Annotated in this window: 118 protein-coding genes, 9 pseudogenes and 1 other annotated feature (2 of these 128 cut by a window edge); of the genes and pseudogenes, 47 read left to right on the top strand and 80 right to left on the bottom strand. The window is 37.7% G+C overall.

Features of this window, described 5'->3' with window-relative positions; all coding sequences use genetic code 11:
- A protein-coding gene (locus tag AC4CU2_RS08980) for a zinc-binding metallopeptidase family protein (protein WP_490769224.1) crosses the window boundary here: on the bottom strand, positions 1–920 show its 5' portion. 160 nt of this gene lie to the left of the window's left edge; 920 of the gene's 1,080 nt are visible here — the first part of the coding sequence; it begins with the start codon at positions 918–920; the stop codon falls past the left edge of the window.
- 329 nt (positions 921–1,249) lie between these two features.
- Here AC4CU2_RS08980 and AC4CU2_RS08975 point away from each other — a divergent pair, with 329 nt between their 5' ends.
- The 4 genes from AC4CU2_RS08975 (at position 1,250) to AC4CU2_RS08960 (ending at position 3,740) form a co-directional block, all read left to right on the top strand.
- Positions 1,250–1,741, top strand: a complete 492-nt coding sequence (locus AC4CU2_RS08975; protein WP_126036591.1) for a hypothetical protein — start codon at positions 1,250–1,252, stop codon at positions 1,739–1,741.
- A 318-nt stretch (positions 1,742–2,059) separates the two neighbouring features.
- Entirely contained in the window at positions 2,060–2,182 is a 123-nt protein-coding gene (locus tag AC4CU2_RS08970; protein ID WP_260395253.1) for a hypothetical protein, read from the top strand.
- 4 nt (positions 2,183–2,186) lie between these two features.
- On the top strand, positions 2,187–2,642 hold the full coding sequence (locus AC4CU2_RS08965; protein ID WP_490768669.1) for a CopG family ribbon-helix-helix protein: 456 nt from the start codon (positions 2,187–2,189) through the stop codon (positions 2,640–2,642).
- 75 nt (positions 2,643–2,717) lie between these two features.
- A complete protein-coding gene (locus AC4CU2_RS08960) occupies positions 2,718–3,740 on the top strand; it encodes an ABC transporter substrate-binding protein (RefSeq protein WP_279746671.1) in 1,023 nt (340 codons plus the stop codon).
- A 111-nt stretch (positions 3,741–3,851) separates the two neighbouring features.
- Here the strand turns inward: AC4CU2_RS08960 and AC4CU2_RS08955 are convergent, their stop codons facing one another.
- The 5 genes from AC4CU2_RS08955 to AC4CU2_RS08935 form a co-directional block, all read right to left on the bottom strand.
- Entirely contained in the window at positions 3,852–4,181 is a 330-nt protein-coding gene (locus AC4CU2_RS08955; RefSeq protein ID WP_159128315.1) for a DMT family transporter, read from the bottom strand.
- Positions 4,182–4,199: 18 nt separating this feature from the next.
- Positions 4,200–5,084: a hypothetical protein gene (locus AC4CU2_RS08950; RefSeq protein WP_490768668.1), complete on the bottom strand. Its 885-nt coding sequence runs from the start codon at positions 5,082–5,084 to the stop codon at positions 4,200–4,202.
- Positions 5,081–6,091 (bottom strand): isopenicillin N synthase family dioxygenase, encoded by a 1,011-nt coding sequence (locus tag AC4CU2_RS08945; RefSeq protein ID WP_490768667.1) that lies wholly within the window; start codon positions 6,089–6,091, stop codon positions 5,081–5,083. Before AC4CU2_RS08945 ends, AC4CU2_RS08950 begins: the two co-directional genes overlap by 4 nt.
- Positions 6,092–6,163: 72 nt before the next feature.
- Entirely contained in the window at positions 6,164–7,060 is an 897-nt protein-coding gene (locus AC4CU2_RS08940; protein WP_078389280.1) for an ABC transporter ATP-binding protein, read from the bottom strand.
- A complete protein-coding gene (locus AC4CU2_RS08935; protein WP_490768666.1) occupies positions 7,060–8,004 on the bottom strand; it encodes an ABC transporter permease in 945 nt (314 codons plus the stop codon). The genes AC4CU2_RS08940 and AC4CU2_RS08935 overlap by 1 nt, the downstream gene beginning before the upstream one ends.
- A gap of 185 nt (positions 8,005–8,189) precedes the next feature.
- Here AC4CU2_RS08935 and AC4CU2_RS08930 point away from each other — a divergent pair, with 185 nt between their 5' ends.
- The 8 genes from AC4CU2_RS08930 (at position 8,190) to AC4CU2_RS08895 (ending at position 13,298) form a co-directional block, all read left to right on the top strand.
- The gene (locus AC4CU2_RS08930) at positions 8,190–8,558 is read left to right on the top strand and encodes an immunity protein Imm33 domain-containing protein (protein ID WP_004693046.1); all 369 of its coding nucleotides are present in this window, start codon (positions 8,190–8,192) and stop codon (positions 8,556–8,558) included.
- 3 nt (positions 8,559–8,561) lie between these two features.
- Positions 8,562–8,987: a hypothetical protein gene (locus tag AC4CU2_RS08925; RefSeq protein ID WP_490768665.1), complete on the top strand. Its 426-nt coding sequence runs from the start codon at positions 8,562–8,564 to the stop codon at positions 8,985–8,987.
- 127 nt (positions 8,988–9,114) lie between these two features.
- Positions 9,115–9,366 carry a hypothetical protein gene (locus tag AC4CU2_RS08920; protein ID WP_005399418.1) on the top strand — a complete coding sequence of 84 codons (252 nt, stop codon included), beginning with the start codon at positions 9,115–9,117 and terminating at the stop codon, positions 9,364–9,366.
- A gap of 33 nt (positions 9,367–9,399) precedes the next feature.
- Complete coding sequence (locus AC4CU2_RS08915) at positions 9,400–10,125, top strand: ATPase (RefSeq protein WP_490769223.1); 726 nt, start codon at positions 9,400–9,402, stop codon at positions 10,123–10,125.
- Between the two features lie 477 nt (positions 10,126–10,602).
- Complete coding sequence (locus AC4CU2_RS08910; protein WP_279732459.1) at positions 10,603–11,019, top strand: YeeE/YedE family protein; 417 nt, start codon at positions 10,603–10,605, stop codon at positions 11,017–11,019.
- 2 nt (positions 11,020–11,021) lie between these two features.
- Positions 11,022–11,444 carry a DUF6691 family protein gene (locus AC4CU2_RS08905; protein WP_078426329.1) on the top strand — a complete coding sequence of 141 codons (423 nt, stop codon included), beginning with the start codon at positions 11,022–11,024 and terminating at the stop codon, positions 11,442–11,444.
- Positions 11,441–12,310, top strand: coding sequence for an MBL fold metallo-hydrolase (locus AC4CU2_RS08900; protein ID WP_279732460.1), 870 nt, complete (start codon positions 11,441–11,443; stop codon positions 12,308–12,310). The genes AC4CU2_RS08905 and AC4CU2_RS08900 overlap by 4 nt, the downstream gene beginning before the upstream one ends.
- A 214-nt stretch (positions 12,311–12,524) precedes the next feature.
- Entirely contained in the window at positions 12,525–13,298 is a 774-nt protein-coding gene (locus AC4CU2_RS08895; protein WP_490768664.1) for an alpha/beta fold hydrolase, read from the top strand.
- Here the strand turns inward: AC4CU2_RS08895 and AC4CU2_RS08890 are convergent, their stop codons facing one another.
- The 6 genes and pseudogenes from AC4CU2_RS08890 to tssH form a co-directional block, all read right to left on the bottom strand.
- On the bottom strand, positions 13,299–14,267 hold the full coding sequence (locus AC4CU2_RS08890; protein WP_490768663.1) for a M15 family metallopeptidase: 969 nt from the start codon (positions 14,265–14,267) through the stop codon (positions 13,299–13,301).
- Positions 14,264–14,863, bottom strand: a complete 600-nt coding sequence (locus AC4CU2_RS08885; RefSeq protein WP_490768662.1) for a hypothetical protein — start codon at positions 14,861–14,863, stop codon at positions 14,264–14,266. The genes AC4CU2_RS08890 and AC4CU2_RS08885 overlap by 4 nt, the downstream gene beginning before the upstream one ends.
- Before the next feature lie 11 nt (positions 14,864–14,874).
- Positions 14,875–15,672, bottom strand: a complete 798-nt coding sequence (gene icmH / locus AC4CU2_RS08880) for a type IVB secretion system protein IcmH/DotU (RefSeq protein ID WP_490768661.1) — start codon at positions 15,670–15,672, stop codon at positions 14,875–14,877.
- A gap of 11 nt (positions 15,673–15,683) precedes the next feature.
- Positions 15,684–17,048, bottom strand: a complete 1,365-nt coding sequence (tssK, locus tag AC4CU2_RS08875) for a type VI secretion system baseplate subunit TssK (protein WP_078389292.1) — start codon at positions 17,046–17,048, stop codon at positions 15,684–15,686.
- Positions 17,049–17,053: 5 nt separating this feature from the next.
- Positions 17,054–18,184 carry a type VI secretion system protein TssA gene (gene tssA / locus AC4CU2_RS08870; RefSeq protein WP_490768660.1) on the bottom strand — a complete coding sequence of 377 codons (1,131 nt, stop codon included), beginning with the start codon at positions 18,182–18,184 and terminating at the stop codon, positions 17,054–17,056.
- 21 nt (positions 18,185–18,205) lie between these two features.
- Positions 18,206–20,665: pseudogene (gene tssH, locus AC4CU2_RS08865) on the bottom strand (type VI secretion system ATPase TssH); the annotation flags it as partial.
- Between the two features lie 18 nt (positions 20,666–20,683).
- Between tssH and AC4CU2_RS08860 the strand changes: the two are divergent.
- Positions 20,684–20,758 (top strand): annotated as a pseudogene (locus AC4CU2_RS08860) (OmpA family protein); the annotation flags it as partial.
- 731 nt (positions 20,759–21,489) lie between these two features.
- Here AC4CU2_RS08860 and AC4CU2_RS08855 read toward each other — a convergent pair.
- The 9 genes from AC4CU2_RS08855 to AC4CU2_RS08815 form a co-directional block, all read right to left on the bottom strand.
- Positions 21,490–22,908, bottom strand: a complete 1,419-nt coding sequence (locus AC4CU2_RS08855) for a zonular occludens toxin domain-containing protein (RefSeq protein WP_490768659.1) — start codon at positions 22,906–22,908, stop codon at positions 21,490–21,492.
- Between the two features lie 83 nt (positions 22,909–22,991).
- Complete coding sequence (locus tag AC4CU2_RS08850) at positions 22,992–23,273, bottom strand: DUF2523 family protein (RefSeq protein WP_490768658.1); 282 nt, start codon at positions 23,271–23,273, stop codon at positions 22,992–22,994.
- A 1-nt stretch (position 23,274) separates the two neighbouring features.
- Positions 23,275–24,516, bottom strand: a complete 1,242-nt coding sequence (locus tag AC4CU2_RS08845; protein WP_490768657.1) for a hypothetical protein — start codon at positions 24,514–24,516, stop codon at positions 23,275–23,277.
- Positions 24,517–24,602: 86 nt separating this feature from the next.
- Positions 24,603–24,821 (bottom strand): hypothetical protein, encoded by a 219-nt coding sequence (locus AC4CU2_RS08840; protein WP_490768656.1) that lies wholly within the window; start codon positions 24,819–24,821, stop codon positions 24,603–24,605.
- A 12-nt stretch (positions 24,822–24,833) separates the two neighbouring features.
- A complete protein-coding gene (locus AC4CU2_RS08835; RefSeq protein ID WP_490768655.1) occupies positions 24,834–25,010 on the bottom strand; it encodes a hypothetical protein in 177 nt (58 codons plus the stop codon).
- A 12-nt stretch (positions 25,011–25,022) separates the two neighbouring features.
- A complete protein-coding gene (locus AC4CU2_RS08830; RefSeq protein WP_490768654.1) occupies positions 25,023–25,319 on the bottom strand; it encodes a hypothetical protein in 297 nt (98 codons plus the stop codon).
- Complete coding sequence (locus AC4CU2_RS08825) at positions 25,309–26,670, bottom strand: replication initiation factor domain-containing protein (protein WP_490768653.1); 1,362 nt, start codon at positions 26,668–26,670, stop codon at positions 25,309–25,311. The genes AC4CU2_RS08830 and AC4CU2_RS08825 overlap by 11 nt, the downstream gene beginning before the upstream one ends.
- Before the next feature lie 2 nt (positions 26,671–26,672).
- The gene (locus AC4CU2_RS08820; protein WP_490768652.1) at positions 26,673–26,858 is read right to left on the bottom strand and encodes a hypothetical protein; all 186 of its coding nucleotides are present in this window, start codon (positions 26,856–26,858) and stop codon (positions 26,673–26,675) included.
- Positions 26,859–26,969: 111 nt separating this feature from the next.
- A complete protein-coding gene (locus AC4CU2_RS08815; RefSeq protein WP_490768651.1) occupies positions 26,970–27,221 on the bottom strand; it encodes a hypothetical protein in 252 nt (83 codons plus the stop codon).
- Between the two features lie 112 nt (positions 27,222–27,333).
- On the opposite strand from AC4CU2_RS08815, the gene AC4CU2_RS08810 reads away from it, so the two are divergent.
- Both AC4CU2_RS08810 and AC4CU2_RS08805 read left to right on the top strand, forming a co-directional pair.
- Positions 27,334–27,528: a hypothetical protein gene (locus AC4CU2_RS08810; RefSeq protein ID WP_490768650.1), complete on the top strand. Its 195-nt coding sequence runs from the start codon at positions 27,334–27,336 to the stop codon at positions 27,526–27,528.
- A 71-nt stretch (positions 27,529–27,599) separates the two neighbouring features.
- Positions 27,600–28,049, top strand: a complete 450-nt coding sequence (locus AC4CU2_RS08805; RefSeq protein WP_490768649.1) for a hypothetical protein — start codon at positions 27,600–27,602, stop codon at positions 28,047–28,049.
- A gap of 664 nt (positions 28,050–28,713) precedes the next feature.
- Here the strand turns inward: AC4CU2_RS08805 and AC4CU2_RS08800 are convergent.
- From AC4CU2_RS08800 to AC4CU2_RS08760, 9 genes are all read right to left on the bottom strand, one after another.
- A complete protein-coding gene (locus tag AC4CU2_RS08800) occupies positions 28,714–30,132 on the bottom strand; it encodes a zonular occludens toxin domain-containing protein (protein WP_490768659.1) in 1,419 nt (472 codons plus the stop codon).
- 83 nt (positions 30,133–30,215) lie between these two features.
- On the bottom strand, positions 30,216–30,497 hold the full coding sequence (locus AC4CU2_RS08795; protein WP_490768658.1) for a DUF2523 family protein: 282 nt from the start codon (positions 30,495–30,497) through the stop codon (positions 30,216–30,218).
- A 1-nt stretch (position 30,498) separates the two neighbouring features.
- Positions 30,499–31,740, bottom strand: coding sequence for a hypothetical protein (locus AC4CU2_RS08790; RefSeq protein ID WP_490768657.1), 1,242 nt, complete (start codon positions 31,738–31,740; stop codon positions 30,499–30,501).
- An 86-nt stretch (positions 31,741–31,826) separates the two neighbouring features.
- On the bottom strand, positions 31,827–32,045 hold the full coding sequence (locus AC4CU2_RS08785) for a hypothetical protein (RefSeq protein ID WP_490768656.1): 219 nt from the start codon (positions 32,043–32,045) through the stop codon (positions 31,827–31,829).
- A gap of 12 nt (positions 32,046–32,057) precedes the next feature.
- On the bottom strand, positions 32,058–32,234 hold the full coding sequence (locus AC4CU2_RS08780) for a hypothetical protein (RefSeq protein ID WP_490768655.1): 177 nt from the start codon (positions 32,232–32,234) through the stop codon (positions 32,058–32,060).
- A gap of 12 nt (positions 32,235–32,246) precedes the next feature.
- Positions 32,247–32,543, bottom strand: a complete 297-nt coding sequence (locus tag AC4CU2_RS08775) for a hypothetical protein (RefSeq protein WP_490768654.1) — start codon at positions 32,541–32,543, stop codon at positions 32,247–32,249.
- Positions 32,533–33,894, bottom strand: coding sequence for a replication initiation factor domain-containing protein (locus AC4CU2_RS08770; RefSeq protein ID WP_490768653.1), 1,362 nt, complete (start codon positions 33,892–33,894; stop codon positions 32,533–32,535). Before AC4CU2_RS08770 ends, AC4CU2_RS08775 begins: the two co-directional genes overlap by 11 nt.
- Before the next feature lie 2 nt (positions 33,895–33,896).
- The gene (locus AC4CU2_RS08765; protein WP_490768652.1) at positions 33,897–34,082 is read right to left on the bottom strand and encodes a hypothetical protein; all 186 of its coding nucleotides are present in this window, start codon (positions 34,080–34,082) and stop codon (positions 33,897–33,899) included.
- Between the two features lie 111 nt (positions 34,083–34,193).
- Positions 34,194–34,445, bottom strand: coding sequence for a hypothetical protein (locus AC4CU2_RS08760; protein WP_490768651.1), 252 nt, complete (start codon positions 34,443–34,445; stop codon positions 34,194–34,196).
- Positions 34,446–34,557: 112 nt separating this feature from the next.
- On the opposite strand from AC4CU2_RS08760, the gene AC4CU2_RS08755 reads away from it, so the two are divergent.
- A complete protein-coding gene (locus tag AC4CU2_RS08755) occupies positions 34,558–34,752 on the top strand; it encodes a hypothetical protein (RefSeq protein ID WP_490768650.1) in 195 nt (64 codons plus the stop codon).
- Between the two features lie 71 nt (positions 34,753–34,823).
- Complete coding sequence (locus AC4CU2_RS08750) at positions 34,824–35,273, top strand: hypothetical protein (protein ID WP_490768649.1); 450 nt, start codon at positions 34,824–34,826, stop codon at positions 35,271–35,273.
- Positions 35,274–35,937: 664 nt separating this feature from the next.
- On the opposite strand, the gene AC4CU2_RS08745 is transcribed toward AC4CU2_RS08750, so the two are convergent.
- The 9 genes from AC4CU2_RS08745 to AC4CU2_RS08705 form a co-directional block, all read right to left on the bottom strand.
- The gene (locus AC4CU2_RS08745) at positions 35,938–37,356 is read right to left on the bottom strand and encodes a zonular occludens toxin domain-containing protein (protein ID WP_490768659.1); all 1,419 of its coding nucleotides are present in this window, start codon (positions 37,354–37,356) and stop codon (positions 35,938–35,940) included.
- Positions 37,357–37,439: 83 nt separating this feature from the next.
- Positions 37,440–37,721 (bottom strand): DUF2523 family protein, encoded by a 282-nt coding sequence (locus AC4CU2_RS08740; protein WP_490768658.1) that lies wholly within the window; start codon positions 37,719–37,721, stop codon positions 37,440–37,442.
- 1 nt (position 37,722) lies between these two features.
- Entirely contained in the window at positions 37,723–38,964 is a 1,242-nt protein-coding gene (locus AC4CU2_RS08735; RefSeq protein WP_490768657.1) for a hypothetical protein, read from the bottom strand.
- A gap of 86 nt (positions 38,965–39,050) precedes the next feature.
- Positions 39,051–39,269, bottom strand: a complete 219-nt coding sequence (locus AC4CU2_RS08730) for a hypothetical protein (protein ID WP_490768656.1) — start codon at positions 39,267–39,269, stop codon at positions 39,051–39,053.
- A gap of 12 nt (positions 39,270–39,281) precedes the next feature.
- Positions 39,282–39,458 (bottom strand): hypothetical protein, encoded by a 177-nt coding sequence (locus tag AC4CU2_RS08725; RefSeq protein WP_490768655.1) that lies wholly within the window; start codon positions 39,456–39,458, stop codon positions 39,282–39,284.
- A gap of 12 nt (positions 39,459–39,470) precedes the next feature.
- On the bottom strand, positions 39,471–39,767 hold the full coding sequence (locus tag AC4CU2_RS08720; protein WP_490768654.1) for a hypothetical protein: 297 nt from the start codon (positions 39,765–39,767) through the stop codon (positions 39,471–39,473).
- Positions 39,757–41,118, bottom strand: coding sequence for a replication initiation factor domain-containing protein (locus tag AC4CU2_RS08715; protein ID WP_490768653.1), 1,362 nt, complete (start codon positions 41,116–41,118; stop codon positions 39,757–39,759). Before AC4CU2_RS08715 ends, AC4CU2_RS08720 begins: the two co-directional genes overlap by 11 nt.
- A 2-nt stretch (positions 41,119–41,120) precedes the next feature.
- Entirely contained in the window at positions 41,121–41,306 is a 186-nt protein-coding gene (locus AC4CU2_RS08710) for a hypothetical protein (protein ID WP_490768652.1), read from the bottom strand.
- Positions 41,307–41,417: 111 nt separating this feature from the next.
- Positions 41,418–41,669: a hypothetical protein gene (locus AC4CU2_RS08705; protein WP_490768651.1), complete on the bottom strand. Its 252-nt coding sequence runs from the start codon at positions 41,667–41,669 to the stop codon at positions 41,418–41,420.
- Between the two features lie 112 nt (positions 41,670–41,781).
- On the opposite strand from AC4CU2_RS08705, the gene AC4CU2_RS08700 reads away from it, so the two are divergent.
- Positions 41,782–41,976: a hypothetical protein gene (locus tag AC4CU2_RS08700; protein ID WP_490768650.1), complete on the top strand. Its 195-nt coding sequence runs from the start codon at positions 41,782–41,784 to the stop codon at positions 41,974–41,976.
- Between the two features lie 71 nt (positions 41,977–42,047).
- Positions 42,048–42,497, top strand: a complete 450-nt coding sequence (locus AC4CU2_RS08695; protein WP_490768649.1) for a hypothetical protein — start codon at positions 42,048–42,050, stop codon at positions 42,495–42,497.
- A gap of 664 nt (positions 42,498–43,161) precedes the next feature.
- Here AC4CU2_RS08695 and AC4CU2_RS08690 read toward each other — a convergent pair.
- The 9 genes from AC4CU2_RS08690 to AC4CU2_RS08650 all read right to left on the bottom strand — a co-directional run bounded on the left by AC4CU2_RS08690 (position 43,162) and on the right by AC4CU2_RS08650 (position 48,893).
- Positions 43,162–44,580: a zonular occludens toxin domain-containing protein gene (locus AC4CU2_RS08690; protein ID WP_490768659.1), complete on the bottom strand. Its 1,419-nt coding sequence runs from the start codon at positions 44,578–44,580 to the stop codon at positions 43,162–43,164.
- Positions 44,581–44,663: 83 nt separating this feature from the next.
- Positions 44,664–44,945: a DUF2523 family protein gene (locus AC4CU2_RS08685; RefSeq protein WP_490768658.1), complete on the bottom strand. Its 282-nt coding sequence runs from the start codon at positions 44,943–44,945 to the stop codon at positions 44,664–44,666.
- 1 nt (position 44,946) lies between these two features.
- Complete coding sequence (locus tag AC4CU2_RS08680) at positions 44,947–46,188, bottom strand: hypothetical protein (protein WP_490768657.1); 1,242 nt, start codon at positions 46,186–46,188, stop codon at positions 44,947–44,949.
- Positions 46,189–46,274: 86 nt separating this feature from the next.
- Complete coding sequence (locus AC4CU2_RS08675; protein WP_490768656.1) at positions 46,275–46,493, bottom strand: hypothetical protein; 219 nt, start codon at positions 46,491–46,493, stop codon at positions 46,275–46,277.
- Between the two features lie 12 nt (positions 46,494–46,505).
- Complete coding sequence (locus AC4CU2_RS08670; RefSeq protein ID WP_490768655.1) at positions 46,506–46,682, bottom strand: hypothetical protein; 177 nt, start codon at positions 46,680–46,682, stop codon at positions 46,506–46,508.
- Positions 46,683–46,694: 12 nt separating this feature from the next.
- Positions 46,695–46,991, bottom strand: coding sequence for a hypothetical protein (locus AC4CU2_RS08665; protein WP_490768654.1), 297 nt, complete (start codon positions 46,989–46,991; stop codon positions 46,695–46,697).
- On the bottom strand, positions 46,981–48,342 hold the full coding sequence (locus AC4CU2_RS08660) for a replication initiation factor domain-containing protein (RefSeq protein WP_490768653.1): 1,362 nt from the start codon (positions 48,340–48,342) through the stop codon (positions 46,981–46,983). Before AC4CU2_RS08660 ends, AC4CU2_RS08665 begins: the two co-directional genes overlap by 11 nt.
- Positions 48,343–48,344: 2 nt before the next feature.
- A complete protein-coding gene (locus AC4CU2_RS08655; protein ID WP_490768652.1) occupies positions 48,345–48,530 on the bottom strand; it encodes a hypothetical protein in 186 nt (61 codons plus the stop codon).
- A 111-nt stretch (positions 48,531–48,641) separates the two neighbouring features.
- Positions 48,642–48,893 (bottom strand): hypothetical protein, encoded by a 252-nt coding sequence (locus AC4CU2_RS08650; protein WP_490768651.1) that lies wholly within the window; start codon positions 48,891–48,893, stop codon positions 48,642–48,644.
- Positions 48,894–49,005: 112 nt separating this feature from the next.
- Here AC4CU2_RS08650 and AC4CU2_RS08645 point away from each other — a divergent pair, with 112 nt between their 5' ends.
- From AC4CU2_RS08645 to AC4CU2_RS08610, 8 genes and pseudogenes are all read left to right on the top strand, one after another.
- Positions 49,006–49,200: a hypothetical protein gene (locus AC4CU2_RS08645; RefSeq protein ID WP_490768650.1), complete on the top strand. Its 195-nt coding sequence runs from the start codon at positions 49,006–49,008 to the stop codon at positions 49,198–49,200.
- A 71-nt stretch (positions 49,201–49,271) separates the two neighbouring features.
- Positions 49,272–49,721, top strand: coding sequence for a hypothetical protein (locus tag AC4CU2_RS08640; RefSeq protein WP_490768649.1), 450 nt, complete (start codon positions 49,272–49,274; stop codon positions 49,719–49,721).
- A 146-nt stretch (positions 49,722–49,867) separates the two neighbouring features.
- Positions 49,868–51,205 (top strand): site-specific integrase, encoded by a 1,338-nt coding sequence (locus AC4CU2_RS08635; protein WP_004693122.1) that lies wholly within the window; start codon positions 49,868–49,870, stop codon positions 51,203–51,205.
- Positions 51,206–51,208: 3 nt separating this feature from the next.
- A complete protein-coding gene (locus tag AC4CU2_RS08630) occupies positions 51,209–52,792 on the top strand; it encodes a site-specific integrase (RefSeq protein ID WP_336000814.1) in 1,584 nt (527 codons plus the stop codon).
- Positions 52,782–53,453, top strand: a complete 672-nt coding sequence (locus AC4CU2_RS08625) for a hypothetical protein (protein WP_490768648.1) — start codon at positions 52,782–52,784, stop codon at positions 53,451–53,453. Before AC4CU2_RS08630 ends, AC4CU2_RS08625 begins: the two co-directional genes overlap by 11 nt.
- Positions 53,454–53,457: 4 nt before the next feature.
- Positions 53,458–54,126, top strand: a complete 669-nt coding sequence (locus AC4CU2_RS08620) for a hypothetical protein (protein ID WP_490768647.1) — start codon at positions 53,458–53,460, stop codon at positions 54,124–54,126.
- Between the two features lies 1 nt (position 54,127).
- Positions 54,128–54,565 (top strand): hypothetical protein, encoded by a 438-nt coding sequence (locus AC4CU2_RS08615; protein WP_004692100.1) that lies wholly within the window; start codon positions 54,128–54,130, stop codon positions 54,563–54,565.
- 270 nt (positions 54,566–54,835) lie between these two features.
- Positions 54,836–55,767: pseudogene (locus AC4CU2_RS08610) on the top strand (IS5 family transposase).
- Positions 55,768–55,838: 71 nt separating this feature from the next.
- Here the strand turns inward: AC4CU2_RS08610 and AC4CU2_RS08605 are convergent.
- Entirely contained in the window at positions 55,839–56,345 is a 507-nt protein-coding gene (locus AC4CU2_RS08605) for a hypothetical protein (protein ID WP_004692097.1), read from the bottom strand.
- 247 nt (positions 56,346–56,592) lie between these two features.
- On the opposite strand from AC4CU2_RS08605, the gene AC4CU2_RS08600 reads away from it, so the two are divergent.
- The 5 genes and pseudogenes from AC4CU2_RS08600 (at position 56,593) to AC4CU2_RS08580 (ending at position 59,842) form a co-directional block, all read left to right on the top strand.
- Positions 56,593–56,913 (top strand): helix-turn-helix domain-containing protein, encoded by a 321-nt coding sequence (locus AC4CU2_RS08600; protein WP_004692095.1) that lies wholly within the window; start codon positions 56,593–56,595, stop codon positions 56,911–56,913.
- 103 nt (positions 56,914–57,016) lie between these two features.
- A pseudogene (locus AC4CU2_RS08595) lies at positions 57,017–57,571 on the top strand (SOS response-associated peptidase family protein); the annotation flags it as partial.
- Positions 57,572–57,682: 111 nt separating this feature from the next.
- Positions 57,683–58,309, top strand: coding sequence for a LexA family protein (locus AC4CU2_RS08590; protein ID WP_236770677.1), 627 nt, complete (start codon positions 57,683–57,685; stop codon positions 58,307–58,309).
- 14 nt (positions 58,310–58,323) lie between these two features.
- Positions 58,324–59,619, top strand: coding sequence for a Y-family DNA polymerase (locus AC4CU2_RS08585; protein WP_490768646.1), 1,296 nt, complete (start codon positions 58,324–58,326; stop codon positions 59,617–59,619).
- Positions 59,620–59,623: 4 nt separating this feature from the next.
- A complete protein-coding gene (locus AC4CU2_RS08580; RefSeq protein ID WP_005399443.1) occupies positions 59,624–59,842 on the top strand; it encodes a hypothetical protein in 219 nt (72 codons plus the stop codon).
- 269 nt (positions 59,843–60,111) lie between these two features.
- Here the strand turns inward: AC4CU2_RS08580 and AC4CU2_RS08575 are convergent.
- Together AC4CU2_RS08575 and AC4CU2_RS08570 are read right to left on the bottom strand one after the other, a co-directional pair.
- Positions 60,112–60,253, bottom strand: a pseudogene (locus AC4CU2_RS08575) (transposase); the annotation flags it as partial.
- Positions 60,254–60,523: 270 nt separating this feature from the next.
- The gene (locus AC4CU2_RS08570; RefSeq protein WP_005399445.1) at positions 60,524–61,189 is read right to left on the bottom strand and encodes a hypothetical protein; all 666 of its coding nucleotides are present in this window, start codon (positions 61,187–61,189) and stop codon (positions 60,524–60,526) included.
- 167 nt (positions 61,190–61,356) lie between these two features.
- Between AC4CU2_RS08570 and AC4CU2_RS08565 the strand changes: the two genes are divergently transcribed.
- On the top strand, positions 61,357–61,635 hold the full coding sequence (locus AC4CU2_RS08565) for a type I restriction-modification system subunit M N-terminal domain-containing protein (protein ID WP_171333650.1): 279 nt from the start codon (positions 61,357–61,359) through the stop codon (positions 61,633–61,635).
- Here the strand turns inward: AC4CU2_RS08565 and AC4CU2_RS08560 are convergent.
- Both AC4CU2_RS08560 and AC4CU2_RS08555 read right to left on the bottom strand, forming a co-directional pair.
- Positions 61,603–62,535 carry an IS5-like element ISAba12 family transposase gene (locus tag AC4CU2_RS08560; RefSeq protein ID WP_490768645.1) on the bottom strand — a complete coding sequence of 311 codons (933 nt, stop codon included), beginning with the start codon at positions 62,533–62,535 and terminating at the stop codon, positions 61,603–61,605. The genes AC4CU2_RS08565 and AC4CU2_RS08560 overlap by 33 nt on opposite strands.
- Before the next feature lie 71 nt (positions 62,536–62,606).
- Positions 62,607–63,539, bottom strand: coding sequence for an IS5-like element ISAba12 family transposase (locus tag AC4CU2_RS08555; RefSeq protein WP_063454701.1), 933 nt, complete (start codon positions 63,537–63,539; stop codon positions 62,607–62,609).
- A gap of 234 nt (positions 63,540–63,773) precedes the next feature.
- On the opposite strand from AC4CU2_RS08555, the gene AC4CU2_RS08550 reads away from it, so the two are divergent.
- The 6 genes and pseudogenes from AC4CU2_RS08550 to AC4CU2_RS08525 all read left to right on the top strand — a co-directional run.
- A complete protein-coding gene (locus AC4CU2_RS08550) occupies positions 63,774–64,694 on the top strand; it encodes a chromate resistance protein ChrB domain-containing protein (protein WP_005399446.1) in 921 nt (306 codons plus the stop codon).
- Between the two features lie 2 nt (positions 64,695–64,696).
- Positions 64,697–65,476, top strand: a pseudogene (locus AC4CU2_RS08545) (chromate transporter); the annotation flags it as partial.
- A gap of 71 nt (positions 65,477–65,547) precedes the next feature.
- Entirely contained in the window at positions 65,548–65,976 is a 429-nt protein-coding gene (gene tnpA / locus AC4CU2_RS08540) for an IS66-like element accessory protein TnpA (protein WP_121775635.1), read from the top strand.
- Entirely contained in the window at positions 65,973–66,308 is a 336-nt protein-coding gene (gene tnpB / locus AC4CU2_RS08535; protein ID WP_121775636.1) for an IS66 family insertion sequence element accessory protein TnpB, read from the top strand. The genes tnpA and tnpB overlap by 4 nt, the downstream gene beginning before the upstream one ends.
- A 74-nt stretch (positions 66,309–66,382) precedes the next feature.
- Positions 66,383–68,029: an IS66 family transposase gene (gene tnpC, locus AC4CU2_RS08530; protein WP_121775637.1), complete on the top strand. Its 1,647-nt coding sequence runs from the start codon at positions 66,383–66,385 to the stop codon at positions 68,027–68,029.
- 30 nt (positions 68,030–68,059) lie between these two features.
- Positions 68,060–68,656: pseudogene (locus tag AC4CU2_RS08525) on the top strand (chromate transporter); the annotation flags it as partial.
- A gap of 42 nt (positions 68,657–68,698) precedes the next feature.
- On the opposite strand, the gene AC4CU2_RS08520 reads toward AC4CU2_RS08525, so the two are convergent.
- Both AC4CU2_RS08520 and dmeF read right to left on the bottom strand, forming a co-directional pair.
- The gene (locus AC4CU2_RS08520) at positions 68,699–70,579 is read right to left on the bottom strand and encodes a potassium transporter Kup (protein WP_058951986.1); all 1,881 of its coding nucleotides are present in this window, start codon (positions 70,577–70,579) and stop codon (positions 68,699–68,701) included.
- A gap of 454 nt (positions 70,580–71,033) precedes the next feature.
- Positions 71,034–72,002, bottom strand: coding sequence for a CDF family Co(II)/Ni(II) efflux transporter DmeF (gene dmeF, locus AC4CU2_RS08515; RefSeq protein ID WP_126036490.1), 969 nt, complete (start codon positions 72,000–72,002; stop codon positions 71,034–71,036).
- Between the two features lie 57 nt (positions 72,003–72,059).
- Here dmeF and AC4CU2_RS08510 point away from each other — a divergent pair, with 57 nt between their 5' ends.
- Positions 72,060–72,326, top strand: a complete 267-nt coding sequence (locus tag AC4CU2_RS08510; protein WP_005399450.1) for a metal/formaldehyde-sensitive transcriptional repressor — start codon at positions 72,060–72,062, stop codon at positions 72,324–72,326.
- A 53-nt stretch (positions 72,327–72,379) separates the two neighbouring features.
- Here the strand turns inward: AC4CU2_RS08510 and AC4CU2_RS08505 are convergent, their stop codons facing one another.
- From AC4CU2_RS08505 to AC4CU2_RS08460, 10 genes are all read right to left on the bottom strand, one after another.
- Positions 72,380–72,505, bottom strand: a complete 126-nt coding sequence (locus tag AC4CU2_RS08505) for a YHYH domain-containing protein (protein ID WP_101598941.1) — start codon at positions 72,503–72,505, stop codon at positions 72,380–72,382.
- Positions 72,506–72,583: 78 nt separating this feature from the next.
- Positions 72,584–73,012 carry a YqaA family protein gene (locus tag AC4CU2_RS08500; protein ID WP_005399451.1) on the bottom strand — a complete coding sequence of 143 codons (429 nt, stop codon included), beginning with the start codon at positions 73,010–73,012 and terminating at the stop codon, positions 72,584–72,586.
- Positions 73,013–74,320 carry an MFS transporter gene (locus AC4CU2_RS08495; protein ID WP_336000179.1) on the bottom strand — a complete coding sequence of 436 codons (1,308 nt, stop codon included), beginning with the start codon at positions 74,318–74,320 and terminating at the stop codon, positions 73,013–73,015.
- A gap of 84 nt (positions 74,321–74,404) precedes the next feature.
- On the bottom strand, positions 74,405–75,055 hold the full coding sequence (locus AC4CU2_RS08490) for a hypothetical protein (protein WP_005399453.1): 651 nt from the start codon (positions 75,053–75,055) through the stop codon (positions 74,405–74,407).
- Between the two features lie 11 nt (positions 75,056–75,066).
- Positions 75,067–75,780: a HupE/UreJ family protein gene (locus AC4CU2_RS08485; protein WP_336000176.1), complete on the bottom strand. Its 714-nt coding sequence runs from the start codon at positions 75,778–75,780 to the stop codon at positions 75,067–75,069.
- Between the two features lie 5 nt (positions 75,781–75,785).
- Positions 75,786–76,157, bottom strand: a complete 372-nt coding sequence (locus tag AC4CU2_RS08480; protein ID WP_005399455.1) for a hypothetical protein — start codon at positions 76,155–76,157, stop codon at positions 75,786–75,788.
- An 11-nt stretch (positions 76,158–76,168) separates the two neighbouring features.
- Positions 76,169–79,300: an efflux RND transporter permease subunit gene (locus AC4CU2_RS08475; protein WP_236770484.1), complete on the bottom strand. Its 3,132-nt coding sequence runs from the start codon at positions 79,298–79,300 to the stop codon at positions 76,169–76,171.
- Between the two features lie 12 nt (positions 79,301–79,312).
- The gene (locus AC4CU2_RS08470; protein WP_058952519.1) at positions 79,313–80,791 is read right to left on the bottom strand and encodes an efflux RND transporter periplasmic adaptor subunit; all 1,479 of its coding nucleotides are present in this window, start codon (positions 80,789–80,791) and stop codon (positions 79,313–79,315) included.
- Positions 80,792–80,803: 12 nt separating this feature from the next.
- Positions 80,804–82,003, bottom strand: a complete 1,200-nt coding sequence (locus tag AC4CU2_RS08465; RefSeq protein WP_005399458.1) for a TolC family protein — start codon at positions 82,001–82,003, stop codon at positions 80,804–80,806.
- A 47-nt stretch (positions 82,004–82,050) separates the two neighbouring features.
- Positions 82,051–82,500 (bottom strand): hypothetical protein, encoded by a 450-nt coding sequence (locus AC4CU2_RS08460; protein ID WP_039889607.1) that lies wholly within the window; start codon positions 82,498–82,500, stop codon positions 82,051–82,053.
- Positions 82,501–82,829: 329 nt separating this feature from the next.
- On the opposite strand from AC4CU2_RS08460, the pseudogene AC4CU2_RS08455 reads away from it, so the two are divergent.
- A pseudogene (locus tag AC4CU2_RS08455) lies at positions 82,830–83,765 on the top strand (TerC family protein); the annotation flags it as partial.
- Between the two features lie 40 nt (positions 83,766–83,805).
- Here the strand turns inward: AC4CU2_RS08455 and AC4CU2_RS08450 are convergent.
- Together AC4CU2_RS08450 and AC4CU2_RS08445 are read right to left on the bottom strand one after the other, a co-directional pair.
- Positions 83,806–85,039 (bottom strand): annotated as a pseudogene (locus AC4CU2_RS08450) (IS3 family transposase).
- Positions 84,648–84,764 (bottom strand) — a sequence feature (AL1L pseudoknot). Its footprint overlaps the pseudogene before it by 117 nt.
- A 47-nt stretch (positions 85,040–85,086) precedes the next feature.
- Positions 85,087–85,614 (bottom strand): hypothetical protein, encoded by a 528-nt coding sequence (locus AC4CU2_RS08445; protein ID WP_336000171.1) that lies wholly within the window; start codon positions 85,612–85,614, stop codon positions 85,087–85,089.
- Positions 85,615–85,823: 209 nt separating this feature from the next.
- On the opposite strand from AC4CU2_RS08445, the gene AC4CU2_RS08440 reads away from it, so the two are divergent.
- Positions 85,824–91,622, top strand: coding sequence for a dsDNA nuclease domain-containing protein (locus AC4CU2_RS08440; RefSeq protein WP_490768644.1), 5,799 nt, complete (start codon positions 85,824–85,826; stop codon positions 91,620–91,622).
- A 394-nt stretch (positions 91,623–92,016) separates the two neighbouring features.
- Here the strand turns inward: AC4CU2_RS08440 and AC4CU2_RS08435 are convergent, their stop codons facing one another.
- Both AC4CU2_RS08435 and AC4CU2_RS08430 read right to left on the bottom strand, forming a co-directional pair.
- Positions 92,017–92,592 carry a hypothetical protein gene (locus AC4CU2_RS08435; RefSeq protein WP_335999525.1) on the bottom strand — a complete coding sequence of 192 codons (576 nt, stop codon included), beginning with the start codon at positions 92,590–92,592 and terminating at the stop codon, positions 92,017–92,019.
- Between the two features lie 8 nt (positions 92,593–92,600).
- Positions 92,601–93,533 (bottom strand): hypothetical protein, encoded by a 933-nt coding sequence (locus AC4CU2_RS08430; RefSeq protein WP_335999527.1) that lies wholly within the window; start codon positions 93,531–93,533, stop codon positions 92,601–92,603.
- A gap of 229 nt (positions 93,534–93,762) precedes the next feature.
- Between AC4CU2_RS08430 and AC4CU2_RS08425 the strand changes: the two genes are divergently transcribed.
- Complete coding sequence (locus AC4CU2_RS08425) at positions 93,763–93,936, top strand: VF530 family DNA-binding protein (RefSeq protein ID WP_335999529.1); 174 nt, start codon at positions 93,763–93,765, stop codon at positions 93,934–93,936.
- A gap of 428 nt (positions 93,937–94,364) precedes the next feature.
- Here the strand turns inward: AC4CU2_RS08425 and AC4CU2_RS08420 are convergent, their stop codons facing one another.
- Both AC4CU2_RS08420 and AC4CU2_RS08415 read right to left on the bottom strand, forming a co-directional pair.
- Positions 94,365–94,514 carry a hypothetical protein gene (locus tag AC4CU2_RS08420; protein WP_490450548.1) on the bottom strand — a complete coding sequence of 50 codons (150 nt, stop codon included), beginning with the start codon at positions 94,512–94,514 and terminating at the stop codon, positions 94,365–94,367.
- A gap of 556 nt (positions 94,515–95,070) precedes the next feature.
- Positions 95,071–95,292 (bottom strand): hypothetical protein, encoded by a 222-nt coding sequence (locus AC4CU2_RS08415; protein WP_490768643.1) that lies wholly within the window; start codon positions 95,290–95,292, stop codon positions 95,071–95,073.
- A 109-nt stretch (positions 95,293–95,401) separates the two neighbouring features.
- Here AC4CU2_RS08415 and AC4CU2_RS08410 point away from each other — a divergent pair, with 109 nt between their 5' ends.
- On the top strand, positions 95,402–95,596 hold the full coding sequence (locus tag AC4CU2_RS08410; protein WP_438331022.1) for a hypothetical protein: 195 nt from the start codon (positions 95,402–95,404) through the stop codon (positions 95,594–95,596).
- A gap of 422 nt (positions 95,597–96,018) precedes the next feature.
- Here AC4CU2_RS08410 and AC4CU2_RS08405 read toward each other — a convergent pair whose 3' ends face one another.
- Positions 96,019–96,189 (bottom strand): hypothetical protein, encoded by a 171-nt coding sequence (locus AC4CU2_RS08405; RefSeq protein WP_317455085.1) that lies wholly within the window; start codon positions 96,187–96,189, stop codon positions 96,019–96,021.
- A 107-nt stretch (positions 96,190–96,296) separates the two neighbouring features.
- Entirely contained in the window at positions 96,297–97,235 is a 939-nt protein-coding gene (locus tag AC4CU2_RS08400; protein ID WP_490768642.1) for a LysR family transcriptional regulator, read from the bottom strand.
- A gap of 203 nt (positions 97,236–97,438) precedes the next feature.
- Here AC4CU2_RS08400 and AC4CU2_RS08395 point away from each other — a divergent pair, with 203 nt between their 5' ends.
- Complete coding sequence (locus AC4CU2_RS08395) at positions 97,439–100,918, top strand: indolepyruvate ferredoxin oxidoreductase family protein (protein WP_490768641.1); 3,480 nt, start codon at positions 97,439–97,441, stop codon at positions 100,916–100,918.
- A gap of 145 nt (positions 100,919–101,063) precedes the next feature.
- Here the strand turns inward: AC4CU2_RS08395 and AC4CU2_RS08390 are convergent, their stop codons facing one another.
- Positions 101,064–101,717 carry a HEPN domain-containing protein gene (locus tag AC4CU2_RS08390; protein ID WP_490768640.1) on the bottom strand — a complete coding sequence of 218 codons (654 nt, stop codon included), beginning with the start codon at positions 101,715–101,717 and terminating at the stop codon, positions 101,064–101,066.
- 209 nt (positions 101,718–101,926) lie between these two features.
- Here AC4CU2_RS08390 and AC4CU2_RS08385 point away from each other — a divergent pair, with 209 nt between their 5' ends.
- Positions 101,927–102,625, top strand: a complete 699-nt coding sequence (locus tag AC4CU2_RS08385) for a DUF1826 domain-containing protein (RefSeq protein WP_490768639.1) — start codon at positions 101,927–101,929, stop codon at positions 102,623–102,625.
- 119 nt (positions 102,626–102,744) lie between these two features.
- Here the strand turns inward: AC4CU2_RS08385 and AC4CU2_RS08380 are convergent, their stop codons facing one another.
- From AC4CU2_RS08380 to AC4CU2_RS08370, 3 genes are all read right to left on the bottom strand, one after another.
- Positions 102,745–103,803 carry an asparaginase gene (locus tag AC4CU2_RS08380; protein ID WP_087012958.1) on the bottom strand — a complete coding sequence of 353 codons (1,059 nt, stop codon included), beginning with the start codon at positions 103,801–103,803 and terminating at the stop codon, positions 102,745–102,747.
- Between the two features lie 362 nt (positions 103,804–104,165).
- Positions 104,166–104,873 (bottom strand): SDR family oxidoreductase, encoded by a 708-nt coding sequence (locus AC4CU2_RS08375; RefSeq protein ID WP_490768638.1) that lies wholly within the window; start codon positions 104,871–104,873, stop codon positions 104,166–104,168.
- 271 nt (positions 104,874–105,144) lie between these two features.
- Positions 105,145–107,331: a TonB-dependent siderophore receptor gene (locus AC4CU2_RS08370; RefSeq protein WP_490768637.1), complete on the bottom strand. Its 2,187-nt coding sequence runs from the start codon at positions 107,329–107,331 to the stop codon at positions 105,145–105,147.
- A gap of 408 nt (positions 107,332–107,739) precedes the next feature.
- Between AC4CU2_RS08370 and AC4CU2_RS08365 the strand changes: the two genes are divergently transcribed.
- Positions 107,740–109,833 carry a TonB-dependent siderophore receptor gene (locus AC4CU2_RS08365; RefSeq protein WP_490768636.1) on the top strand — a complete coding sequence of 698 codons (2,094 nt, stop codon included), beginning with the start codon at positions 107,740–107,742 and terminating at the stop codon, positions 109,831–109,833.
- Between the two features lie 115 nt (positions 109,834–109,948).
- Here the strand turns inward: AC4CU2_RS08365 and AC4CU2_RS08360 are convergent, their stop codons facing one another.
- From AC4CU2_RS08360 to AC4CU2_RS08350, 3 genes are all read right to left on the bottom strand, one after another.
- The gene (locus tag AC4CU2_RS08360) at positions 109,949–110,062 is read right to left on the bottom strand and encodes a hypothetical protein (protein WP_010326689.1); all 114 of its coding nucleotides are present in this window, start codon (positions 110,060–110,062) and stop codon (positions 109,949–109,951) included.
- Positions 110,063–110,268: 206 nt separating this feature from the next.
- The gene (locus AC4CU2_RS08355) at positions 110,269–113,415 is read right to left on the bottom strand and encodes an efflux RND transporter permease subunit (protein ID WP_490768635.1); all 3,147 of its coding nucleotides are present in this window, start codon (positions 113,413–113,415) and stop codon (positions 110,269–110,271) included.
- A protein-coding gene (locus tag AC4CU2_RS08350; protein WP_004693166.1) for an efflux RND transporter periplasmic adaptor subunit crosses the window boundary here: on the bottom strand, positions 113,405–113,779 show its final stretch. The gene runs 852 nt beyond the window's last position; 375 of the gene's 1,227 nt are visible here — the last part of the coding sequence; its start codon lies beyond the right edge, outside the window; the stop codon is at positions 113,405–113,407. The genes AC4CU2_RS08355 and AC4CU2_RS08350 overlap by 11 nt, the downstream gene beginning before the upstream one ends.

The raw sequence follows: 113,779 nt of genomic DNA, 5'->3' as shown, positions 1-113,779 counted from the left end.
AGGAGTAAATCAAAATTTTGAGCGCCGATTGGATTTTCATAAAAGGTTAAATCATGCGTATCTTTTCGATTATTGCGCACAATTAATCCTGCATAGTAAGCGGTTTCCAATGTGTCCATCATGTGTAAATAGTGTGCCCAGGTTTCTGCCCAGTCTTCCCAAGGATGTGTGCTGGCATAAGAGCTGACATAAAATTGGTCCCAGTTTTGCGGTGCGCCATCTTCATAGTGGCGTTGTAGTGCTTCGTTATAATCTTGACGCTCATCTCCAAAATACTGACGGAACTCGTCGACCAGCTCAGGATGTAGCGATTTAATGAGGTCAAAATAATAATGCCCACTTTCATGACGGAAATGCCCCAAAAGCGTACGGTAGTTTTCACCCATTTTAATACGGGTCGTTTCCCTATAGATGACATCTGCTTCACTGGCATTGAGTGTAATGACGCCATTAGCATGTCCTGTCAGCACAGGGTGCTCTGCTTCAGGCATGAGAAAATTAAAACGGAGTCCGTAGCGATCGTCGTCGTTATATTTGGGCCTTGGCATAATATTCAGGCGTTGCATCAAATACAGAAAACGCCGTTTAGCATGTTCGAGCCGTGACCAATAGACGATATTATCTGGGTTATCGAGAGTAGGAATGGTATATGTGAGTACACAAGACTCACAGTAGATGTCGTTGCTCTCTGCGGGAATGACCCAATTACAGACCTGATGATGCTGATAGTTATAACAAGGCTTATAACGCTTCGTCTGGTATTTTTCATTTAGTGCTAACCAAAGAACAGGGCTATGCTGTTCAAAGCTCCCCATATCTTTTTCTGATGCAATATAACCGAGTGTAGTTTGGCAGCTCACACATTGTGAGTTGGCAAAAAAGACTTGGTTTTGACAGGATGCGCAACTAAAGAATTTCATCGGCGGCTGTGTCTTTGGTGAGCTTTTAGAACCAGTATAAAGGATGTCGGTTCCCTTCGTCATGTTCTGTCATCTGTTTTGATAGGCTTGTAAAGTTGAGTATTCATTGAGAGCATATTAGAAAGAATACATGTGCTTGGTTAGTAGCGAGCTTTTCAGCAGGTTCTTTTCTTTCATATTTGTATAAAGAGATATAAATTTTAAAATTTATAACCTGAATGAACGAAAAAGCTTGATTTAGGTGCAGATTCGTCAAAAATAGGGACTGGGAAAAATCAAAGCTTCATTTTAGAATTTCAAAGCCTTTTAAGTTTCTGGGAGTAAATATAATGATAACGAACGTATCGCCAAAAAAATGGCTACTCATGAGTTTGGGGGCGATGTTGCTTTCAGGTTGTGCGACAACCTCTACAGACCCAAGTCATCAAAATGTGGGTGCCACAGGTTTACTCATTTGTGCACAGAATGAGCTTTGTCCAGTGGTTACTGTGAGCTGGAATGAATCGAACAAAGAGTTGCTTAAGTTAAAAATGCATTTGAGTAGTACTTACAATAAATACGACATTCAAAAGGTCGTGTTTACCAATGGACAAAAAAGCCAAACTTTTGCTGTCACTGGGCCAACCGAGCATGATCATGTGTTAGGCACAAACCGTTCGATCAATTATATTTTAGCGCCTGTAAATTTGATGAGTAGCTTAAAAGGTACAAATTCGATCAAAATGAATATTTATACAGATCAAGGTATTATCTCTCGATATGTGTATAAAGATGGCGTCTCAGCTCCAATTTTGGGTGAGTTCCAAAAAGTTTATCAATAAAAAAAATCGCCATCAGGCGATTTTTTTTTGCTTATAAGTGAGAGAAAACTAAAAGTTGTGAGGACATAAGATCTCATTTTCAGAAGATATTCTGTCTATAGGGACGTAAACATTGGGCCTTTGACGGATGAAAAGTCAAGCTGAATAGCCCGAAATGCACTTTGATGTATCAATTTTAAAAATATAAATAAATTTTGCACAAAAAATAAACTTTTTAATGTGTTGTTGCTGTCAATCTAATCAAAAAAATTGGCATGTATTCTGCTTAGTTCTAGGTATTACAAAAACCTTTTTTGGTAATACCGAAAGGAGCAGCAAATGTCTAAACAATTCAAAGATGACTTAAATGCATTCTTCATCGTATTTAAACAGTTCGTGGTTGCTATCTTAAGCGCTAGAGCGGGCATTTATATCAAGCAAGATCCATCCGAAAAAGGATAAGCACGTGCCGAAACATAAATTGGCACGGATCAGTATCACTGTGCCTGAATTAACTGTCGATGCATTGGATCAGAAAATTGTTGATCAGCACTATGAAAGCCGTTCTCAAGCAATTGTCGACATGATCAATAAACATTTAATTGCGGATCAGGAGCAACGTAACGCCGTGATGGTGGGGACATTTACCTTGCTCTATGACGCCAGTGTTACGCCACTTAGAGTCCAATTGCTGGACTTACAGCAGCAGTTTTTAGAACAACTGGTCAGCTCACTGCATATTCAGTTAGATGAGCAAAAAATTCTAGAAGTGATGATTTTGCAGGGCTTAACTACAGAGTTAAAAGCGCTAAGCCAACAATTCATTGCTTTGAAAGGTGTGATCAAAGGGCATTTGGAGCTGATGGATGCAGTGATGCCGCCGATTCCACAAAATGAAAAACAGAGAGCGTTGAAATCGTGACCATGTTCACCGCCCTCAATGTCTCACTCCATATATAGCAAGTTTAAACATTTACAGCATCGGGAAAATTGCATCATGATTAAAAAAGCGTTCTTATCAGTCTCTATTGTTTCGACTATTTTATTGGCAGGTTGTGATAACACCGCCAAAATTCCTGAAACAAAAAACAGTGCATCTGAGAGCACAGCCACCAAAACCATCATGATTGGTTATAGTGATTGGCCGGGTTTTGTTGCATGGCAAGTGGCAATTGAAAAAGGTTGGCTCAAAGAAGCAGGGTTGAATGTTGAATTTAAATGGTTTGATTATTCATCATCACTTTCTGCTTTTGCAGCCAATCAGCTAGATGCAGTACTGGTGACCAATGGAGATAATCTAGTCACAGCCTCTGGGGGCACTCAAGGTGTTATGATTATGGCGACAGACTATTCCGCAGGTAATGACGTGATTATCGCAAAAGATGGAATTAACAGCATTGCCGATTTAAAAGGCAAAAGTATTGCTACTGAAAAAGGCTTGGTTGACCATCTATTGCTAAGTACAGCACTAACAGATGCAAAAATTAAGACCAGTGACATTAAATTGGTCAATTCTATGACCAATGAGCTTCCACAAGTTTTTGCCAGTCCAGATATTGCTGCAATTGCGGTCTGGCAACCTGTAGCCAATCAAGCGTTGAAGTCTGTTGCAGGGTCTAAAATTATTTATAGTTCTAAAGATAAGCCTGGTTTAATTTATGACACGCTGACTGTAAATATGAGTCATCTTTCTGCCAATAAAGAAGATTGGAAAAAGATGATCCAAGTGTGGGATAAAACAGTCAAATATATTAATGACCCTGCAACACATGACGACGCCGTGAAAATTATGTCGAATCGTGTTGGCGTCGATCCGAAACAATATGAACAATTTATTGGCGGGACGCATTTACTCGATTTGGCAGCCAATAAAACCGTTTTTAAGAAAGGTTCAGGTTTTGACTCGATTTATGGCTCAAGCTACCACGTAAACAAATTCAACGTTGAAAATGGCATTTATAAAACAGAAATGGATGTTGATGGTGCAATTTATCCAGCTTTGGTTGAAGAGTTAAAGTAAAACTCCGTAGAAACTAAAAGCCCAAGTTAACTTGGGCTTTTTTGTATGAGTGTGTTTAAAAAGCAAAGAAAGATCTAATGTTAAATAAAGAGTAGATTTTAAGGCATGTATTTATAAATGCGTACTTTTAGAAAACACATGAATAATCACGATGCCGATAATCATAAAACTTAAACCAACAACCGCAGCAAAGTCGAGCTGCTGTTTAAAGTAAATCCAACCGACTGTAGAAATAAGAATAATGCCCGCACCTGACCACAGTGCGTAAGCTAGCCCCATAGGGATGGATTTAAATGTTAGACCTAAGAAAAAGAGCGCAATTGCATAACCAATAATAGTTAAAACAATAGGTAAAGGTGCAGTGAAACCATTGGTCGCTTTTAATGCAGAAGTCGCGAGGACTTCTGCAATCACGGCGATCAATAAATAGAGAAAAGCCATAGCTTATTTTAAGCTCCCTTACGTAACCACGGCTGCATGATGCATGAGGTGATGTTGTTCTTGTTTCAGCCAATCCTGACTGTCCGCCGTGGTAGGTGTTACATTTTGAAAAGTGTATTCAGGTTCATACACATCCACGACAAACACCAACTGATACGCTTCTCCACCGATCAATTTACGCTGTATAAGGGTTTTAGTATCAACGACTTCAAAACCATCTAGGATGAGTTGCTGTTGAGTCATTTGGGTGCAGCTTGAATATTGAATGAGTTGATCCTGAGTTGAAACTGATACTTCATAGCTTTCAATTTGATTTAAGTCAGAAGGACTTTGCTCCACATAAGAAAGAACCCCTAATGCGTCTACATTCTGTTGAATATGGGGTAAACGTGACTGTGCATATGCCATATGCTCACCGCATATGATGAGACCGCCATCGAGCGAAATTTCTTGTTGCGTGGCAACATGTACAGCTTTGACTAAGTGTAGTCCTAAAAATAAACCCGTACTGGCTTGTTGACGCCAGTCTTCAACATAGGCATTACTGGGTGAAAACTCCAAAATACAATTGCCAATGGTATGTAGGGTTGCAGGCTCAGGCCACTGGGTATGGTTCTGATAATTACTACTTAGCTCCCATGACAGTGATGCATTTTGTGCATCCCAATGCGTATAACCGACCCATGCTTGACGCTCTACGATAGGTGTATCTGTTACTGATTTAAGACGTAGGTCAATGGTGAAACTCTTGGACTGAAACCAATACACAATCGTATTTTCATCTGTCAGACCATTGTAAAAGCTAATACTCTTACGCCGAAATGCGCCCATTAAATAGGTTGGTACATTGCCTGAAGCAGCTGTGATAGGTTTTAGTTGACTTAAAGTTTCAAATAAATTCATGGGGTGTACTCCATGTTTGACTCAGTCAGACCAAAAGAATAAAGCGGAACGGCATTCTTTAAGACCAACTCACCACTGGCTACACGTTGTTTTAAATAATGAAAGGTTTGAGCCGTTTGATTAAACAAATGTTCTCCACCTGCCAGTGGCGCATATTTAGGTGGTTCATTTGTATTAATCGGTTGGATGAGATAGTTATAGTCACAAGAAAAAAATAAAGGGAAGGAATAGCGTTCTTGTTGGATTTTTTTGACCCGATGCTTGGTGGCTAAATATTTACCATTGGACAATATTTCCATCATGTCACCAATGTTCATCACCAACGTATTTTCAAGTAGAGGAATATCAATCCATTCACCTTGCTTAGTGAGGACTTGTAAACCGGGCGCTGTGGGTAGTAATAAAGTAAAGCACTCATAGTCGGTATGTGCCCCGATGCCTTCTGCATCTGTCGCTTGAGGGTTATATGGATAGTGAATGAGGCGTAACTGGCTGGGTGCATGTTGAATATGCACATCAAAAAAGTCTTCTTTTTGCTCTAAAGCCAGCGCAAAACAACGAAACAGTTGATGACCAATGGCTTTTAAGTGCTGATAGTACTGTGAGATATGGCGTTTAAATGCAGGATCATCTGGCCATTGCGTCGGGCCAAGTAAGGGATAATTTAATGCAGACCCTTGATAGTCATAATTCACATCATAAGATTCTTTTAAATCGTAGCTGTTACTCGAAAACTGTTCTTCACCTATCGGTACATAGCCACTATGATTCACCGATTTTCCAATATAATTTTGCATTTTTAATGCTTCATCTTGGGCAAAATAGTGCTTCGCAATGTCACATAACTGTGCAAATAATGCAGGTTGAAATTGATCACCTCTGAGGTAGAGAAAGCCAACTTCTTTACAGGCCTGATCAAGCGCTTGAGCAACTTGCATATGGTCATCTAGATTTGTGCTATTTAAAAGGCTGATATCCACCAGTGGAAGGACATATTTATCTTGCATGGTAAAATCCTCGCGTTGGCCGTCCAACAGTGTATAAAACCTAAGGGTCGTCCCTCAGGCGAGATCAATGAGTTACTTGTGCGTACTGACTTGGGTCATACGGGGAATTTTGGGTAAATCTTCCAGTGCTGGGTCAAGCTCTTCTTCTTGTGCGTGTACTAAGAAATCGACTCGCTCTCGAAGTTGCTTAAAGGCAGGGCTGGACATCAGTTCAGTGTTTCGTGGACGGGGTAAATCTACTTCAATAATTTCTTTAATTTCCCCAGGATTGGCTTTCAGCGCTACGATACGATCAGCCAGTAAAATAGCCTCATCCATATCATGGGTTACAAAAATGATAGTGATATCAATGTTTTGCCATAAGTCCATCAGGTGTTTCTGCATTTTCTGGCGGGTATGCGGGTCAAGCGCACCGAAAGGTTCATCCATCAGTAAAATTTTCGGTTCATTGACTAAAGCACGGGCAATCGCAACACGTTGCTTCATCCCGCCAGATAGTTGATGTGGATATTGGTTCTCATATTTCTCTAAGCCAATAATATTGGTCCATTCTCGTGCAGCCGCTTCGGCTGAGGCATGACTTGCACCTTTCATCAGTGGACCAAACATCACATTTTCTTTAACCGATTTCCAAGGGAATAAGGTATAGCCTTGAAACACCATGCCTCGCTCTGGACTAGGGCCTGAAATGGGCTGTCCATCTACTAGCAATTCGCCACTGCTATAAGGGTCTAGACCCGCAACAACACGACTAAAGGTCGATTTTCCACAACCAGATGGCCCAATCACACAAATAAACTCCCGCTTATGAATTTTCAAATCGAGCTGATTTAAAATCGTGCGTGAGTTTTTACCATGCTGAAAAACTTGACTAAGTTGTTTGGCCTCTAAAATGACAGGACGTTGATAAATGTGATCAAAATACTGACGAGCATTGAACTCCGTCGCTTTTATATCTGTGGTTATCATTATTTTGCTCCCGTTTTCCATTTAAACAGATGTTGTCCGAGCTTCATTAAAATCACATCACAGACCAAGCCAATCACGCCAATAATCAAAATTGCAGCATAGACATTGTCAAAGTTCTGGTAGCGTGCTTGCTGGGTAATAAACCAAGTGATCCCTGTGGTGGTGCCAATTAGTTCAGAGACAATCAAGTAGGTCCAAGCCCAGCCCAGCAAAACACGTAAATCACGATAAATATCGGGTAACGCCGCTGGAATGACCACGTGAAACAGACTTTTTACTTTATTCGTCCCTAGGGTATAACCCGCTTCAATCAGTCCACGATCCACCATACGTGTGGTATTGGCAATAATCAGAATTTGCTGAAACAGCGTTCCAATCACGATGATGGCAATTTTTGGTGCATCATTAATGCCTAAGATGGCAACAGCCAGTGCACCAAAGGCAGGCGCAGGTAGGTAGCGAAAGAATTCAACAAAAGGTTCAGTGAGCTGGGAAATTTTGTTGGAAAAACCACATAAAATCCCCAATGGAATACCAACGAGTGATGCAATAAAGAAAGCACTAAATACAATCTTGATACTGTGCCAAAGACTTTGATGAAACCATGGTGCATCGGCTTGAGCTGGTGGTGTCGTAAATGCCGTCACTAAGGCTGTCGCAACTTGATGAGGTGCTGGTAAATAAATGGGATTGACCAAATTACCTTGTGGCGGTTCAGTGCCAGTATTGACGGCATTTTGCGCTTCGGCATAGAACACATTTTTGTCTACACGGCTACCGACTTGTAAAAAAGAGACACTGCCAGAGTTGGTAATTTGTACCTGAGGGTGCCAAATAAAGGGCAAATAATTCACAGCACACCAAATGAGGATTGGTATTAGAAATGATCCAAAGCCCAGCAATATTTTGCTTTGAGGACTGAGTTCTCGTGCGACATAACCCATAGTTGCTTAGCCCCGATATTACTTTTTTTATAAAACGTAATACTGTTAAGCAAAATGAATGCCACATTTGTAGTGATATTGAGTGTTCACCTATGTGCTAATTGTTTAAATAAAAACAGCCTTTGACCTAAATATGTTTTAAAATGCGCTATCGATAGATTGACGCTCAAAAGGGGCAGCATCGCATGGCACAAAAGTCACAACAATCTGCATTGAATGAATTGATTGCAGAACAAAAACTACTGTGTGAAGAATTTGACTCGGCTTATGTTGAAGTAAAAGGTGATGATGTCGTTGCTGTTGCTGTGCATACTTTGAATCAAGAACCCATTGTCGGTTTACGTAAAAAGCCAGAAACTGAAGAGAATGTCGCTTGGTTTATTTATGGTGGTGAATTGGGTGAAGGACAAGACTTTTTTACAACCATGACTGTACGTGAGTTACAAGATATCTTGCCCGATGTACTTCCGTACTTGGCTCTAAGTGAAGGTTACCGTTTTATGATTGATGGTGATGACTATGAAGACGTTTGGAAAGAAGGCGATGAGTCTTAAGATATGAAAAAACAGACATGGACGTTGCTTAGTTTTTCGTTATTTTTATTATCGCTTCTATCAACCCAGAGTTATGCAGAAACAATAAAACTGACTCAGGCGCAATATGACCAGAAAATGGCTGAATATACCGCAACGGTGAATTCGACTAAAACCGTTTTAGATGCAAAAGATAACCAAGCAACTGCAACAGAGATGAAAACTGCATTTTGTCAGCGTATGGATGCTTATCATCAAATTGCTGCGCTGTCCAAGGCCAATATTGAGTTAAGTACAGCACCTGTAATGTTGATGGTGGCCAACCGTTATCTTGAACAGCAAGAGAAAAGCTTAACTGATAGCGGAATGAATGAAAGTGCTTTTTGCCCAACGGCTAAAGCTTTAAAACTTGAAGATACGAAACGAGTCAAAAGTAAAGTAACTCAATAAGACAACACGGAATTAGCGTAGATATTAAAACCTAATTTTTTGTTTCAGTGTGCTGTATAAATAGACAATGTCCTCGATTGTGTTAAGATAAATAAAAATCAACCATCGTTTGAGTAGGAGTTGGTGTATGGCAGCTTATACCGACATTAAAGTAGGCAAATATGAGGATGATATGATTCCTAAACTTGCCATTCATGCTTTTCATGATGCTTTTCAAAAAGCAACCACTCGTTCGTCTGTGGTTTATGCAAAAGCTGAACAGTTGGTTGAACGCGATATTCATGGCAATGAAACTGTTTTACAAGACTTAAGCAGTGCTTATGTCGATGTAGGCGTTTTACCGACACTGACACGTAAAAAGAAACACGCGACCGTATAGATTGATATGCCACCTCGACAACCTAGAATAAGAATGTTTGCGGGGCCGAATGGTTCTGGTAAAAGCACTGTTAAAGATTACCTCTTGCCCCAACATATTGGGGCATATTTAAATGCAGATGAACTCGAACAAAATTTAAGACAAAGCCAACGCCTTGATTTATTGCATTATCATCCTTCCTTAAAAGCATCAGAGTTGGTCACATTTTTAAAAAGTAAGAAACGTCCTCAAGCGGGACAGTTCGTGACTTTACTTGCGCATGAACCAATTGTGCTAGATGAATGGAAGGTCGAGTTTAAAACCGAAGAAATTGATTCTTATCTCTGTGCACGCATTATTGATTATATTCGGTTTGAGTTTCTGCGCTTAAAAGTCAGTTTTACTTTTGAGACGGTAATGTCACATATCTCTAAAGTTGAATTTCTTCGGGAAGCGAAACGTCAGGGCTATAAAACCTATCTATATTATGTCTCAACAGTCGATCCACAAATCAATATTGCCCGAGTCAAGTATCGCGTCAGTGTGGGTGGCCATCCTGTTCCTGAGCAGAAAATTATCGAACGTTATTACCGCAGTATGGATCTACTCATGCAAGCTATAGAGTGCTGCGATCGCGCCTACTTGTTTGATAACTCTTCTGACGGTATACAAGCGTCTTTTCTTGCAGAAATAGAAGCAGCTGAAACCTTAAAAATGAATGCCGCCGTGTCTAAGCTCCCAAGATGGTTTGCAGAACGCGTACTATCAGAATTCCAATAAACTGCTCAAAAAAAGAGCGGGTTATTTCATCACTTTTCATCTGTCTACCTGCATGAAAATATATTCAAATGCCGTGAATGTGTTTTATAAACCCAGAATAATGATCATGATGTAGAGATGTACCCCTAACTCTATTCAGTTTCTTTAAATGAAAACTATAATGAAATAAAACGAGATAAGTTAAGTATTTCTAATCTAAAAAAGAGCTGAATACAAAATCCCTCGGGGATATATTCAAGTTTTTTACGTTATTGTGAAGAATAACTATGTAAAAAGAATGCTTTAAGGTGTTATCTAAAGGACTAAAAGCTTCGATAACGAACAGATAGTAACCATTCAAATATCTAAATCTAGATGCAAGGGCCCGTAAACAGTGGTCATAGACGTACATAGCATCGATAGATACAAAGGACGCTTGATTATTTTTCAATTAAATATATTATAAAAATATATATTGTTTTAAGGGGGGGATTGCCAATGCATGATTTTGCGTGGTCTTTTATGGGTGGAATATTACTCGGCATCTCCGCTGTTGGATATTTATATACCAATGGGCGGATTGCGGGAATCAGTGGTCTGGTCTCACAAGTTTTAAATTTAAAAGGGATCATAAATACACCTGCACTATGGTTTTTATTGGGCCTGTTCATTGTTCCGTTTATATACGCAGCTTTTGTTCAGCCAGAAATCTATATTGAAGCTACACCTCTCATGTTAATCATTGCGGGCGTATTGGTAGGTTTTGGAACGCGATTAGGTTCTGGATGTACCAGCGGGCATGGTATTTGTGGTATCAGTCGTTTATCCAAACGTTCAATCATCGCTACAATGAGTTTTATGTTTGCAGGCTTTATCACTGTGTATGTTGTCCGTCATATGCTTGGAGCAATCTAAAAATGAAAAATGTTTGGGCATTCATTTGGGGTGGATTATTTTCAATTGGTCTCATGCTTTCAGGAATGTCGAATCCTGCGAAGGTGATTGGCTTTTTAGATATTTTTGGGCACTGGGATGCCAGTTTAGCTTTTGTGATGATGGGTGCAATTGCGGTTGCATTTATTCCTTTTCAAAAAGCTGTACGTCAGCCAGATCCAAAAACGGTTTATGGTGAAGCCATACAACTTCCTAAAAATACGAAAATCGACAGAAAACTGATCTTCGGAAGTCTGCTATTTGGTATAGGCTGGGGAATTGCGGGAATTTGTCCTGCGCCGAGCTTTACTTTGATTGGACTGGGTTATTATCAAGCGATCTATTTTATAATTGCGATGTTTGTCGGTGTACTGCTACATCGTAAAGTAATGGAGAAAATGCCATGATGCAAATTGCTCAAGTAAAAGCATTCTTTGATTCGGTGAGCAACACGTTTAGTTATGTGGTGAGTGATCCCGACACTCAGCGCTGCGCCGTGATTGATAGTGTGTTGGACTATGATGCAGCATCGGCAACGACTAAAACAGAGCAGGCTGATTTAATCATTGCTTATATTCAGGAAAATAGCCTAAGCGTAGACTGGATTTTAGAAACGCATGTTCATGCAGATCATCTAAGTGCTGCACAGTATTTAAAGCAAAAGCTAGGTGGAAAAATTGCGATTAGTCATAAGATTGAGATCGTACAACAAACTTTTGGTGAGATTTATCACTTAGATATTAAAAGTTTAAACGCTACGCAGTCCTTTGATTATCTTTTTGCAGATCACGAGACTTTTTTGATAGGCAACATAAAAGCATATAATATTCCGACACCAGGGCATACACCTGCGTGTCTCAGTTATGTCATTGGTGATGCTGTTTTTGTGGGGGATACTTTGTTTATGCCTGACTATGGAACAGCACGTTGTGATTTCCCAAAGGGGAGTGCGGCGGCTTTATTTGACTCAGTGAAGACTTTGTACACATTGCCAGATCAAATGCGGATGTTCTTATGCCATGACTATTTACCCGAAAGTCGTGATCAATACCAATATGAAACATCGGTTTATTCGCAAAAGCATAAAAACCTTCATATCAATACTACAACGGAAAGGGTCGATTTTGTCGAGATGCGAAACCGCCGTGATGCAACGTTAAGCATGCCAAAATTAATATTACCCGCAATTCAAATCAATATGTTTGCAGGCAAGTTCCCTCAACCAGAAGACAATGATATTTCTTACTTAAAAATTCCGCTGAATTATTTTTAAAACAGAAAAGTAGCAAGACTTAAAGCATTCGGCATTTTTTCACTTGCTTAAAATCTCATCTTAAACAGGCATGTACATCATGCCTTTAAATTTAGCCTAAGCAAGTATTTTACTCAAAATAGCCTAAGCAGAAATGAGCTTAATCTAAAAAGTCATTTGATTTATTCACATTAAAAATTCAATATCTATAGAAATCAAATAAAGTAAGTTTCATATGATCCTAAATCATCAATTTCATCAAAATGAGCAGTCAGCTGCAAAAACACTGGTCTTTGTTCACGGTTTATTTGGCAGTTTAAGTAATTTAGGGATGTTGGCTCGGGAGTTTTATTCAAGCCACCATGTATTACAGGTAGATGTACGTAATCATGGATTATCTGCGCATTCCAATGTGATGAATTATGAGGTAATGGCAGCTGATCTAATTGAAACTTTAGATGAACTCAATATCGAGCACTTTTCTTTGATCGGGCATTCGATGGGGGGAAAGCTGGTGATGAAAGTGACCGAACTCGCAGGAGATCGACTAGATCAACTGGTGGTATTGGATATTACGCCTATTGCTTATAAAGAAAATCATCATGAGCAGATTTTTAAAGCGCTCTTTGCTGTACAAAAAGCAGATATTGAAACACGTCAGCAAGCTATAGAAATCATGCGTGAATATCTCAAAGAAGAAATGGTGATTCAGTTTCTCTTGAAATCTTTTAGTAAAGGGAAGTGGTTGTTTAATGTAGATGCACTGTATCAGAACTATGCCCAAATTCTGTCATGGGAAAATATAGAAACATGGCATAAGTCTGCATTGTTTATACGTGGTGGAAACTCACCTTATGTAGCAAAGCCAGAATATATAGAAGCTATCCAATCGCAGTTTTCTCAAGCCCAGATTCAGATTGTTGCAGATGCTGGACACTGGTTACATGCAGAGAAAACTGAGCAAGTTCTGCAAATCATCACTCAATATTTGAGTCAGCCTTCAACCTGATTAACTCAAATTCGCAGCTGAAAGTTGTCCTTCAGAGGTCAGCTTTTCAGCCATTTCCGCAGTTTTCTTTAAATTCGGCATTCGATATTCAGTATGGCCATAGTCTTGGATCGACTTCCAACGCCCGCCCCAAGTTAAACCTACAGATTCTGCAACTTCACCATAGAGCTGATAGCCACGCATCGCCCATGGGTCTCGTTCAGAAATAACGACTTTTCCATCCCGCTTAAATGCGACATCCGCCGCCAATCCAAATTGGTGATAACTCTGATAACCACGAGCCAAAGTCGTATTTTTATTGCTGGCTAAAGAATTCTGACGCTGCGGGCTACGATAGCCTTCCAGTAAAACGAGTTCATATCCATGCTGCTCACGCATGATTTTAAATACCATCAGTAGACGTTGTTTATAGCGTGGGTTCATTTTGTGCCACTTACGATCAGCCGTTGCTAAATTGTCATGTGAATGAGTTGAATGTACATCCTGAATACTCGGATCGTAACTCGAAGCGCTGGCTTGAATAGAATTATTATTAAGATCCGCTTGTTCAAGCAGACTTGCTTCAACTATGGCCGCAGCAACTAAGGATTCTTCGATTTCTGGTGGCGGGGACAAAATTTGCCCATCAAGTAAGGCATAAATTTGTGGATCCGATTGTTTTAAATAATCGGCTTCGATTTTAGTGGGCGTGACGGGGCTGGTAAAAGCAAACATTAAGATGCTGGCAAATAAAAATAGACCCGCAACCAATATCCACCACTGTTGAATATGCCAATGCGATTGCAATTGCTCGGGCGCAGCAGCATGATTTATATGCTGTGCAAAATGACGAGCGGATTGAAATCTTTGTTTTCCTTGAGGAATTAACCCGAAAAAAAAGCCAGCTAATTTTGCTCTAAGTTCATAGGACAGTGCTAAACCTAGTCCTATCGCTAGGATTAGAAAAATCGAAAAAAGAGCATAAATCATAGTTTGATAGTAGCTGGCATTGGGGCTTCAACGGTACGAGTTGTAATCTTAGTTTGTACACTACCTGTGGGAGATTCTTCAGATTTTTCCACAGTCTGTTCTGCTTTGGCTACTTTGTCGTGATTTTTATATTTCGGTGCGGCCGAACTTTGCGTTGACGAGTTTTGTTTCTTATTTTCTTTTGGTAAGGGCTGCGGACTAGCACTCTTCATCGATGGTGCAGCAACTGTTTCAGCTGGACGAAGAAAAGCTCTGCTTAATTCATCTTCTTTGGGTTGAGGAAAATCAGAAAGCGGCTCAGTTACATTTGAAGGTTGAACACCTTTAGAAGGGACGACTTTAGTCGCTTCAAAAATAGCTTCGGGTTCCCGCGTCGGGGCTTCATTATCGACTGAGAGTTCAGCGACATCGACACTAGAGCTTTGGCTAACGTGTATTGAATCATTTTTTTGTTGTGTAAAAAAGTAAGTAAAACCAAGGGTGGCCATCAATACGACACCACTCAAAAAACCACCAAACGCATAGAGCATAGGTGAAATATTTTTCTTTTTTGTAGACGTCAAAATTTTGACTGAAGTCCGTTTTTCATGAGCCATGGAGTTAGTTCTTAGGGTAAATGAATAGTAATATGTGCCTGTTCTGTTGGCGTAGAAATGACATTTTCATATGTGGCCAAAGAATTCGTACTTTGCTTTGATAACATATAGCGCAAGCCTGCAAAGGATAAGAGCGCGAATAGGATTAGAAAAAGTAAAATCCAGTAAAAAGGAAGCTCACGGTGAATCATGTGTTTAATTTGATCGGGGAGCGATGCAAAAGGAGAAAAGGCAGCCTTTTTTCCTTTCAAATAGTCAATTTCATCGCCCACACGTGCGACCAAATGGTTTAAATTTTCTATAGATTCAATGCGATATCTACCATGAAAACCCAGAAGCATGCAGTAATGATAAACTTCAAGTGCGGCTAATCGACTATTTCCTTTACGGCGTAACTCTTCTAAAATTTCGAAAAAACGATAACCCGCAAGTTGCGAGCCAAATAAACTAAGCTGTAAGGGACTGATTAACCAACTATTTTGTAGCTCGAAAAATTGTGCATCTTGCTGAGTCACAATGGTTTCATCTAATAATGCACAGTAAGCATATTTAGCATCTTGAATATCATCTGATGAAAATTGTAATTTTCTGGCTTGGTTTTCAAAACGGTTGAGTAGGGTAATGATTTTTTCGCGAAATTCAGTTGCACTACTCGGTATATATTTGTTTTTCAATAAAAATACAATATAAAACCCGTCATGAAGTAAGTCGACCAAGTTGGTTGTACTGGTGGCTTTGGCGGTCATGGGCTGAGAAATTGAACCAGTTCCAATTTGTCCATCATCAAAAAGTGAAGGGGCATTATTCATGATTCATTTCCTTAGCCATTCATCACAGCAATCAATTCAACAGCAATATCTTGGAAACCTGCTGGAATATAAATACAAATTGACTCGGCATCCAACATGCGTTGGTATAAGTCATTATTCGGTTCAATTTCAAAGTAACTCACACCAGATCGCACTGGAATAGCGGTTGGAACTTGCATTAAATGATGTAAAGGAACTGCAGGGAGTGCGGCGATGACGCGTTGTTCCACATCTACGGTATTGCCGACTTTAAATCGTAACGGAACCAATTGAATTAGTTCGTGACTTTGCATCATGCTGCTAGAAACAGCCAAGTAAAGCCTTGAATCTCGAGTAATTTTGTCTGACTCTAAACTGCCTAACCAATAGGATGGTCGTGTTTCTTTCAATTGGATGCTGATGTAGCGGTTTGAAATAATCGTATCTAATAACTCACGTAGAATAACATCGAGCTGGCTAAAACTTTCTTGTAAATTATGGTGTTGATAGCGAGGTAAATGATCAACCTCATGAGCCGTTGAGAAGGTCAGTAATGAGCCTGTTAAACGTAATAATTCAAAAAACAGTCGCTCTGGATGGATATGCGGGTATTGCAATAAATGATTCAACGTCGCGTGTGCTGTATTGAGTGCATTGACCAGCCAAAATGACACAATGTCACCAGAGCGAAACTCAATCAGTTTTTGCTCGTTTTCTCGATTATTGCTTTGAATGGTTTTAATTTTAGCTTTGATGACATTTAAACTGCGTTTCAAACTCGAAATAAGATTTTCAGAAGATTCAATATGCAAGATAGGCGGAATAAAATGACGATCAAATTCAAATTGGCCTGAGCTTTGACGTTTAATTTTTGCTAAAGCTAAATATAAAAAACCATCAAGCTCTTGATTCGGTTCTGCGTTGACCTCTAACAAGCGAAACTCTGCACGGCGGCGCAATAAGGTGATATCTGCCGCAGTAGCATCTGTAAATAAATCATGAGTTGAGGTTAGATAAGAATGATAGCGACCGAACTGCGCACTATTTTCAGCGCTCACATTTTTCTTATTGGCTTGTACAATCGGCAAAGCCAAATAAACCAAGATTTCGCCACGTAAATTCAGTTCATCTAATAACACTGGCTCTGGCAGTAAATCACGTGTCGGCGCTTGATAAATTTCACCATCTTGCCAAATCATACTAATACTTTCGAGGGCCAAGATATGTGTGTGTAACTGGGCCTCATCAAATTGAATATTTTGAATGCCATAGGCAAATGGAATTGTGGAACGAATGGTATGATTCAGACGTTGTTCATGATACGCATCTTGTAATTGAAAATGTTGAGGACGTAAAAATAGACCTTCACCCCAAAGTATTTTTTCTGCTTTAAACATTTAGATTACCAATCGTTTGATTCATTTGCTTGTGGTACGCCCAGTAGTTCTTGGACGTTATGCAGTGGATTTTCGTTTTTAATGACTTGATTTAACCACTCATGTAGAGGCATCTGACTCCACTTGATGGTTTTTTGTAACATATAGCTTACGGGACTATGTGGTTCATTGGCTTGGAAATAGTCAGAAATTTCTTGTAATACCAGCATGGCTTGTTCACGGTTTGCCAAGTGATTTTGCGGTTGAACCTGAAAGCCTTTGGATGGATGAACGGTGTTCATGTCAATCTCTTGTTCTTTGTGCTGGGTAAAGGAAAGCGCCTGTGTGGTTATCGTTGCGGCAGCAGAAGACTCAGACGTTTGTGTCGCCCTTACAGGCTGAGTAAAAACATCGGTTTTGTAGAGCTTTTTTAAACTGGTGTGGATATTTTCAAGCTGAGTATCAATCGCAGCAAAGCTTGGTGCGTCTAAGCCCATTAAGGTATCTAACACATTTTTCAAAATTGACCATTCAGCCAGAATTGCCGAAAAATGTTGATAGTTCTGATATTGAAATGATTTTGAGGTATTGAACAAGCTCTGCTCAAACTGTTCCAAAATCTGTGAGCTATTGGCATCATCTGTATAACTTTCTACTTGTTTCAACAAATGGTTTTTTTGTCTCAGTAAGGCGTCATAATCACTGAGTGAAAATGCAGGAACATTCACGATAGCGACTTGTTTAATCAGTGGAATCAAATGATTAATTGAACCTTGCAATAAACCTAGACGTTGATCTAAATCTTCTTCTTCGATTTCAGGATGAAGTTGTGTCCAATACTTATTTAGCGTCCGGTGCATAAGCTCTAGGGCTTTTGCGGTGCCTTCGAATCCGTATAAATTTGACCACGCTTCAAGTAACCAGCCCATTAAGCGTAAATCTTTTGATTTTCCCGTGAGAAGCTCGATAGATTTTTGTTCAACGAAATGCCAGTCTGCTTGCTTAGGTTCAGCGACCCAGTCGCCTTGATCGAGTAGTGGATCATCCTGAGTTTTTGCAATTTTGATAGCGTGGAATTCATTGGAAAAAGACAAGTCTTCTCCACATGGTTGATCGCTTGAGATAGGAGACAATAAAGGCTCGATTTCTAAGCTCATAATTTTACACTCTATATTTTATTAAACTTGATTCGCTTTATTTTTAGCAGGATGTCGTTTCTTTTTAGCCGCGGTCTTTTCGACAGGGTCTAAAACATAAGTAATTTCATCATCTTTGACATCGATCTGAATGACTTTAGGCAAATGATCTGCTGCCAAAGCCATCAATATTTCTGTGGCTAAAGCAGGCAATATACTGGCATTCAAAATGTGATCAACATTCCGTGCGCCGCTATCGACTTCCGTGCAGCGACTTAATAACAGTTCTACCAGTTCCTCTGAATATTGAACTTTGGTTTGGTACTGCTTCTCAAGGCGAGCGGTTATTTTCTTGATTTTATGATGGATAATTTGAACCAGTAAATCATCATGCAGTGGGAAATAGGGAACGATACGCATGCGCCCTAAAAAAGCAGGTTTAAATTGTTTATATAAACTTGGTTTTAACTGCTCAGCTAGGCTTTCTGCTGTTGGCCACTCCTCAATCGGTTGATTCAAACACGCCTGCATAATGGCATTCGAACCTACATTCGAGGTCAAAATAATGGTGGTATTCTTAAAGTCGATGATTCGGCCTTCACCATCCTCAAGCGTACCTTTGTCGAAAACTTGATAAAAGAGTTCTTGAACATCGTTGTGTGCTTTTTCAATTTCATCTAATAAAACCACACTATAAGGATTGCGGCGAACCGCTTCAGTCAGCACACCACCTTGACCATATCCCACATATCCTGGTGGGGCACCTTTTAAAGAAGAAACGGTATGTGCTTCTTGATATTCAGACATATTAATGGTGATCAGGTGGGATTCTCCACCATAAAGCTCACTCGCCAGCGCAAGTGCGGTTTCGGTTTTACCGACGCCACTTGGCCCTACCAACATGAATACGCCTTGCGGTTTATTGGGATCATCCAATTTTGCTTTAGATGTTTTAATTCCCTGAACCAGTTGATGTAGGGCAGAGTCTTGCCCCATAACACGCTCAGCCAGTTTGCTTTCTAGGCTGAGGATCTGTTTTATTTCATTGTTCACCATATTGCCAACAGGAATACCGGTCCAGTCTGAAATAATTTCATTAATGATTTGTGCATTAACTCGCTCAAACACTAAGGGATTTTGACCTTGTACAGTGCTTAATTCTTCACGAAGCACAGCAATCTCTTTTTGAGCATTGTTAACAGTTGTATCTTGTTGGCGTTGTTTTATCTGTTCAACAAGCGCTCTTTCTTTTTGCCACTGCGTTTGAGTGTACTCAATTTCACACTCAAGCTGTGCTAGTTTTTGCTTTAGATCGTGCAATCTCTCATGATGAATCGGCAAATTTTTATGTTCATTTTCTAAGATTTCATATTCAAGTTTGATGTTATGTTGTTGAGCAAGTATCTGATCTAACTTCACAGGTTGTGCATTTTGAGTGAGCGCTACACGCGCTGCGGCTGTATCGAGTACGCTAATCGCTTTGTCTGGGAGTTGGCGGCCACTAATATAACGATGTGAAGAGTGTACGGCTGTGACGATGGCTTCATCATCAATATTTAAATTAAAATGATTGGCCATGACTGGTAGCATGGCACGTAACATATCGATGGCGACATCTTCGGTTGGTTCTTCAACTTTAACGACTTGAAAGCGTCGACTGAGCGCTGCATCTTTCTCAAAATATTGTTTATATTCAGCCCATGTGGTTGCTGCAATGGTACGTAACTCACCACGAGCCAGTGCGGGTTTTAATAGATTGGCAGCATCATTTTGGCCTGCTTGACCTCCCGCACCAATCAAAGTGTGGGCTTCATCAATAAATAAAATTATAGGATGAGTGGCAGACTGAACTTCTTGAATTACTTGTTTCAAGCGATTTTCAAATTCACCTTTTACGCTGGCACCTGCTTGTAATAGTCCCATATCAAGCGTATGCAGCTGAACATTTTTTAAAGCATCAGGCACTTGGTTGTTCACAATTTTTAATGCCAAACCTTCAACGACAGCCGTTTTTCCTACACCCGGTTCACCAGTTAAAATAGGGTTATTTTGGCGTCGACGCATCAGGATATCGAGCATTAAACGTATTTCAAACTCACGACCAATAACAGGGTCGATAAGGCCACTTTGTGCCTTTTGGGTCAGGTTAATTGTATATTGATCAAGTGCTGGCGTTTTGTTTTTAGCCAAATGCTGTGCAGGCTCAGTGCTTTCGCTTGGCGCTGTTTCCTGTAAAACGTCTTGTTCGATACTGTTTGAGCATAAGTCTAAAAATTTATGCTTCATTGTATCGATAGGGAACAGTTCAAATTGGCTCGAAGCGCGTAATGCCATTTGATGCAAATCTGGTGCTGTTAAAAGTGCTACCAAAATATGACCTGTTCGAATGACAGGATTTTGTTCGGCTGAAGCAAGTAACCACGCTTGCTCCAATAAACGAATTATGGATTGAGCAAATATCGGGGTGCGAGTATTTCCTTTAGGCAACTGGGAAAGACTGAGTTGTAAATCCTTAACTAAAACAAACCTGTTGCTGATAATGCGACTGCAGATGGTCGTAAGAAAAACCGTCGAATTGAATTTGATGTAATCTAAGTCATTTATAAAAAGCCACATCATCAATTGTGGCTTTTTATAAATAACTTATATTGCGTATAATGTATATTATGTTAAATAGCATATCCAAGACTGTGGCCTACGCAACTCAGTTGGTGCCACAGCTCAGCAACGTGAATCTGTAAAATTATATTCACGTTGCTGAGTATCCTAATGAACATAATATACGTTATGCCGAAATCCGTGAGCATTATCCAAATATCATCTGGTATCCACCCGACCAAACAAATAATTTAAAAGCGAAGACCACAGCAACAATAAAAAGCTGAATCAGCATAAGAAAATAAATTAAATCATCTTTTGTAATCATCTAAATCATCCCTATTTTGATTTAAATTTAGTCAATCGTAACCCGCATGTTATAAGCCACTAGTTCGTCATTACAGCCTGTTTATTGTGTGATCTAACTTAATAAAAAGCTGTTTTAAATCATCAATTTGCTGTGAATAGTCAAAATCAGATAACTGCATGTATTCTAAATGTTTTTCTAGGCATTCACGCATAAAAATATAATCTTCTCTGCGTAAAACACCTTTATTTCTACTGTATACAATTGTGCTATATACGTGTCTATTACTCATATCAGTTCGCACCCATTCGGGATGCTCTACCCCTACCGATCAAGCTTAAATGGGAGCTGTAATCAAGGAAAAGAGGTTTTGTAATTCAATGGCATCAGTTCGGGGACACTCCGTCCCCTCTATTAAGATTCACTCAAAATATTTTGTTTTTGGTTCACCAAGCGCAATTTGCTCAACTTGTACATTTGCATTTTGAGCAGCTATCATTTTTTCAGCTTCCAAACGTGCAAGGGTATTAATCAATTCACTAGAAAAATTTGATGCACTGGAAGCTTGTACAGGAGGTGAAGAGCTAGGCTTTTCATAATAGTAGTCAAAAGGTCTATCACCGTTAGCAAGTCTGAAACAATCTTTAGTAGATACATTATGCATGATAGTGCCTTGCTGACTGTAGGCCGTGCATTTGCCATTGTAGACAATCGCATTTTTGAAACGTGGGAAATCTTTAGGTTCAAAGTCTTGAACAGTATATTCAACGTCATAAGGTTTAGCTGGATCATAAACATTGACAGGGGCAATACTTAATCCCTTGTTTGTAATTTCTTGAATATATTTTTTACACTCAGGTTTATCAAGATTCACAGCAGATCGGCAAAGATCATTTAAATCTTTTTGTTGATTATCAGCATTCAGTAAAGGCTGTTTTGGTAATTCATTTTGTACAGGTGGAGGGGTAGCAGTTGTTTGTTTTGGGCCGAAAAAGTCCATTGTGTATTTATAACCGCCAGCCATTAAAAAAATAGGTAGTAGTGCTACAGCATACCAAAGCTTAGGAAAATTTGATTTTGGATGAGATTCAGCAGATACGTAATACTTATACAAATGTTTTGGATAACGCCAAAAACGAGTAGTAATTGCGTTTTTACGTGTCATCATGCCAAAATTTTCTTGTAATTCAGCATAATTATAAATGATTGCAAAATTCATTTTGAATAAACGTCTTAAAATGATGTGCTCAGAGATTGAAGCTCGCACATGCTCATTTAATAAAGTGGGACGTTGTGTAATGAAATAAATATCTATACCGAAATGACCATGCATAGTTAATGCACGACCAATATCTAAAATTTCCTCTTTTCGTTTTAGATTATTTTTATCAAAAGCATCTTTAACAAGCCTAACCAAAGATTCTTTTTCTTTAACTTTTAAAGACAGAGGGAGCTCAGGATATTGGTTTATAACTTTTAAAACAGTTAAAAGATTGGTTTTTTCATCAGTAGATAATTGCTCATAGTCATTAATTAAAAGTATAAATTCATCATAAGGAACACGACTAATTAATTCTTTATCTTTTAATAAATCATTTTTACAGAATGCGGGATGTTCGTGCGCTTCATCATGAACATATAAAGCACCATTCGGCAAAGTGCGCCAATCAAAAGGGTTATCAGGACGAGAGACAGCAGGCAAGACGCCAGGTAATTTACAACCAATGATATTCGTATAAATCAATCGGTCAGGATTATCAATAACCGCTTTTTCTAGTATCTCCATTGTGTATAGAGATTTACCAGTTCTAGGCGGTGCGCTGATTACAGTAGCAACCATTTTTTATTCTCCTTTATCGGGTAAAGCGCTCGCTCCTTTGTCTTCGTTACCTCAGACCATAGCGCGCGCGCTCCCTCCCCGATCTATGTCGAAACACCAACGATTACTTTGGCAAGCTTTACATAGATAAGAACTTGTACAGCACTCAATATAATTGAAAGGCATTTATCTATTTCAAGAAGCTTTAGAAAACTCAAAGCAAAAGCGGGCAATTGATTCATGTTTGTTTGCGCAGTTTGAATTAAAGAATCAAGTAATTCAGAAACAAACGGAAATGTTAGAAGAGTTAAACCAGCACCTAAAAGAACACGTGCTAGTAGGCTTGAAATTATTGAGGTTAAAATAATCCCTAGGACATACGGCATTTTATATGTCCTTAATAATCATGATGGCTAAAACAAAAGCTAATAATTGTAATACTGGAGCAAGCTTTTCAATTTCCGGGCAATATTCAGAAACACTTATAGAATCGGTATAAGTGGTATTAAAAACAGGAAGAGGGATATTTACATCAATGGGAGCAGGGCAAGAAGATGAACTAATTTTAATAAGCTCTTCGTCTATTTCCTTTTTTTCGATTTCTTTAGTTGGTAAATCAGGTTCATCTATTTCTTGGGGTTTTTGCATCCAATCAATAAAAAGACATAATTGGGGAAACCATTCACAAGCATTGGGGAATTGCATAGCAATGGATGAAGTTTCAGCAGGCTTAACGACTTCACCCGTAACAGGGTCTACAACTTCAGGAGTTGTTATTTCACCTTCGATGTCTGTATCTGATGGATAAGAAGTATTTTTATCTAATTCAGTAGCAATAGGACGAGCTTTGGTATCATCTGTTTCAGCTTCACCAACTACGGCAGCAGCAGCAGCTTGAGTAACTGGAGTGGCGATAGGTACAGCAGGATTACCTGTTTTTACTTCTGTTTCAGCTTGATCTATAACCATTTGACCTAACGTAACTAAATTTAATGGTTTGCCATCTTTGTCATTAATAGGAACTGCTTGAGGTAATGGTGCAGATGGGTTGTAATTTGGGTTTGAATCTCCATTAATCCCGACATTATGAATATCGGTGTATTGACCTTGCGCACCAGTTTTTACGCTACATTTAGCGTAATAAGATGATCCGCTGGAATGAAAAGCACTTACGAGAGAAACACTAAAAGCGGAACGGTAATAATCTTTAGAGCAAACATAATTAGCAGCAGCATTTAAAGATGAAAATTGCTTTGCGTTAACAGTATAAATAATTGCTAAATGAGGACCAATTTCTTCAGAACGCTTTGTAACTTTGCCACCCTCGTCAATTATCCAATCGACACCATCCAATAATAAATCGACAGCGCCAATGACAGCAGCAGTACCCAAATTTTTACCCATAAAACGACCAACTTGGGAAGCAGATGGAATTACATTTGCAGAACTAGTAACAGCTCTTGAAGCACCATTAATAATAACGTCTTTAGTAGCTGTAATTTTTGCTCCAATGCCCTGAGCGACGTTAGAAGTTATACGCCAACCACCAATAGAACCGCCAACAGCGTTCGCATTAGAATGACCTGATACTAAAAGGAAAAATAACAAGAAAAAGGCGATATTCTTCATTTTAAAATCCTCGCAAAAGCTATAAGCATGATCACAAGAATAAAATAGTTAAGAAACGATTCTGAACTCATGATCATGCACCAAAATTACTTGCGGACAATGCCAAGAACTTTTGCTACAACTACCGCAGCAATCGTTAAACCCAATGCCCAAAGAGCACCCGCTTTCATTGATTCGTCAGCACCCGCAGCAGTAGCAGCAGCAGTCACCTCAGTACCAGTAATTAACGCTTCTGCCATAGCTGGTTGAGTTACAGCCAAAGTTACAAGACCCAAGCCGATAGCAGTTTTAATACCTTTATTCATAAGATTTTCCTCTTATTTAATTACACGTAATGTCATGCGAAATGCAAAGACAGACAAAAATATACCTATCGCCCACTTTAAAAGCTCATTACGAGCTTCATCAGTAAGCTCAGGCAGAACAGGACTGTAAACAGCCCACTGAACACACGCTTGCGTAGCTGTATCTACAATTTCACAGACGTATGCCATTTTTTAAAATCCTTAAGCCTTAGGGGCTGTTTTTTCAGGGATGAGATCAATCAAGATGGTGCGTGTGTCTTTACCATTGGAGACGATCTGCATGACTGCTTCGGCTTTAAATGGATATTCAAGCTTTTCGATGCGGTCATAGTTGTCAGAGCTACCCCAGCCATATTCAGAAGTGACTGAACCCGAAGCTCGTTCCCCTGCTTTGATTTCAGTTTCGATATAAACCTTGGTGTTATCGTAAGGACGACCGTTATAGTCACCTTTAGATGGACGAGCACCACGTACAATTACATTTGATTTAAGAAGCATGGATAAATTCCTTATAAGCAGACATGTTCACCAGTGGTTTACCGACAAAAAGCGGCATCTCTTCCAATGATGTTGGTTTAGTTTCAAAGTGTTGATTTAAACGAATTGACTGCATGACAGCAGCGTGTGAAAACTTGAGACGTTTTGGGACTTCATCTTTATCGGATGAAATCATGTTGATTAATTCTTGAGGTTCGACCACTTTGGCAAATTGACGGATGTATTTTCCGAATTGAACCTTAAGAAAGTCGATTGCTTTATCCCAACTGATTTCAGATTGTTTTTTAACAACTTTTGTTTTTTCAGGGGTGCAAAAATCTTTTTCTAATTGCTTGGCAAGCCACTCAAAGCAAGGATAAGCACCTAGAAAGTACTGAGACGGTGAAAGTAAAATATCAAGCGGGATATAACGGTCTTTAGACTTAAATTCGACTTCAGCACGTACCCAAGGGCTTAAAGGACTACCCTCCTTTTTTCCACGTTCATAAAAACGTGCATATTTTCCACTGGTACGATCACCAACAGCAAAAGTACGGCCTTTACCGTTTGGACGTTTCCAAGGGCCAATCTTTTCTATTTTAGGTTGACGGCCACCACACCAAAATCCGCCTACATCATCCCATTCATCGGCCTGATCTACAGTGATGTATTGACCCTCAAAGTCATCATAGGCAAGGTCGACGCGGGTTAATTTAGGTTCACGTGGGCCAGTTTCTTTTAAGAAACCTGTTTGAGGATCATAAAATTTTTGGTAAGACGTGAGGTATTGATATAAACGGACTTGCCAACCCTTGCGAGCTAAAGCACACCCAGTACCATTGATTTGTATTGAAATACGACGAGAGCTATGACCGTATAAAACCATGCCCATTTTGTCTTGTAATTCGTATGCAAACTTGTAGTTATGCATACCGTTTTGACGTTTTTCACCAAGACCGAAGCCGAATATTTCATGCAAATGATGATCTAAAAACGTTTCTATTCCATAGGTTAGCTCTGAATCAGCAGTCATCGGATCAAGTGAATAATATTCTTGGCCTAAAGTTGACTGACAAAATCCAAAAGTAATCCAATCGTGCGAAGCAATCCCATATTCATCACATGGTACAGAATGTAGAACTGGAACATTTCCTTTCTCCGTGAGAACCATTTTGCAATTGTCTAGGCGACGAGGGAAGGTGAATTCATCATATTGGAGACGAGGATCCAATGTCGTAACCCCCATATTATAAATGGGGGTAGAAAAATCAGTCAGGCGACTAGATTCTGCTGAGAAGAATTGTGCAGATTTAGGGCTTTCCACCGTGTTTTTACGGGTTTGGGTTGTTTTTTGATCAGCTTTTTTAGTCATGATTAAAACTCACCAGAACAATTATGAAATTCAAGATCGGAAAAATAAGAAACTAAAGAACCACAATGAGGACAAGAAACAGATGCATGAGATTCAGACTCAAAACCAAATATCTGATCAAGTAAATCAGAATCTTGATCTTGAGAAGATGGAGTTAAAGCAATTTGAACAACAGTAGAATTCTTCATTTCATCCCTCACACTTAGACATATGAAATGGCAAATACTGGTGATGAAATCTTGAGAAGCACTTCGGGCACTCAACATCAACAGATCCTAGAACGATGCTTAAAATTCTCATTAGCAATCCCCCATTTCTTCTTTTAATTCAGCGTTTGTTTTTTTGTATAAATCTGCATGAACATCAATCAGCGAATAGTCATAAGCCATTTCTGACGCAACAAATGCTAAGTGCTCCAAGCACTGCTCTGTGGAGAAAGCAGGTACAAAGTTATCTAATGCACATTGGCCATGTTGAGAAACAAGCTCTGCCACCCTGTTAAATGCTGCTTGGGTGAAGTCTTGTGGACCATTAAAAGTGATTGATTTCATATTTATGATTTATCACAGATGATATTTGTTTGTTTTATAACACTTGATTTGTGATATTGCAACATATCGTAAAATATAAATCAGATATGATGTCGAAATTTTGGAGAAGACAATGGCTATAACTATTCGCTTGAGAGACGAAGAAGAAGAGATGATTAAGGATGTAACACTGGAAATGATGTTCGAGAAAAAACTAAGAATCAAAGAATCTGATGTTATACATACCCTAATCAGAAAGCATCTAAAGGACATAAAAACTGAGGATGTTATGAAGTACCGAGCGGAAATACTTAAAAAAGACGATTGATTATTTACGTTGATCCAGATTATTAGACAGATATCAGGGGAGTTATATCCCCTATTTTTTTAATGGGGAAAATGATGATTGCTATATTCTGTTTAATTTTAGGTTTAATTATTGGTTATCTCTGGAGAGATTCAAAACAAGAAAAATCAAAAGAAATCCAACAAAAAACAAGAAATGTGTACCTAAACTACAATGAAAGGCAGCGTGAAAAAATCCGCTATCACAATGATGCGGACAGAATCAGACAACTAAATTTACTTTCGCCAAACGAAAGTAAATTCATGAGATTGCTTCAACACCAATTTGAAGACCATAAACTTATTGTAAAAGACAGACGTTTTTATATAGCAGATCGGGACAACTACCCTATTGCTATATTTGAATATCGAGATGGAACAAAAAAGTTAAAAGTAGAAGATACCGAAGAAGGAACACCAGTGTTTCTATACAAAGCAATTTTATCAAGCGAAGCAATTTTAGAAGATAAAGCAAAGCTCAGAGCCGAATGTCGCATAACGTAATTTTATGTTAAATAGCATATCCAAGACTGTGGCCTACGCAACTCAGTTGGTGCCACAGCTCAGCAACGTGAATCTGTAAAATTATATTCACGTTGCTGAGTATCCTAATGAACATAATATACGTTATGCCGAAATCCGTGAGCATTATCCAAATATCATCTGGTATCCACCCGACCAAACAAATAATTTAAAAGCGAAGACCACAGCAACAATAAAAAGCTGAATCAGCATAAGAAAATAAATTAAATCATCTTTTGTAATCATCTAAATCATCCCTATTTTGATTTAAATTTAGTCAATCGTAACCCGCATGTTATAAGCCACTAGTTCGTCATTACAGCCTGTTTATTGTGTGATCTAACTTAATAAAAAGCTGTTTTAAATCATCAATTTGCTGTGAATAGTCAAAATCAGATAACTGCATGTATTCTAAATGTTTTTCTAGGCATTCACGCATAAAAATATAATCTTCTCTGCGTAAAACACCTTTATTTCTACTGTATACAATTGTGCTATATACGTGTCTATTACTCATATCAGTTCGCACCCATTCGGGATGCTCTACCCCTACCGATCAAGCTTAAATGGGAGCTGTAATCAAGGAAAAGAGGTTTTGTAATTCAATGGCATCAGTTCGGGGACACTCCGTCCCCTCTATTAAGATTCACTCAAAATATTTTGTTTTTGGTTCACCAAGCGCAATTTGCTCAACTTGTACATTTGCATTTTGAGCAGCTATCATTTTTTCAGCTTCCAAACGTGCAAGGGTATTAATCAATTCACTAGAAAAATTTGATGCACTGGAAGCTTGTACAGGAGGTGAAGAGCTAGGCTTTTCATAATAGTAGTCAAAAGGTCTATCACCGTTAGCAAGTCTGAAACAATCTTTAGTAGATACATTATGCATGATAGTGCCTTGCTGACTGTAGGCCGTGCATTTGCCATTGTAGACAATCGCATTTTTGAAACGTGGGAAATCTTTAGGTTCAAAGTCTTGAACAGTATATTCAACGTCATAAGGTTTAGCTGGATCATAAACATTGACAGGGGCAATACTTAATCCCTTGTTTGTAATTTCTTGAATATATTTTTTACACTCAGGTTTATCAAGATTCACAGCAGATCGGCAAAGATCATTTAAATCTTTTTGTTGATTATCAGCATTCAGTAAAGGCTGTTTTGGTAATTCATTTTGTACAGGTGGAGGGGTAGCAGTTGTTTGTTTTGGGCCGAAAAAGTCCATTGTGTATTTATAACCGCCAGCCATTAAAAAAATAGGTAGTAGTGCTACAGCATACCAAAGCTTAGGAAAATTTGATTTTGGATGAGATTCAGCAGATACGTAATACTTATACAAATGTTTTGGATAACGCCAAAAACGAGTAGTAATTGCGTTTTTACGTGTCATCATGCCAAAATTTTCTTGTAATTCAGCATAATTATAAATGATTGCAAAATTCATTTTGAATAAACGTCTTAAAATGATGTGCTCAGAGATTGAAGCTCGCACATGCTCATTTAATAAAGTGGGACGTTGTGTAATGAAATAAATATCTATACCGAAATGACCATGCATAGTTAATGCACGACCAATATCTAAAATTTCCTCTTTTCGTTTTAGATTATTTTTATCAAAAGCATCTTTAACAAGCCTAACCAAAGATTCTTTTTCTTTAACTTTTAAAGACAGAGGGAGCTCAGGATATTGGTTTATAACTTTTAAAACAGTTAAAAGATTGGTTTTTTCATCAGTAGATAATTGCTCATAGTCATTAATTAAAAGTATAAATTCATCATAAGGAACACGACTAATTAATTCTTTATCTTTTAATAAATCATTTTTACAGAATGCGGGATGTTCGTGCGCTTCATCATGAACATATAAAGCACCATTCGGCAAAGTGCGCCAATCAAAAGGGTTATCAGGACGAGAGACAGCAGGCAAGACGCCAGGTAATTTACAACCAATGATATTCGTATAAATCAATCGGTCAGGATTATCAATAACCGCTTTTTCTAGTATCTCCATTGTGTATAGAGATTTACCAGTTCTAGGCGGTGCGCTGATTACAGTAGCAACCATTTTTTATTCTCCTTTATCGGGTAAAGCGCTCGCTCCTTTGTCTTCGTTACCTCAGACCATAGCGCGCGCGCTCCCTCCCCGATCTATGTCGAAACACCAACGATTACTTTGGCAAGCTTTACATAGATAAGAACTTGTACAGCACTCAATATAATTGAAAGGCATTTATCTATTTCAAGAAGCTTTAGAAAACTCAAAGCAAAAGCGGGCAATTGATTCATGTTTGTTTGCGCAGTTTGAATTAAAGAATCAAGTAATTCAGAAACAAACGGAAATGTTAGAAGAGTTAAACCAGCACCTAAAAGAACACGTGCTAGTAGGCTTGAAATTATTGAGGTTAAAATAATCCCTAGGACATACGGCATTTTATATGTCCTTAATAATCATGATGGCTAAAACAAAAGCTAATAATTGTAATACTGGAGCAAGCTTTTCAATTTCCGGGCAATATTCAGAAACACTTATAGAATCGGTATAAGTGGTATTAAAAACAGGAAGAGGGATATTTACATCAATGGGAGCAGGGCAAGAAGATGAACTAATTTTAATAAGCTCTTCGTCTATTTCCTTTTTTTCGATTTCTTTAGTTGGTAAATCAGGTTCATCTATTTCTTGGGGTTTTTGCATCCAATCAATAAAAAGACATAATTGGGGAAACCATTCACAAGCATTGGGGAATTGCATAGCAATGGATGAAGTTTCAGCAGGCTTAACGACTTCACCCGTAACAGGGTCTACAACTTCAGGAGTTGTTATTTCACCTTCGATGTCTGTATCTGATGGATAAGAAGTATTTTTATCTAATTCAGTAGCAATAGGACGAGCTTTGGTATCATCTGTTTCAGCTTCACCAACTACGGCAGCAGCAGCAGCTTGAGTAACTGGAGTGGCGATAGGTACAGCAGGATTACCTGTTTTTACTTCTGTTTCAGCTTGATCTATAACCATTTGACCTAACGTAACTAAATTTAATGGTTTGCCATCTTTGTCATTAATAGGAACTGCTTGAGGTAATGGTGCAGATGGGTTGTAATTTGGGTTTGAATCTCCATTAATCCCGACATTATGAATATCGGTGTATTGACCTTGCGCACCAGTTTTTACGCTACATTTAGCGTAATAAGATGATCCGCTGGAATGAAAAGCACTTACGAGAGAAACACTAAAAGCGGAACGGTAATAATCTTTAGAGCAAACATAATTAGCAGCAGCATTTAAAGATGAAAATTGCTTTGCGTTAACAGTATAAATAATTGCTAAATGAGGACCAATTTCTTCAGAACGCTTTGTAACTTTGCCACCCTCGTCAATTATCCAATCGACACCATCCAATAATAAATCGACAGCGCCAATGACAGCAGCAGTACCCAAATTTTTACCCATAAAACGACCAACTTGGGAAGCAGATGGAATTACATTTGCAGAACTAGTAACAGCTCTTGAAGCACCATTAATAATAACGTCTTTAGTAGCTGTAATTTTTGCTCCAATGCCCTGAGCGACGTTAGAAGTTATACGCCAACCACCAATAGAACCGCCAACAGCGTTCGCATTAGAATGACCTGATACTAAAAGGAAAAATAACAAGAAAAAGGCGATATTCTTCATTTTAAAATCCTCGCAAAAGCTATAAGCATGATCACAAGAATAAAATAGTTAAGAAACGATTCTGAACTCATGATCATGCACCAAAATTACTTGCGGACAATGCCAAGAACTTTTGCTACAACTACCGCAGCAATCGTTAAACCCAATGCCCAAAGAGCACCCGCTTTCATTGATTCGTCAGCACCCGCAGCAGTAGCAGCAGCAGTCACCTCAGTACCAGTAATTAACGCTTCTGCCATAGCTGGTTGAGTTACAGCCAAAGTTACAAGACCCAAGCCGATAGCAGTTTTAATACCTTTATTCATAAGATTTTCCTCTTATTTAATTACACGTAATGTCATGCGAAATGCAAAGACAGACAAAAATATACCTATCGCCCACTTTAAAAGCTCATTACGAGCTTCATCAGTAAGCTCAGGCAGAACAGGACTGTAAACAGCCCACTGAACACACGCTTGCGTAGCTGTATCTACAATTTCACAGACGTATGCCATTTTTTAAAATCCTTAAGCCTTAGGGGCTGTTTTTTCAGGGATGAGATCAATCAAGATGGTGCGTGTGTCTTTACCATTGGAGACGATCTGCATGACTGCTTCGGCTTTAAATGGATATTCAAGCTTTTCGATGCGGTCATAGTTGTCAGAGCTACCCCAGCCATATTCAGAAGTGACTGAACCCGAAGCTCGTTCCCCTGCTTTGATTTCAGTTTCGATATAAACCTTGGTGTTATCGTAAGGACGACCGTTATAGTCACCTTTAGATGGACGAGCACCACGTACAATTACATTTGATTTAAGAAGCATGGATAAATTCCTTATAAGCAGACATGTTCACCAGTGGTTTACCGACAAAAAGCGGCATCTCTTCCAATGATGTTGGTTTAGTTTCAAAGTGTTGATTTAAACGAATTGACTGCATGACAGCAGCGTGTGAAAACTTGAGACGTTTTGGGACTTCATCTTTATCGGATGAAATCATGTTGATTAATTCTTGAGGTTCGACCACTTTGGCAAATTGACGGATGTATTTTCCGAATTGAACCTTAAGAAAGTCGATTGCTTTATCCCAACTGATTTCAGATTGTTTTTTAACAACTTTTGTTTTTTCAGGGGTGCAAAAATCTTTTTCTAATTGCTTGGCAAGCCACTCAAAGCAAGGATAAGCACCTAGAAAGTACTGAGACGGTGAAAGTAAAATATCAAGCGGGATATAACGGTCTTTAGACTTAAATTCGACTTCAGCACGTACCCAAGGGCTTAAAGGACTACCCTCCTTTTTTCCACGTTCATAAAAACGTGCATATTTTCCACTGGTACGATCACCAACAGCAAAAGTACGGCCTTTACCGTTTGGACGTTTCCAAGGGCCAATCTTTTCTATTTTAGGTTGACGGCCACCACACCAAAATCCGCCTACATCATCCCATTCATCGGCCTGATCTACAGTGATGTATTGACCCTCAAAGTCATCATAGGCAAGGTCGACGCGGGTTAATTTAGGTTCACGTGGGCCAGTTTCTTTTAAGAAACCTGTTTGAGGATCATAAAATTTTTGGTAAGACGTGAGGTATTGATATAAACGGACTTGCCAACCCTTGCGAGCTAAAGCACACCCAGTACCATTGATTTGTATTGAAATACGACGAGAGCTATGACCGTATAAAACCATGCCCATTTTGTCTTGTAATTCGTATGCAAACTTGTAGTTATGCATACCGTTTTGACGTTTTTCACCAAGACCGAAGCCGAATATTTCATGCAAATGATGATCTAAAAACGTTTCTATTCCATAGGTTAGCTCTGAATCAGCAGTCATCGGATCAAGTGAATAATATTCTTGGCCTAAAGTTGACTGACAAAATCCAAAAGTAATCCAATCGTGCGAAGCAATCCCATATTCATCACATGGTACAGAATGTAGAACTGGAACATTTCCTTTCTCCGTGAGAACCATTTTGCAATTGTCTAGGCGACGAGGGAAGGTGAATTCATCATATTGGAGACGAGGATCCAATGTCGTAACCCCCATATTATAAATGGGGGTAGAAAAATCAGTCAGGCGACTAGATTCTGCTGAGAAGAATTGTGCAGATTTAGGGCTTTCCACCGTGTTTTTACGGGTTTGGGTTGTTTTTTGATCAGCTTTTTTAGTCATGATTAAAACTCACCAGAACAATTATGAAATTCAAGATCGGAAAAATAAGAAACTAAAGAACCACAATGAGGACAAGAAACAGATGCATGAGATTCAGACTCAAAACCAAATATCTGATCAAGTAAATCAGAATCTTGATCTTGAGAAGATGGAGTTAAAGCAATTTGAACAACAGTAGAATTCTTCATTTCATCCCTCACACTTAGACATATGAAATGGCAAATACTGGTGATGAAATCTTGAGAAGCACTTCGGGCACTCAACATCAACAGATCCTAGAACGATGCTTAAAATTCTCATTAGCAATCCCCCATTTCTTCTTTTAATTCAGCGTTTGTTTTTTTGTATAAATCTGCATGAACATCAATCAGCGAATAGTCATAAGCCATTTCTGACGCAACAAATGCTAAGTGCTCCAAGCACTGCTCTGTGGAGAAAGCAGGTACAAAGTTATCTAATGCACATTGGCCATGTTGAGAAACAAGCTCTGCCACCCTGTTAAATGCTGCTTGGGTGAAGTCTTGTGGACCATTAAAAGTGATTGATTTCATATTTATGATTTATCACAGATGATATTTGTTTGTTTTATAACACTTGATTTGTGATATTGCAACATATCGTAAAATATAAATCAGATATGATGTCGAAATTTTGGAGAAGACAATGGCTATAACTATTCGCTTGAGAGACGAAGAAGAAGAGATGATTAAGGATGTAACACTGGAAATGATGTTCGAGAAAAAACTAAGAATCAAAGAATCTGATGTTATACATACCCTAATCAGAAAGCATCTAAAGGACATAAAAACTGAGGATGTTATGAAGTACCGAGCGGAAATACTTAAAAAAGACGATTGATTATTTACGTTGATCCAGATTATTAGACAGATATCAGGGGAGTTATATCCCCTATTTTTTTAATGGGGAAAATGATGATTGCTATATTCTGTTTAATTTTAGGTTTAATTATTGGTTATCTCTGGAGAGATTCAAAACAAGAAAAATCAAAAGAAATCCAACAAAAAACAAGAAATGTGTACCTAAACTACAATGAAAGGCAGCGTGAAAAAATCCGCTATCACAATGATGCGGACAGAATCAGACAACTAAATTTACTTTCGCCAAACGAAAGTAAATTCATGAGATTGCTTCAACACCAATTTGAAGACCATAAACTTATTGTAAAAGACAGACGTTTTTATATAGCAGATCGGGACAACTACCCTATTGCTATATTTGAATATCGAGATGGAACAAAAAAGTTAAAAGTAGAAGATACCGAAGAAGGAACACCAGTGTTTCTATACAAAGCAATTTTATCAAGCGAAGCAATTTTAGAAGATAAAGCAAAGCTCAGAGCCGAATGTCGCATAACGTAATTTTATGTTAAATAGCATATCCAAGACTGTGGCCTACGCAACTCAGTTGGTGCCACAGCTCAGCAACGTGAATCTGTAAAATTATATTCACGTTGCTGAGTATCCTAATGAACATAATATACGTTATGCCGAAATCCGTGAGCATTATCCAAATATCATCTGGTATCCACCCGACCAAACAAATAATTTAAAAGCGAAGACCACAGCAACAATAAAAAGCTGAATCAGCATAAGAAAATAAATTAAATCATCTTTTGTAATCATCTAAATCATCCCTATTTTGATTTAAATTTAGTCAATCGTAACCCGCATGTTATAAGCCACTAGTTCGTCATTACAGCCTGTTTATTGTGTGATCTAACTTAATAAAAAGCTGTTTTAAATCATCAATTTGCTGTGAATAGTCAAAATCAGATAACTGCATGTATTCTAAATGTTTTTCTAGGCATTCACGCATAAAAATATAATCTTCTCTGCGTAAAACACCTTTATTTCTACTGTATACAATTGTGCTATATACGTGTCTATTACTCATATCAGTTCGCACCCATTCGGGATGCTCTACCCCTACCGATCAAGCTTAAATGGGAGCTGTAATCAAGGAAAAGAGGTTTTGTAATTCAATGGCATCAGTTCGGGGACACTCCGTCCCCTCTATTAAGATTCACTCAAAATATTTTGTTTTTGGTTCACCAAGCGCAATTTGCTCAACTTGTACATTTGCATTTTGAGCAGCTATCATTTTTTCAGCTTCCAAACGTGCAAGGGTATTAATCAATTCACTAGAAAAATTTGATGCACTGGAAGCTTGTACAGGAGGTGAAGAGCTAGGCTTTTCATAATAGTAGTCAAAAGGTCTATCACCGTTAGCAAGTCTGAAACAATCTTTAGTAGATACATTATGCATGATAGTGCCTTGCTGACTGTAGGCCGTGCATTTGCCATTGTAGACAATCGCATTTTTGAAACGTGGGAAATCTTTAGGTTCAAAGTCTTGAACAGTATATTCAACGTCATAAGGTTTAGCTGGATCATAAACATTGACAGGGGCAATACTTAATCCCTTGTTTGTAATTTCTTGAATATATTTTTTACACTCAGGTTTATCAAGATTCACAGCAGATCGGCAAAGATCATTTAAATCTTTTTGTTGATTATCAGCATTCAGTAAAGGCTGTTTTGGTAATTCATTTTGTACAGGTGGAGGGGTAGCAGTTGTTTGTTTTGGGCCGAAAAAGTCCATTGTGTATTTATAACCGCCAGCCATTAAAAAAATAGGTAGTAGTGCTACAGCATACCAAAGCTTAGGAAAATTTGATTTTGGATGAGATTCAGCAGATACGTAATACTTATACAAATGTTTTGGATAACGCCAAAAACGAGTAGTAATTGCGTTTTTACGTGTCATCATGCCAAAATTTTCTTGTAATTCAGCATAATTATAAATGATTGCAAAATTCATTTTGAATAAACGTCTTAAAATGATGTGCTCAGAGATTGAAGCTCGCACATGCTCATTTAATAAAGTGGGACGTTGTGTAATGAAATAAATATCTATACCGAAATGACCATGCATAGTTAATGCACGACCAATATCTAAAATTTCCTCTTTTCGTTTTAGATTATTTTTATCAAAAGCATCTTTAACAAGCCTAACCAAAGATTCTTTTTCTTTAACTTTTAAAGACAGAGGGAGCTCAGGATATTGGTTTATAACTTTTAAAACAGTTAAAAGATTGGTTTTTTCATCAGTAGATAATTGCTCATAGTCATTAATTAAAAGTATAAATTCATCATAAGGAACACGACTAATTAATTCTTTATCTTTTAATAAATCATTTTTACAGAATGCGGGATGTTCGTGCGCTTCATCATGAACATATAAAGCACCATTCGGCAAAGTGCGCCAATCAAAAGGGTTATCAGGACGAGAGACAGCAGGCAAGACGCCAGGTAATTTACAACCAATGATATTCGTATAAATCAATCGGTCAGGATTATCAATAACCGCTTTTTCTAGTATCTCCATTGTGTATAGAGATTTACCAGTTCTAGGCGGTGCGCTGATTACAGTAGCAACCATTTTTTATTCTCCTTTATCGGGTAAAGCGCTCGCTCCTTTGTCTTCGTTACCTCAGACCATAGCGCGCGCGCTCCCTCCCCGATCTATGTCGAAACACCAACGATTACTTTGGCAAGCTTTACATAGATAAGAACTTGTACAGCACTCAATATAATTGAAAGGCATTTATCTATTTCAAGAAGCTTTAGAAAACTCAAAGCAAAAGCGGGCAATTGATTCATGTTTGTTTGCGCAGTTTGAATTAAAGAATCAAGTAATTCAGAAACAAACGGAAATGTTAGAAGAGTTAAACCAGCACCTAAAAGAACACGTGCTAGTAGGCTTGAAATTATTGAGGTTAAAATAATCCCTAGGACATACGGCATTTTATATGTCCTTAATAATCATGATGGCTAAAACAAAAGCTAATAATTGTAATACTGGAGCAAGCTTTTCAATTTCCGGGCAATATTCAGAAACACTTATAGAATCGGTATAAGTGGTATTAAAAACAGGAAGAGGGATATTTACATCAATGGGAGCAGGGCAAGAAGATGAACTAATTTTAATAAGCTCTTCGTCTATTTCCTTTTTTTCGATTTCTTTAGTTGGTAAATCAGGTTCATCTATTTCTTGGGGTTTTTGCATCCAATCAATAAAAAGACATAATTGGGGAAACCATTCACAAGCATTGGGGAATTGCATAGCAATGGATGAAGTTTCAGCAGGCTTAACGACTTCACCCGTAACAGGGTCTACAACTTCAGGAGTTGTTATTTCACCTTCGATGTCTGTATCTGATGGATAAGAAGTATTTTTATCTAATTCAGTAGCAATAGGACGAGCTTTGGTATCATCTGTTTCAGCTTCACCAACTACGGCAGCAGCAGCAGCTTGAGTAACTGGAGTGGCGATAGGTACAGCAGGATTACCTGTTTTTACTTCTGTTTCAGCTTGATCTATAACCATTTGACCTAACGTAACTAAATTTAATGGTTTGCCATCTTTGTCATTAATAGGAACTGCTTGAGGTAATGGTGCAGATGGGTTGTAATTTGGGTTTGAATCTCCATTAATCCCGACATTATGAATATCGGTGTATTGACCTTGCGCACCAGTTTTTACGCTACATTTAGCGTAATAAGATGATCCGCTGGAATGAAAAGCACTTACGAGAGAAACACTAAAAGCGGAACGGTAATAATCTTTAGAGCAAACATAATTAGCAGCAGCATTTAAAGATGAAAATTGCTTTGCGTTAACAGTATAAATAATTGCTAAATGAGGACCAATTTCTTCAGAACGCTTTGTAACTTTGCCACCCTCGTCAATTATCCAATCGACACCATCCAATAATAAATCGACAGCGCCAATGACAGCAGCAGTACCCAAATTTTTACCCATAAAACGACCAACTTGGGAAGCAGATGGAATTACATTTGCAGAACTAGTAACAGCTCTTGAAGCACCATTAATAATAACGTCTTTAGTAGCTGTAATTTTTGCTCCAATGCCCTGAGCGACGTTAGAAGTTATACGCCAACCACCAATAGAACCGCCAACAGCGTTCGCATTAGAATGACCTGATACTAAAAGGAAAAATAACAAGAAAAAGGCGATATTCTTCATTTTAAAATCCTCGCAAAAGCTATAAGCATGATCACAAGAATAAAATAGTTAAGAAACGATTCTGAACTCATGATCATGCACCAAAATTACTTGCGGACAATGCCAAGAACTTTTGCTACAACTACCGCAGCAATCGTTAAACCCAATGCCCAAAGAGCACCCGCTTTCATTGATTCGTCAGCACCCGCAGCAGTAGCAGCAGCAGTCACCTCAGTACCAGTAATTAACGCTTCTGCCATAGCTGGTTGAGTTACAGCCAAAGTTACAAGACCCAAGCCGATAGCAGTTTTAATACCTTTATTCATAAGATTTTCCTCTTATTTAATTACACGTAATGTCATGCGAAATGCAAAGACAGACAAAAATATACCTATCGCCCACTTTAAAAGCTCATTACGAGCTTCATCAGTAAGCTCAGGCAGAACAGGACTGTAAACAGCCCACTGAACACACGCTTGCGTAGCTGTATCTACAATTTCACAGACGTATGCCATTTTTTAAAATCCTTAAGCCTTAGGGGCTGTTTTTTCAGGGATGAGATCAATCAAGATGGTGCGTGTGTCTTTACCATTGGAGACGATCTGCATGACTGCTTCGGCTTTAAATGGATATTCAAGCTTTTCGATGCGGTCATAGTTGTCAGAGCTACCCCAGCCATATTCAGAAGTGACTGAACCCGAAGCTCGTTCCCCTGCTTTGATTTCAGTTTCGATATAAACCTTGGTGTTATCGTAAGGACGACCGTTATAGTCACCTTTAGATGGACGAGCACCACGTACAATTACATTTGATTTAAGAAGCATGGATAAATTCCTTATAAGCAGACATGTTCACCAGTGGTTTACCGACAAAAAGCGGCATCTCTTCCAATGATGTTGGTTTAGTTTCAAAGTGTTGATTTAAACGAATTGACTGCATGACAGCAGCGTGTGAAAACTTGAGACGTTTTGGGACTTCATCTTTATCGGATGAAATCATGTTGATTAATTCTTGAGGTTCGACCACTTTGGCAAATTGACGGATGTATTTTCCGAATTGAACCTTAAGAAAGTCGATTGCTTTATCCCAACTGATTTCAGATTGTTTTTTAACAACTTTTGTTTTTTCAGGGGTGCAAAAATCTTTTTCTAATTGCTTGGCAAGCCACTCAAAGCAAGGATAAGCACCTAGAAAGTACTGAGACGGTGAAAGTAAAATATCAAGCGGGATATAACGGTCTTTAGACTTAAATTCGACTTCAGCACGTACCCAAGGGCTTAAAGGACTACCCTCCTTTTTTCCACGTTCATAAAAACGTGCATATTTTCCACTGGTACGATCACCAACAGCAAAAGTACGGCCTTTACCGTTTGGACGTTTCCAAGGGCCAATCTTTTCTATTTTAGGTTGACGGCCACCACACCAAAATCCGCCTACATCATCCCATTCATCGGCCTGATCTACAGTGATGTATTGACCCTCAAAGTCATCATAGGCAAGGTCGACGCGGGTTAATTTAGGTTCACGTGGGCCAGTTTCTTTTAAGAAACCTGTTTGAGGATCATAAAATTTTTGGTAAGACGTGAGGTATTGATATAAACGGACTTGCCAACCCTTGCGAGCTAAAGCACACCCAGTACCATTGATTTGTATTGAAATACGACGAGAGCTATGACCGTATAAAACCATGCCCATTTTGTCTTGTAATTCGTATGCAAACTTGTAGTTATGCATACCGTTTTGACGTTTTTCACCAAGACCGAAGCCGAATATTTCATGCAAATGATGATCTAAAAACGTTTCTATTCCATAGGTTAGCTCTGAATCAGCAGTCATCGGATCAAGTGAATAATATTCTTGGCCTAAAGTTGACTGACAAAATCCAAAAGTAATCCAATCGTGCGAAGCAATCCCATATTCATCACATGGTACAGAATGTAGAACTGGAACATTTCCTTTCTCCGTGAGAACCATTTTGCAATTGTCTAGGCGACGAGGGAAGGTGAATTCATCATATTGGAGACGAGGATCCAATGTCGTAACCCCCATATTATAAATGGGGGTAGAAAAATCAGTCAGGCGACTAGATTCTGCTGAGAAGAATTGTGCAGATTTAGGGCTTTCCACCGTGTTTTTACGGGTTTGGGTTGTTTTTTGATCAGCTTTTTTAGTCATGATTAAAACTCACCAGAACAATTATGAAATTCAAGATCGGAAAAATAAGAAACTAAAGAACCACAATGAGGACAAGAAACAGATGCATGAGATTCAGACTCAAAACCAAATATCTGATCAAGTAAATCAGAATCTTGATCTTGAGAAGATGGAGTTAAAGCAATTTGAACAACAGTAGAATTCTTCATTTCATCCCTCACACTTAGACATATGAAATGGCAAATACTGGTGATGAAATCTTGAGAAGCACTTCGGGCACTCAACATCAACAGATCCTAGAACGATGCTTAAAATTCTCATTAGCAATCCCCCATTTCTTCTTTTAATTCAGCGTTTGTTTTTTTGTATAAATCTGCATGAACATCAATCAGCGAATAGTCATAAGCCATTTCTGACGCAACAAATGCTAAGTGCTCCAAGCACTGCTCTGTGGAGAAAGCAGGTACAAAGTTATCTAATGCACATTGGCCATGTTGAGAAACAAGCTCTGCCACCCTGTTAAATGCTGCTTGGGTGAAGTCTTGTGGACCATTAAAAGTGATTGATTTCATATTTATGATTTATCACAGATGATATTTGTTTGTTTTATAACACTTGATTTGTGATATTGCAACATATCGTAAAATATAAATCAGATATGATGTCGAAATTTTGGAGAAGACAATGGCTATAACTATTCGCTTGAGAGACGAAGAAGAAGAGATGATTAAGGATGTAACACTGGAAATGATGTTCGAGAAAAAACTAAGAATCAAAGAATCTGATGTTATACATACCCTAATCAGAAAGCATCTAAAGGACATAAAAACTGAGGATGTTATGAAGTACCGAGCGGAAATACTTAAAAAAGACGATTGATTATTTACGTTGATCCAGATTATTAGACAGATATCAGGGGAGTTATATCCCCTATTTTTTTAATGGGGAAAATGATGATTGCTATATTCTGTTTAATTTTAGGTTTAATTATTGGTTATCTCTGGAGAGATTCAAAACAAGAAAAATCAAAAGAAATCCAACAAAAAACAAGAAATGTGTACCTAAACTACAATGAAAGGCAGCGTGAAAAAATCCGCTATCACAATGATGCGGACAGAATCAGACAACTAAATTTACTTTCGCCAAACGAAAGTAAATTCATGAGATTGCTTCAACACCAATTTGAAGACCATAAACTTATTGTAAAAGACAGACGTTTTTATATAGCAGATCGGGACAACTACCCTATTGCTATATTTGAATATCGAGATGGAACAAAAAAGTTAAAAGTAGAAGATACCGAAGAAGGAACACCAGTGTTTCTATACAAAGCAATTTTATCAAGCGAAGCAATTTTAGAAGATAAAGCAAAGCTCAGAGCCGAATGTCGCATAACGTAATTTTATGTTAAATAGCATATCCAAGACTGTGGCCTACGCAACTCAGTTGGTGCCACAGCTCAGCAACGTGAATCTGTAAAATTATATTCACGTTGCTGAGTATCCTAATGAACATAATATACGTTATGCCGAAATCCGTGAGCATTATCCAAATATCATCTGGTATCCACCCGACCAAACAAATAATTTAAAAGCGAAGACCACAGCAACAATAAAAAGCTGAATCAGCATAAGAAAATAAATTAAATCATCTTTTGTAATCATCTAAATCATCCCTATTTTGATTTAAATTTAGTCAATCGTAACCCGCATGTTATAAGCCACTAGTTCGTCATTACAGCCTGTTTATTGTGTGATCTAACTTAATAAAAAGCTGTTTTAAATCATCAATTTGCTGTGAATAGTCAAAATCAGATAACTGCATGTATTCTAAATGTTTTTCTAGGCATTCACGCATAAAAATATAATCTTCTCTGCGTAAAACACCTTTATTTCTACTGTATACAATTGTGCTATATACGTGTCTATTACTCATATCAGTTCGCACCCATTCGGGATGCTCTACCCCTACCGATCAAGCTTAAATGGGAGCTGTAATCAAGGAAAAGAGGTTTTGTAATTCAATGGCATCAGTTCGGGGACACTCCGTCCCCTCTATTAAGATTCACTCAAAATATTTTGTTTTTGGTTCACCAAGCGCAATTTGCTCAACTTGTACATTTGCATTTTGAGCAGCTATCATTTTTTCAGCTTCCAAACGTGCAAGGGTATTAATCAATTCACTAGAAAAATTTGATGCACTGGAAGCTTGTACAGGAGGTGAAGAGCTAGGCTTTTCATAATAGTAGTCAAAAGGTCTATCACCGTTAGCAAGTCTGAAACAATCTTTAGTAGATACATTATGCATGATAGTGCCTTGCTGACTGTAGGCCGTGCATTTGCCATTGTAGACAATCGCATTTTTGAAACGTGGGAAATCTTTAGGTTCAAAGTCTTGAACAGTATATTCAACGTCATAAGGTTTAGCTGGATCATAAACATTGACAGGGGCAATACTTAATCCCTTGTTTGTAATTTCTTGAATATATTTTTTACACTCAGGTTTATCAAGATTCACAGCAGATCGGCAAAGATCATTTAAATCTTTTTGTTGATTATCAGCATTCAGTAAAGGCTGTTTTGGTAATTCATTTTGTACAGGTGGAGGGGTAGCAGTTGTTTGTTTTGGGCCGAAAAAGTCCATTGTGTATTTATAACCGCCAGCCATTAAAAAAATAGGTAGTAGTGCTACAGCATACCAAAGCTTAGGAAAATTTGATTTTGGATGAGATTCAGCAGATACGTAATACTTATACAAATGTTTTGGATAACGCCAAAAACGAGTAGTAATTGCGTTTTTACGTGTCATCATGCCAAAATTTTCTTGTAATTCAGCATAATTATAAATGATTGCAAAATTCATTTTGAATAAACGTCTTAAAATGATGTGCTCAGAGATTGAAGCTCGCACATGCTCATTTAATAAAGTGGGACGTTGTGTAATGAAATAAATATCTATACCGAAATGACCATGCATAGTTAATGCACGACCAATATCTAAAATTTCCTCTTTTCGTTTTAGATTATTTTTATCAAAAGCATCTTTAACAAGCCTAACCAAAGATTCTTTTTCTTTAACTTTTAAAGACAGAGGGAGCTCAGGATATTGGTTTATAACTTTTAAAACAGTTAAAAGATTGGTTTTTTCATCAGTAGATAATTGCTCATAGTCATTAATTAAAAGTATAAATTCATCATAAGGAACACGACTAATTAATTCTTTATCTTTTAATAAATCATTTTTACAGAATGCGGGATGTTCGTGCGCTTCATCATGAACATATAAAGCACCATTCGGCAAAGTGCGCCAATCAAAAGGGTTATCAGGACGAGAGACAGCAGGCAAGACGCCAGGTAATTTACAACCAATGATATTCGTATAAATCAATCGGTCAGGATTATCAATAACCGCTTTTTCTAGTATCTCCATTGTGTATAGAGATTTACCAGTTCTAGGCGGTGCGCTGATTACAGTAGCAACCATTTTTTATTCTCCTTTATCGGGTAAAGCGCTCGCTCCTTTGTCTTCGTTACCTCAGACCATAGCGCGCGCGCTCCCTCCCCGATCTATGTCGAAACACCAACGATTACTTTGGCAAGCTTTACATAGATAAGAACTTGTACAGCACTCAATATAATTGAAAGGCATTTATCTATTTCAAGAAGCTTTAGAAAACTCAAAGCAAAAGCGGGCAATTGATTCATGTTTGTTTGCGCAGTTTGAATTAAAGAATCAAGTAATTCAGAAACAAACGGAAATGTTAGAAGAGTTAAACCAGCACCTAAAAGAACACGTGCTAGTAGGCTTGAAATTATTGAGGTTAAAATAATCCCTAGGACATACGGCATTTTATATGTCCTTAATAATCATGATGGCTAAAACAAAAGCTAATAATTGTAATACTGGAGCAAGCTTTTCAATTTCCGGGCAATATTCAGAAACACTTATAGAATCGGTATAAGTGGTATTAAAAACAGGAAGAGGGATATTTACATCAATGGGAGCAGGGCAAGAAGATGAACTAATTTTAATAAGCTCTTCGTCTATTTCCTTTTTTTCGATTTCTTTAGTTGGTAAATCAGGTTCATCTATTTCTTGGGGTTTTTGCATCCAATCAATAAAAAGACATAATTGGGGAAACCATTCACAAGCATTGGGGAATTGCATAGCAATGGATGAAGTTTCAGCAGGCTTAACGACTTCACCCGTAACAGGGTCTACAACTTCAGGAGTTGTTATTTCACCTTCGATGTCTGTATCTGATGGATAAGAAGTATTTTTATCTAATTCAGTAGCAATAGGACGAGCTTTGGTATCATCTGTTTCAGCTTCACCAACTACGGCAGCAGCAGCAGCTTGAGTAACTGGAGTGGCGATAGGTACAGCAGGATTACCTGTTTTTACTTCTGTTTCAGCTTGATCTATAACCATTTGACCTAACGTAACTAAATTTAATGGTTTGCCATCTTTGTCATTAATAGGAACTGCTTGAGGTAATGGTGCAGATGGGTTGTAATTTGGGTTTGAATCTCCATTAATCCCGACATTATGAATATCGGTGTATTGACCTTGCGCACCAGTTTTTACGCTACATTTAGCGTAATAAGATGATCCGCTGGAATGAAAAGCACTTACGAGAGAAACACTAAAAGCGGAACGGTAATAATCTTTAGAGCAAACATAATTAGCAGCAGCATTTAAAGATGAAAATTGCTTTGCGTTAACAGTATAAATAATTGCTAAATGAGGACCAATTTCTTCAGAACGCTTTGTAACTTTGCCACCCTCGTCAATTATCCAATCGACACCATCCAATAATAAATCGACAGCGCCAATGACAGCAGCAGTACCCAAATTTTTACCCATAAAACGACCAACTTGGGAAGCAGATGGAATTACATTTGCAGAACTAGTAACAGCTCTTGAAGCACCATTAATAATAACGTCTTTAGTAGCTGTAATTTTTGCTCCAATGCCCTGAGCGACGTTAGAAGTTATACGCCAACCACCAATAGAACCGCCAACAGCGTTCGCATTAGAATGACCTGATACTAAAAGGAAAAATAACAAGAAAAAGGCGATATTCTTCATTTTAAAATCCTCGCAAAAGCTATAAGCATGATCACAAGAATAAAATAGTTAAGAAACGATTCTGAACTCATGATCATGCACCAAAATTACTTGCGGACAATGCCAAGAACTTTTGCTACAACTACCGCAGCAATCGTTAAACCCAATGCCCAAAGAGCACCCGCTTTCATTGATTCGTCAGCACCCGCAGCAGTAGCAGCAGCAGTCACCTCAGTACCAGTAATTAACGCTTCTGCCATAGCTGGTTGAGTTACAGCCAAAGTTACAAGACCCAAGCCGATAGCAGTTTTAATACCTTTATTCATAAGATTTTCCTCTTATTTAATTACACGTAATGTCATGCGAAATGCAAAGACAGACAAAAATATACCTATCGCCCACTTTAAAAGCTCATTACGAGCTTCATCAGTAAGCTCAGGCAGAACAGGACTGTAAACAGCCCACTGAACACACGCTTGCGTAGCTGTATCTACAATTTCACAGACGTATGCCATTTTTTAAAATCCTTAAGCCTTAGGGGCTGTTTTTTCAGGGATGAGATCAATCAAGATGGTGCGTGTGTCTTTACCATTGGAGACGATCTGCATGACTGCTTCGGCTTTAAATGGATATTCAAGCTTTTCGATGCGGTCATAGTTGTCAGAGCTACCCCAGCCATATTCAGAAGTGACTGAACCCGAAGCTCGTTCCCCTGCTTTGATTTCAGTTTCGATATAAACCTTGGTGTTATCGTAAGGACGACCGTTATAGTCACCTTTAGATGGACGAGCACCACGTACAATTACATTTGATTTAAGAAGCATGGATAAATTCCTTATAAGCAGACATGTTCACCAGTGGTTTACCGACAAAAAGCGGCATCTCTTCCAATGATGTTGGTTTAGTTTCAAAGTGTTGATTTAAACGAATTGACTGCATGACAGCAGCGTGTGAAAACTTGAGACGTTTTGGGACTTCATCTTTATCGGATGAAATCATGTTGATTAATTCTTGAGGTTCGACCACTTTGGCAAATTGACGGATGTATTTTCCGAATTGAACCTTAAGAAAGTCGATTGCTTTATCCCAACTGATTTCAGATTGTTTTTTAACAACTTTTGTTTTTTCAGGGGTGCAAAAATCTTTTTCTAATTGCTTGGCAAGCCACTCAAAGCAAGGATAAGCACCTAGAAAGTACTGAGACGGTGAAAGTAAAATATCAAGCGGGATATAACGGTCTTTAGACTTAAATTCGACTTCAGCACGTACCCAAGGGCTTAAAGGACTACCCTCCTTTTTTCCACGTTCATAAAAACGTGCATATTTTCCACTGGTACGATCACCAACAGCAAAAGTACGGCCTTTACCGTTTGGACGTTTCCAAGGGCCAATCTTTTCTATTTTAGGTTGACGGCCACCACACCAAAATCCGCCTACATCATCCCATTCATCGGCCTGATCTACAGTGATGTATTGACCCTCAAAGTCATCATAGGCAAGGTCGACGCGGGTTAATTTAGGTTCACGTGGGCCAGTTTCTTTTAAGAAACCTGTTTGAGGATCATAAAATTTTTGGTAAGACGTGAGGTATTGATATAAACGGACTTGCCAACCCTTGCGAGCTAAAGCACACCCAGTACCATTGATTTGTATTGAAATACGACGAGAGCTATGACCGTATAAAACCATGCCCATTTTGTCTTGTAATTCGTATGCAAACTTGTAGTTATGCATACCGTTTTGACGTTTTTCACCAAGACCGAAGCCGAATATTTCATGCAAATGATGATCTAAAAACGTTTCTATTCCATAGGTTAGCTCTGAATCAGCAGTCATCGGATCAAGTGAATAATATTCTTGGCCTAAAGTTGACTGACAAAATCCAAAAGTAATCCAATCGTGCGAAGCAATCCCATATTCATCACATGGTACAGAATGTAGAACTGGAACATTTCCTTTCTCCGTGAGAACCATTTTGCAATTGTCTAGGCGACGAGGGAAGGTGAATTCATCATATTGGAGACGAGGATCCAATGTCGTAACCCCCATATTATAAATGGGGGTAGAAAAATCAGTCAGGCGACTAGATTCTGCTGAGAAGAATTGTGCAGATTTAGGGCTTTCCACCGTGTTTTTACGGGTTTGGGTTGTTTTTTGATCAGCTTTTTTAGTCATGATTAAAACTCACCAGAACAATTATGAAATTCAAGATCGGAAAAATAAGAAACTAAAGAACCACAATGAGGACAAGAAACAGATGCATGAGATTCAGACTCAAAACCAAATATCTGATCAAGTAAATCAGAATCTTGATCTTGAGAAGATGGAGTTAAAGCAATTTGAACAACAGTAGAATTCTTCATTTCATCCCTCACACTTAGACATATGAAATGGCAAATACTGGTGATGAAATCTTGAGAAGCACTTCGGGCACTCAACATCAACAGATCCTAGAACGATGCTTAAAATTCTCATTAGCAATCCCCCATTTCTTCTTTTAATTCAGCGTTTGTTTTTTTGTATAAATCTGCATGAACATCAATCAGCGAATAGTCATAAGCCATTTCTGACGCAACAAATGCTAAGTGCTCCAAGCACTGCTCTGTGGAGAAAGCAGGTACAAAGTTATCTAATGCACATTGGCCATGTTGAGAAACAAGCTCTGCCACCCTGTTAAATGCTGCTTGGGTGAAGTCTTGTGGACCATTAAAAGTGATTGATTTCATATTTATGATTTATCACAGATGATATTTGTTTGTTTTATAACACTTGATTTGTGATATTGCAACATATCGTAAAATATAAATCAGATATGATGTCGAAATTTTGGAGAAGACAATGGCTATAACTATTCGCTTGAGAGACGAAGAAGAAGAGATGATTAAGGATGTAACACTGGAAATGATGTTCGAGAAAAAACTAAGAATCAAAGAATCTGATGTTATACATACCCTAATCAGAAAGCATCTAAAGGACATAAAAACTGAGGATGTTATGAAGTACCGAGCGGAAATACTTAAAAAAGACGATTGATTATTTACGTTGATCCAGATTATTAGACAGATATCAGGGGAGTTATATCCCCTATTTTTTTAATGGGGAAAATGATGATTGCTATATTCTGTTTAATTTTAGGTTTAATTATTGGTTATCTCTGGAGAGATTCAAAACAAGAAAAATCAAAAGAAATCCAACAAAAAACAAGAAATGTGTACCTAAACTACAATGAAAGGCAGCGTGAAAAAATCCGCTATCACAATGATGCGGACAGAATCAGACAACTAAATTTACTTTCGCCAAACGAAAGTAAATTCATGAGATTGCTTCAACACCAATTTGAAGACCATAAACTTATTGTAAAAGACAGACGTTTTTATATAGCAGATCGGGACAACTACCCTATTGCTATATTTGAATATCGAGATGGAACAAAAAAGTTAAAAGTAGAAGATACCGAAGAAGGAACACCAGTGTTTCTATACAAAGCAATTTTATCAAGCGAAGCAATTTTAGAAGATAAAGCAAAGCTCAGAGCCGAATGTCGCATAACGTAATTTTATGTTAAATTGAGTACATGATACGTTAAGTTCATAGATCTCTATGCTTAACCTAAAATCAATCACTTATATAAAATAATATTTCACATTGAGTTCACTTATGTTTATATTTTATTTACTTCATAAAGTTCTTGGTAGTTAGAATGTTTGTCGTAAAAACAATTAAAATTTCAAAAAATTATTCAAATCAAAATCACATAGTTCTACTGTTTGATACTTCAGCTACAGTACCTTGTCTCTATCCTTTACTCTATTCTACAACTGTCCTGCGATTTCAAAGTATTGCCACACAACAATCAGACATGTTGGCACTTAAGTTTTGGTATGAATTTTGGTATCAGAAATATTCAACTTTGTTCTGTGAATCATTTTTTTCCTCCAAATATGAACCTGAGATTTTTTTGAATGAAATCGATAACTTTATTGTTTTCTTAGAAAATAATAAAAAATTAGAAACAAATTTGATTCGACTTCGATCAAATATTGAGACTAACTATATGACCATTACACAGCGTTTGCGGTCAGTGTTTAAGTACTTCGGGTATCTTTTAGATGGATACTGGAACATACGCTATCAAGATATTAAAATCAAAGAGCTAACAAATCGTAGGAAAAAGATAGATTTGTTCTTAATGAACAAAAAAAAGATTTTTAGTAAATTTTCTAAACGTAGTTTAACTGTAAAAAGTAATATTAATCATAATTTTAAAAGTTTAACCAATGAAATGGTGGTTATGCTTTATAAAATTATTCGTCCAGATCAGGCGGCTAATATTAATAAAGACAATCCATTCTCAACAAAATCACATCAACTTCGAAACTTTCTGATTGTGCATCTTATGATGAACTACGGTTTGCGGGTGGGTGAATTAATGCTACTCACAAAAAGATCGATAAAAAAATCAATCAATTCTGATTCATATAGTCTCATAGTAACCAATACGGATGATGAACATGATTCCAGACAGAGAAAGCCTAGCATAAAAAATGAGCAATCTTACAGGGTTATAAAACTAGATAGCATGGATTATAAGTTTTTGATGTTGTATATGGAAAAGATAAGGAATCTTAATGATTCAGATATCTTGTTTACATCACTGAAACCGCCCTACTCCCCGCTGAGCTATTCGTCTATTAATGCGATTTTTAAGGTGATAGAGCAAGTTTTTAGGACCTTACATCCTATATATTTTGATGATATAAATATAGAATCGATTCAAAAGTTTACCCCTCATGTATGTCGTCATACATGGGCTTATATCACTTTGGCTTTTGCTATAAAAAAGTATCGAAACGAAAGTGCATCTCCGCTAACTCAAAGCAATGATGAAATTATGCAAAAAGCACAAGAAAATCTACGTGTCTTAGGTGGTTGGAGTGCTAACAGCATAATGCCAAGCTACTATGCAAAACGATTTATTGTCGATAGTGCCAATCTTATAAATTTGCAGCGTATATCGCAAGAATTATGGGAATTATAAAAAATGAAGCAATTTGAACTTTTTGATGATTTTCATGAGCAGCATTTCATATCAATCTTTAATGATCACCAGACGATTGCTCTTCAAGGTATGAGTAAAAAAATACCAAAAATTGTTAGATTTTTAAATACAGATAAATTTGATGATAATTTTATCAATTCAGCAAATACTATTTGGAAATTTTATTATTCAGGCCATACCGAGAATATTGATTTTTCTAAACTTTCTGAAAATGAAACTACTTTACTTAAATTTTTTCTGATTTCATTTATTCAAAAAAATACGCCATCCCATTTGAGTATAAAGTTTCATACTTTTAATTTTCTAATAAATCATCTAAAAAATAATGAATTAGAATTTAGTTACGCAAACTTAAAAAAATTATTGATAGAAATTGCACCTCTAGAAAATCATCAAAATACTTATGCACATATAAAATTTTTATTGAAACTACTAATTTTAGAAGATTTTCCCAACTTTGATATAGAAGATGATTATGAACTGGAGTTTATTCCTAGACCTAAATCTTTTAATTCAAATTTATTCTATCAAGAATATGAAGATTCTATTGATTACCCACTTATTTCAATGATTCAACAAGGTTTTATCAAATTAAACCAAGTAATTAAAGATGATTTTAAACACATTGATAAACAAACACTACTTTACTCATCAATACTTGGTTTGGTGTATGTAACTGGGCTTAGACCTGTCCAATTAGCTAAGCTAGCTGTTGAAGATATAAAAATAGATACCACACGTACGATAGATCAATTCCATCGTTATAGCATATTAATCCCATATGCTAAACAAGCTAGATATGTACATGAAAAGATAGCAATTAAATTACCAGAAGAAGTTGCTAAAATCATCATTACTTATATCGAAAGATATAACTTAAATCTAAAAGATAAGTTATTTGATTTAGGAGAAAATTCTGCATGCTTTTGCTCAAAAGTGATTAATACACAATTATTTGATTTTGCTCCTAAAGCCTACAGAGAAGCTGTACTTGCAGGTGACATGATAAAACAAAAATATTCTTTTTCTGATTTTAGGCATCATGTCGGCTATAGTTTGGCAATGGCAGGATCTTCTGCTGAGGAAATTGCATATATCTTAGGTCATTCTTCAGTGGTAACAGCTAGGCATTATATTTTCTCTACACCAGAGCTAGCTCAAATTAGAGCTCAAGCACTTGGAAATAATTCCTTGTACAAACAAATGATAGCTATGCTTCTCACTGGAAGGTTGATTTATAAGAAAGATTGGCATGGAAAAAAAGTATTAGGAAATATTGGTAGTAAAATTCATTATGATATAGGTGGGTGTTCATATGAAGACAAATGTCTATTTCAACCTGTTCGCAATTGTTATGGTTGTATGTATTTCCATCCCTTTATAGATGCTAATCACAGGAATGTGCTAGAAAGTATCCAAAATGAAATTAATGATTTGATCAAACTGTCAGATGGTATAGGTATTTCCAGAAATCCACTTATTCGAGTCCATGAGTCCACTAAATTTGAAATTGAATCCGTAATTGCTCGTTGTGAAACACACAAGGGTGATATTTATGAATTTTGAAAAATATAATGCTTTTATTGATGAACAGAAGATTTTCTTTAAAGAAAATATTAAACCAAATTTCAAATGGGAATGGACTGATCCTGAATGGGCTGGAGGGGTTATTGGTTCAGGATGGTTGCTTTCACGTAGTGGAAAAACACGTTTTTCATTTCAGGCAACGAGAAGAATGAAAGGAATAAATGACATTCCTATAAACATAAAGTATCAAGAATTTATTAAAGCTGTAATGGTTCTTAGTTATAGAAAGGCTAATTCAAAAACTTCTCCGCAAAAATTATATGCAGAGGTGCTTATTATTAAGCGTTGGTTTAGTGAATTATTTAGAACGAATCCCGAGAATACTCATCCCTGCTTCTTATCAACATTAACTTTAGAAAATTCTTTTAAAATACTAGCTGAAAACTCAAATAAAGCTAACCTTCCTGACCATGCTGGAACATATCTTAGATTACAGCAAATGCTAAATCATTATGGTTTTACTGAACAACCATTAGAATTTTCTCAAAAATATTTATACATAAATTCTATAAATAGAACACCGAATGCAAAAAAAACAAAAGCTTTGATAGATCAGTTAGAGCTTGATGAAGATGATCTTAATAAAGAAAAGCTGATTTCTATTCAGACATTTATTAATATTGTTTCGCTAAAAATATGATCTGATGTCTCCAAGCGTAGTTAATCAAGCACAGAAAACTGATTCCCCAATAGATGCTATTAAGCAAGATGGTTTATTGTTCTTTTCAGAACAGTTAGATCTAGAAAATAATTTAAAGATGAATTTACAGACTTTTGACTCAAAAATTGAAGTATCTAATTATTTAAAGGACTCATTTTTTGATGAGTATTTTCAAGATATTGCTGAATCATTTAATGAATTGATTAAAGAAGATCAAACATTAGCTAACTCATTAGTTCAACGGCATGCCTGTTTACATCCCTTACCTTTTGGCGGCTGTATGCGTGAGGTTGCTGTGCATGATTGTCCTAAACGTCTTGCCTGTCAATCTGGCGATCAATGTGGAAACTTTGCTCTAACTGGCCGAAAAGGTGAATTAGAAGTTCTGCAACACACTTTGAATAATTTGTTGGTTGAGTTTGAATATATAGAACAAATCGTAGCTCATGATTCTACATATACTGAAATGCTTGCACAGTTCCGTCAAAAAATTCATTATTTAAGGGATTTAAAAGAAAAAGCACTTGATAGGCAAAATAAATTAATACCTATTCCTGTTTTTCCTTATGGAGATACGATCACTAAATTACCAACAACATTAAGTGAACTATTTGCCATAGAGCAACAAAAAATTGAGTCTAAGGAATCCTGAAATGTTACGTGGTAAACAATTAGATGAAGTAATAGAGCAAGAATTGCAAATGATGTTAGTTGAGGGTTTTGAGAAATCGCCTATTTCGCACAAAGCTCTACATAACCGCTTAACTTTTAAGAGGTATATATCTGGCGGATTAAGTACCTTAAGTTCTGTTGAAAGGAAGAAACTCATCAGCTTATATTTATCAGAACAAATTTCGCCATTAAACTTAAAAGCAAAAGAACAGCAACTTTATGTGAATAAAAAGACAAGACAGGCTCTTTCCGATACTAATAAAAATCTACGTACACAAATTGAAGACTTAGAGTCTCAGCTTCATCAGAATACGGAAACACTTATAGATATCATTGAAGAAGTAAAACTAAGGACTAATTTGAAGATTGATCATCTATTGGCCCCCTACCTACTCAAAAAGTATCTATCAAGGGAGTAGTATTTTGGGGTTAACATTTAGCATTTTAGATATTTGATAGAGTTTTCAACAGTAATATTGACTTCTCCACTTTCAATTCGCCATAAATAGCTACGGTCAATTGCAGTTAATAGTGTTAACTGTTCTTGGCTGATGTAAGCTTCCAGTGAAGCCCGCTTGAACTCTAGCAGGCTCTCAGTTATGCGGCTGTGAATCACGCAATTTATAACTTGTAGTGGCTTTGTTGCACAAACCTAGCTTAGAAGGTTTTTTCAGCATTATAATTTCAAAATGAATAAACCTACGCCTAAAACCTATCGTACAACTAACTGGTCTTCCTATAATCGTGCCCTCATTAACCGAGGTAATATTTCCATTTGGTTTGATCCAAACACTCAATGGTATGCACAACCACAAGGCAAGCAAGGTCGAAATCAAACTTACTCTGCCCTGCTATTCAATGCTGTTTAATGATCAAATCTTTATTCAGACTTTCTTTACGCATGGTCACAGGTTTTGTTCAAAGTCTAATTAAACTGTGTGGATTAAATTGGACTGCGCCAGATTACAGTACGCTTTGTCGAAGACAAAAACATATTGATATTGCAATTAGCTATCAAAAAAGTAGTGATGGATTACATCTACTCGTAGACTCAACTGGCTTAAAGTTTCTAGGTGAAGGTGAATGGAAACGTAAGAAACATGGACCTGAATATCGTCGCCAATGGCGTAAGCTTCATATTGGGATCGATGCTGAAACCCTTCAAATACGTGCAGTACAACTCACAACAAATAATGTGAGTGATTCGCAAGTACTCGGTGATTTACTTGCTCAAATTCCTTTAGATGAACAAATTGATTCAGTCTATACCGATGGTGCTTATGATACGAAGCACTGTAGACAAGTCATTTTAGATCGAGATGCACATGCAGTCATTCCGCCAAGAAAAAATGCAAAACCATGGAAAGATCAGAAATTGAGATCTTTAGAGAGGAATGAATTGTTAAAAACAGTGAAACGTTTAGGAAGAACGCTTTGGAAAAAATGGTCTGGTTATCACCGTCGAAGTTTGGTTGAAACCAAGATGCATTGCATCAAATTATTAGGCGATAAATTAACGGCAAGGAGTTTTTCTAGTCAGGTAAATGATATCCATGCACGCATAGCTGTATTGAATAAATTTGCAGAATTAGGTCGGCCTCATACCCAAGTTGTCACTTGAGTTCTATTCAAATGAGCAGAGTACTGTCTTTTAAATCTTTGTGCAACAAAGCCACTTGTAGTTCTCCCTCATTAGAATGATTCAAGTTGATCTTTTTCAATATCATTGAAAATATTCACTATAAAACTATTCTTATTTTCTAATTCCTTTAACTCTTTAGATATAACATTCTCATATTTGTCGAAAAAACATTGTAGATCTGGGTTTTTAGTAATGATATTTTCAATGAAAACTTTCTCGATTTTACGTCTTTCGAGTGCATTTTCCAAACTCTTTTGTTCCTCAATTAATGCTTCTTTGACTTTCTTTACTTTTTCAACATTTCGATAGGATTTTAAATAAGAGGATTCGCTGTATCTAAAAATATTACGGTTATCCTCATCTCTCACTGTTAAAAGAAAATTGCATTTTACTAGTATATTTAATCCTCTATAAATACTTTGCTTTTCAGAGAGTTTAACAAATTGTCTATCATTAAAAATAGCCTTTATAAAGTCATTCGCTCGCCATTCGATGATTTCATAATTCAGTAAAATGTGAAAAAAATCACTGTAAAAAGGTAGAGTATATTTTGACATGTATAAGCACAATTAAAGCAAAAGAGAGTTGATGACCTTAGTTTTGAACTGTATATAGATTCATAACTAATTGGTAGAGGATCAAAAATAAGCACTTGAGATCAACGCAGATCTGGCAAGCTTGTTCAAAAGTTACCATCGAGCAATGCAATGTAGACTACTTGATTTCACAATACTAAGGAATCCTTAGTAATAACTCAAGTTGAAACTAAGAAAATCTTAGTTTTAAGGTGGGTGCTTATGTATAATGTCAACACATAATTTAAATGTTTTTGCCTTACGATTACGTATAGCGCGCAAAGCAAAAAAACTTTCACAAGAGCGCTTGGGGATCTTGGCTGGAATTGATGAATCTTCTGCTAGTGCGCGTATGAATCAGTATGAACGTGGAAAACATGTTCCTGATTTTTTAATGGCTTCCAAAATTGCAGAAATTTTAGATTTACCAACAGCATATTTTTATGTAGAAAACGATTTATCGGCAGAAATAATACAAGTTAGTCATGCTTTAAGTAATGAGCAGAAGTTAGAAGTTCTACGATTTATTAAAGACTTACAAAAGTTTTGAATCTTATATCTTTCTTCTTGAATAAGATGAGTATAGTTCATGATGCAACTCTGACTTCGGTCTGGCGGAGGCAAAATGCTAGCTCATCTTGCCTCCTTCCTAATTGCTTAACTTGAACCGTAATACCATCAACTATTGGTACATGATTTTTAGAGAAGCAATCTACGATTATCAGTTTGGATTGCTACCAAGCTGGGCGAAAGAGTTGAAGTTCAGCAGTCATACCTATAACGCTCGTACAGAAACAGTTGGTGATAAACCTAGTTTTCGACATGCATGGAAGTACAGCAAGTTTTGTCTGGTGCCAGTTCAAGAGTTCTATGAACCGAAATACATCAATGGCAAGCCACACTGTTATACCATCAAGTGCAAAGATAATCAGCCTTTTACAGTTGCTGGTATCTATGATGACGCTGTGATAAATGGGAATAAAGTACGCTCATTTTCAATGTTAACCATTAATTCAGACCATCACCCTTTCATGAACCAATTCCACGCACCTAAGAATGAAAAACGATCAATCATCGTCATTCCAGAGCAATATAGAAAAGATTGGCTAACTGCAGATCATGAGCATGCGCATGAATATTTCTTTCACATGTCTGATGAATTCGTCACTTTTCCACGCGATGAGCAGAAACAAAACGACTTATTTTGACGTCTCCTTGTTTATCCACAACTTTTAAATTTGAATTTTAATCTCTGTTAGTAATATCATATTTAGACAAATTCTACTTCCAAACACGCCACTGTAGCGTAGGAGTATCACATGTCTAAGAAGTTGCCCATCTACTTCTCTGATGACGCATGGTCATCTTTGCAAGAGCTCATGGGTCCAGAGGGTAAGCCAAGCCCTACCATCAATACAGTTCTAGAACAAATCGCTGTTCAAAATGAACTTGTTGAGAAATTAGGGTTAACCGCAGTACTACCCAAATCCAAAGTCTCAATTCCAGTCTCTTTAGAGCGCATTCCTGCTGGTCCTGCATTTAGTATCAAGGATGAACAAGATAAAGCACTCGATCTGAATGAATTCCTTATTCATAACCCTATTTCTACATTTATCGCTTACGTAGACAGTGAATCGATGCTTGATGCAGGTTTTGAGATTAATGATCCGATCATTGTTGATCGCAGTATAGAAGCAAAGCACTACGATATCGTAATTGCATTAATTGATAATAGTTCTTCGACAATTAAGCGGTTAATGATTACAAGCAAGATGTCTAAGTCTGAAATCAAAGAGATTTTCGGAGATGAAGACTACCCTCTTCCAGACCTTTGGTTAAAAGCTGAGAATCCTAGATACAATCACATCATTCCCAACGACAGTCAGACAATATCTATTTGGGGTGTAGTGACTTTTAATTTAAAACGTATTCATCACCGTTCATAAAAAGAAGAATAAAAATGAAAAGTGAAAATGAGATATTTGCGTTAGTTGACGTGAATAATTGCTACGTCTCGTGTGAACGTGTGTTTAACCCTGCCCTAAATGATTGCCCAACCATTGTGCTCAGCAACAACGATGGCTGTGCCGTGGCAAGAAGCCAAGAAGCAAAAGACTTAGGTATAAAGATGGGGGTTCCTGTATTTCAGATTCAGGATTTGATCAAACAACATAACATTCAGGTTCTCTCGAGTAATTTCTCTCTGTATGGTGAAATGTCCAGACGCTTTATGGAGCTTCTCGGGAGTTATGTTGCACCTGGAGAGCAAGAAGTCTATTCAATTGACGAATGCTTCCTAAAGCTCACAGCGTATGAGCACTTATTTGACCTGACAGAATATGCGCAAGATATGAGAATTAAAACATTCCAATGGTTAGGCCTACCCTGCTGTATTGGAATCGGTCGCTCTAAAACTGAAGCCAAGATTGCCAATCATTTAGCCAAGAAGAACAAGTATTTTGGTGGCGTGTGTAATTTAGTTCATATGGACCAGTGCTCTGCTGAGACTTTACTGGCGCAAGTCGATGTATCTGATGTTTGGGGAGTCGGCAGGCAGAACTGCAAGAAACTCAATGCTATGGGCATCCAGTCTGTTCTAGATCTGATTAACGCCAATCCTAAAGAAATTAAAAAGCAATTCAGCATCGTCATGGAAAAGACAGTACTTGAGTTACAGGGTTTGTCTTGTATCGACCTGACTGATGATGCAGTAGCCAAAAAGCAGATTATCAGCAGCCGTTCATATGGCAGCCCTGTGTATGAAGTGGATGATCTAAAGGCTTCGGTGCGACTCTATGTAGCCAGAGCAGTAAAGCGAATGCGTGATGATGGCTCAATATGCAAGATGATTGGGGTTTATATTCAAACCAGTCGATTTGATAAGACTGAGCGTTACACCCCATACACCGTAGTTCAGATGCATGAGTATACAGACGACTGGTTACTTATCACCAAGGCTGCAATGAAAGGTATCGATCAGATATTTAAGAAGGGTTTTAAGTATAAAAAGGCAGGAATCGTACTTTTAGAAATTAAGGATAAATCCAAATTTGTGCCTGATCTATTCACGGACTATTCGCATAAGCAAGAGCGCGAACAACTTTCAGATGTTATTGAAGCCATCAGTGAACGGTTTGGGAAGAATCTCGTTACGCTAGGCATTGCCAACAATCAAGAAGCCTCATGGCACATGAATCAAAACCTTAGATCACCATCGTATTTAACAAAATGGTCTGACTTACCTAGAGTAGGATAAAAACATGCACTTATTTAAATTAACTGACGAACAAATTACTCAACTCCTAATCCCGAAACGATTTGTACCACCTACTCCGCAAGAATATGAAGGCAAGAACATGGTTTATGTTTTTGATAGTGATGATAAGTTTGAACTGACTTATTATGAGCTGGTGGATATCATTAGCAAAGCGAGAATGGCTGGACCGAAGTTGATACCTGTACTTGGTGCTGTGAATTAAGTAATTTCAATGTGCTCATGTGTGAGGCATTTGTTTTTTAATAATTAATATTAGAGGTGGATTTAGAGATCGCTAAATTGAAACGATCTCTATGAATCACACAATTCAAGGATAAACTGATACTTTACTCGGGCAAGCTTGCAAAGTACCTTGCGGCCTTTTTTTAAGATTTCTCGTTCCTCTTCAGTCTGTTTAAGCTGACTTTTAAGGTGAAGGATTTTTTTCTTTGCTTCGATTAGTTCATGTTCATCAGGGGGTGTTGCGTAAAGGCTGTACGACCTTTAGCCATTTATAAATATTGTGCTCAGATACACCTAAACGTTCTGCTACATCAGTGACAGAATATCCACGTTCTGTAATCAATTTAATAGCTTCATCTTTAAATTCTGGGCTGTATCGTTGTCGACTCATAATGTTCTCTCCTATGCAAAAAGAATAGATGATATTTGTCTAGGAGAGTGGTGGCAGTCCAAGAATAGGCGAAATTTGTCTTTCTTTGGGTACCATCGATTAAAACTCTTCGCTCTAGACCATAAAAATAAGGCTATTTGCATTTTAAGGTGGGATTTTTTTAAATCTCGCCTTATTTTTTAACTTACCAAACTCTAATTTTTGCAATCTAAGGTTGAACTACTTGAACTAATCAATTTTAAAATTTGCATTATAAGGTTGAAAGTGAATTTAGCTTTTTAACAATTCTTTAAGTTGACTCAAATATTCATTTGCTTTTTGTTGAGCATTTTCTTCTGATGAATTCAAATCGGATTGTATCTTAATGATGCTTTGCTCAAACTGGTTCAATTCCAAATCACTCAATCGTTGTTCATCTTTGTACATATCTATAGTTGCTCGACACAAATTAATGAAGTGTTCTGTTGTTTTGTGCTGATAATTACAACAAGCATGAATGATATTTTTGAGTCGTCTGTGGCGTAGCTCAATATTGATTGGTTTATAAGTTGGATGGCTTGCGCTAAAAAATAGTGCCTTATCTATGGCATCACCGCTATACCAACCTTTATCCAAATTTTCTTGTGCTGCTTGAATATAAATTTCTGCTACTCGCTTCCTGTCAGCCAAAATGTATTTCTCAATTTCAGCTTGGTCAGTTAAAAGCTCAATTGGTTCAAACTGAACTTTAGTGCCGTATCTGTTTTGGGTAGATTGATCATTTACTCGCAGAAAAATGGTTGCACCTATTTCTATATCTGATAGTACGGTATTTTTGACAAGTTGGGCTTGATAATTTTTTACACTACCGATCAGTTCAGCTTGAATATACTTTGTTCCAATTTTTAAGATACGAAACTGTCCAAATGCTGTCATTTTTTCTTGCTTATTTGGCATCTCACACCAAGCCTAATGATTATCCTGTGATAAATTTTAACATTAAGTCTTTATTATGAAATAAAAAAGTAGTCAGATTTGAATTTTTTAAATATTGCATTTCAAGGTTGGAAAATTTACGTTTATTGCATAATATTTAACTATTGCAAAATAAGGTTGAAAATAAAATGGCATCTGCACCAAACAATACTAAATCGACACTGGCAAGTTTTATTTGGAACAATGCGAATGATCTTTGGGGGGATTTTCCGCATACAGAGTTCGGTAAAATCATTTTGCCCTTTACGGTATTAAGACGTTTGGAATGTGTACTTGGACCAACTAAAGATGCTGTTCTCAATACTTATGCGCAATTTAAAGAGGCTTTGTTGCACAAAGATTTGAAATGCAAAGCGCCCCTAATTGAGCCAAATTTAAGGCGTAACTTGGGTAAGTGGTCGACCTAATTCCGTAAATCTGTTAAGGACTGCTACACGTGCATGGATCTCATTCACTTGGCTATCAAAACTCCTTGCACTGAGTTTATCTCCTAATAATTTGATGCAATGCATCTTAGTTTCAACCAAACTTCGCCGATGATAGCCTGACCATTTTTTCCATAGTGTCCTGCCTAAACGTTTAATTGTTCGAAGTAATTCATTTCGCTCTAGCGAGCTACTCTTTGTATCTTTCCATGGTTTCGCATTTTTTCTAGGTGGAATCACCGCATGCCCTTGCCGATCTGCAATGACCTGACGGCATTGCTTGGTGTCATAAGCTCCATCGGTATAAACAGAGTTAATCTGCTCATCTTGTGGAATCTGATTAAGTAAATCACCAAGCACCTGTGAATCACTGACATTATTGGTTGTAAGCTGAACTGCTCGTATTTGTAGGGTTTTAGCATCTATACCAATATGAAGTTTACGCCATTGGCGACGATATTCAGGTCCATGTTTCTTGCGTTTCCATTCGCCCTCACCTAGAAACTTCATGCCTGTAGAGTCCATGAGTAGATGCAGCCCATCGCTACTTTTTTGGTAGCTGATTACAATATCAATATGCTTTTGTCTTCTACAAAGCGTGGTGTAATCTGGAGCTATCCAATTTAATCCGCAAAGTTTAATCAGACTTTGCACAAAGCCAGTGACCATACGTAAAGACAGACGGAATAAGGATTTAATCATTAAGCAGCATTGGATGGCTGCGTCGGAGTAGGTTTGATTTCGCCCTTGTTTGCCTTTTGATGGCGCATACCATTGCGTAGCAGGATCAAACCAAAGGGCAATATTTCCGCGACTCATGAGTGCTCGGTTATATGCGGGCCAATTGGTTGTGCGGTAGATTTTGTGTGTAGGCTTCTTCATTTGAAAATTATATCGCTGAGGCTTTGTTGCACAAAGATTTGAAATGCAAAGCGCCCCTAATTGAGCTAAATTTAAGGCGTAACTTGGGTAAGTGGTCGACCTAATTCCGTAAATCTGTTAAGGACTGCTACACGTGCATGGATTTCATTCACTTGGCTATCAAAACTCCTTGCGCTGAGTTTATCTCCTAATAATTTGATGCAATGCATCTTAGTTTCAACCAAACTTCGCCGATGATAGCCTGACCATTTTTTCCATAGTGTCCTGCCTAAACGTTTAATTGTTCGAAGTAATTCATTTCGCTCTAGCGAGCTACTCTTTGTATCTTTCCATGGTTTCGCATTTTTTCTAGGTGGAATCACCGCATGCGCTTGCCGATCTGCAATGACCTGACGGCATTGCTTGGTGTCATAAGCTCCATCGGTATAAACAGAGTTAATCTGCTCATCTTGTGGAATCTGATTAAGTAAATCACCAAGCACCTGTGAATCACTGACATTATTGGTTGTAAGCTGAACTGCTCGTATTTGTAGGGTTTTAGCATCTATACCAATATGAAGTTTACGCCATTGGCGACGATATTCAGGTCCATGTTTCTTGCGTTTCCATTCGCCCTCACCTAGAAACTTCATGCCTGTAGAGTCCATGAGTAGATGCAGCCCATCGCTACTTTTTTGGTAGCTGATTACAATATCAATATGCTTTTGTCTTCTACAAAGCGTGGTGTAATCTGGAGCTATCCAATTTAATCCGCAAAGTTTAATCAGACTTTGCACAAAGCCAGTGACCATACGTAAAGACAGACGGAATAAGGATTTAATCATTAAGCAGCATTGGATGGCTGCGTCAGAGTAGGTTTGATTTCGCCCTTGTTTGCCTTTTGATGGCGCATACCATTGCGTAGCAGGATCAAACCAAATGGCAATATTTCCGCGACTCATGAGTGCTCGGTTATATGCGGGCCAATTGGTTGTGCGGTAGATTTTGTGTGTAGGCTTCTTCATTTGAAAATTATATCGCTGAAAAACCCTTTACAGATAGGTTTGTGCAACAAAGCCTATCGCTGAAAAAGCCTTTACAGATAGGTTTGTGCAACAAAGCCGCTCAACATCTATAAATCCTAGAAATCTGGATAAATATTTTCTTAATATTTTTCCTACTATAGGAAATCATTTATTCGTATTTGAAGTATAAAAATTTATTAGTAATATATTCTACAAATATGTTGAGTATACTACATGTCTATTTCTTTACTCATAACATCTCTGCCTACACAGAACACAAGCACTCGGATGAGAGTCTGGCGATCTTTGAAAGCAAGTGGTGCCGCGACCCTTAGAGATGGGGTCTACATACTCCCTATTAATCATAGTGAGAAGTTTACCTCTATTGCTAATGATGTTGTTTCTGAACAAGGAACTGCTTATATGTTTTACGCAGAGCCACCTTTAAATCTTGAACTCGCACCTATTTTCAGTCGAAAAGAAGAGTACGAAACCCTCTATAAACAACTCACGGAAATAAGAGATCGTCAAACTAAAGATGATAAGAAAGAACTACTCAAACAGATTCGTAAATTAAGAAAAAGCATCGATGCACTTGTAGACATTGACTATTATCCAGATGAGACTCAAGTACAAGTTCTTAATGAACTTTCCTTATTGGAACTCACTATTGCACGTCTCGGTGAAGTCAATGAACCTAAAGCTATACAAGCTCATATTCAACATCTGGATAAAGGTAATTATCAAAACAGAATTTGGGCAACACGTAAAAGACCTTGGATTGATCGTCTAGCCTCTGCATGGCTAATCAAAACTTTTATAGATACCTCACCAACATTCATTTGGTTAGAAACCCCAACTGATTGCCCCGAAGATGCATTTGGATTCGATTTTGATGATGCAACTTTCAGTCATGTCAATCATTGGGTGACCTTCGAAGTTCTTTTACATAGTTTTGATCTAGAAACACCCGCATTAAAGAAAATCGCTGAAATTGTTCATTACCTTGATGTAGGAGGAATTGAGCCTCCAGAAGCGATCGGTATTGAAAAAGTTATTCAAGGAATTCGAAGTCAGATAAGTGACGATGACCAATTATTTGCATTATCGAATTACATTTTCGATGGCTTATATGCCAACCTATCAAGAGAATAATCATGGAACAAGAACTTGTTATACAACCAGAACAAGAGATACAGTCAGTTTCATTTTGGCAAGCATTCCTATTCTGGCTTAAATTGGGGTTCATTAGTTTTGGGGGGCCCGCAGGTCAAATTGCGGTCATGCACCAAGAACTGGTTGAACAAAAGCGGTGGATTTCAGAGAAGCGATTTTTGCATGCACTGAACTATTGTATGCTCTTACCGGGTCCTGAAGCACAACAATTAGCAACTTATATCGGTTGGTTAATGCATAGAACCGTCGGTGGTTTAGTTGCAGGGATTCTTTTTGTACTACCCTCACTATTTATTTTAATTGGTCTTTCATGGGTTTATGTAAAATTTGGTGATGTACCCATTATTGCAGGGCTCTTTTACGGTATTAAACCTGCTGTTGTTGCCATTGTTTTTCATGCAACACATCGAATCGGCAGTCGATCACTTAAAAATAAATTTTTATGGCTGATTGCAGCCCTTTCATTTATTGCTATATTTTTCTTCAACTTACCCTTTCCTTTAATTGTGCTCTCTGCCGCAATCATTGGTTATCTAACCAGTAAAAAATATCCAAGCCTATTTTCTAGTGGAAACGCACACCAGCAGAGTAAAAAAGATTATGGTCGTGCTTTAATTGATGATGATACTCCTACACCTGAACATGCGATCTTTAGCTGGAAACGATTGGGCAGTATTCTGCTAATTGGTGGTCTACTGTGGTTTATTCCAATCCTGAGCCTAAGCTTAACGCTGGGGTGGGATCATACTTACGTAAGCGTCCGCTGAACCCCACTTTTTCTAACTCATTAATACCGCGATAGTGTCCACTAAATTTAAGTGGACACCTATTTATGGATTTAAAGACAGTTATAGACAGTACAGCAACGCTAAAAAAGCCCCGTCGAACCTTCACGGCTGAATTTAAACATCAACTTATTCAGCAATGCCAGCAGCCAGATACATCGGTGGCTAAGGTAGCAATGCAACATCAGGTCAATGCGAATCTGTTGCATAAATGGATTCGTCAGTCCAGATCAATGCCCTCTGCATTAACACCCCCCTCCATTCCACAGACTGACTTTCTTCCGGTCATTCTTCACCCGACTCCAGTCAAACAAGAAGCGCCTCCGCCATCTGTGCCGGAGAAGAAAGCTGTCGCTCATATCAGAATTCCACTGCATCAGAAACAATGTTCCGCAAGAGATCAGGTGATCGAAATCGAATGGCCAGTGGAGTCTGCAACTGAATTACTGTTACTCATCCAAGGTTTGACTCAATGATCCATATAAATGAAATCTGGCTCTCTACCCAGCCGATGGATATGCGTGCGGGTATGGATACTGCCATGGCTCAGGTGGTGAGAGCCTTTGGTTACATCAAACCGCATTGCGCTTACCTGTTCTGTAATAAACGTGGCCATCGCATGAAAGTGCTGGTGCATGATGGATTGGGCATCTGGCTGTGTGCCCGGCGGCTGGAACAGGGGAAATTTCACTGGGCGCAGGTTCATCAGGGTGAAACCGTAGCCCTCAGTCCGGAACAGTTACAGGCATTGATCCAGGGTTTGCCCTGGCAGCGCATTGGACGACAGCAGGTGGTGACTATGCTCTAAACCAAGCTCGTGCATTCTGCTATTCTCCAAACGTTCTATTTCCTCTGCATCATGACCTCAGGCATACTGCGGTCATGAATACGCTGCCTGATTTAAGCCAACTGACCTATGAGCAACTGCTGGAATTTACCAGACAGTTGGCGATTCAGCATCAGTCTCTAGCGCAATCAAATCAACAATTAGATACCAAGATTCAACATCTAGAAGTATCAAATCAACAATTAGATGCCAAAGTTCAACATCTTGAAGTAACCAACCAACATCTTTCCATTCTCACGCAAAAATACGAGCATGAGCTCGCACTATTTAAACAGCACAAATTCGGCAGTAAAAACGAACATCTAACAGCAAAACAAATCCATCTGTGGGATGAAGCGGTTGAAGAAGATATCGCAGCAGTCGATTTGGAACTGGAACGGCTGAATGCAGATAAAATCGATGCAGCGACACAGAAAGCTCTCGTCAACAAACCTAAACGTCGACCGCTCCCAGATCATCTACTCACTCTCCGTATTGAGCATGAACCTGCATCAACCCAATGTGCTTGTGGATGCCAACTGCGTCGTATCGGTGAAGATGTCAGTGAAAAACTGAATTTTAGACCGGCACAGTTCTATAAGGAACAGCATGTACGTGGTAAATGGGTCTGTGATCAGTGCGACACCCTGACTCAGCAAGCGATGCCTGCTTATGTGATTGATAAAGGCATTGCCAGTCCTGAACTGCTTAGCCATGTGCTGGTGTCCAAGTATGCCGATCATTTACCGCTGTACCGTCAACGTCAAATCTTTCTACGCGCAGGTATTGATCTGTCCAGATCCACATTATCTGACTGGATTGGTCGCTGCGGGGTGGAACTTGAACCCTTGACGGATGTCTTAAAACAGGTGGTGCTGCAGCAGCGGGTGATCCATGCAGATGAAACGCCGGTCACCACCATGCAGCTTGGTGATGATGAAAAAAAACCGAAAAAAGGTTATGTCTGGGCCTATGCCACGACACAGTACAATCCGGTTCAGGCGGTGATCTATGACTTTCAGCCGAGCCGTTCAGGTCAGCATGCTGAAGCCTTCCTGAAAGGCTGGCAGGGTCATTTGGTCTGTGATGATTATAGTGGTTATAAAGCCCGCTTTAGATCAGGCGATGTCATTGAGGTGGGCTGCATGGCACATGCACGTCGTAAATTCCATGAACTGCATGTGACCGGGAAAAGTCAGATCGCTGAACAGGCATTAGTGCTGATTCAGAAACTGTATGCCATAGAAGCAGAACTCAGGAAAAAGACGGATGGTACAACGCAACAACGCTGCGAATACCGGCAACAGCATAGTCAACCGGTGATGCAACAACTGTATGAATGGTTAAACCAACATTATCTGACGGTGCCATCGAGTTCTCCAACCGCCAAGGCAATCAATTACAGTCTGAAGCGTTGGCAAGCCTTAAGCCGCTATCTGGATGATGGCAATCTGCCCATTGACAATAATTGGGCTGAGAACTCAATGCGCCCCTGGGCCTTGGGACGAAAGAACTGGCTGTTTGCTGGCTCGCTGCGCAGCGGCCAACGAGCTGCCAATATCATGACTTTAATCCAGTCAGCAAAACTGAATGGCTTGGATCCGTATGCCTATTTAAGTAATGTGCTGAAAAGGTTGCCGACACATAAAGTGAGCCAAATAGAAGAATTGCTGCCGCACCGCTGGAAACCCGACCAAAATTAAAAAATAGCTATGGGGTTCAGCGCACGCTTACATACTTACACCCAAATGGCTTGGTTCTTTACGAAAGCAGCCCTGCTCACCTTTGGTGGTGCCTATGCAGTATTGCCTTATGTTTATCAGGGTGCTGTAAGCTATTACGGTTGGTTAAGTCCGACTCAAATGATAGATGGCTTAGCTCTAGGTGAAAGCACGCCCGGCCCTTTAATTATGGTGGTCGCATTTGTTGGCTTTTTAGGAGCATTCAATCAAGCACTCTTAGGCTCAGATCATTTATTCTTGGCGGGCACCATTGGAGCAAGCATAGTCACTTGGTTTACTTTCCTGTTTTCCTTTGTTTTTATTTTAGCTGGTGCACCAATTATCGAATCAACACATAATGAGCTCAAATTTACAGCTCCGTTAACGGCTATTACAGCCGCAGTTGTTGGTGTGATTCTTAACCTTGCCCTATTTTTTGCTTATCATGTACTTTGGCCAACAGGATTTAACGGCTCTTTCGATATTGTTGCTGCGTTAATTGCACTTGTAGCTTTGGTTGGCTTATTTCATTTCCAGCTCAAAGTGATGTACGTCCTTGCAGCTTCTGCATTAATTGGTTTAATTTGCTTTAACTTTCTTTCTATGTAATTTAAACAGTCGAAGTATAAGCTTCGACTGTTTTTTATATCTTTATATTTCTATTTGACTACCGATCTCTACCACACGATTCGATGGAATCTGGTAAAAATCACTGATAGGACTAGTATTCTTATGCATACTCGAAAATATTTGTTCTCTCCATTTATCTAAGAGCTTATTCTGTTTAGAAATAATTCGTTCACGTGAAACGAAGAAGCTGATTTCCATTAGATTAAACTCAATATGATAAGCATCAAAAACAGCTTCAAGCTCTATAGGTAAATTGGGTTGTTCTTTAAAACCATAATTCAATTTAATCCGAAAGAAGTCTAGCTCTAACTGTTCAACAAGAAACCTATCATCCTTAGAAACATACGGTATATCTTGGACATCAACTGTAACCAATACATTTCGTTCATGCAGAATTTTATTGTGCTTTAAATTATGCAAAAGTGCATGGGGAACAACATTTGGTGTACCCGTGAGGAAGACGGCAGTTCCAGTAACTTTATTAACCGAATCATCTACATGTTGAATGAACATATCTAAAGGTAGTGTATCGCTCTGAAGTTTTGTCTGAAGCTCCCCCCTACCTCTCTTCCAGATCATCATTAATGTGAAAACAATAAGGGCAACCACTACAGGCATCCACCCACCAATAAAGAATTTTAATAGGTTTGAACTTAAGAGTACCAAATCAATTACAACGAATGGAACAATAAATAGAATAAGTTTCCAAGTCTTCCATTTCCAATAACTATAAGCTAAAAAACCAACCAGAAGAGTGTCACAGAACATAGTCACAGTAACAGCTAGACCATAGGCTCCTGCTAAATTGCTACTACTTTTAAACAATAGAACAACTGCAATAATAGAAATAAATAAAAGCCAATTTAAAAAAGGAATATAAATTTGGCCCATTTCTGATTCAGAAGTATGCTGTATCGTTAAACGAGGTAAATACCCTAACTGGATTGCTTGTTTTGCCATTGAAAATACACCACTGATTAATGCTTGTGATGCGATAACCGCGGCAGCAGTAGCAAGTACAATCATTGGATAGAGTAACAATGACGGAACTAATAAATAAAATGGATTAGAAATAGCAGTAGGATCTCGAAGTAATAGAGCACCTTGTCCTGCATAATTCAGAATTAAACAAGGCAGTACGATAAGGAACCAACCGAACCGAATTGGTGCAACACCAAAATGTCCCATGTCAGCATAAAGGGCCTCACCGCCTGTCACGGTCAATACCACAGCCCCCATCACAAAAAAAGAAATTAGCGGGTTAGTGAGGATAAAAGAAATTCCCCAATGCGGGCTCAAAAAGGCCAAAATTGAAGGGCTTTGAATAATACTCATCCCCCCTAATCCACCGATGGCTAAAAACCACAATAAAGTGATAGGACCGAAAAACTTCCCCATTATAGCCGTGCCATGCCTTTGTACTAAAAACAAAGCTGTTAAAATTCCGATACTGATAGGGACAATGTATTTTGCAAGTGTAGGTGTAGCAATAGACAAACCCTCAACCGCAGATAACACTGACATTGCAGGGGTGATGATTCCATCCCCAAAAAATAAAGATGCTCCAATAAATCCTAAAGTAGTAATAATTATTTTTGTTCTATTCGAGAGCCCCTTTTGACGAAGATTCAAAGCTAACAATGCCATGATTCCCCCCTCACCATTATTATCGGCTCGCATGATCACCATGACATATTTAAGCGAGACAATCAGGGTAATAGTCCAAAATATTAAAGAGAGAATTCCCAAAATATTAATTTCATTGATAGGCATACCATGTGTTGCATGGAAGCTTTCTTTTAACGCATAAAGTGGGCTCGTACCAATATCTCCAAAAACCACACCTAATGCAGCTAACGTTAATATGGGGACACCAGCCTTTTCGGCTACCTGATTTTGCATATAGTAAAATCACATGATAAAAATTGTATCGATACTAGCACTACAATAACAACATTTACTCTTTAGACTAAAAAACCATAATTTCCTCACTTATTATTGTTTTTACAATTAATTGTAAAATAAAGGAAAATTCAACTAATTATTACTTCTCTCTTTATATATTCTAGAACATCAGCCATTTGAATTAGCGTAGAAATAACTTCCCTCAAACAAAATATCTAAAAATGATGAACAGAATACCGACTTTCTTATTCGCAGCCCAGTCATTGCATGTTCATCCAAACAGAACCTCGATTGAATTAGCTTTATGACTCTCGTTAATGAAGCTGCGAGATGTAATGCTAACAGTGCTTTCAGGTAATAAGGTATTGAAATAAATTTTGAACAATTCATATAAATAAGTTTCTCGTAATAAAAATTAAGCAGGTTGTTTGACCTGCTTAATTTGAGTAAGTTATATAGCAACTTGAAACTGAGTTATTCGATTTATCTCTACGGAAACATGAACGATTTCTTCGTGTATAGAGAGCCCTTTTCTGACACTATCGGCTGTCAGCTTATTGCTATCAGAATCTAATGAAAGAATACAAGAAAATTTACCTTTTCCTACCTTCCAAACATGAATATCAGTAATAACAGCCTGCGCATCTAATTCTTCAATGACTTCAATAATTTCACCAACTACAGGATGTTCCATTTCAGCATCAAGTAAGGTTTTACCTGTTTCACGAATTAATCCCCAAGACCAGTGTGCGACCAAGATGGCACCTACAATACCCAATACAGCATCCAGAAAGTCCCAACCAAAAAACTTACCGGCAAACAATGCAATAATTGCCAATATAGAAGTCACTGCATCAGCCACAACATGTAAAAAAGCAGCCTTTTGATTTAAGTCATGATTATCATGATTGTGAGCATGGTCATGATGATGGTGGTCATGCTTATGACCGTGATGATGGTGATGACTACTGTCATGCAGCAACCATGCACATACGAAATTTACAATCAATCCAATTACAGCAATTGAAATTGCTTCATTGTAGTGAATATTAACTGGATTCATTAAACGCTCAACAGACTGAATCCCCATAAATACAGCAACGACCATCAATAGAATAGCGCTTGAGTAACCGGCTAAAATTTCAATTTTCCAAGTGCCAAAGCAAAAACGCTGATCTTGTGAATATTTCCGAGCCATTCTATACGCAAAATATGCTAAGCCTAACGCCAGCATATGTGAACTCATATGCCACCCATCTGCTAACAAAGCCATTGAATTAAAAAACCATCCCCCAAAAATTTCAAAGACCATCATCACGCCAGTTAAAATGGTTGCTATCAAAATTTTCTTTTGTGCTAAAGGATTCCCCTCATCAAATTGATGGGTATGGTTACTTTTTACATTACTTAAATATTGCATTTGAATGTGCCACAATAGATACTCCCCCACAGTATATATTTTTTATGAGTAAAAGCTATGTCTCACTTAAATCAAAACAAAAAAATCATGAACCGTATAAAACGGATACAAGGTCAAACCAATGCCATAGAGCAGAACTTATTATCTGAAAATATTTCTTGTATCGAAGTTCTACAACAAATTGCCGCCGTAAAAGGAGCAATAACAGGTTTAATGAATGAACTAATTGAGCTTCATCTTAGAGAGCATGTACTTAGTGATTTAGAAAAAATAAATGAAGAAGATTTGAATGACTTCTTAGCCCTAATTAAACGTTATACATAAAAAAGAGCACAGTTTGTTATATCACTTAAAAACTGTGCTCAACTCACTCTTTGTTAATGACAGTGATGATCACCTGTTTTGCTATTGGTATGGCAACCCTGTGAATTTGTACCGCCTGAATGGGCATTTACATTTGTCACTGTAAGTATCAATAAAGAAAAAAATAAAATTTTGCTCATAACACCCTCTTTAAATTAATATTCAAGATATAAAGAAGTTAAACTGTACATTATTTAAACAAAATGTTCAAAATTTACTTAAAAAATACCAAGATAAAGCAAATAAATAAAAATATATCTTAATAATTTTGCACAAATAACAATTGATAAAAATTTAATGAACTTCTCTTTTAATACACCACTGACTAAGGTAATAGGATCGCCAATGATCGGAACCCAACTTAGAAATAATATTGCTGATCCGTATTGCATATATAAATTTTGGGCTCGTAGTAATTTGCTTTCTGAAATAGGAAACCACTTTTTATTCTTTAAAAGTTCCAGTTTCATACCAAACCACCAATTTAGACAAGAACCAAGGACATTTCCCACTGTAGCTACTAGGATGAGTAAAACAATAGAATATTCACCGAGTACCAATAATCCTGCTAGAACAGATTCAGACTGTAAAGGAAGTAGCGTAGCCGCTCCAAAGGCACTCAAAAACAAGAATAGATAAGCAATCATCTATTTAGGCCATTTCTGATGATATTCATCAATCACATATTCATGTTCATGCCTTTTACCATGCTTGTGATTCACTAAGTGCTCATGATCCGCAGGTAAATCATCATGTGAATGAACTAAAATCAAGTCATCCTGTTTTGGCCAAATGAAAAAAGCAAAAGACATTGCGATTAAAGCTATGATTGCCATAGGGACAAAAGTAAATAATGTTCCCACATTAGTACTTAACCATCCTACCAATGGATAAGTAATCAGCCAACAAGCATGAGAAAATGCAAATTGGCCAGCGAACAATGAAGTCCTATTTTCACTCGATGCAGATTTACGAATTAAACGACCTGTAGGCGTTTGTGATACAGAATATCCTGTCCCTAAAATAAACCACAAAACTAAAAGCCCTCTATAAGAAGATATTAAATATCCGCAGAACAGGCCAGCTACCAAAATTGCCGTACCAGTTAACATGACAGAGCGATCATTTAACTTTTCTAAGACTATAGGCAATATGAAGGCTGCCAACATTGAACCCAAACCAAATAAACCAAATGCCCATGTCGTCGCTTTTTCCGTCAAGCCAAAGGTCGTTTGAACAAGAACGACTGTATTTACGATAACGACTGCACTGGCTGATGCAATTGCCAGATTTAGTGCCAAAAGTGCTTTTAGACGCGGTGTATTAAAATAAATTTTTGTCCCTTGCTTTATACGGCTGTAGATACCTTTAAACTCAGGTACTTTAGCAATAGGTAGTTTTGCACTGACAACAAATAGAGCTGAGCCAATAAAACCAATTACTGTTCCTAAAAACAAATTGTGATAGCTAATATAGGTCAGAAGAAATCCAGCCAACATTGGGCTAATGATATTTTCTAAATCATAGGCTAAACGTGAAAGTGACAACGCATTTGTATATTCTTTTTCTTCAGGCAATACGTCAGGAATCATGGCTTGAAATGTTGGTGTAAAGGCAGCAGATGCAGATTGTAAAATAAAAATTAAGACATAAATTTGCCAAATCTGAGTGACAAAAGGCAGACATAATGCTGTTAAAGCACGAATGATATCTAAAACTACTAAAACTTTTTTACGTGGTAGTCGTTCCGCAAATGCTGAAGCAATAGGTGCAACACCAATATATGCAATCATTTTGATTGCCAGCGCTATCCCAAGTACCTGAGCTGCTTCACCCTTGGCAATATCATATGCCTGCAAAGCTAACGCAATCGTAATGAGTCCCGTACCAATCAAAGCAATGACTTGAGCTAAGAACAAATGCCTATATGTTGTATTTTTTAATACTTCTAGCATTTTAGGGACTCCTTTATTTAGAACCTAATTGTTATGCAGAACAGGTTCCAAATGAGGTCTAAACCTCATCTGGAATTTTAAAAATTAAAAGACTTTTTTCATTTCACTAAATTGACCTTCTACATTTAGAGTCACAGTGATTGTATTTTCAGTACGATTGCGCCAGAACCAGCCATGCTTACCATCGAATGCAGCAGTTAATGTTCCCTGTTGAGCGGTTTCATTTTTCCCTTTACCATAGCCATGATAGAAACCTTTTGGTGCATTTACAGCATCACCATGTGTGTCGTAGTTTAAGCCACCACCTGAAGACTTCCAATCAAAGGCTACACTCGCATCTTTAGGCATACTTAGCTTCACTTCCGTTGCCTGATTTGGTTTTAACTCAAGTGAAATTGTTTCTTTGGCAATTGGAGGCATCGGCATTTTTGAAGATGAACCCAATGGTAATGCACTACTTAAATTTTCAGTTTCCTGTTTAACTTGATTTGGAATTGAAGCCACTTGAGCTTCTCCTATCCCATTTTCTGATTCTTCCGCTAAGGATTGTTTGATCTCACCCATTTTGCTTAATCCAAGTACTTTACCAATCCCTGTAGGGTCAATCGCATACTCAGCAGGCATCACACAGGTCACTAAAACAACGATAGCACTTACAGCTGCAATAGCCGTTGATTTAAGTAGTTTTTTTGAAGATGGTAGTTCAACATCTTTTGGAATTTCAGCGTTATACATAATTTAGATCCTTATTGAATAATGAAGCTGGTAAGTTGATAGCCAACAAGTAAAAAACCAAAGAACATTAAAAAGACATTACTTTGATATGCTGTTTTGAAGAAATAAGGCGTTTTTCTCCACATCGTCATCAGCAATAAAATGATAGCTAATGCCATGAATTGCCCTAATTCGACACCAATGTTGAATGAGATCAAATTCGCAAGCAGACCATCATCTGGCACTTCATATTCTTGAATTTTCACAGCTAAACCAAAACCATGAATCAAACCAAAAATCAGTGTGGCAATTTTTGTATTGGGCTGAAAACCGAACCAACGTTGATAAGCACCTAAATTATCTAAAGCTTTATAAACAATAGAAAAACCAATGATTGCATCAATAATGTAGGCATTCATTGAAATGTTGTAATACACACCTATGAGCATGGTAATTGAATGACCAATGGCAAATAAGCTGACATATAAACCAATATCTTTCATACGGTATAAGAAGAAAATAATACCAACGAGAAATAATAAATGGTCATATCCAGTGACCATGTGTTTGGCCCCCAAATAAATGAATGGAATCACATGGACACCATAAATTTCTTGAATATAGCCCTTATCACCTTCTGCTACGCCATGTGCAAAAAGTGCAGGACTAACAAGTAATATACTTAGAGCAATAAAGAGCTTTAAGTAGTTTTTTAACTTCACAAAATGTGAATCAATAATTTGCATATAAATCAAACTCCAAAATAAATAATGAATTGAGAACTCATTGAAGTTTTTGGTGGTTTGAAAATACGGCTTGCCATTAAAAAAATATAATTTTTAGTTCGGTCAAAAATCCGAATACTTAACAGAAGTAAAATGACTGCAATTGCTTTGATAGCTTCATAGCCAACAAAATGTTCATAAAGATTATCTTGATGACTATGTGAATACTGCTGATTTACTTCATGATGGTGAGAGTGAATTGCATCCACATAGTCATGCTCTTGAAGACTTATTTCAGTCACATGCTCATTAAAATGCAGGCATAGTGCAAGACTGATGATGCAGGCTAGCCACACCCTCAAAAATTTAAACTTTTTATCTCGCATCATGCTAGTCATCAAAAGTTCTTCTAGGCTTCTTGCTGTTCAGCAAAATCTTCTGATTTCTTTCGACGTTTTTGGTTAAACCAAATATAAAGTGTCGGCAAGATAATCAAAGTCAGCAACGTAGAGGAAATGATTCCACCAATCACCACGGTTGCAATAGGTCGTTGTACTTCAGAACCAATCCCGACATTAAATGCCATTGGAATGAAACCTAAAGAGGCAACCAATGCTGTGATGAGTACAGGTCTAAGTCGTTCTAGTGCACCATGCTTTACTGCTTCAACAAGCTCTTCTCCTTGGCTTGTTAAGCGCTGAATCGCAGATACAAGGACTAAGCCATTCAATACAGCTACACCTGATAGTGCAATAAAGCCAACCGCAGCAGATATTGAAAATGGTATGTCTCTCAAAGCTAATGCGATTACACCGCCTGTTAAAGCAAAAGGAACGCCTGTAAATACCAACACACTATTTCTAAAATTACCGAGTGCCATATAGATCATGGCAAAAATTAGAATCAAAGCAATTGGAACTACAATTAAGAGCCTATTTGTAGCAGACTCCATTTGCTCAAATGTACCGCCCCAAGTGAGCCAATAGCCTTCAGGTAATTGAAATTCGGAATCTAACTTTGACTGAGCTTCCGCGATGTAACTTCCAATATCTGTACCGCGTACATTCGCTGTGATTACAATTCGACGTTTACCATTCTCACGAGAAATCTGGTTTGGACCTTGAATATTCTTCAACTCAATTAATTCTGACATCAGTACACTTGAGCCATCAGGTAAGTTGAAAGGAATTTGATAGATTTTTTCTAAGTCAGTAACTGAGTTTTGATCCATACGAACCACAATATCGAACTTACGGTCACCCTCAAAAACCTTACCTGCTGTTTGTCCTGTAATAAGGCTTGAAACCTGCTCCTGTACATCTTCAGCGTCTAAACCGTAGTTGGCGATCATGTCTTTTTTGAGTTCAACGGATACCATGGGTAAACCAGACATCTGTTCAACTTTCAAATCAGCCGTGCCATTTACCCCTTCCAACACATCCGAAACACGATTACCTAATTCCAATAGCTGCTCTAAATCATCCCCATAGATTTTGACCGCAACATCAGTACGAACACCTGAAATAAGCTCATTGAAACGCATTTGAATTGGCTGAGTAAACTCGTAGTTATTTCCATACACACCTTTAGAAACACGCTCAATTTCAGCAACGACAGCAGATTTTTCCTTATCAGGATTCGGCCATTCGTTACGCGGTTTTAACATGATGAAGTTATCTGCCACATTAGGTGGAACAGGGTCGGTTGCAATTTCCGCAGTACCTACTTTGGCAAAGATGGTTTGAACTTCAGGAATCTTTTTAATTTCTTTCTCAAGTGCATATTGCATTTCTATTGCTTGAGTCAGAGATGTACCCGGAATACGAAGAGCATGTAGTGCAACATCACCTTCATCCAAGGATGGGATAAATTCAGAGCCTAAACGTGTTGAAAGGCTTGCACTAAATACAAAAAACACCGCAACAAATACAACTAATAAGTAGCGATGATTAAGCGACCAATCTAAAACTGGGTTATAAAGCTTTTTAATAAAATGAATAATTTTAGATTCTTCATCTTTGATTTTACCTGCGGTAACTAGAGCAACCATTGCTGGTACAAATGTTACCGACAGGATCATTGCTGCAACCAATGCCATCACCACTGTTGCAGCCATAGGGGTAAACATTTTGCCTTCAACACCTGTTAAGGTCATTACTGGCAAATACACCAAAATAATAATAAGTTGACCATACAGAATGGCTTTTCTTGATTCTTTAGTCGCTTCAAAAACAGTCGTAAAACGCTCTTGTCTCGTCAGTATTCGTCCCAGCTGTTTTTGCTTCATAGCTAATTTAGCAAGTGAAGCTTCCACAATAACAACCGCACCATCAACAATAATCCCGAAGTCTAAAGCCCCCAAGCTCATCAAGTTTGCACTGATTTTCTGATTCACCATACCTGTAATGGTCATGAGCATAGATAAAGGAATAACCATCGCTGTAATAAGCGCAGCACGGAAATGCCCAAGAAAAACAAACAAAACAACAATGACAAGAATGGCCCCTTCTAGTAAATTCTTTTTCACTGTTTCAATGGTGGCATCAACCAATGTAGTACGGTTATACACAGCTTTCGCTTCAACGCCTTCAGGTAGAGACTTTTGAACTTGCTGTAATTTTTGATCTACTGCATGTGCAACATTTCGAGAGTTTTCACCAATCAACATAAAGGCTGTACCAAGAACAATTTCCTGACCATCCTTGGTTGCTGCTCCTGTACGCAGCTCGTGACCTATTGAAATTTTAGCAACATCTTTAAGTCGTAAAATATAACCACTACTTGTGGTGATCGGAATATTCTGAATTTGCTCAATAGAGCTAATTTGAGAATCAGAACGAATTAAATACTGTTCGCCATTCTTCTCAATATAACCTGAACCTTTATTCATGCTGTTCTTTGAAATGGCATCCAAAACATCTTGTTGATCTAGTCCAATGCTGCGCAAGTAAGCATAGTCAGGCTGTACAACAAACTGCTTTAAATATCCACCAATTGTATTGATTTCATTTACACCTTCAACATTCCGCAACTGGGGCTTAATGACCCAATCTTGTAATGTCCGGAGATCAGTCGGTGAAAGTGGGTTCTGATTATTTTTCGCATTTTCCACCGTGTACATAAAGATTTCGCCAAGACCTGTAGAAACAGGTCCCATTGAAGTCGATATTCCACTCGGAAGGTTTGGAGTAACACCTTGAAGTTTCTCATTGACAATTTGACGAGCAAAATAAATGTCCGTGCCTTCCTTGAAAATAGCTGTGACCTGAGACAAACCATATCTTGATACAGAACGTGTGTAGTCTAGATTTGGAATCCCTGCCAAAGCCGTTTCAATTGGGTAAGTGACCTGTGACTCCATCTCCAGTGGAGATAGACCCTGTGCTTCACTGTTAATTTGAACTTGTACGTTAGTAATGTCGGGTACAGCATCGATGGGCAGTTTAAAATAGTTATAAACGCCAAATGCTCCGACAAATAAGAAGATGATGAGTACCAGCCAACGATTCTTAATCGAGAGTTTTACAATTTGATCAAACATAATCGCTACCCCTTAGTGATCATGAGTAGCGCCAGATTTACCTAGCTCTGCTTTCAGTAAATATGAGTTACCTGCTGCATAAACTTGTCCTGCTTTCAGGCCAGATTTAACCTCAACGTAACCATTAAATTTATCGCCTAACTCTAGAGGACGTGCTTCAAAGTCATTACCCACTCGAATAAATACGACATCCCAATCACGGAAGGTCTGTAAGGCATCTTCACGGACAACCATCTGCTTCATCGTTTGCTTTTCAAATATTTGAGCCGTAATTAACTGCCCTGAGCGCCATTTGAATTGGTTCGAGATTTCAATAAAGACTTGTGCAGTTCGTGTTTTCGGATCAATCACATCACTGATGTATTTGATACGCCCTAAAGCTTCCTCTGTGCCTGTTTGAGTTTGAGGCTTAACAGTTACTTTATTGTCTGGATTGATCTCATTTAGTTTGTCAGCAGGAACATTGACTATGGCTAACAACTGTGAGGTATTGGCTATTTTGAATAGCGGTGATGCAGGAGTAACATTGGAACCAACAGCACCAAGTACCTGTAGAATCGTACCCGACATTGCCGCTCTGACTTCAATCGTACCATTACCAGAACCACCATATGAACGGATTAAGCTGTTCAGCTCATTGGCACGAATTTGCGCATCTTCAAACTCGCGTTGAGCGTTAATATAATCAATTTCAGGTGAAACTCTTTTTTGGAATAATGTACGTTCTTGTTCCATCTTTTTGCGAGAAAATTGCAATGTATCCATCGCTATAGAACGCTCAGCATTTAAACGGATGAGGTCTTGGCTTTGTACTGTCGCTAAAAGATCACCTTGACTCACTTTGTCACCAATCGTGCTATACGTTTTAACTAAAGTCCCACTCGCTTTTGGTGTGATAAAACTTTCAAAATTATCAGGGAACTTAAGCTCACCTTTGAGTTCCAGTGCATTTTCAAACATCATTGGTTCAACTTTAAGAAGTTCCAAACCACTGCTTTTGATACTGCTATCAAGCATGGTGACACGGCCTTCTTTGGTATCCCACTTCCAACTATGTTTTTTACCTTGATAATCAACATTAATGACCATCAAGAATGAATGTGGTTCATAAACAATTTCATTACCAATTAGGTAATCACTTTCAGGCTTAAAAGTAATAGTTTGTTCTGCATCTAAACGCTTAATAAAGATATTGGCATTAATTTCATTTGGTTTTAATGGTTTATCTTTGAAATAGCCATACACTCGTAAGTGTGGCTCAACTCCTTCTTCAAAGATTTTTACTTCGGCTGAAAAATCGCCATCACGATATAAACGCCCCCCATGTGGACCTTTCTCATCACCAGCGACTGCAACTTTCTCTTCAGTCGCTTCCCCATGTGCTGATGAAGTTTGTGATTTATTGCTTGTTTTATACCAAGCCAATGCACACAGTACGATCAGTAAAGCTATTGCACCTGTAGCCACAATTTTATTTGTTGGTTTGTTCATCATCATTCACCCTTATTCTTGATTTAAATTGGTTACATAATTTCGTTCAACTTCTGCAATTTGATTTTGCAAAGCCAACCACAAATCAAAACGGGCAAGATGTTTATCCAACCATATCTGTTTAATGCTGTTAAATTCCAACAATGAAATTTTCCCTGCTTGATAAGCCATTTCAGCGATACGTAAACTTTCTTTGGTCGCAGGTAAAACGGTTTGATCAAATTGTTTAATTGAATCAATCAAGTTAGAGATTTCTATAGCTTTATTTTCTAGATCAATTTTAGAATTACGCGTGATCAATTCAGAAAGTGCTTCAGCATTTGTTTGTTCTGCTTGGGCAAGTGCAATGTTTCCCTTATTACGGTTGAAAACCGATAATGGAATAGAGGTTGATACCAAAAATACTTTATCACTGGTTTCTTGATAGTTACGTACACCCACCCCAAATGTGATGTCTGGTACAGCCTCTTTTTTCGCGAGATCAAATTGCGTTTGGGCTAATTGCTTTTTAATCGATGCTTCTTGCTCAGATAAACTGACTCTATCTGAAAAATTAATACTCAAAGGAACTTCAATTGCAGCTTCAGGAAGTGCAGTGACAAATTTTCCACAGAGATTTTTTTGGAATTGAACTTTTTTAAGTTCATTTTGGTGACGTAATTTAGCCTCAGAGGATAAAGCTGAACTCAGTTGCACATCTGATGGAATCACCCGTCCAAATTTTAATTTCTCATTTAATACATTCGCTTGGCGTGCATTCAATTTACTTTCAGTGGAATAAATCTCTGCACGTTTTGACGCTATATACCAATTTGACATACATAAACGTAAATCGGCTTTTAGTTCAGCTTGGCGTTTAACAATTTCAAATTGATTACTATTGCCCTGAAAACCCGCCAATTGTTTACGTAAAGCAAGTTTATTATTGAGAGGAATGTCCTGCGATAGACCAATCATTGTTGTTGGTCCATCTAGTTGTTTCAAATCCGAATTACCAAGATTATCTAATTCAACATTAAACGTTGGATTAGACAATCTACCTGCATATTTTTGATTAATTTCATATGCTTGCTGAGACTTTTGTAAACTCTTCAAAATTGAATCGTTTAAAATTACCTGTTGTTGTAGCTGTGCGTAATTAGATTCTGCAAATAATTGAGTCGCTGTTGCTACTAAACCACAGGCAAGGAATATCTGATATTTTTTAGACATGACTTTACCTATACAAAAAAAATGGAAATTATTTTTGTATAGGTGAATCAATTTCTTAGAACAATTAGATCTTTTGTAAATGTATAGGAATTAAATAAATAGAATATTCTTTTCCTAAAATCGTATACACGAATTGGCCTTTCAAATAGCCCCAGAAAAAGTAATATAAGAGGAAAAATAAAACTTAAAATAAATATGGGATCAATCGTAAAGTGATTCTCGGCTTGATCTGGTTTTATTGAATGATGAAACTGTGGTTCATCATAGCTTTTCCAATTATGATTTTTAGTATCGTCTATAGACGATTTTTGGTCATCTTCATGATGAACCAAAGACCATTGACTTGAATCTTCAGCTTCAACAAAAATATTCAATTCATGATGATGATCAATATTTTTAGCAAAAACTGGCGCCCACGTATAAATCCCCGTCGTTGTTATAGCAAACAAAAACAGGACAAATACGAGAATAAGTTTTGATAACTTATTGGCTAGCATATGATCGAATCACTTAATGATTAGCGAAAGAATACTGAATCGAGTTTCAAATGTAAATCTTTGACTGATTAATTTCAGTAAAACAACAATTGATTATACAAAGTGAAAGCATTTTTTACTTTGCCTAATAGCTTGACCTGCTTCTTACTCAGAACACATTTTTACTTCTATACACATTTTAGATTACTTATAAAAATTTAAACTCTAAACTTAAAGATCATGCATAATAATTTTAGATAAATTGAACAGGTTAATTTTATGGACCCTTCGCCGAGTATCAACTCAAGAAAAAGCAAAATTCCTAATAGACTCATTAGAGGTACAAACTGATGGAGTTTTTGTTAGACCCTGGAATTTGGATTGGCTTATTAACGCTGATCGTTCTAGAAATTGTTCTTGGTATTGATAATCTGGTCTTTATTGCTATTTTGGCCGATAAGCTTCCTCCAGAGCAACGTGATAAAGCCCGTGTAATAGGACTTTCCCTTGCACTCTTAATGCGATTAGGCTTGTTATTTGCAATTTCTTGGTTAGTCACTTTAACAAAACCTCTGATTACAATCTTTGATTGGACATTCTCCGGACGTGATTTAATTCTTTTACTTGGTGGTTTATTCCTGCTTTATAAAGCAGTCAGTGAGCTGCATGAAAGGATGGAAGGCCATACTGAAGTTCAAGTGACTACGAATGTTGTGTATGCAAGCTTCACAGCAGTTGTTGCACAAATCGTAGTATTGGATGCGGTTTTCTCTCTTGATTCTGTTATTACTGCGATTGGGATGGTTGATAATATTTATGTGATGATGGTAGCTATGATTGTAGCTATGGTTGTTATGTTAGTTGCTTCTAAACCTTTGACTCGTTTTGTAAATCGTCATCCAACAGTAATCATCCTTTGTTTAAGTTTCTTACTCTTAATTGGTATCAGTTTGATAGCAGAAGGCTTTGGTTTCCATATTCCTAAGGGCTATATTTATGCAGGTATTGGTGTCGCGATCTTAATTGAAGCGTTTAATCAGTTCTCTCAGCGTAATGCTAGAAAGCACGAATCCAAAATTCCATTACGCCATCGTACTGCAGACTCAATTTTAAGAATGATGGGTGGAAAAATGGAAACTATCTCAGATAGTGCCCATCATGCTGAAGCCCAAGAAGCATTTGCGGATGAAGAGCGTTACATGATTGGTGGTGTATTAACACTGGCTGAACGATCTGTAGCAACGATTATGACTCCTCGCAGTCAAATCTCTTGGATAAATATTAATGTGAACCGTACCGGGTTTGTCGGAGACTTTTTTATTTAAGTTAGGCCACCTGACCTAACGGGTTAATCTTATCATAGTACATTGCTTCAAACTCAAAAGGCGATACATAACCCAGTGCACTGTGTACACGCTTTTTATTGAACCAATCTACCCAGTTTAGTGTCGCAAGTTGTACATCTGCTAAACCTTGCCAATCTGCTTTTAGATATTCAATCACCTCTGTTTTGTATAAGCCATTCACCGTTTCAGCCAAAGCATTATCGTATGAATCACCGGTCGTACCGACTGATGCTCGTAAATTTGCTGCTTCTAAACGATTGGTATAACGAATGGAAAGATATTGCACGCCTCTGTCACTATGATGAATCACGTTCTTTGGCATGCCTCGATCATGCAATGCTTGCTCTAATGCATCAAGCACCATATCTGTATTCATCCGTGTAGATACTTTCCATCCAACAATGGCTCGTGAGAACACATCAATAATAAAGGCGGTATAGACCCAGCCTGAATGAGTTTGAATATAAGTAAAGTCAGCGACCTGAGAAGCACTGCTTCGCAAGGGTCAGGCTGATCAGCACTAAAATTGCGTTTCACCAAGTCATCTGCTCGTTTTTGATCATCTCGGCTACGGGTAGTTTGTTTATTCTTACCTCGCCAAACACCTTGTATACCTAGTTTTTGCATCAATCGAGCAACTGTACAGCGCGCAATAATATAGCCTTCACGTTTCAGTTTTTGCCAAACTTTACGTACACCATATCGACCTGAACTTTCCTTCCAAATTCGTTTAATTTGTTCAGCATGATGCAAGTCATGTAAATCTCGTTTCGCTCGATGTTCTGGATTGTCCGCGAGATCTAAAGTCCGGTAATAGGTTGAAGGTGCGATAGGTAAAATTCTACAAATCGCCTCGACTCCGTACAGCTCTTTATTATTATGGATAAAATCCACCATTATTTGTGTGGGCGGTCGAGCTCCGCCTGGGCGAAAAAAGCGGCTGCTTTACGTAGAATCTCATTGGCGCGTTGCAGTTCTTTATTTTCGCGTTCGAGTTGTTTGATACGTTCTTGGTCTGAAAGCTGCTGTACTTTAACTGGATTTTGTTTATCTAAATATTTTTGATACCAAACACGTAGTGTTTCAGGAGTACAACCTATCTTGGGAGCAATAGCAGTGATCGCAGCCCAATTCGATGGATAATCTTTTTCAGATTCAATCAATAATTGAACCGCTCTTTCTCTGATTTCAGGGGTATATTTTAATTTTGTCATCGGGATAGTCTCTCAGAATATTGACTCTCCGACAAACCCGGTACGGTTCAGTCTATATCTAGGCTCTGGTTGGCAACATTGCCTACATCTGTTCCTAAGAGATCTGTTAACCAGTCAATAACTTGGGGAACTGGTAAAACTAGATTTTTATCACCATCACTTGTAACCAGTTCAGGTAAATACCAGAAACGGCCTCCTGGCATACCTTTATCAAAAGGAGTCTGAATAGCTTGAAATGCAGAAAATCGTGCAAAACCAGGTACTAAAAAATGCGTTAAAAGCATCCAATTAATTTGTTTTTGATCAGCATCTAGTGTCCAAGTTTTGAGTTCAAGACCTTTATAGGCGTTTGCAATATTAGTTAGTGGCTGCCAAATGGTATCAAAAGAATCTTGTTGAACTTCAAGTTTTTCAAAAATAGATAAGATTATTGTTTTCATCATATCAGATTGCTTACTGATACTAATTTTCCCAGTAGCAAATTTGTTCTTTTGAACTGTCGAATATGAGTTATTACCACCAAGACTTTGATGGATTTCTAACAGTACTGATTCAATTTTTGGTAAAGTGCCCATGCTTTATTGCTACCATGATGAAATTTTCAGAAATCATATATGGTTATCTTCGAAACAACGATGAAAAATGATGTCTCCCCCTATCTCTCTAAGTATACTGACTTGATTTTAATTAATAATATTCCACTTTTACTTGAATTCTAATATTGGATTAAGATGAAAATGGGTATACTTTAGACATTAAAGATTTTCTTAAAACTATCCAATTTATGCTTAAAGATAATATTAAAACTACTGCAATTACTTATAAAGGCTATGATTATCAAACTTTGTTCGGCATAAGTATTCTTGCTGACTGGCTGAATTTCCCAGACAAATACCAGAAGATTTTATTTGAAGCGACTGATGATAATGACGATACCCCGCAGGCATTAGATGACGTAATTTGTGTCAGAAAAGATAATAAATATGACTACTATCAAGTCAAATATTCACCTTCTCCAGAAAAAGAAGAAAACGAATTTTCTTGGGATTGGATTCTTAAAAAGTCAGGAAAAACTGAACGTTCAAAAAGTATTTTAAGAAAAATATATGATGCCTACAAACGGATACCATTAGATCAAATAAATTCAATTAATTTAGTAACAAATAAGCGTCTTGCACGAGATGTAGAGCCTTGCTTTCAAGGAACTTCTTATCTTCAATTTGAATTAATACCTAAAAATATTCAGGACGAAATCATAAAGCAGTTAGGTAGTAAAGGTGAAGCTAAAACCTTTATTGAGAATTTAAAAGTTGCTTATGATGATCCCATATATTTAGTACTCGAAAATCAGGTACAAGATTCTCTAATGAAAGTTAGTGATGAAATAGGATGTTTACGTCTCTTATATGAGGCTAAGAAATGGGCAACAATTCAAAATTATCCAGCCCCCCAAGGTTGGATTACTTTAGACATATTACGTTCAATTATCCATACAAAAAGACCTGAACCTATACCTCAGAGTTTTTATATTTCAGATGATTACGTGTTGCCAGATGAAAGTTTTCATGAAAATTTTGTTAGTGAAATAATTGGTGAAGCAAAAACAAATATACATGTTCTAACTGGTAGCCCGGGCTTAGGTAAAAGTACATATCTGAGTTACCTTTGTAATGAATTAGAAGATAAGAAAATTCCCTATATCAGACATCATTATTTTATTTCTACCCATGATAGAACACAGGATAGACTTTCTTTAAGAGTTATTTCTGAATCACTTTATTCACAAATCAGACAATTTCATCATAAAGTTAAGATTTCATCTCATGAACAACCTGAAAATTTAACAAATATTCTTGAAAAATGTGGAAGTCACTATAAAAAAATTGGAAAGCCTTTCATATTTATTATTGATGGTTTAGATCACGTTTGTCGAGATAATAATAGAAATATCAATCCATTAGAGGAGATTTTTAAAACATTATTACCACTACCAGACAATCTTAAAATTATTATTGGTACACAACCTGTAGACGATGAATATCTACCAAAAAAACTTTTAACTTTATGCCCTAAGAGTAATTGGACATACCTTCCCTCTATGTCTGGCAATGCCATTTCAGCTTATGTAACTAAAAGAATAAAAGATGGAGCATTAATAACGAATGATTCTGGAAATAAAGATGAAATCATCGCTAAAGCTTCTTCAGCACTATTAAATTCTACACATGGTTATCCGTTACAACTGATCTATACTTGTGAATATCTAAGAACTAACCTACTTCCGATTAATGAGTGGCAAATCAATAAGCTTCCTATGCATAGTGGTGGGGATATCCAAGAGTATTATCTATCGATTTGGCATAAGTTAAATCATAAGCAAAGAGATATACTCCACCTTATTGTCAATTTTAATTTTTTCTGGCCTAGAACTTCTTTTAATAAAATTTTTTCTGATTCATTGTTAGATATAAATTCAGTAATTTTTTTGCTCCATGAATCTTTAGCTGGTTTAAGACCATTTCATGAAAGCTTGAGTGTTTTTGTCAAAAGTAGAGATAACCATGATGAAATCATTGAATCATTATTGGTACCTCTATGCACTTGGCTTGAGCATGATGCACCCGAGTCATTAAAACAGAGATGGTTATGGTATTGCCATGCTTTACATGGTAATACTAGCCCTTTAAGAAGTGGCCTAACACGTGATTGGATTATCGAGCGATTAGTAGAAGGTTATGATCCCCAAATTTTTATTGACTTACTAACTCAAGCTGAAACGGTTGCTTTTAAAGATCGACAGTATGCTGAAGCATACAAACATAGATCGATAAAAACACGTTTATTAAACGGTCCTCAATATCAACTAACTGATTTTAACCAGTTAAAAATTATATTTCTAACCACTGCCCCTCAGTCTGCAATCAATGAGTTAATTTCCTTACGTCACCAACTTTCAGTAGCTGATTTAGGAATTTTATCAATAGCCTTATGGTATAGAAATGATAAGCCCCAAGCTTTATCAATTGCAAACTGGTGTCGTGAAAGATTTCTAAGTGAAGAGCGTTTGCACAATGGTCATCAACATGATGATATTTATCATAAAAATTTAAAACTCATGCTGCATGCTAAAATTTTAAATGATGATAAGTATATTCCTTCTCTTGTCGAAAAAGATTCAATTAAAACGTGGAATGAAGAATGGATAACATTGTTGTGCCAAATAAATTGTTTGAATGATAATTTTGAACAATTGCTAGATGTTTTCAATGTAATAGAGAATGAAGACATCCAGAAGATGATAGCAGAGCAAATAATAAATCTAGGTTCTATTCAGGAAGTTGAACTTGGATGTTTAGAAAATGAAGCATTGTTCGAGGCATCCCCTCTAGGAAAAGTTGTTCAAATTTTAGAAAATAATTTATTCAAGCAAAGCTATTTAATTTGCAAAGATGAAGATGAAGATGAAGATGAAGATGAAGATGAAGATGAAGATGAAGATGAAGATGAAGATGAAGAACACTATCTAATATTTAAAAGTGATCAACTAGTCTTTAATTATAAAGATTACTTTTTTGAGAACTTCTTCCAACACTTAGCATCCCAAGGAAGTTTCTGCCATCTTTCTATATTAAGTTATAGTAATTCTGTAAAAGCCCCTCTGTATAACTTATTAGTCGAAATGGGTGACCATGTCGTAAAACTTATTGAATATAATGAAGAAATTAAATTTTTAGAAGTATATTCATTATTAAATAGTTCAGATCTTCCTATTCATGAAACTTATAAAGATGAAGGAGAGTTAAACCGATTTAAAAACAATTGGTTTGAGATTTGCTTAACTCTAAATTTAATCATTAATAAAAAAAGTATTACCCTGTCTAATTTTAAAGGTGTAGAAGAAAAAGAATATTTTAATATTTATTGGTTTATTGAGTGGTATGCCGAGCAAAACATTAAGTATTTCGATAATGAGACTATTGAATACTTATTTGAAATTATAAATAAAAAATTTGCTCAAGAAATTCAGGAGACTAATGAAAGATGTGATTATTTTTCAAATTTAGCAAAAATTGCATTACTTCATCAGAAACCAGAATATATCGAGCGATATTCTTATCAATGTTGGGATTTAATTTTAGGTTATGGTTGGCGAAAAGATGTGGGTGTCTTTGAAGTACTTGATTCAATTGAGTATCTATCTCAAAAACATCCAAGAGAGGCTCTTTTCTACTTACAGGAAATCTCTTCAGAAGTAACACAAATTTTGGAATATACAGATGGTAAAGAAACTAGACATGCCCTACCACAATATACAAAACTTTTGTCTAGCCTCGATTTATCGTGTTTGACTTCTAAGTTTGAATGGGAGGTTCAAAATGGTGATTGGCACAATGCAGAAAATTCTTTTCATCAAATATTAAGTAATTTACCAAACTTGTCGTCTCCTGTTTGGGAGTCAATTTGCCGAACTGGGCTTTCACAAGATGATCTATATGCATTACAAAATAATTCAGATATAGACCGTGCGAAAGAGTTAATTAATATCGCATTAGATCACAATGGAATGGAAAATCTTCCTAAATATATTAAGAAGACTGAAAATTCATCTACAAATGAAATTCCCAATACTATTAGTTATGAGGACTATCCCTTAGAAAAATTTCCTGATTTTTTGACATTGGTTAAGTCTGATTATAAAAACAGAGATCATTTACTGCCGTGGATGGAATATTGGAAACCTAAAGTAAAAAAATCTGACTTCATTAAATATGTTTGGAATTATATAAAAGATAATGATCTACATAATAAAGATGAAAATTTACTACTTGATCCTATCTATGAAATTACAAAATCTACTAGGGGAAAAAATTTTGCATTTGAAGTTCTTATTAAAGCCCAATCAAATAAAGGTGGTTGGTTTAATCATTGGTTTGAGTCTACTGAACACACTTTCAAACGTTTAGATATTGTTGCTAAAGAATATAAAGAAAAAGCAGATGATTTCATTCAACGCTCAACTCAAGATGACAAAGGATTAGATATAGGACTTGTAATTCCATCTTCCCGATTAGTTTACCTGTTAATACAACTTGATCGTATAGAAGAAGTCAAATTATTTATTGAAGTAATGATTGAGGTTCTAAAAGAAGAAACTCGGAATTTGAATTTACAGAGCCTAAATTGGAATTGGGATCAAAATTTAGATGAACATGAAATATCCGTCTCTTTACTTGTCACTAGGTTACAGTGGCCGTTCACGAGCATTAAGCAATGGACGGCAAGTGAACTGTCTACGCTGTTAGCTGTAAATGACACTCAGAAAATCATCGAAGATAGATTATTGAAGAGTTTGAAGTCTAGGAAATTAGAGTCCGAAGTTATCGAAATTTTATGTGTATTTTGGATGGCTTGTCAGAAAGGTTATCACCCAACTATTTCTCTAGGAGAATATGTATTTGCTAGATCTGGTTTGTCTGATCAATTATTGAATGCTATAGACTTTAAAACTTGCAACTACGGTTATTACCAAGGAAACTTTGATATTAATTCAGACTTAATTGAAAGAGAATCAAATTTCAGGAAAAACCTTGGAACTGAATTTCCACTTATATATTTGAGTACTTGCGAAGATCTCGAAGAAAAGTATTCTATTCCTTTGACTGAAGATTTTCAGCATGAATGGAACAAAACGTTTATTAATAAGCCTAGACTTCATGACACATATCGATATTTTTTAGAAAGAGATAACACAGGTCAGTTTTATACACTAAATACTCATAGAGCTAGGTCTGCATATTTAAGAGTATTTGAGTTTGCTAAACGACATTATGGAATGCCCGAAGATTATGCTAATTTCTATTCAATAAAAGCTTTACCACTTGAAACAGCATATTTAAATTTCTTACCATCTAGAGCACCATGGTTTACAAAGTGGGATTCCCTAAATGAATACAGTATTGAAGCTCTCGAAGATTATCTTAGAAATTTAATTAAAGTTTGCAATGCAAGCAATAAAGGTCAAGTTCTGGGAGCATTATCCTTCCCAATAGAATTTAGTCCTAATTTGCACTTAGATATCACTTGCACGATAATAAATGATAAAAATGAAGCAGCTAAAAGATCTAAAATTGTTTCTATTGGCTTGTTATTAGAAGGAAATTTAGAGTACAGATATCTTAAATCTAAGGCCATAACTTCAGATAATTTTTCTTTTGTTGGAACAGCTTTCCCTCACCATAGATATGGTCATTGGTCTGTTGAACAGGATTCAAGAGGTATATACATCCCTATCATTCCTGACACTGAAGTGAAAATTATAGGTCAGTCAGATAATAATCTTATTAAATATCTATTAAATGATATGGAATTTGGTGTATCAGGTTATTGGAATGATGAGTGGAAAAGGTCATATCCTTCAAAAATGAAACCCAAATGTGCGACTTACACACTACTTTCTCCACAATATTTTCAATATATAGGAAATACTGAAACTGAATTTAAATATGTATGTAAGGTAAATATTGCTTCAAAAGAGCGGGATTATAGTGAATTTCAATTTGAAGAATTAACTATTGAAATTTAATTATTTGATGAAAAGTAGGTTTAATATGAAATCACATACCATATTTGCTGAATATATTTACGGAATTAGGTGAACAACAGTCCAAATAGTTACTTAAACTCCAAAGGCTTGGGTGAAATTCTATTTTGAGTTCCTATGGTTTTTAGGTAAGATTAACGGGTAAGTTCTGATATGGTTTTATTTGACGTAAAGGAATCAGGTTTGAATGGCGACCTTAAAATTCTCTTTCGTGAAGTTTAACGTTTTGATGGTAAAAAGCGAGAGCAATTGAAAGACCTGCTACACATGATGATTGTTCACAACAAAAGCAAAAAATTGATGAAGTAGTTTTTGATAAAAGTCTTAAATTTGAGACTAGAGTCCATCATTAGATAACGTGGACTCTTTTCATCAGTTAACTAGCAGGTTGATTAAATTTATTAAATGGGATGCCTCGTTCTAAAAAGTCATAACTAAAACGATAATACAATTTCATACTTAGGTGAAGATATAAGAGAATAAATCTTTCATGATCAGTTGTATCTTCTGCATTCCATGTAATTTTTCTCCCATTACCTTCAAGTTCTAAATATCGACTTTCACATGATGGTAGTACCTCGCCATTATGATGAGCAACAATACTGTCTACATTATTCTTTAGACTATTTAATTTTTCTCTAGTTAACTGAAAGCTACTATCATGAGCATAAGAGTTTCTTAATTTATTAAATTCTTTAAATGCTAAAGCTTGATCGTCACCAAGTCCCAACTTTTTAGCAATAGCTAGTTTTTTATCAAATCCAATAAAACCAATATCTAAAAAATCTTTAACACCAGTAATAGTATTACACCAAACATCTAGGAACTCTTCTAAACAAAAGTGTGCTCTTAATACACTACCTAATTCATCAGAAGTTGTTGCTAGAAGTATCGAAATATTTGGATCATGAGCATTTCCAAAATCATACCCATTATTAATTTGTTGTTCCATATATACTCCTATAGTCTATTATGTATGAATTCATTTATTTTTGATAAAAAATCAATATCTTGATTTATATTTATTTTAGATGAAATATTATCCACATAAGTTCCTTTTAAGATCGTAGAAATATTTCCAAGTAATGAATTTTTTAATCTAGTATTTCCATGAATAAAAAATATGATCGATGGGCGAGCCTTAGATGTAGAAAATATTTCATCTATTTCTAAATTAAATTCGGATCTAATGATATCCGTATTTTTAAGTAAATCTCCCCTAAGTAAGTTCATCGGGGTTTCAATATCAGAATATATATTTGAGTCAATTTTATTATGTGGAAGGATATTCATTGCATTAATAGCAATATAACCTATATCACAACTCGATCTATCTATTTGTTTAATAGCAGATTTTATATTATCAAATAAAGTTTTTGGTTTGTCTGATGTTAAGGTCTTACATGCTATAGCAATTTTTTTACCTGAGTAATCAAACATAATATCTGGATTTAGACCAGCTGATGATTTTACAGGATCATCTAAATCAACATTTGAGCCAATTTTTATAGCAAACATAGCTACAATTGTTTCGATTAATTTATTGGTGCTATCATCCTGTTTTTTAGTCACAGGATTATACATATCTGTAGAAGAGTTAATTCTTATAGCTGATTCAGACAACATTTTTAAGTGCGGGATTAAAATATTAAAATCTTTGGATTCCTTTATAGACCAAATCCATTTATATAATTCATATAATCCTATTAATGCAACACGACCATCTGTATTTGAATCATTATTTAAATTATTGTTATAATTTTCAACATACTGATTAGCTAATAAATAATCTCGTTCTAAGTAGGATCTTAATGCTGCCTCAATATCTAAACTTTTTAAAAAACCAATTAACTCATCTATATTTTGAATCATTTGATTATATTCTGAAAACATTAATATACCTTTTTCATTCTGAAGTAGCATATCTTCATTTTACGATAAATCTGATACACCTGAAATAGCCCATTTTCTTGTTATGTTAATTACGTTTAAATTCCAGTCCTCTCATTTTCTAACTGGCTCAGGTTATAATAATGGCCTCCCGAAATATGGTTGATCTATTATGAACACCTCCAATCACCCTTTACACGGCAAAAAACTTGCTGACATTTTGGATTAATTATTGGATTACTACGGTGGCTTTGAAGGCTTAAACCGTAAAATTGAAATTAGATGTTTTTGCATAGATCCAAGTGTTAAATCATCATTGCGATTCTTACGTACCACACCATGGGCACGTGACAAAGTAGAAAGCTTATATCTGTATGTCTTGCGCCAAAAAGCCAAACAGAATTAGTAGCTATCAAAACCCTAGTCTCAGCATAATATTTCATACCAAATAGTAACCTACACTTATTGAATAGCCACCAATTTTGTAGACACCTTTTAATTAGTGGTGGCCCGCCACCACTCTCCCAGAAAAACTGAGTCTATTATTAAGATCTTTTTAGTAGGAGAATATGTATTCATAGCTAGGTTCATGAACCAAATATTTTATAATTTATCACTTTAGTGCTCTAAGTAATTAAATTTATTGTTTATTAAACATAAATTTAATTGTGAACTAGATTCTAGGTGAACATAAGTTAAATAGCATATCCAAGATTGCGCCCTACATAACTCAGCCGTTGGCGCAACTTCACTGGAGAGATTCAGCTCAATGTTAATCTCTCCAGTGAAGTATCCTAAGTAACATAATATACGTTATGCCGAAATCCGTGAGCTTTATAATTGTTCATCTGTAAAAATATCAGGAATGATAATAAAAATTGCAGCAATAGTAACAGCAACACAGAAAGCCAATAAAAAATTCTCAAAAGTAAAATATTGAGTATATTTAAAATTAGGGTCAGAAATAAAAACAGTCTCAAACATAAAAACACCCTATTTTGATTTAAATTTAGTCAATCGTAACCCGCATGTTATAAGCCGCTAGTTCGGCATTACAGCCTATTTATTGTATGATCCAATTTGATAAAAAGCACCTTTAAAGTGTCAATCTCTCGAGCTAAATCTTCATTGGATAACTGCATGTTTTCTAAATGCTTTTCTAGGCATTCACGCATAAACACATAATCAGCCTTGGTTAAAACGCCCTTTGATCTGTCATAGCTGACTGTTTTGTAAATGTGCCGATTTTTCATGAAATAAGCGATAAACAAGAATTAAGACCCAAGCCATGACCAAGAAGGAATCCAAAAAAAGCAAATGCAAAAATGCTAAGGAAAAACAACTTAGTCGGAAAATATTGCATTTTAAATTTCAGTACGTGAGCATCATGTTTCATTATTTCTCCAAATCTTTACCGGCATCTTATTAGAGGGGGTTTTCAATCCCCACTGTAAACTCGCTGTATTCGATTGTTTTTTGTTCTCAGGCAGATCAATTTCGTTAATGTAGTTTCGGTTTAGTGACCAATTTAATTCAGGCATTACTTGATCCCCATTGAACGCATTAAATCGTTTTCTTGTTTTATTGAATCGCAGTATTCAGCAACTTTGGCAGAACGGTAGCCCCACTCTGTCATGCACATTTCAATGTGAAAAAGAACCGACTCAGACTCGTAAGCAGGATTTCCCCCAACAATGAGCTGACATGCCCTGTCAAAGATAATTTTAGAGACGATTTCGAAAGCTTGTTCTTTGTCATTCATTAGAAAAGTTACTTTTTAACTTTGTTTAAAGAATTATGGTTTTTTTAAAGTAAACTTGTCAACCTTTAAATATTGTTAATATGAAAAAAATCTACTTGGTAACTTAGTTATGAGCAAAGTCTATAAATTGAGAACTGATGAAGTTGAGGAAGTTAAAGAAGCCTTGATGAAGTTCGTGGTCAATAAAAAAACCATTATGAAAGAGACAGATGTAATACACGCTCTAATCAAATATCACCTAAAAAACCTGACAGCAGACGAAGTTCTGAGGTACAGAAGCGAAGTTCTTAAAAAAGACGACTAATTATTTATGTCGATCCTGATTATTAGAATTATGAAAAAAGGGCTTGTGGTAAGCCCTTTTCTTTTGCGCTCGATGTCGCATAACGTAATTTTATGTTAAATAGCATATCCAAGACTGTAGCCTACGCAACCTCAGTTGGTGCTACAGCTCGACATTGTGAATCTTAGTAAAATTATATTCACAATGCCGAGTACGCTAATGAACATAATATACGTTATGCCGAAATCTACGCACGCAACCTATCGATGTGATGATCTAACTTGATAAAAAACTGTTTGAGCTGATCTATTTCTTTATCGTTATCTAATTCTGAATTTTGCAGTTGTTCTAGCACGGTCTCCAGTAGATCGCGCATGTATACATTGTCAGTCTTGGTTAAAACCCCCTTTGATCTGTCATAGCTTCCAGTTTTGTATATGTGCCTATTCCGACTCATCTATAACAATTCCAGCTTCTTTTTGTTCAGCTCGGCGTTTCTTTAAGTACTCATTGCATATAAAAACTGATTTTTCGCAAACAACAATTAAATTCAATTCTTTCTCGCCTGAATCACATAGTTGGCAAAAAATTAAGTCATTAGTGGTTCTTACCATCAATATCTCCAGTGATCTTTACCGGTATCTTATTTATGGACTGTGGTTCATGGTAAACCTACCTTTTATTGAATATTTTCTTTAATTCTTTGAATCATGAATTGGCATTATAAAAAATAGTCTGTATCACTTTGAATTTTAGGAGAAATATGCTGCTCAACCCATGTTAACCATGCCCTTGTTTTAGCATCTATAAAATGACGCGATGGTAGTAAGGTATAAACACCAATATCAGGTGATCTCCAATCTGCTAAAACACGGCGCAATCGCCCAGTACGTATAGCCTCAATCACAGCAAAAGTTGGAAGTAATGCGATACCCATATCTTGTTGCACCATGTCTAATAATAGTTCTGGTGTGTCAGCAATCAACTGCCCTGTAATATCGATTTGATATGAACAACTGTTTTCACTGACTAGATGCCATTGCGGTGTAATAGATGGATTCACCAATTTTAAACATGCGTGTTTTTGTAGGTCATCTAATGATTTGGGTTCGCCATATTTTTCTAAATAGGCTGGCGATGCGCAGAGTAATGAAAATATTGTTCCAATTCGGCGAGCAACAAATCTTGAGTCGGCCAAAGATTCAGTGAGATATAAACTGACATCAATTCCTTTGGCTAAAAGGTCTGGTACATTCTGCGAAGTACGGTATTCAACCGTAAGCTCGGGATAGGTTTGACAGAACTCGGCTAGCATCGGAGATACATAATGATGACCAAAACTGGCCATACTCAAAACACGTAACTTGCCCTGCGGTTTGCTTGCCATTCCCATGGCTTGAGCTTCAGCCTCTTCCACCATTGCGAGTACTTGACGACATTGCTCTGCATAAGCTGCACCAATATCGGTCAACGCATGCTGTCTGGTCGATCGTTGTAGTAATTTTGTGCCTAATCGCCCTTCTAACTCGCTAATGAGTCGGGACACTTGCGCTGTTGTCAGTTCCATCTGCTCTGCGGCAGCCGTAAAGCTTCCACTATCAATGACTTTTAGGAAAGCATGCATTGCATGGAGTAATCCACCATCAAGATTTTTGCGCATAACGTAAATATGTTTTTCTTAATTACGCATTGTTGCACCAGTCTGGATCACCCACAATGACATTAATGTACATACATTGAACAGTTTCATTGTCTTAAGTTGAACTGATCAATCTTTTTTCGAGTATGTCATTTACTCCAAATATTCAACGGGATGTTGAGAAAAGAAAGTAGCTCGATCTACAAAATTCAAAGGAGATATAAATGAATATAGCGACAAAATTTACCCCAAATAAAATTCCAACCAAGGATGTGTCACTTGAAGATAAATATCTCAGTGATGACGGTACTGCTTACATGACAGGTATTCAGGCCATGGTGCGTTTACCACTCGCACAAACACGGCGGGATACTATAAACGGTTATCATACTGCTGGTTTTATTTCAGGTTATCGTGGTTCCCCTGTCGGAAATTATGATAATTTTCTCTGGCAAGTTGAAGGCATACTCAAAGACCATCATGTTGTTTTTCAACCCGGTGTAAATGAAGATCTCGCTGCTACTGCAATTTGGGGTACCCAACAAGCCAATCTCGCAGGGCAAGGTAAATATGATGGTGTAACGTCTTGGTGGTATGGCAAAGGCCCGGGGGTAGATCGTTCTGGAGATGTTCTGCGTCATGCCAATCTTGCAGGAACATCAGAACGAGGTGGTGTGGTTGCCTTCTTTGGTGATGACCACTCTTGTAAATCGTCAAGTATTCCACACCAGTCAGAACACGTGATGATTGGTTGTGGCATTCCAATATTTTACCCGACTTCAATACAACAAATTCTGGATTTAGGCGCACATGCGGTCGCCATGTCACGCTTTGCGGGCGTATGGACGTCGATGAAGTTAGTTAGTGAAATCGTTGAAACTTCGGCTTCTGTTCATGTGGATTTAGATCGAGTCACTCCTGTTTTACCCAAAAATGTTCAAATGCCTGAAGATGGTGTCAACATTCGTTGGCCAGATCACGGCATTCAACAAGAAGAACGTCTTTATCAATATCGCTTGCCCGCTGTATTGGCTTATGCACGTGAAAATGAGCTGAATCAAGTGACATGGCATTGTCCTGATGCGCGTATTGGTATTGCAGCCAGTGGTAAAGGTTATTTAGATACGACTGAAGCATTACGTATTCTCGGAATTGAAGGTGAAACGGCTCAACAGCTCGGACTGAGAGTGTATCAAGTTATTTTAATTTGGCCCTTAGAACCGCAAGGTCTGCGTGAATTTGCCGAAGGTTTAGAAGAACTGATCGTTGTAGAAGAAAAACGCCCTATTCTTGAAGCACAGATTAAAGATGAACTCTATGCGCTTCCAGATGGCAAACGCCCGCGTATCATCGGTAAAGCGAGTGATGGAAAAGGTGAATGGAGTACATCGATTGATGAAGCGCCTTTGATTGGTCATTATGAGTTCCAACCTGAACCGATTGCAAAAATGTTGGCTGCTCGATTCTTAAAATTAGATCTTCCAGAAAGCTTAAAAACGCAAATTCAAAATAGACTTGAGCTGTTACAAAAAGCAGAGCACGAGTCACGGCGTGTTTTAGATATTGCAGAACGTAAACCTTTCTTTTGTAGCGGCTGTCCTCACAACTCATCAACTAAGTTACCCGAAGGCAGTCGTGTACTGGGCGGGATCGGTTGTCATTATATTGCCGTGTTACAAGATCATGGCACAGAAACGTTCACGCAAATGGGTGGTGAAGGCGTGAGTTGGGCTGGTGCTTCTCATTTCACCAATGAAAAGCATATTTTTGCCAATCTAGGCGATGGAACCTATTTCCATTCAGGTTATCTTGCCATACGTCAAGCGATCGCTGCAAAACTCAATATGACCTACAAAATTCTCTATAACGACGCAGTGGCAATGACGGGTGGACAACATGTCGATGGTCATCTTAGCGTGGCACAGTTAACCCGACAATTGGATGCTGAAGGTATCACAAAACAAGTCATCGTCACGGATGAACCTGAGCTGATTCATGCCGAAGAAGGTATTGCTGCTCATGTCGAGATTTATCACAGAAATGAGCTGGATGATGTGCAACGCAAATTACGTGAGATTTCTGGAGTTACAGCGTTAATTTATGTTCAAACCTGTGCCAGTGAAAAACGTCGCCGTCGCAAACGCAATGCTTATCCTGATGTTGCTGAACGGGTTTTTATCAATAGTGAGATTTGTGAAGGTTGCGGTGACTGTTCTAAACAATCGAACTGTTTATCAATTGAACCTGTTGAAACAGTATTAGGAACGAAACGTCAAATCAATCAAAGCAGTTGTAACAAAGACTTTTCTTGTGTCGAAGGTTTCTGTCCAAGTTTTGTCACAGTCCATACTCGTGATATGAAACGTCCAGAAATATTCAAAGGTATAGAAGCTGGCTGGCCAGAAAAGCCTATCCTTCCTGAACTTGATCAAAAGCCCATCCGTATCTTGGTCGGCGGTGTTGGTGGTACAGGTGTAGTTACAGCGGGTGCTTTATTGGGAATGGCTGCTCATTTGGAGAGTAAAGCTACACGTATCATGGATATGGCTGGACTTGCTCAAAAAGGTGGTACGGTTTACTCCTACATACAACTCGCTACAGAAGATGAGCAAATCTCCGCAACCAAAATCCCTGCAGGACAATGTGATCTCTTAATTGGTGCAGATGCCATTGTCGCAGGCAGCAATGCGGCACTTTCTCGCTTAAAAGCGGATGCTGTTGTCATTGTCAATGAAGATGGTTCCCCTACTTCTGATTTCCTTGAGTCTCGTGATTGGTATGCGCCAATTACAGATTTGATTCACCGACTTCGTGGTCGAACTACACAGGACAAACTCACATCTTTACCTGTAACACGTATTGCCACACAAGTTTTAGGTGATGCAATCTTTGCAAATCAAATCTTACTTGGCATGGCTTGGCAAGCAGGTCAGATACCACTTAAACGCGAAAGTATTGAAAAGGCAATTCACCTCAACGGTACGGCTACTGAAAAAAACCTTGAAGCTTTCCGTATCGGGTGTCATTTGATGAGTGACCCTGACTTAGCCAAACGCATTATTGCAACCATACCAACAACGCGTAAACCAACCACGTTGGTTGAACTCATTGAAGATCGTTCAGCTCGTCTGGTCGAGTATTGGAATCAAGACTATGCAAATCAGTATCGAAATCTTGCTGAACAAGCTGCCAAAGTATTACCAGAAGAACTCGCTGGAACCATTGCGACACAGCTCTATAGGGTCATGGCGTATAAAGATGAATATGAAGTTGCACGCTTACTCACAGGAAAAAGCTTTAAACAATCTATTGAAACGCAGTTTGGTCAAGGTCTACGTTTAACCTATCACTTAGCACCGCCAGCTTTGGGTGCTCATGGCACCATACGCAAACGTGATTTCGGATATTGGATGCGTATTCCGATGATGATTCTTGCTCGCCTACAGTGGCTCAGAGAAACTTTTCTTGATCCATTTGCTTTACATCAAGAACGTCAAAAAGAACATGCGTGGCGTGATCGTTATATCGCATTTGTCAAAGCTATTAGTTCTGCACCTGAAAGTTATGACTTATCAGTTGCTGAGCAAATCGCTCAATTACCAGCGGATGTACGCGGTTTTGGTCATGTCAAAATGCAAGCGATGGATGCAGCAATACAACGTTGGGATGAGCTTTCATTGAGTCTTCGTAGAGAACATGAATAAAGGAAATAGATTTATCTAAATAAGTAGCTGATACAGGATCAAGCTTAGGTTGTATTAAGACTAGGTTATAGATCAGGTACAGCTACTTCATATTTATTTTTCTGATTCGAAAATAGAATCCATCATTAGATAGCGAAGGTTCTTTTTATGATGAATACGTTAGTAAAAATTTTTCAATATCTTCAATCATTCGCTCAACATGTTCTTGGGTAAATTGATCATAATCACCATGAGCAGCGTTATTTCTAATATCTGCTAAAGCAGTAATTTGTTTTTGTTGAAGCTTATTGTAAATACCAGCTTTAGCAAGTTCATCATTTAAGTGTGTTAATTTTTTTCTATCTAATTCAATACCATTATTAAGACATATTTCTTTTATAGCAGTTTCTAATACAGTGCCAGCAATTACTGCGGCAGCATTTTTATAGCCATTTTGCAAAAGTGATTTAGCTTGCTCTAACTCACTATCAAAGACGTCAGCTTGAACTAGTTGTTTGATAGTAATTAAAAAACCATTTTTTAAATCGTCTTCAGCAGCTCTTAAAATTGGAATTAGACGATTTAATATTGATATGTTGGTATCCCCCATTCCTGCTTTAAGATTTGTTTTAAACTGAGATAAATAATGTGATTCTTCACCACAAGTAATATTTAAAATATTTTTAGATTTCATTTGCCATTCAATAAAATCTGAATTTAGTTCTGCATTATAGCCAGATCCACTACTCTCAAATTTTTTATAAATTAAATTACCTTCATTTACTAATGAAGAAAAGCGATCTAGTATTTTTTGGGTCATATTCTTCTCAAGTATTAAGTCATTCTGAAGCTACACAGCTTCATTTTGTGTTAAATAGCATATCTAAAGACTGTAGCATGCACAACGTTGTCATAAGTTCTTGATGAAATACTGAGAATTTTGATGAGTCTCCCAGTATCATTAACCATTCTCCTTCTTTTTGATGCTAAGCGTATAATATTGCGTATGGTTTATTATTTAAGTCTGCTATGAAAAATCCGTTTTCTAATAACTCCCAAATTAGTGTAGTTTCTTCTTTCTCTGAACTTGTAAACTCCAAATTTCAAGGAAAAATGAATGCACTTTGTTGGCATAGAGATTTGATTGGTGATTTTAAAGAAATTGTGGCTAAACTTGAGTTAAAAGAGAATATTACAGAAGTTTCCGTTGACGATCTTTTAGCTTTACAACTTTCAGAAAAAGGGAATCTCGCAAGGGAAATCATTTTAAAAGATATACAGCTATTAACTGATTTCGGTGCATCCCCTACACTTAATTTACTAAAATGTTATGAACGAGATGACGAGCTAGATTTTATTTCAACAGATGTATATTCGTTTCATATAGATCGTTCACCGATTGAAACAGATACTTTCTTATGTACCTACCACGGCGCTGCAAGTGATATCGTGCCCAATGATCAGGTAGAACAAAAGATTTTGCTTCCAGAAATCAGAGAAAAACTCAAGGAACTACATGACGGCTCAGAAGCTGAATTTGAAGCTTTCCTAGAAGAGTACTTTTTTGATTTGCATTATCAGTCTAAACCAAATGTAAAACCTGTGAATTTAGGCTTAGGACATCTTTGGCGCTTGGCGGTAGATCATCCGACGCAACAGGTCTTGCCTTGTGTGCATAGAGCGCCTGTCGAAAAAGATGGTGAGTATAGATTACTGTTGATTTGTTAAATATTTATTCAATATAGAGTCGATGAATTTAATCTATTTAATAGACGCTAAAAAAGCACCTTAAATTTTTAAGGTGCTTAGCTGAAAAGCATTACTGTGCGAGTTCACAGTTATTGGGTTTAGTAATCCCAAAAAATGCGTTGGATTTCCTTTGCATCTTTTGTTTTTGTTAAAGCAAGTGCAGCAAGTAATTTAGCTTTTTGCGGGTTAAGATCATGTGCGACGACCCAACCATATTTGTCATCTGGTTGTTCTGCATTTCTAAGAACAAAACCTTGGGGTACACGAGATGAACGAATAATTTGCACACCTTGTTTCTGCAAGTCAGTTAAAGTCGGGACAATATAATTAGCTACAGAACCATTGCCTGTACCTGCATGAATAATAGCTTTTGCCCCTGCTTTCGCATAAGCCGTGTATGCATCCGGCAACATATTGCCTGAACCATAAACAATTTGTACCAGCGGTAAGCTATCGCCTTTAATATTTTCAATATTAAATTCTGAGCTCTTATTATGACGTTTTGCTGTATTTCTAAACCAATATGGTTTTCCTTCGACTAAGGTTCCGAGCGCTCCCCATTGGCTCATAAATGCATTGGTATGGATATTAATTGTTTTTGAAACATCGCGTGCTGCAAAAATGTCGTCATTCATGAGCACAAAAGTTCCTTTACCTTTTGCACTATCGTCGGCAGCAAGTGCAACCGCACTATAAAGGTTCAACGGGCCATCAGCAGAAAGTGCAGTACTTGGACGCATTGACCCGACCAATACAATCGGCTTGTCTGAATGAATCACTAAATTTAAAAAGAAAGCTGTTTCTTCTAGTGTGTCAGTTCCATGTGTAATCACGACACCATTAACATCAGGCTTTTTAAGTAAGTCATTGACTTGACGTGCAAGGGATAATAATTCTTTATCCGTAATACTTTCTGATGCAACTTGCATTGCCTGCACACCAGTTACATTGGCAAGGTTTTGAATCTGGGGAACCGCATTTAATAATGCATCTACAGGAACTTTTGCCGCAGTATAGGTTGCACTATTGGTAGAGCTTGCTCCAGCACCTGCAATCGTTCCACCAGTAGCGACAACAACGACATTATTTTTGGCAAATGCTGCACATGGGAGTAATAGGCTTAAACTGAGTGTTAAAGCTGAAATCGTTTTTTTCATAGGTCATCCTTTTGAGTCATTTTATTCTTAGCATTTTTCATACCATAGTAAAATTACTGGAAAAAGATAGGATTGTATAGATGTAGAAATTGTGTTTTTTGTCCATCACATTTCTTAAATACAATTAATCATGGTGCATCTCTTGTAGTTTTGAGATGAGTCCTATTTACCCAATACAGAACAGTTGCAAGAAAATATTCAAAACACGGTACGACTATTTTTAAATGGTTATCGCACTTTTTAGCAAGTTGTTATTTTATTTAGGATGAAAGCAATATGCAGTCCCTCAAAGAATGAGAAACTGCATCGCATTATTTAAGCTGTGGTTATCACCACGTTATTTCATAACTAAGCTGTGGTTATCACCACGTTATTTCATAACCTTGAAAGTCGACAAACTGTTGTTCATTTTTACCAATAAAATCTTCAACCACACGTACAATGCCCGTTGTGCTTTCTTTTACGTTGATGGGTGCATGGCTTCCGCCCATTTCAGTTTGCACCCAGCCTGGATGTAAGTTCAGCACGCCTATTTGGGCAGGAATTGCCTCATTTATTGCAAAGCCACGTGTGATACTGTTGAGAGCAGCCTTGCTTGCACGATACAGCTCCATACTTCCATCATCGTTTAAAGCAACGCTTCCCATGCGAGAACTCATAAATGCAATGACACTCTTTTCTTTCATCAAAGGAAGAAGTTTTCTCGCAATTGTCACGGGTGCAATACTATTTACCCAAAATAGATTGGCAATCTCATTGGGTGTACATTGTTCAACGCGTTGATGTTCTGGCCCAAGAATACCCGCAGAAACCAACAGTAGTTCGATGGATCTTTCATGATATTTACTGAGTAAACGGTCTGTCGTTTGCACATGATTTAAATCTAATTCAGTTAATTCAAGTCTGTCTGGATAATCAGAAAGCAGTTGATTCAACCCTGTAGAGACTTGGGTTATGTCTCGGATGGTCGCAATAACATGCCAGTGCTGATTAAGCAGCTCACGAACCAGACCTAGACCAATCCCTCTTGAAGTACCAACCACGATTGCGCGTTTATTCTTATTAAACATAAAATGTTCCTATATCATGATAATACAAAATGTAAAAAATGCTTGAGATCAAACCTTCAAAGTTTGCTTTTGAATATTGATTCACAAGCTTAAGAATTCGCTTTGATCATAGTGCAGTAAAAGTTTTCTATACAAACCTATTTCTGTAGAGTTATTCAACTTTAATCATTTATTCCTATGAATAAGCCCACAACTAACACATGAGTCTTACCAGCAATAGGTTTTCCTACGACCCAACATTGGAGAGTTTAGAAAACCTAACGATGCCTATTTAGAAGTTCACAGTCCATGAAAATTGTGCTGTACGCGGTGTACCCAGAAATAAATAGTCATCCCCGAAGAAGCTTCCTGCATCTCGCCAATATTTTTTATTGAACAGGTTGTCCACATTCAGGCGAAGCATATTGTCATAACCATAAGCACGGAAGTTATAAGCTGCACCTGCATCGAATACGGTATAGCCTGAAACTTTAACCGTCCCCGTTTTGTTGGCGTATTTACTGCTGCTGTATTGCATACCTGCGAGTAAACGTAAACCTTCTATTTGAGGCATTTGATAAGACACATGACTGGCAAAACGAACCTTCGGTACATTTTGAGTTTGATGTCCTTTATAAGCATCGACCTGTATATCTTCCAAACGTGAACGGGTCAGAGCCAAAGTCGATGTCATATCTAGATTTTCAGCAACACGACCTTGCAAGCCCAATTCCAAACCTAGATTATGCTGTTCACCATCGGTGACATAGTAATTGTCTAAGTTGGTATATTGATGGTCTTGTGTTAAGTCAAATAAAGCGCCAGTAAACAGTAGCTCTTGCCATTGCTGTTTCAGACCTAACTCATATTGAGTTGAACGTCTTGGTGCTAAGGTAACATAAGCATTATCTGTATATGCAGGCGCTTGACTGCCGTCGCTTATCCCTTTGGCATACGAAGCATACAGATGAGTGTTCTGCCAAGGCTGATACATCAATGCCAACTGTGGCAAGAAGCGATTGACGTCGGTGTCACGAATACTGTTGCCATCAGCAGCATAGGCACTTTCATTTAAATGCAAAAGCTTACCGCCCAGCAAAACTGACCAAGCATCATTAAATTCGATTTGATCCAACAGGTTGAGTGCTGTTTGTTGACTATCTAAAGATTTGTAATGATTACCTAAGACTTTATCCGTAGGCGTATAGGTAATAGGATCATTATAAATATTTCCTGTAGATTCAGAGCCCTCAACTACTGGTAAATATATCGCATCATATTGAGTATGGCGTTTATAAGCATGGGATAGCTCTAAACTCAGGTTATGTTGCCATGCTTCAGTGTTAAACTTTCCGTTTAAGCCTGTTTTAAATTGATTGGTTAAATAGCTATCATCTGGGCTGCGGAAGTCATAAATGTCATAGTTCCCATTTTGGTCAAAACTATTACCTAAACCAGAAGTTTGACACACACTGCTGTAACACCCCCAAGCAAAGGCTGAGTAATCATCTACAACTACACGACTTTGTGAAGCAGACAGATTGCCGCTCCAGTTATCATTGATTTGATAGCTGTATTTCAGACTCGTATTTAGACTTTCATTTGTGACAGGTTTGCTCCAGCTTTGATAGCCCAGTAAACGATCCCATTTCACTCCTGTCGGTACAGTTTTACCATCAAGTAGCTGATAACCGGGTACCGAACGCTGTTTTTGACGCTGTGATTCAAGATCAAATTCAAGTTTTGAACGATCTGAAATTTTCCAGTCTAAAGCCAAGGAACCAAACAAACGTTTTCCATCGGCATGTTCAACATAGGGGTGAATGTCTTCATAAGCTGCATTCACGCGATAACCAAACTGTTGATTGTCTCCAAACCATCCACCAAGGTCAGTCGCCACACGGCTGCCGCCATGACTGTCTGCTTCAAGGGTTAAAGACTGGACATCTTTGGGGCGTTTGCTCACATAGTTCACCACACCGCCTGGCGTTGACATACCGCTTTGAATCGCACTCATGCCTTTTAGGATTTCAACTTGCTCTTTATTTTCAAGCGCTACATTTTGCTCACCGCGTAGCAAATTACCGTTCAGTAAATAACTTGATCCCGCATTTAAGCTAAATCCACGCATCACAAAGTTTGCATAGTAACCAATGGGTGCATAGCCATCCCCAACGGACGCATCGTTCTTTACCACATCGCTCAGTGTTTTCGCATGTTGATCTGCGATCAGTTCAGCAGTAACGGTGTGAATAGATGCAGGAATGGCTGCAAGGTTTTGCTGACCAAACCCAGGCAAATTAACTTTGGGTTGATAATAAGCCAGTTGTTCAGTTTGAGCAGTGGTTGTAATGGTTGCAAGTTGTTCCACATCACTCTCTTCTGCCGCATGTACCCATACCGAGTTAAGCCCTAGACATGAAAATGAACCAACCGCCAATAATGCTTTTTGTAAACGAGAAAATTGATACGTTTTCACAGTCGTTGCTAACCCCAAAAGATAAATTTACAGCCTGAATTTTGCGGCATGAGTATTCACAATTTTCTTAAAATGAACAAGCACATTATTCAACATATCTCAGCTTTTTTTTAAATTATTGGGAGATAGCTTTGAGCGTTCATATTTCGAAATTGAGTTTATAGTTTAACCACATGCTTTTAAATTATAACTTAGATCTGCGTTCCATATCTTCAGTCGTATTTGATACAGCATATGGTATTGGGACTTTAGCTGACTTGAAACAGTGTATTGTGGATTGGAACCTAAAAGTTTAGGTTGATTTATTTAAATGTTTTAAACCATTTTTTGAATTTAGAGGGATTTTTTAACTACAAAACCATTAAAATGTTATAACATAACAATACAAAATCTAAGCTACTCTCCTTCATGATGAATAAATTCTCTCTTTTTTCCTCAAGCATATATTTAAGCCTGCTGAGTTCTTTCACTTGGGCGGAAACTTCAGCAGAAGTACTCCAGACCATCCAACTACAAGCCGAAACTGAGGATGAAAACCTTCAACAAAGCACCGCAATGACTAAGTTTTCCCATGACATTTTAGACGTGCCATTTAGTCGAAGTGTGTTATCCAAAGCGTTAATTCAGCAACAAGATGTGCAACGTATTGACGATGCACTCACACAAGTGAGTGGGGTCTATAATCAAACCAATTATGGTGGCGGCTTTTGGGATAACTTTTCATTTAGAGGTTTTAGTACAGACCCCAATATTGGGGCGCAAATCATCAGAAATGGTCTGAGTGTCAACCGTGGACTCAGTGCTCCGCGAGATATGGTGAATATTGAATCTCTCGACTTTTTAAAAGGCCCAATGGCTGCGCTCTATGGTCGCGGGGAAGCTGGCGGTTTACTTAATATCAACACTAAAAAGCCCGAATGGGAAAGTTCTTCAGAAGTGAATTTACGTACCAATAGTATAGAAAAATACCGTGCTAGTTTTGAACATACTGCCCCAATCAGTGATGCTGTGGCTTATCGTATTGCTGTCGCACATGAAGATAACCAAAGTTTTCGTGATCATGTGCAGAGTGAGCGTTGGTTTTTCTCCCCTCAACTCACATGGAAAATTTCAGATTCAACTCAATTAGATTTTGACAGTGAATTTACCCGACAAGATGGAACCTTCGACCGTGGTGTAAGTAGTTATCAAAAACAATTTGTGATGGACCCTAAAACATTTACAGGCGAACCTGATGATGGTGATCATATTCAAAAAGATCATTTCTATCAGCTTCGACTTGCACATCAGTTTAATGATGACTGGAAAATGAATAATGCTCTTAGTGTGAAAGATACTCAGCTCAAAGGCTTTTCCAGTGAACCTCGTCGTATTCAAAGTGATGGACGAACATTAGAGCGCCAGCGTCGCTACCGTGACAATAAAAGTGATGACATTCTCTTTCAAACTGAAGTTCTTGGGACGATCCAACAAGACTGGGCCCGTCATGAAGTACTTTTGAGCACTGAACTTGGGCAGATGAAGTATCGTCAATTACAACTGCGTCGAAACCACAGCAGTAGCGTGCCAAATAGTATTGATATCTATACTCCTATTTATGGACAATACTTACCCGAGCTTCCACTTTTCATTAACACCGAAGAACAGCAACGCTATTTTGCACTGAATCTACAAGATCAAATTTTCCTCAATGATCAATGGAGTGTGCTGTTTGGTGCGCGCTTTGATCACATCACTCAAGACTTTCAAAATAAACTTACAGATACATCCAGTAAAAAGGATTTACAACAAACCAGTCCACGCTTGGGTTTAAACTACCGACTGAATGATCGTTGGTCATGGTACGCCAACTATGGAGAATCCTTTGCGCTCAACAGTGGCATGGACCGAAATGGCGATGTGTTTAATCCTGAAAAAGGCAAAAGCTATGAGATTGGTGGGAAATATCGGATTACCTCACAGAGTTTGCTGAGCTTAGCCCTCTTCAAAATGGATAAAGAGAATGTTTTAACCACAGATCCAACAGATAGTAACTATCAAATCACCGCTGGAGAAGTCTCAAGTAAGGGGCTAGAGGTCGATTTAGAAACACAGCTCAATGATCAATTCGCTATACGTGCCAATTATAGCTACACAGACGCTCAAGTGGAAAAAGACCAAAGTCTTGCTAAAGGTTCACGACTCAGCAATGTGCCGAAGCACAGCGGCTCAATCAGTAGCAACTATGAATGGACCCTTGCTAATGCAGACAAAGTTGGGCTCGGTGCAACTGCAATCTATGTGGGCAAACGTAGTGGACACAGTACAGATAATGACTTCAACTTACCTGAGTATACTTTGTTGAATCTAAATGCTTATTATGCGCCAACAGATCAGCTACGTTATCAGTTCAATGTGCACAATCTCTTAGACGAAACGTACTATGTTGCAAGTTATAGTGATATGTGGATTCAACCCGGCGATCCTTTAAATGCATCTGTCTCGGTGCAATGGAAGTTTTAAGGTTTATACAACCAGACTTGTCTCGCTATGAGTTGAGTCTGGTAGTCAGAAAGTAAGATTCAGATCACTTTTTGAAGTATTAGCTGCCTTAGTTTTCTCTAGCTTTACTATGTACTTACTTCAAAAAGTATTCCCAAATGATAAATCCAAGAAAAAATCCAAGAAACGAATATAAAGTAATGATAAAGAATACAAACCAAGCTCTATTTTTCTTCAGTAAAAAGTTCATTTCCAATACCTCAACGCTCTATCTATATTCATTATTCTAAGGTTTCCTATACGAAAGGACAGATACAGTTCTTTGTGAAAAAAAATATAACAGACTATAACAGATTTGCCATTTTTAACGCCCAAAAGCGGTCAGACTGATATCAAGTAGTATAAAAAAGCATGAGGAGATTGTTTTGCCTCCCCATGCTTTAACTGATTAAGGGATTAAACTTTCGTTTCTTTTTTTGCATTCATCCAACGATACAACACTGGTAATAGCACCAAGGTCAATAACGTCGAAGAAATAATTCCACCAATCACCACGGTCGCCAGTGGACGTTGAACCTCTGCTCCTGTGCCCGTGGCAAGCGCCATTGGGACAAAACCTAAAGACGCTACACAAGCGGTCATTAAAACAGGCCTTAATCGCAAAATCGCTCCCTGCCAAACGGCTTCATGTAAGCGGTATTGCCCTCTTAGCTCTTTAATGAAGGTCAGCATGACCAAACCATTTAAGACGGCAACCCCAGACAAGGCAATGAAACCAATACCCGCCGACATTGACAAAGGAATGTCTCTTAACCACAAGAAAAGCACACCACCAGTTAGGGCAAATGGAACGCCAGTGAAGACCAGCAAGCTTTCTTTGATGTTATGGAAAACGGCCATCAGCAAAATAAAGATCGTCAATAATGCCAGTGGAATCACAATCTGCATTCGAGCCTGCGCTGAGGCCAAGTTTTCAAATTGACCACCATACTCAATCCAGTATCCACTTGGTAACGGATATTGCTTAAGCTGATTTTGTAGCTCTGTGACAAAAGAGCCCAAATCACGCCCTTCCACATTCGCCGTGACAATCACACGACGTTTGCCATTTTCACGGCTGACTTGGTTAATGCCATCCATCATTTTTACAGTGGCAATATCGGTGAGCAGAATGCTGCCACCATTTGGAAGCTGTATTGGCAGTTGCGCAATCCCATTGACACTACGATCTTGCTCACTGAGTCGAATCACAAAGTCAAAACGGCGGTCGCCCTGTAAAATTTCACCGACATTTTGTCCGCCAATGCTTGCTGACACATAGTCTTGTATGGTTTTGACACTTAGGCCGTATTGAGCCGCCAAGCTTTTATCAATTTCCACATTGAGCAAAGGTAAACCCGACGTTTGTTCAACTTTAACGGCGGTACTGCCTGAAACCTGTTGAATCAATTTACTGATTTTTTCAGCTTCCGCATTTAACACTTGCATGTCATCGCCAAAGATTTTGACACCGACATCACTACGTACACCCGATATTAACTCATTGAAACGCAGTTCAATTGGCTGAGAAAACTCACTGTTGTTCCCGGGCAATGTAGCTAAATAGGCCTGCATACGGCTACGCATTTCATCGAGTGTTTCTTTTGGATTTGGCCATGCATCACGGGGTTTCAGCATGACGTAACCATCTGAAATATTCGGTGGCATCACATCGGTCGCCACTTCAGCCGTGCCTGTTCGCGCAAAAATAGCCTGTATTTCAGGGAATTTCTTCAGAAGTAGCTTTTCCGTATTTTCCTGAATACGAAGTGATTCTTCTAAGCCTGTGCTTGGAGAGCGCAGTTGCTGTACAGCAAAGTCACCTTCACTCAGTTGCGGTGCAAACTCACTGCCGATACGTGTTGCAAGTAATCCCGTCAACACCAATAAGCACAGTGCGAAGGTCAAAACCACCGCTTTATACTGATAGGTACAGTCCAATACTCGCTGATATCGCTCTTTTAGCCACAGCATCCAACGGCTTTCAGTTTCTTTAATGTCACCTTTGACAAAAAGTGCGACAGCCGCAGGTACAAAGCTGATCGACAAAATAATAGCTGCAACGAGTGCAAGTACAACAGTCAAAGCCATTGGGTGGAACATTTTTGCCTCTACACCAGTCAGTGCAAAAATCGGTAAATACACCACTAAAATAATCAGCTGACCAAAAATGAGTGGACGGCGGGCTTGACGCGCTGCCAAAAACACTTCTTTAAAACGTTCCGACTGAGTCAACGGTCGTTTGAGTAACTGCTGGGCATGGGCTAAACGGCGAATACAGTTTTCAACAATTACCACTGCACCGTCGACAATAATCCCGAAATCCAATGCCCCTAAACTCATCAGGTTGGCACTGATGTTCTGCTGTGCCATACCCGTTAAAGTAAACAGCATAGACAGTGGAATCACACAGGCTGTAATTAACGCCGCACGAATATTACCTAAGAATAAAAAGAGGATCACAATCACCAAGATTGCGCCTTCAACCAAGTTCTTTTGCACCGTTTTAATGGCTTTTTCCACCAAAGTCGTGCGGTCATAAACCGTTTCTATTGTGACACCTTGCGGTAAACTGCTTTGCACCTCCTGAATTTTGGCATCTACAGCTTTAGACACCGTTCGACTATTTTCCCCCATCATCATCATAGCGATGCCGAGTACAGTTTCTTCGCCGTTATAGGTTGCTCCTCCTGTTCGGAGGTCATGATCAATTGAAACCTGCGCAATATCCGCGACACGAATGGGGTTCCCATTTGGGCTGGCAACCGTTGTATTTTCAATGTCTGCAAGACTGTTGAGTGTCCCCGGAACACGGACTGTGAGCTGCTGACCATTTTCCTCAATATAACCAGCGCCACGGTTTTCATTATTTTCCTGTAAAGCAGTTTGTAGTTGGCTTAAGGAAATATTCAACTGTTGCATACGGTTTAAGTCGGGAGCAACCACATAGGTTTTATTAAACCCGCCAATACTGTTGACCTCGGCAACCCCCGCAACACGTTGCAATTGTGGACGAACGATCCAATCTTGGATCTCCCGCAAGTCCATCGCGCTATAAGCCGTACCATCCACTTTTTTGGCATTCGGTTCAGCTTTAATGACCCATTGATAAATTTCACCTAAACCCGTCGAAACTGGTGACATGGTTGGGGAAACATCGCTAGGTAAGTCCGCTTTGACCTCTTGCACCCGTTGATTAATCTGCTGACGTGCCCAATAGATGTCTGTGCCATCCTCAAATACAATAGTGACTTGGGACAAACCATAGCGTGAAATAGATCGAGTCAGCTGTAAATCTGGAATACCCGCCATTGCAGTTTCAATTGGATAGGTAATCCGCTGCTCAACCTCCAATGCGGTAAAACCATTGGCTTGGGTATTAATTTGTACTTGCGTATTGGTAATATCGGGCACTGCATCAATCGGCAGTTTTTGATAGCTATAAACCCCGACCGCAATCCATGTACAGACAAAGAGCATGACCCAAATTGCATTTTGAATAGAGAACTGAATAATTCGTTCAAACAAACCCTCAGGCTTGGGTAAATCATGATTAGTGTGCATGATCAGCCTCGCCTTTTTCTAATTCAGACTTAAGAACAAAGCTGCCTTGACTGACATAGCGTTGTCCTGCTGTTAGGCCTGAAATCACTTCCACCCATTGAACATCATTTGAAGCTTGCCCAAGTTGAACGGGCTGCGCTTTCAAATGCACTTGTCCTTTTTGTTCAGCGTCGACCACAAATACCGAAGTTTGACCTTCAATGTTTTGAATAGCACTTTTATGGACGCGAAGTGCTGTTTTTGAACTGGTATTGTCTAAAAAGATATTCACTAAAACATTTGGACGTAGTTCAGCCGCTTGGCTTTTTAATTTAGCACGTACCACCAAGCGTCCTGTTTGTGCATCGGCTTGAGAGGTTAAGCT

It is taken from the genome of Acinetobacter sp. 797_lipA (assembly GCF_058243025.1).
The sequence above is the reverse complement of the archived record's forward strand: the minus strand, read 5'-3'. Positions and strand labels throughout refer to the sequence as shown.

Excerpts from the sequence above, each read along its gene's own strand:
- AC4CU2_RS08505 (WP_101598941.1), bottom strand. The coding sequence starts at position 72,505 with ATGAGCAAAATTTTATTTTTTTCTTTATTGATACTTACAGTGACAAAT.
- AC4CU2_RS08655 (WP_490768652.1), bottom strand. The coding sequence starts at position 48,530 with ATGAAGAATTCTACTGTTGTTCAAATTGCTTTAACTCCATCTTCTCAA.
- AC4CU2_RS08600 (WP_004692095.1), top strand. The coding sequence starts at position 56,593 with ATGTCAACACATAATTTAAATGTTTTTGCCTTACGATTACGTATAGCG.
- AC4CU2_RS08835 (WP_490768655.1), bottom strand. The coding sequence starts at position 25,010 with ATGGCATACGTCTGTGAAATTGTAGATACAGCTACGCAAGCGTGTGTT.
- AC4CU2_RS08940 (WP_078389280.1), bottom strand. The coding sequence starts at position 7,060 with ATGATAACCACAGATATAAAAGCGACGGAGTTCAATGCTCGTCAGTAT.
- AC4CU2_RS08825 (WP_490768653.1), bottom strand. The coding sequence starts at position 26,670 with ATGACTAAAAAAGCTGATCAAAAAACAACCCAAACCCGTAAAAACACG.
- AC4CU2_RS08420 (WP_490450548.1), bottom strand. The coding sequence starts at position 94,514 with ATGTTTGAGACTGTTTTTATTTCTGACCCTAATTTTAAATATACTCAA.
- AC4CU2_RS08855 (WP_490768659.1), bottom strand. The coding sequence starts at position 22,908 with ATGGTTGCTACTGTAATCAGCGCACCGCCTAGAACTGGTAAATCTCTA.
- AC4CU2_RS08730 (WP_490768656.1), bottom strand. The coding sequence starts at position 39,269 with ATGAATAAAGGTATTAAAACTGCTATCGGCTTGGGTCTTGTAACTTTG.
- AC4CU2_RS08935 (WP_490768666.1), bottom strand. The coding sequence starts at position 8,004 with ATGGGTTATGTCGCACGAGAACTCAGTCCTCAAAGCAAAATATTGCTG.
- AC4CU2_RS08925 (WP_490768665.1), top strand. The coding sequence starts at position 8,562 with ATGAAAAAACAGACATGGACGTTGCTTAGTTTTTCGTTATTTTTATTA.
- tnpB (WP_121775636.1), top strand. The coding sequence starts at position 65,973 with ATGATCCATATAAATGAAATCTGGCTCTCTACCCAGCCGATGGATATG.
- AC4CU2_RS08590 (WP_236770677.1), top strand. The coding sequence starts at position 57,683 with ATGTCTAAGAAGTTGCCCATCTACTTCTCTGATGACGCATGGTCATCT.
- AC4CU2_RS08395 (WP_490768641.1), top strand. The coding sequence starts at position 97,439 with ATGAATATAGCGACAAAATTTACCCCAAATAAAATTCCAACCAAGGAT.
- AC4CU2_RS08645 (WP_490768650.1), top strand. The coding sequence starts at position 49,006 with ATGGCTATAACTATTCGCTTGAGAGACGAAGAAGAAGAGATGATTAAG.
- AC4CU2_RS08495 (WP_336000179.1), bottom strand. The coding sequence starts at position 74,320 with ATGCTAGAAGTATTAAAAAATACAACATATAGGCATTTGTTCTTAGCT.
- AC4CU2_RS08465 (WP_005399458.1), bottom strand. The coding sequence starts at position 82,003 with ATGTCTAAAAAATATCAGATATTCCTTGCCTGTGGTTTAGTAGCAACA.
- AC4CU2_RS08815 (WP_490768651.1), bottom strand. The coding sequence starts at position 27,221 with ATGAAATCAATCACTTTTAATGGTCCACAAGACTTCACCCAAGCAGCA.
- AC4CU2_RS08635 (WP_004693122.1), top strand. The coding sequence starts at position 49,868 with ATGTTTGTCGTAAAAACAATTAAAATTTCAAAAAATTATTCAAATCAA.
- AC4CU2_RS08725 (WP_490768655.1), bottom strand. The coding sequence starts at position 39,458 with ATGGCATACGTCTGTGAAATTGTAGATACAGCTACGCAAGCGTGTGTT.
- AC4CU2_RS08510 (WP_005399450.1), top strand. The coding sequence starts at position 72,060 with ATGTCTCACTTAAATCAAAACAAAAAAATCATGAACCGTATAAAACGG.
- AC4CU2_RS08780 (WP_490768655.1), bottom strand. The coding sequence starts at position 32,234 with ATGGCATACGTCTGTGAAATTGTAGATACAGCTACGCAAGCGTGTGTT.
- AC4CU2_RS08445 (WP_336000171.1), bottom strand. The coding sequence starts at position 85,614 with ATGGGCACTTTACCAAAAATTGAATCAGTACTGTTAGAAATCCATCAA.
- AC4CU2_RS08470 (WP_058952519.1), bottom strand. The coding sequence starts at position 80,791 with ATGAACAAACCAACAAATAAAATTGTGGCTACAGGTGCAATAGCTTTA.
- AC4CU2_RS08415 (WP_490768643.1), bottom strand. The coding sequence starts at position 95,292 with ATGAATGACAAAGAACAAGCTTTCGAAATCGTCTCTAAAATTATCTTT.
- AC4CU2_RS08970 (WP_260395253.1), top strand. The coding sequence starts at position 2,060 with ATGTCTAAACAATTCAAAGATGACTTAAATGCATTCTTCATCGTATTT.
- AC4CU2_RS08710 (WP_490768652.1), bottom strand. The coding sequence starts at position 41,306 with ATGAAGAATTCTACTGTTGTTCAAATTGCTTTAACTCCATCTTCTCAA.
- AC4CU2_RS08960 (WP_279746671.1), top strand. The coding sequence starts at position 2,718 with ATGATTAAAAAAGCGTTCTTATCAGTCTCTATTGTTTCGACTATTTTA.
- tssA (WP_490768660.1), bottom strand. The coding sequence starts at position 18,184 with ATGAGCTTAGAAATCGAGCCTTTATTGTCTCCTATCTCAAGCGATCAA.
- AC4CU2_RS08775 (WP_490768654.1), bottom strand. The coding sequence starts at position 32,543 with ATGCTTCTTAAATCAAATGTAATTGTACGTGGTGCTCGTCCATCTAAA.
- AC4CU2_RS08485 (WP_336000176.1), bottom strand. The coding sequence starts at position 75,780 with ATGCAAATTATTGATTCACATTTTGTGAAGTTAAAAAACTACTTAAAG.
- AC4CU2_RS08490 (WP_005399453.1), bottom strand. The coding sequence starts at position 75,055 with ATGTATAACGCTGAAATTCCAAAAGATGTTGAACTACCATCTTCAAAA.
- AC4CU2_RS08765 (WP_490768652.1), bottom strand. The coding sequence starts at position 34,082 with ATGAAGAATTCTACTGTTGTTCAAATTGCTTTAACTCCATCTTCTCAA.
- AC4CU2_RS08440 (WP_490768644.1), top strand. The coding sequence starts at position 85,824 with ATGCTTAAAGATAATATTAAAACTACTGCAATTACTTATAAAGGCTAT.
- AC4CU2_RS08585 (WP_490768646.1), top strand. The coding sequence starts at position 58,324 with ATGAAAAGTGAAAATGAGATATTTGCGTTAGTTGACGTGAATAATTGC.
- AC4CU2_RS08380 (WP_087012958.1), bottom strand. The coding sequence starts at position 103,803 with ATGAAAAAAACGATTTCAGCTTTAACACTCAGTTTAAGCCTATTACTC.
- tnpC (WP_121775637.1), top strand. The coding sequence starts at position 66,383 with ATGAATACGCTGCCTGATTTAAGCCAACTGACCTATGAGCAACTGCTG.
- AC4CU2_RS08930 (WP_004693046.1), top strand. The coding sequence starts at position 8,190 with ATGGCACAAAAGTCACAACAATCTGCATTGAATGAATTGATTGCAGAA.
- AC4CU2_RS08910 (WP_279732459.1), top strand. The coding sequence starts at position 10,603 with ATGCATGATTTTGCGTGGTCTTTTATGGGTGGAATATTACTCGGCATC.
- AC4CU2_RS08715 (WP_490768653.1), bottom strand. The coding sequence starts at position 41,118 with ATGACTAAAAAAGCTGATCAAAAAACAACCCAAACCCGTAAAAACACG.
- AC4CU2_RS08955 (WP_159128315.1), bottom strand. The coding sequence starts at position 4,181 with ATGGCTTTTCTCTATTTATTGATCGCCGTGATTGCAGAAGTCCTCGCG.
- AC4CU2_RS08625 (WP_490768648.1), top strand. The coding sequence starts at position 52,782 with ATGAATTTTGAAAAATATAATGCTTTTATTGATGAACAGAAGATTTTC.
- AC4CU2_RS08840 (WP_490768656.1), bottom strand. The coding sequence starts at position 24,821 with ATGAATAAAGGTATTAAAACTGCTATCGGCTTGGGTCTTGTAACTTTG.
- AC4CU2_RS08560 (WP_490768645.1), bottom strand. The coding sequence starts at position 62,535 with ATGAAGAAGCCTACACACAAAATCTACCGCACAACCAATTGGCCCGCA.
- AC4CU2_RS08885 (WP_490768662.1), bottom strand. The coding sequence starts at position 14,863 with ATGGCTCATGAAAAACGGACTTCAGTCAAAATTTTGACGTCTACAAAA.
- AC4CU2_RS08745 (WP_490768659.1), bottom strand. The coding sequence starts at position 37,356 with ATGGTTGCTACTGTAATCAGCGCACCGCCTAGAACTGGTAAATCTCTA.
- AC4CU2_RS08660 (WP_490768653.1), bottom strand. The coding sequence starts at position 48,342 with ATGACTAAAAAAGCTGATCAAAAAACAACCCAAACCCGTAAAAACACG.
- AC4CU2_RS08375 (WP_490768638.1), bottom strand. The coding sequence starts at position 104,873 with ATGTTTAATAAGAATAAACGCGCAATCGTGGTTGGTACTTCAAGAGGG.
- AC4CU2_RS08615 (WP_004692100.1), top strand. The coding sequence starts at position 54,128 with ATGTTACGTGGTAAACAATTAGATGAAGTAATAGAGCAAGAATTGCAA.
- AC4CU2_RS08550 (WP_005399446.1), top strand. The coding sequence starts at position 63,774 with ATGTCTATTTCTTTACTCATAACATCTCTGCCTACACAGAACACAAGC.
- AC4CU2_RS08740 (WP_490768658.1), bottom strand. The coding sequence starts at position 37,721 with ATGCCGTATGTCCTAGGGATTATTTTAACCTCAATAATTTCAAGCCTA.
- AC4CU2_RS08895 (WP_490768664.1), top strand. The coding sequence starts at position 12,525 with ATGATCCTAAATCATCAATTTCATCAAAATGAGCAGTCAGCTGCAAAA.
- AC4CU2_RS08460 (WP_039889607.1), bottom strand. The coding sequence starts at position 82,500 with ATGCTAGCCAATAAGTTATCAAAACTTATTCTCGTATTTGTCCTGTTT.
- AC4CU2_RS08920 (WP_005399418.1), top strand. The coding sequence starts at position 9,115 with ATGGCAGCTTATACCGACATTAAAGTAGGCAAATATGAGGATGATATG.
- AC4CU2_RS08555 (WP_063454701.1), bottom strand. The coding sequence starts at position 63,539 with ATGAAGAAGCCTACACACAAAATCTACCGCACAACCAATTGGCCCGCA.
- AC4CU2_RS08480 (WP_005399455.1), bottom strand. The coding sequence starts at position 76,157 with ATGACTAGCATGATGCGAGATAAAAAGTTTAAATTTTTGAGGGTGTGG.
- AC4CU2_RS08810 (WP_490768650.1), top strand. The coding sequence starts at position 27,334 with ATGGCTATAACTATTCGCTTGAGAGACGAAGAAGAAGAGATGATTAAG.
- AC4CU2_RS08580 (WP_005399443.1), top strand. The coding sequence starts at position 59,624 with ATGCACTTATTTAAATTAACTGACGAACAAATTACTCAACTCCTAATC.
- AC4CU2_RS08670 (WP_490768655.1), bottom strand. The coding sequence starts at position 46,682 with ATGGCATACGTCTGTGAAATTGTAGATACAGCTACGCAAGCGTGTGTT.
- AC4CU2_RS08680 (WP_490768657.1), bottom strand. The coding sequence starts at position 46,188 with ATGAAGAATATCGCCTTTTTCTTGTTATTTTTCCTTTTAGTATCAGGT.
- AC4CU2_RS08690 (WP_490768659.1), bottom strand. The coding sequence starts at position 44,580 with ATGGTTGCTACTGTAATCAGCGCACCGCCTAGAACTGGTAAATCTCTA.
- tssK (WP_078389292.1), bottom strand. The coding sequence starts at position 17,048 with ATGTTTAAAGCAGAAAAAATACTTTGGGGTGAAGGTCTATTTTTACGT.
- AC4CU2_RS08905 (WP_078426329.1), top strand. The coding sequence starts at position 11,022 with ATGAAAAATGTTTGGGCATTCATTTGGGGTGGATTATTTTCAATTGGT.
- AC4CU2_RS08385 (WP_490768639.1), top strand. The coding sequence starts at position 101,927 with ATGAAAAATCCGTTTTCTAATAACTCCCAAATTAGTGTAGTTTCTTCT.
- AC4CU2_RS08720 (WP_490768654.1), bottom strand. The coding sequence starts at position 39,767 with ATGCTTCTTAAATCAAATGTAATTGTACGTGGTGCTCGTCCATCTAAA.
- AC4CU2_RS08475 (WP_236770484.1), bottom strand. The coding sequence starts at position 79,300 with ATGTTTGATCAAATTGTAAAACTCTCGATTAAGAATCGTTGGCTGGTA.
- AC4CU2_RS08755 (WP_490768650.1), top strand. The coding sequence starts at position 34,558 with ATGGCTATAACTATTCGCTTGAGAGACGAAGAAGAAGAGATGATTAAG.
- AC4CU2_RS08605 (WP_004692097.1), bottom strand. The coding sequence starts at position 56,345 with ATGTCAAAATATACTCTACCTTTTTACAGTGATTTTTTTCACATTTTA.
- AC4CU2_RS08950 (WP_490768668.1), bottom strand. The coding sequence starts at position 5,084 with ATGAATTTATTTGAAACTTTAAGTCAACTAAAACCTATCACAGCTGCT.
- AC4CU2_RS08820 (WP_490768652.1), bottom strand. The coding sequence starts at position 26,858 with ATGAAGAATTCTACTGTTGTTCAAATTGCTTTAACTCCATCTTCTCAA.
- AC4CU2_RS08365 (WP_490768636.1), top strand. The coding sequence starts at position 107,740 with ATGATGAATAAATTCTCTCTTTTTTCCTCAAGCATATATTTAAGCCTG.
- AC4CU2_RS08430 (WP_335999527.1), bottom strand. The coding sequence starts at position 93,533 with ATGTTTTCAGAATATAATCAAATGATTCAAAATATAGATGAGTTAATT.
- AC4CU2_RS08800 (WP_490768659.1), bottom strand. The coding sequence starts at position 30,132 with ATGGTTGCTACTGTAATCAGCGCACCGCCTAGAACTGGTAAATCTCTA.
- AC4CU2_RS08805 (WP_490768649.1), top strand. The coding sequence starts at position 27,600 with ATGATGATTGCTATATTCTGTTTAATTTTAGGTTTAATTATTGGTTAT.
- AC4CU2_RS08390 (WP_490768640.1), bottom strand. The coding sequence starts at position 101,717 with ATGACCCAAAAAATACTAGATCGCTTTTCTTCATTAGTAAATGAAGGT.
- icmH (WP_490768661.1), bottom strand. The coding sequence starts at position 15,672 with ATGAATAATGCCCCTTCACTTTTTGATGATGGACAAATTGGAACTGGT.
- AC4CU2_RS08410 (WP_438331022.1), top strand. The coding sequence starts at position 95,402 with ATGAGCAAAGTCTATAAATTGAGAACTGATGAAGTTGAGGAAGTTAAA.
- AC4CU2_RS08795 (WP_490768658.1), bottom strand. The coding sequence starts at position 30,497 with ATGCCGTATGTCCTAGGGATTATTTTAACCTCAATAATTTCAAGCCTA.
- AC4CU2_RS08620 (WP_490768647.1), top strand. The coding sequence starts at position 53,458 with ATGTCTCCAAGCGTAGTTAATCAAGCACAGAAAACTGATTCCCCAATA.
- AC4CU2_RS08700 (WP_490768650.1), top strand. The coding sequence starts at position 41,782 with ATGGCTATAACTATTCGCTTGAGAGACGAAGAAGAAGAGATGATTAAG.
- AC4CU2_RS08685 (WP_490768658.1), bottom strand. The coding sequence starts at position 44,945 with ATGCCGTATGTCCTAGGGATTATTTTAACCTCAATAATTTCAAGCCTA.
- AC4CU2_RS08705 (WP_490768651.1), bottom strand. The coding sequence starts at position 41,669 with ATGAAATCAATCACTTTTAATGGTCCACAAGACTTCACCCAAGCAGCA.
- AC4CU2_RS08675 (WP_490768656.1), bottom strand. The coding sequence starts at position 46,493 with ATGAATAAAGGTATTAAAACTGCTATCGGCTTGGGTCTTGTAACTTTG.
- AC4CU2_RS08750 (WP_490768649.1), top strand. The coding sequence starts at position 34,824 with ATGATGATTGCTATATTCTGTTTAATTTTAGGTTTAATTATTGGTTAT.
- AC4CU2_RS08850 (WP_490768658.1), bottom strand. The coding sequence starts at position 23,273 with ATGCCGTATGTCCTAGGGATTATTTTAACCTCAATAATTTCAAGCCTA.
- AC4CU2_RS08405 (WP_317455085.1), bottom strand. The coding sequence starts at position 96,189 with ATGGTAAGAACCACTAATGACTTAATTTTTTGCCAACTATGTGATTCA.
- AC4CU2_RS08520 (WP_058951986.1), bottom strand. The coding sequence starts at position 70,579 with ATGCAAAATCAGGTAGCCGAAAAGGCTGGTGTCCCCATATTAACGTTA.
- AC4CU2_RS08975 (WP_126036591.1), top strand. The coding sequence starts at position 1,250 with ATGATAACGAACGTATCGCCAAAAAAATGGCTACTCATGAGTTTGGGG.
- AC4CU2_RS08735 (WP_490768657.1), bottom strand. The coding sequence starts at position 38,964 with ATGAAGAATATCGCCTTTTTCTTGTTATTTTTCCTTTTAGTATCAGGT.
- AC4CU2_RS08500 (WP_005399451.1), bottom strand. The coding sequence starts at position 73,012 with ATGATTGCTTATCTATTCTTGTTTTTGAGTGCCTTTGGAGCGGCTACG.
- AC4CU2_RS08360 (WP_010326689.1), bottom strand. The coding sequence starts at position 110,062 with ATGAACTTTTTACTGAAGAAAAATAGAGCTTGGTTTGTATTCTTTATC.
- AC4CU2_RS08945 (WP_490768667.1), bottom strand. The coding sequence starts at position 6,091 with ATGCAAGATAAATATGTCCTTCCACTGGTGGATATCAGCCTTTTAAAT.
- AC4CU2_RS08790 (WP_490768657.1), bottom strand. The coding sequence starts at position 31,740 with ATGAAGAATATCGCCTTTTTCTTGTTATTTTTCCTTTTAGTATCAGGT.
- AC4CU2_RS08570 (WP_005399445.1), bottom strand. The coding sequence starts at position 61,189 with ATGCCAAATAAGCAAGAAAAAATGACAGCATTTGGACAGTTTCGTATC.
- AC4CU2_RS08845 (WP_490768657.1), bottom strand. The coding sequence starts at position 24,516 with ATGAAGAATATCGCCTTTTTCTTGTTATTTTTCCTTTTAGTATCAGGT.
- AC4CU2_RS08650 (WP_490768651.1), bottom strand. The coding sequence starts at position 48,893 with ATGAAATCAATCACTTTTAATGGTCCACAAGACTTCACCCAAGCAGCA.
- AC4CU2_RS08830 (WP_490768654.1), bottom strand. The coding sequence starts at position 25,319 with ATGCTTCTTAAATCAAATGTAATTGTACGTGGTGCTCGTCCATCTAAA.
- AC4CU2_RS08400 (WP_490768642.1), bottom strand. The coding sequence starts at position 97,235 with ATGCGCAAAAATCTTGATGGTGGATTACTCCATGCAATGCATGCTTTC.
- AC4CU2_RS08355 (WP_490768635.1), bottom strand. The coding sequence starts at position 113,415 with ATGCACACTAATCATGATTTACCCAAGCCTGAGGGTTTGTTTGAACGA.
- AC4CU2_RS08640 (WP_490768649.1), top strand. The coding sequence starts at position 49,272 with ATGATGATTGCTATATTCTGTTTAATTTTAGGTTTAATTATTGGTTAT.
- AC4CU2_RS08665 (WP_490768654.1), bottom strand. The coding sequence starts at position 46,991 with ATGCTTCTTAAATCAAATGTAATTGTACGTGGTGCTCGTCCATCTAAA.
- AC4CU2_RS08900 (WP_279732460.1), top strand. The coding sequence starts at position 11,441 with ATGATGCAAATTGCTCAAGTAAAAGCATTCTTTGATTCGGTGAGCAAC.
- AC4CU2_RS08785 (WP_490768656.1), bottom strand. The coding sequence starts at position 32,045 with ATGAATAAAGGTATTAAAACTGCTATCGGCTTGGGTCTTGTAACTTTG.
- AC4CU2_RS08770 (WP_490768653.1), bottom strand. The coding sequence starts at position 33,894 with ATGACTAAAAAAGCTGATCAAAAAACAACCCAAACCCGTAAAAACACG.
- AC4CU2_RS08915 (WP_490769223.1), top strand. The coding sequence starts at position 9,400 with ATGTTTGCGGGGCCGAATGGTTCTGGTAAAAGCACTGTTAAAGATTAC.
- AC4CU2_RS08760 (WP_490768651.1), bottom strand. The coding sequence starts at position 34,445 with ATGAAATCAATCACTTTTAATGGTCCACAAGACTTCACCCAAGCAGCA.
- AC4CU2_RS08630 (WP_336000814.1), top strand. The coding sequence starts at position 51,209 with ATGAAGCAATTTGAACTTTTTGATGATTTTCATGAGCAGCATTTCATA.
- AC4CU2_RS08435 (WP_335999525.1), bottom strand. The coding sequence starts at position 92,592 with ATGGAACAACAAATTAATAATGGGTATGATTTTGGAAATGCTCATGAT.
- tnpA (WP_121775635.1), top strand. The coding sequence starts at position 65,548 with ATGGATTTAAAGACAGTTATAGACAGTACAGCAACGCTAAAAAAGCCC.
- AC4CU2_RS08695 (WP_490768649.1), top strand. The coding sequence starts at position 42,048 with ATGATGATTGCTATATTCTGTTTAATTTTAGGTTTAATTATTGGTTAT.
- AC4CU2_RS08565 (WP_171333650.1), top strand. The coding sequence starts at position 61,357 with ATGGCATCTGCACCAAACAATACTAAATCGACACTGGCAAGTTTTATT.
- AC4CU2_RS08890 (WP_490768663.1), bottom strand. The coding sequence starts at position 14,267 with ATGATTTATGCTCTTTTTTCGATTTTTCTAATCCTAGCGATAGGACTA.
- dmeF (WP_126036490.1), bottom strand. The coding sequence starts at position 72,002 with ATGCAATATTTAAGTAATGTAAAAAGTAACCATACCCATCAATTTGAT.